Annotated in this window: 104 protein-coding genes, 2 tRNA genes, 1 pseudogene and 2 riboswitches (2 of these 109 running past the window's edge); of the genes and pseudogenes, 66 read left to right on the top strand and 41 right to left on the bottom strand. The window is 61.0% G+C overall.

What is annotated here, in order from left to right:
- The 5 genes in view from fliI to fliE are tightly spaced (at most 21 nt apart) and all read right to left on the bottom strand, a layout consistent with a single transcriptional unit that may run on beyond the window.
- On the bottom strand, positions 1-859 hold the 5' portion of the coding sequence (gene fliI / locus GTP46_RS07370; RefSeq protein ID WP_161005977.1) for a flagellar protein export ATPase FliI. Its footprint begins 455 nt before the window's first position; 859 of the gene's 1314 nt are visible here — the first part of the coding sequence; the start codon lies at positions 857-859; its stop codon lies beyond the left edge, outside the window.
- Positions 856-1572, bottom strand: a complete 717-nt coding sequence (gene fliH, locus GTP46_RS07375) for a flagellar assembly protein FliH (protein WP_161005978.1) — start codon at positions 1570-1572, stop codon at positions 856-858. Before fliH ends, fliI begins: the two co-directional genes overlap by 4 nt.
- Positions 1569-2606: a flagellar motor switch protein FliG gene (locus GTP46_RS07380; RefSeq protein ID WP_161005979.1), complete on the bottom strand. Its 1038-nt coding sequence runs from the start codon at positions 2604-2606 to the stop codon at positions 1569-1571. The genes fliH and GTP46_RS07380 overlap by 4 nt, the downstream gene beginning before the upstream one ends.
- On the bottom strand, positions 2590-4362 hold the full coding sequence (fliF, locus tag GTP46_RS07385) for a flagellar basal-body MS-ring/collar protein FliF (RefSeq protein ID WP_161005980.1): 1773 nt from the start codon (positions 4360-4362) through the stop codon (positions 2590-2592). Before fliF ends, GTP46_RS07380 begins: the two co-directional genes overlap by 17 nt.
- 21 nt (positions 4363-4383) lie before the next feature.
- Complete coding sequence (gene fliE / locus GTP46_RS07390; RefSeq protein ID WP_161005981.1) at positions 4384-4737, bottom strand: flagellar hook-basal body complex protein FliE; 354 nt, start codon at positions 4735-4737, stop codon at positions 4384-4386.
- Between fliE and GTP46_RS07395 the strand changes: the two genes are divergently transcribed.
- The 8 genes from GTP46_RS07395 (at position 4730) to GTP46_RS07430 (ending at position 11679) form a co-directional block, all read left to right on the top strand.
- On the top strand, positions 4730-5080 hold the full coding sequence (locus GTP46_RS07395) for a hypothetical protein (protein ID WP_161005982.1): 351 nt from the start codon (positions 4730-4732) through the stop codon (positions 5078-5080). The genes fliE and GTP46_RS07395 overlap by 8 nt on opposite strands.
- A 263-nt stretch (positions 5081-5343) precedes the next feature.
- Positions 5344-6243 (top strand): FliM/FliN family flagellar motor switch protein, encoded by a 900-nt coding sequence (locus GTP46_RS07400; RefSeq protein ID WP_161005983.1) that lies wholly within the window; start codon positions 5344-5346, stop codon positions 6241-6243.
- Positions 6244-6245: 2 nt separating this feature from the next.
- Positions 6246-6617: a FliM/FliN family flagellar motor switch protein gene (locus GTP46_RS07405; RefSeq protein ID WP_202414200.1), complete on the top strand. Its 372-nt coding sequence runs from the start codon at positions 6246-6248 to the stop codon at positions 6615-6617.
- On the top strand, positions 6614-7387 hold the full coding sequence (fliP, locus tag GTP46_RS07410) for a flagellar type III secretion system pore protein FliP (protein ID WP_161005985.1): 774 nt from the start codon (positions 6614-6616) through the stop codon (positions 7385-7387). The genes GTP46_RS07405 and fliP overlap by 4 nt, the downstream gene beginning before the upstream one ends.
- A gap of 16 nt (positions 7388-7403) precedes the next feature.
- Complete coding sequence (fliQ, locus tag GTP46_RS07415; protein ID WP_161005986.1) at positions 7404-7676, top strand: flagellar biosynthesis protein FliQ; 273 nt, start codon at positions 7404-7406, stop codon at positions 7674-7676.
- A 10-nt stretch (positions 7677-7686) separates the two neighbouring features.
- Positions 7687-8466, top strand: a complete 780-nt coding sequence (fliR, locus tag GTP46_RS07420; RefSeq protein WP_161005987.1) for a flagellar biosynthetic protein FliR — start codon at positions 7687-7689, stop codon at positions 8464-8466.
- Entirely contained in the window at positions 8459-9595 is a 1137-nt protein-coding gene (locus GTP46_RS07425; protein ID WP_161005988.1) for an EscU/YscU/HrcU family type III secretion system export apparatus switch protein, read from the top strand. Before fliR ends, GTP46_RS07425 begins: the two co-directional genes overlap by 8 nt.
- Positions 9596-9609: 14 nt before the next feature.
- Positions 9610-11679, top strand: a complete 2070-nt coding sequence (locus GTP46_RS07430; protein ID WP_202414201.1) for a flagellar biosynthesis protein FlhA — start codon at positions 9610-9612, stop codon at positions 11677-11679.
- Here the strand turns inward: GTP46_RS07430 and GTP46_RS07435 are convergent.
- From GTP46_RS07435 to GTP46_RS07445, 3 genes are all read right to left on the bottom strand, one after another.
- Entirely contained in the window at positions 11676-12647 is a 972-nt protein-coding gene (locus GTP46_RS07435; protein WP_161005990.1) for a hypothetical protein, read from the bottom strand. The two genes, GTP46_RS07430 and GTP46_RS07435, sit on opposite strands and share 4 nt — an antisense overlap.
- 105 nt (positions 12648-12752) lie before the next feature.
- Entirely contained in the window at positions 12753-13658 is a 906-nt protein-coding gene (locus tag GTP46_RS07440) for a flagellin N-terminal helical domain-containing protein (RefSeq protein ID WP_161005991.1), read from the bottom strand.
- Between the two features lie 268 nt (positions 13659-13926).
- Positions 13927-15603: an electron transfer flavoprotein-ubiquinone oxidoreductase gene (locus tag GTP46_RS07445; protein ID WP_202414181.1), complete on the bottom strand. Its 1677-nt coding sequence runs from the start codon at positions 15601-15603 to the stop codon at positions 13927-13929.
- Between the two features lie 164 nt (positions 15604-15767).
- Between GTP46_RS07445 and GTP46_RS07450 the strand changes: the two genes are divergently transcribed.
- Positions 15768-16544, top strand: a complete 777-nt coding sequence (locus tag GTP46_RS07450; RefSeq protein ID WP_161005992.1) for an SDR family oxidoreductase — start codon at positions 15768-15770, stop codon at positions 16542-16544.
- Here the strand turns inward: GTP46_RS07450 and GTP46_RS07455 are convergent.
- A complete protein-coding gene (locus GTP46_RS07455) occupies positions 16541-17101 on the bottom strand; it encodes a LuxR C-terminal-related transcriptional regulator (protein WP_161005993.1) in 561 nt (186 codons plus the stop codon). The genes GTP46_RS07450 and GTP46_RS07455 overlap by 4 nt on opposite strands.
- A 126-nt stretch (positions 17102-17227) precedes the next feature.
- On the opposite strand from GTP46_RS07455, the gene GTP46_RS07460 reads away from it, so the two are divergent.
- Both GTP46_RS07460 and GTP46_RS07465 read left to right on the top strand, forming a co-directional pair.
- On the top strand, positions 17228-17929 hold the full coding sequence (locus tag GTP46_RS07460; RefSeq protein ID WP_161005994.1) for a CoA transferase subunit A: 702 nt from the start codon (positions 17228-17230) through the stop codon (positions 17927-17929).
- 17 nt (positions 17930-17946) lie between these two features.
- Positions 17947-18597: a CoA transferase subunit B gene (locus GTP46_RS07465; RefSeq protein WP_161005995.1), complete on the top strand. Its 651-nt coding sequence runs from the start codon at positions 17947-17949 to the stop codon at positions 18595-18597.
- A gap of 151 nt (positions 18598-18748) precedes the next feature.
- Here the strand turns inward: GTP46_RS07465 and GTP46_RS07470 are convergent, their stop codons facing one another.
- The 3 genes from GTP46_RS07470 to GTP46_RS07480 all read right to left on the bottom strand — a co-directional run bounded on the left by GTP46_RS07470 (position 18749) and on the right by GTP46_RS07480 (position 22169).
- Positions 18749-19783: an HAF repeat-containing protein gene (locus tag GTP46_RS07470; protein ID WP_161005996.1), complete on the bottom strand. Its 1035-nt coding sequence runs from the start codon at positions 19781-19783 to the stop codon at positions 18749-18751.
- 158 nt (positions 19784-19941) lie between these two features.
- A complete protein-coding gene (locus tag GTP46_RS07475; protein WP_161005997.1) occupies positions 19942-21243 on the bottom strand; it encodes a dicarboxylate/amino acid:cation symporter in 1302 nt (433 codons plus the stop codon).
- A gap of 131 nt (positions 21244-21374) precedes the next feature.
- Entirely contained in the window at positions 21375-22169 is a 795-nt protein-coding gene (locus GTP46_RS07480; RefSeq protein ID WP_161005998.1) for a 3-hydroxybutyrate dehydrogenase, read from the bottom strand.
- Positions 22170-22292: 123 nt separating this feature from the next.
- On the opposite strand from GTP46_RS07480, the gene GTP46_RS07485 reads away from it, so the two are divergent.
- The 3 genes from GTP46_RS07485 to GTP46_RS07495 are packed head-to-tail and all read left to right on the top strand — an operon-like array spanning position 22293 to position 25786.
- Positions 22293-23171: an alpha/beta fold hydrolase gene (locus tag GTP46_RS07485; RefSeq protein ID WP_161005999.1), complete on the top strand. Its 879-nt coding sequence runs from the start codon at positions 22293-22295 to the stop codon at positions 23169-23171.
- A gap of 7 nt (positions 23172-23178) precedes the next feature.
- A complete protein-coding gene (locus GTP46_RS07490) occupies positions 23179-23529 on the top strand; it encodes a RidA family protein (RefSeq protein WP_161006000.1) in 351 nt (116 codons plus the stop codon).
- A gap of 7 nt (positions 23530-23536) precedes the next feature.
- The gene (locus GTP46_RS07495) at positions 23537-25786 is read left to right on the top strand and encodes a RelA/SpoT family protein (RefSeq protein WP_161006001.1); all 2250 of its coding nucleotides are present in this window, start codon (positions 23537-23539) and stop codon (positions 25784-25786) included.
- 74 nt (positions 25787-25860) lie between these two features.
- Here the strand turns inward: GTP46_RS07495 and GTP46_RS07500 are convergent, their stop codons facing one another.
- From GTP46_RS07500 to GTP46_RS07510, 3 genes are read right to left on the bottom strand one after another with little or no spacing between them, the layout of a single operon-like run.
- Complete coding sequence (locus GTP46_RS07500; protein WP_161006002.1) at positions 25861-26505, bottom strand: CatA-like O-acetyltransferase; 645 nt, start codon at positions 26503-26505, stop codon at positions 25861-25863.
- A gap of 15 nt (positions 26506-26520) precedes the next feature.
- On the bottom strand, positions 26521-28002 hold the full coding sequence (locus GTP46_RS07505; protein ID WP_161006003.1) for a hypothetical protein: 1482 nt from the start codon (positions 28000-28002) through the stop codon (positions 26521-26523).
- Positions 27999-28922: a cation diffusion facilitator family transporter gene (locus GTP46_RS07510; RefSeq protein WP_161006004.1), complete on the bottom strand. Its 924-nt coding sequence runs from the start codon at positions 28920-28922 to the stop codon at positions 27999-28001. Before GTP46_RS07510 ends, GTP46_RS07505 begins: the two co-directional genes overlap by 4 nt.
- A gap of 140 nt (positions 28923-29062) precedes the next feature.
- Here GTP46_RS07510 and GTP46_RS07515 point away from each other — a divergent pair.
- The 12 genes from GTP46_RS07515 (at position 29063) to GTP46_RS07570 (ending at position 39549) form a co-directional block, all read left to right on the top strand.
- A tRNA-Val gene (locus tag GTP46_RS07515) sits at positions 29063-29139 on the top strand.
- Positions 29140-29187: 48 nt separating this feature from the next.
- Positions 29188-29264: transfer RNA gene (locus tag GTP46_RS07520), tRNA-Val, on the top strand.
- Positions 29265-29444: 180 nt separating this feature from the next.
- Complete coding sequence (gene thrS, locus GTP46_RS07525) at positions 29445-31352, top strand: threonine--tRNA ligase (RefSeq protein ID WP_161006005.1); 1908 nt, start codon at positions 29445-29447, stop codon at positions 31350-31352.
- An 89-nt stretch (positions 31353-31441) separates the two neighbouring features.
- Entirely contained in the window at positions 31442-31912 is a 471-nt protein-coding gene (infC, locus tag GTP46_RS07530; protein WP_202414183.1) for a translation initiation factor IF-3, read from the top strand.
- Positions 31913-32121: 209 nt separating this feature from the next.
- A complete protein-coding gene (gene rpmI / locus GTP46_RS07535; protein ID WP_110849662.1) occupies positions 32122-32319 on the top strand; it encodes a 50S ribosomal protein L35 in 198 nt (65 codons plus the stop codon).
- A gap of 25 nt (positions 32320-32344) precedes the next feature.
- Positions 32345-32704, top strand: coding sequence for a 50S ribosomal protein L20 (gene rplT, locus GTP46_RS07540; protein ID WP_056156032.1), 360 nt, complete (start codon positions 32345-32347; stop codon positions 32702-32704).
- A gap of 83 nt (positions 32705-32787) precedes the next feature.
- Positions 32788-33807, top strand: coding sequence for a phenylalanine--tRNA ligase subunit alpha (gene pheS / locus GTP46_RS07545; protein WP_161006006.1), 1020 nt, complete (start codon positions 32788-32790; stop codon positions 33805-33807).
- A 33-nt stretch (positions 33808-33840) separates the two neighbouring features.
- The gene (gene pheT, locus GTP46_RS07550; RefSeq protein WP_161006007.1) at positions 33841-36267 is read left to right on the top strand and encodes a phenylalanine--tRNA ligase subunit beta; all 2427 of its coding nucleotides are present in this window, start codon (positions 33841-33843) and stop codon (positions 36265-36267) included.
- 143 nt (positions 36268-36410) lie between these two features.
- Positions 36411-36761 (top strand): integration host factor subunit alpha, encoded by a 351-nt coding sequence (locus tag GTP46_RS07555; protein ID WP_092271767.1) that lies wholly within the window; start codon positions 36411-36413, stop codon positions 36759-36761.
- Positions 36762-36778: 17 nt separating this feature from the next.
- Positions 36779-37183: a MerR family transcriptional regulator gene (locus GTP46_RS07560; protein ID WP_161006008.1), complete on the top strand. Its 405-nt coding sequence runs from the start codon at positions 36779-36781 to the stop codon at positions 37181-37183.
- A 110-nt stretch (positions 37184-37293) separates the two neighbouring features.
- Entirely contained in the window at positions 37294-37926 is a 633-nt protein-coding gene (locus tag GTP46_RS07565; protein ID WP_161006009.1) for a response regulator, read from the top strand.
- Positions 37927-38007: 81 nt separating this feature from the next.
- Positions 38008-39549, top strand: a complete 1542-nt coding sequence (locus tag GTP46_RS07570) for a CHASE3 domain-containing protein (RefSeq protein WP_161006010.1) — start codon at positions 38008-38010, stop codon at positions 39547-39549.
- Here GTP46_RS07570 and GTP46_RS07575 read toward each other — a convergent pair.
- A complete protein-coding gene (locus GTP46_RS07575; RefSeq protein WP_161006011.1) occupies positions 39446-40186 on the bottom strand; it encodes a Crp/Fnr family transcriptional regulator in 741 nt (246 codons plus the stop codon). The genes GTP46_RS07570 and GTP46_RS07575 overlap by 104 nt on opposite strands.
- 198 nt (positions 40187-40384) lie before the next feature.
- Here GTP46_RS07575 and GTP46_RS07580 point away from each other — a divergent pair, with 198 nt between their 5' ends.
- The 12 genes from GTP46_RS07580 (at position 40385) to GTP46_RS07635 (ending at position 54375) form a co-directional block, all read left to right on the top strand.
- On the top strand, positions 40385-41059 hold the full coding sequence (locus GTP46_RS07580; protein ID WP_161006235.1) for a response regulator transcription factor: 675 nt from the start codon (positions 40385-40387) through the stop codon (positions 41057-41059).
- A complete protein-coding gene (locus GTP46_RS07585) occupies positions 41056-42042 on the top strand; it encodes a sensor histidine kinase (RefSeq protein WP_161006012.1) in 987 nt (328 codons plus the stop codon). Before GTP46_RS07580 ends, GTP46_RS07585 begins: the two co-directional genes overlap by 4 nt.
- A 95-nt stretch (positions 42043-42137) precedes the next feature.
- A complete protein-coding gene (locus GTP46_RS07590) occupies positions 42138-42563 on the top strand; it encodes a type IV pilin protein (protein ID WP_161006013.1) in 426 nt (141 codons plus the stop codon).
- Complete coding sequence (locus tag GTP46_RS07595; protein WP_161006014.1) at positions 42551-43174, top strand: pilus assembly FimT family protein; 624 nt, start codon at positions 42551-42553, stop codon at positions 43172-43174. The genes GTP46_RS07590 and GTP46_RS07595 overlap by 13 nt, the downstream gene beginning before the upstream one ends.
- On the top strand, positions 43171-43599 hold the full coding sequence (locus tag GTP46_RS07600; protein ID WP_161006015.1) for a type IV pilus modification PilV family protein: 429 nt from the start codon (positions 43171-43173) through the stop codon (positions 43597-43599). Before GTP46_RS07595 ends, GTP46_RS07600 begins: the two co-directional genes overlap by 4 nt.
- 1 nt (position 43600) lies before the next feature.
- The gene (locus tag GTP46_RS07605) at positions 43601-44812 is read left to right on the top strand and encodes a PilW family protein (protein WP_161006016.1); all 1212 of its coding nucleotides are present in this window, start codon (positions 43601-43603) and stop codon (positions 44810-44812) included.
- The gene (locus GTP46_RS07610; RefSeq protein WP_161006017.1) at positions 44809-45387 is read left to right on the top strand and encodes a pilus assembly PilX family protein; all 579 of its coding nucleotides are present in this window, start codon (positions 44809-44811) and stop codon (positions 45385-45387) included. Before GTP46_RS07605 ends, GTP46_RS07610 begins: the two co-directional genes overlap by 4 nt.
- A 9-nt stretch (positions 45388-45396) precedes the next feature.
- On the top strand, positions 45397-49962 hold the full coding sequence (locus GTP46_RS07615; protein WP_161006018.1) for a PilC/PilY family type IV pilus protein: 4566 nt from the start codon (positions 45397-45399) through the stop codon (positions 49960-49962).
- 46 nt (positions 49963-50008) lie between these two features.
- A complete protein-coding gene (locus tag GTP46_RS07620) occupies positions 50009-51676 on the top strand; it encodes a peptide chain release factor 3 (protein ID WP_161006019.1) in 1668 nt (555 codons plus the stop codon).
- Positions 51677-51854: 178 nt separating this feature from the next.
- The gene (locus tag GTP46_RS07625) at positions 51855-52241 is read left to right on the top strand and encodes a GntR family transcriptional regulator (protein WP_161006020.1); all 387 of its coding nucleotides are present in this window, start codon (positions 51855-51857) and stop codon (positions 52239-52241) included.
- Positions 52238-52957 (top strand): ABC transporter ATP-binding protein, encoded by a 720-nt coding sequence (locus GTP46_RS07630; RefSeq protein WP_161006021.1) that lies wholly within the window; start codon positions 52238-52240, stop codon positions 52955-52957. Before GTP46_RS07625 ends, GTP46_RS07630 begins: the two co-directional genes overlap by 4 nt.
- Positions 52954-54375, top strand: coding sequence for a hypothetical protein (locus tag GTP46_RS07635; RefSeq protein WP_161006022.1), 1422 nt, complete (start codon positions 52954-52956; stop codon positions 54373-54375). Before GTP46_RS07630 ends, GTP46_RS07635 begins: the two co-directional genes overlap by 4 nt.
- On the opposite strand, the gene GTP46_RS07640 is transcribed toward GTP46_RS07635, so the two are convergent.
- From GTP46_RS07640 to GTP46_RS07650, 3 genes are read right to left on the bottom strand one after another with little or no spacing between them, the layout of a single operon-like run.
- On the bottom strand, positions 54372-55058 hold the full coding sequence (locus GTP46_RS07640; RefSeq protein ID WP_161006023.1) for a PA4824 family protein: 687 nt from the start codon (positions 55056-55058) through the stop codon (positions 54372-54374). The two genes, GTP46_RS07635 and GTP46_RS07640, sit on opposite strands and share 4 nt — an antisense overlap.
- 44 nt (positions 55059-55102) lie before the next feature.
- Positions 55103-55486: a cupin domain-containing protein gene (locus GTP46_RS07645; RefSeq protein ID WP_161006024.1), complete on the bottom strand. Its 384-nt coding sequence runs from the start codon at positions 55484-55486 to the stop codon at positions 55103-55105.
- On the bottom strand, positions 55483-55851 hold the full coding sequence (locus GTP46_RS07650; RefSeq protein WP_161006025.1) for a hypothetical protein: 369 nt from the start codon (positions 55849-55851) through the stop codon (positions 55483-55485). The genes GTP46_RS07645 and GTP46_RS07650 overlap by 4 nt, the downstream gene beginning before the upstream one ends.
- 96 nt (positions 55852-55947) lie before the next feature.
- Between GTP46_RS07650 and GTP46_RS07655 the strand changes: the two genes are divergently transcribed.
- Positions 55948-56382: a cache domain-containing protein gene (locus GTP46_RS07655; protein WP_161006026.1), complete on the top strand. Its 435-nt coding sequence runs from the start codon at positions 55948-55950 to the stop codon at positions 56380-56382.
- A gap of 15 nt (positions 56383-56397) precedes the next feature.
- Positions 56398-58029, top strand: a complete 1632-nt coding sequence (locus GTP46_RS07660; protein WP_161006236.1) for a methyl-accepting chemotaxis protein — start codon at positions 56398-56400, stop codon at positions 58027-58029.
- Here the strand turns inward: GTP46_RS07660 and GTP46_RS07665 are convergent.
- The 8 genes from GTP46_RS07665 to gcvT all read right to left on the bottom strand — a co-directional run bounded on the left by GTP46_RS07665 (position 58003) and on the right by gcvT (position 67130).
- A complete protein-coding gene (locus GTP46_RS07665; protein ID WP_161006027.1) occupies positions 58003-58443 on the bottom strand; it encodes a hypothetical protein in 441 nt (146 codons plus the stop codon). The genes GTP46_RS07660 and GTP46_RS07665 overlap by 27 nt on opposite strands.
- Before the next feature lie 26 nt (positions 58444-58469).
- On the bottom strand, positions 58470-58706 hold the full coding sequence (locus tag GTP46_RS07670) for a hypothetical protein (RefSeq protein WP_161006028.1): 237 nt from the start codon (positions 58704-58706) through the stop codon (positions 58470-58472).
- A 9-nt stretch (positions 58707-58715) separates the two neighbouring features.
- Positions 58716-59042 carry an ArsR/SmtB family transcription factor gene (locus GTP46_RS07675; protein ID WP_161006029.1) on the bottom strand — a complete coding sequence of 109 codons (327 nt, stop codon included), beginning with the start codon at positions 59040-59042 and terminating at the stop codon, positions 58716-58718.
- Between the two features lie 72 nt (positions 59043-59114).
- Entirely contained in the window at positions 59115-60515 is a 1401-nt protein-coding gene (locus GTP46_RS07680) for a DUF1501 domain-containing protein (RefSeq protein WP_202414184.1), read from the bottom strand.
- Positions 60516-60544: 29 nt separating this feature from the next.
- A complete protein-coding gene (locus tag GTP46_RS07685; RefSeq protein WP_229258840.1) occupies positions 60545-62311 on the bottom strand; it encodes a DUF1800 domain-containing protein in 1767 nt (588 codons plus the stop codon).
- 285 nt (positions 62312-62596) lie between these two features.
- A complete protein-coding gene (gene gcvP, locus GTP46_RS07690) occupies positions 62597-65491 on the bottom strand; it encodes an aminomethyl-transferring glycine dehydrogenase (protein ID WP_161006030.1) in 2895 nt (964 codons plus the stop codon).
- Between the two features lie 118 nt (positions 65492-65609).
- A complete protein-coding gene (gene gcvH / locus GTP46_RS07695) occupies positions 65610-65987 on the bottom strand; it encodes a glycine cleavage system protein GcvH (protein WP_161006031.1) in 378 nt (125 codons plus the stop codon).
- Positions 65988-66017: 30 nt separating this feature from the next.
- Positions 66018-67130 carry a glycine cleavage system aminomethyltransferase GcvT gene (gene gcvT / locus GTP46_RS07700; RefSeq protein ID WP_161006032.1) on the bottom strand — a complete coding sequence of 371 codons (1113 nt, stop codon included), beginning with the start codon at positions 67128-67130 and terminating at the stop codon, positions 66018-66020.
- Between the two features lie 46 nt (positions 67131-67176).
- Positions 67177-67287: riboswitch (glycine riboswitch) on the bottom strand.
- Between the two features lie 8 nt (positions 67288-67295).
- A riboswitch (glycine riboswitch) is annotated at positions 67296-67382 on the bottom strand.
- A gap of 121 nt (positions 67383-67503) precedes the next feature.
- On the opposite strand from gcvT, the gene GTP46_RS07705 reads away from it, so the two are divergent.
- The gene (locus tag GTP46_RS07705; protein ID WP_161006033.1) at positions 67504-68064 is read left to right on the top strand and encodes a ClpP family protease; all 561 of its coding nucleotides are present in this window, start codon (positions 67504-67506) and stop codon (positions 68062-68064) included.
- Positions 68065-68124: 60 nt separating this feature from the next.
- Here GTP46_RS07705 and GTP46_RS07710 read toward each other — a convergent pair whose 3' ends face one another.
- A complete protein-coding gene (locus GTP46_RS07710) occupies positions 68125-68319 on the bottom strand; it encodes a hypothetical protein (RefSeq protein ID WP_161006034.1) in 195 nt (64 codons plus the stop codon).
- 314 nt (positions 68320-68633) lie between these two features.
- Here GTP46_RS07710 and GTP46_RS07715 point away from each other — a divergent pair, with 314 nt between their 5' ends.
- Positions 68634-71117 (top strand): DUF1631 family protein, encoded by a 2484-nt coding sequence (locus GTP46_RS07715; protein ID WP_161006035.1) that lies wholly within the window; start codon positions 68634-68636, stop codon positions 71115-71117.
- A 3-nt stretch (positions 71118-71120) separates the two neighbouring features.
- Here the strand turns inward: GTP46_RS07715 and GTP46_RS07720 are convergent, their stop codons facing one another.
- A complete protein-coding gene (locus GTP46_RS07720; protein WP_161006036.1) occupies positions 71121-71744 on the bottom strand; it encodes a glutathione S-transferase family protein in 624 nt (207 codons plus the stop codon).
- Positions 71745-71881: 137 nt separating this feature from the next.
- On the opposite strand from GTP46_RS07720, the gene GTP46_RS07725 reads away from it, so the two are divergent.
- The 7 genes from GTP46_RS07725 (at position 71882) to GTP46_RS07755 (ending at position 81989) form a co-directional block, all read left to right on the top strand.
- Positions 71882-72466: a phosphatase PAP2 family protein gene (locus tag GTP46_RS07725; protein ID WP_371869586.1), complete on the top strand. Its 585-nt coding sequence runs from the start codon at positions 71882-71884 to the stop codon at positions 72464-72466.
- Between the two features lie 91 nt (positions 72467-72557).
- Positions 72558-76085, top strand: a complete 3528-nt coding sequence (smc, locus tag GTP46_RS07730) for a chromosome segregation protein SMC (RefSeq protein WP_161006038.1) — start codon at positions 72558-72560, stop codon at positions 76083-76085.
- A complete protein-coding gene (locus GTP46_RS07735; RefSeq protein ID WP_161006039.1) occupies positions 76082-77233 on the top strand; it encodes a cell division protein ZipA C-terminal FtsZ-binding domain-containing protein in 1152 nt (383 codons plus the stop codon). The genes smc and GTP46_RS07735 overlap by 4 nt, the downstream gene beginning before the upstream one ends.
- An 11-nt stretch (positions 77234-77244) precedes the next feature.
- A complete protein-coding gene (ligA, locus tag GTP46_RS07740; RefSeq protein WP_161006040.1) occupies positions 77245-79596 on the top strand; it encodes an NAD-dependent DNA ligase LigA in 2352 nt (783 codons plus the stop codon).
- 2 nt (positions 79597-79598) lie between these two features.
- Positions 79599-80498 (top strand): UTP--glucose-1-phosphate uridylyltransferase GalU, encoded by a 900-nt coding sequence (galU, locus tag GTP46_RS07745; RefSeq protein ID WP_161006041.1) that lies wholly within the window; start codon positions 79599-79601, stop codon positions 80496-80498.
- On the top strand, positions 80495-81031 hold the full coding sequence (gene def, locus GTP46_RS07750; protein ID WP_161006042.1) for a peptide deformylase: 537 nt from the start codon (positions 80495-80497) through the stop codon (positions 81029-81031). Before galU ends, def begins: the two co-directional genes overlap by 4 nt.
- Before the next feature lie 4 nt (positions 81032-81035).
- Positions 81036-81989 carry an ion channel gene (locus GTP46_RS07755; protein ID WP_161006043.1) on the top strand — a complete coding sequence of 318 codons (954 nt, stop codon included), beginning with the start codon at positions 81036-81038 and terminating at the stop codon, positions 81987-81989.
- Here GTP46_RS07755 and GTP46_RS07760 read toward each other — a convergent pair.
- From GTP46_RS07760 to GTP46_RS07770, 3 genes are all read right to left on the bottom strand, one after another.
- Complete coding sequence (locus GTP46_RS07760) at positions 81986-82399, bottom strand: hypothetical protein (RefSeq protein ID WP_161006044.1); 414 nt, start codon at positions 82397-82399, stop codon at positions 81986-81988. The two genes, GTP46_RS07755 and GTP46_RS07760, sit on opposite strands and share 4 nt — an antisense overlap.
- A 12-nt stretch (positions 82400-82411) precedes the next feature.
- Complete coding sequence (locus GTP46_RS07765; protein ID WP_161006045.1) at positions 82412-83431, bottom strand: DNA topoisomerase IB; 1020 nt, start codon at positions 83429-83431, stop codon at positions 82412-82414.
- Between the two features lie 96 nt (positions 83432-83527).
- Positions 83528-83755, bottom strand: coding sequence for a hypothetical protein (locus tag GTP46_RS07770; protein ID WP_161006046.1), 228 nt, complete (start codon positions 83753-83755; stop codon positions 83528-83530).
- A gap of 100 nt (positions 83756-83855) precedes the next feature.
- On the opposite strand from GTP46_RS07770, the gene GTP46_RS07775 reads away from it, so the two are divergent.
- From GTP46_RS07775 to urtE, 7 genes are all read left to right on the top strand, one after another.
- The gene (locus GTP46_RS07775) at positions 83856-85523 is read left to right on the top strand and encodes a S41 family peptidase (RefSeq protein WP_161006047.1); all 1668 of its coding nucleotides are present in this window, start codon (positions 83856-83858) and stop codon (positions 85521-85523) included.
- Between the two features lie 101 nt (positions 85524-85624).
- A complete protein-coding gene (locus GTP46_RS07780) occupies positions 85625-86734 on the top strand; it encodes a porin (protein WP_161006048.1) in 1110 nt (369 codons plus the stop codon).
- A gap of 82 nt (positions 86735-86816) precedes the next feature.
- On the top strand, positions 86817-88013 hold the full coding sequence (gene urtA / locus GTP46_RS07785) for an urea ABC transporter substrate-binding protein (RefSeq protein ID WP_229258858.1): 1197 nt from the start codon (positions 86817-86819) through the stop codon (positions 88011-88013).
- A 96-nt stretch (positions 88014-88109) separates the two neighbouring features.
- Positions 88110-89690, top strand: a complete 1581-nt coding sequence (gene urtB / locus GTP46_RS07790) for an urea ABC transporter permease subunit UrtB (RefSeq protein WP_371869599.1) — start codon at positions 88110-88112, stop codon at positions 89688-89690.
- The gene (gene urtC, locus GTP46_RS07795; protein WP_161006051.1) at positions 89687-90760 is read left to right on the top strand and encodes an urea ABC transporter permease subunit UrtC; all 1074 of its coding nucleotides are present in this window, start codon (positions 89687-89689) and stop codon (positions 90758-90760) included. Before urtB ends, urtC begins: the two co-directional genes overlap by 4 nt.
- Entirely contained in the window at positions 90757-91614 is an 858-nt protein-coding gene (urtD, locus tag GTP46_RS07800) for an urea ABC transporter ATP-binding protein UrtD (RefSeq protein WP_229258841.1), read from the top strand. The genes urtC and urtD overlap by 4 nt, the downstream gene beginning before the upstream one ends.
- A gap of 4 nt (positions 91615-91618) precedes the next feature.
- Positions 91619-92317 carry an urea ABC transporter ATP-binding subunit UrtE gene (gene urtE / locus GTP46_RS07805; protein ID WP_161006052.1) on the top strand — a complete coding sequence of 233 codons (699 nt, stop codon included), beginning with the start codon at positions 91619-91621 and terminating at the stop codon, positions 92315-92317.
- Between the two features lie 180 nt (positions 92318-92497).
- Here the strand turns inward: urtE and GTP46_RS29695 are convergent, their stop codons facing one another.
- The 9 genes and pseudogenes from GTP46_RS29695 to GTP46_RS07845 all read right to left on the bottom strand — a co-directional run bounded on the left by GTP46_RS29695 (position 92498) and on the right by GTP46_RS07845 (position 104880).
- Positions 92498-93271 carry a substrate-binding periplasmic protein gene (locus GTP46_RS29695; protein WP_371869601.1) on the bottom strand — a complete coding sequence of 258 codons (774 nt, stop codon included), beginning with the start codon at positions 93269-93271 and terminating at the stop codon, positions 92498-92500.
- Positions 93260-94507: pseudogene (locus GTP46_RS29420) on the bottom strand (DUF445 domain-containing protein); the annotation flags it as partial. The pseudogene GTP46_RS29420 and the gene GTP46_RS29695, both read right to left, overlap by 12 nt.
- Before the next feature lie 24 nt (positions 94508-94531).
- Complete coding sequence (locus GTP46_RS07815) at positions 94532-95434, bottom strand: response regulator transcription factor (RefSeq protein ID WP_161006054.1); 903 nt, start codon at positions 95432-95434, stop codon at positions 94532-94534.
- Positions 95418-98819 carry a hybrid sensor histidine kinase/response regulator gene (locus GTP46_RS07820; protein WP_161006055.1) on the bottom strand — a complete coding sequence of 1134 codons (3402 nt, stop codon included), beginning with the start codon at positions 98817-98819 and terminating at the stop codon, positions 95418-95420. Before GTP46_RS07820 ends, GTP46_RS07815 begins: the two co-directional genes overlap by 17 nt.
- Before the next feature lie 71 nt (positions 98820-98890).
- Complete coding sequence (locus tag GTP46_RS07825; protein WP_161006056.1) at positions 98891-99565, bottom strand: flagellar brake protein; 675 nt, start codon at positions 99563-99565, stop codon at positions 98891-98893.
- A 206-nt stretch (positions 99566-99771) separates the two neighbouring features.
- Complete coding sequence (locus GTP46_RS07830; RefSeq protein ID WP_161006057.1) at positions 99772-100521, bottom strand: pseudouridine synthase; 750 nt, start codon at positions 100519-100521, stop codon at positions 99772-99774.
- 31 nt (positions 100522-100552) lie between these two features.
- Positions 100553-103120: a [protein-PII] uridylyltransferase gene (locus GTP46_RS07835; protein WP_161006240.1), complete on the bottom strand. Its 2568-nt coding sequence runs from the start codon at positions 103118-103120 to the stop codon at positions 100553-100555.
- An 18-nt stretch (positions 103121-103138) separates the two neighbouring features.
- Positions 103139-103960 (bottom strand): type I methionyl aminopeptidase, encoded by an 822-nt coding sequence (gene map, locus GTP46_RS07840; RefSeq protein WP_161006058.1) that lies wholly within the window; start codon positions 103958-103960, stop codon positions 103139-103141.
- 137 nt (positions 103961-104097) lie between these two features.
- Positions 104098-104880 (bottom strand): MHFG family PEP-CTERM protein, encoded by a 783-nt coding sequence (locus tag GTP46_RS07845; protein WP_161006059.1) that lies wholly within the window; start codon positions 104878-104880, stop codon positions 104098-104100.
- Between the two features lie 355 nt (positions 104881-105235).
- On the opposite strand from GTP46_RS07845, the gene rpsB reads away from it, so the two are divergent.
- The 10 genes from rpsB to GTP46_RS07895 all read left to right on the top strand — a co-directional run.
- On the top strand, positions 105236-105988 hold the full coding sequence (gene rpsB, locus GTP46_RS07850; protein WP_161006060.1) for a 30S ribosomal protein S2: 753 nt from the start codon (positions 105236-105238) through the stop codon (positions 105986-105988).
- A 106-nt stretch (positions 105989-106094) separates the two neighbouring features.
- Entirely contained in the window at positions 106095-107012 is a 918-nt protein-coding gene (gene tsf / locus GTP46_RS07855; RefSeq protein ID WP_161006061.1) for a translation elongation factor Ts, read from the top strand.
- 132 nt (positions 107013-107144) lie between these two features.
- Entirely contained in the window at positions 107145-107861 is a 717-nt protein-coding gene (gene pyrH / locus GTP46_RS07860) for a UMP kinase (RefSeq protein ID WP_161006062.1), read from the top strand.
- Between the two features lie 25 nt (positions 107862-107886).
- A complete protein-coding gene (gene frr / locus GTP46_RS07865; RefSeq protein WP_161006063.1) occupies positions 107887-108447 on the top strand; it encodes a ribosome recycling factor in 561 nt (186 codons plus the stop codon).
- 96 nt (positions 108448-108543) lie between these two features.
- Entirely contained in the window at positions 108544-109296 is a 753-nt protein-coding gene (uppS, locus tag GTP46_RS07870) for a polyprenyl diphosphate synthase (protein WP_161006064.1), read from the top strand.
- On the top strand, positions 109296-110135 hold the full coding sequence (locus GTP46_RS07875) for a phosphatidate cytidylyltransferase (RefSeq protein WP_161006065.1): 840 nt from the start codon (positions 109296-109298) through the stop codon (positions 110133-110135). Before uppS ends, GTP46_RS07875 begins: the two co-directional genes overlap by 1 nt.
- A gap of 10 nt (positions 110136-110145) precedes the next feature.
- Positions 110146-111339: a 1-deoxy-D-xylulose-5-phosphate reductoisomerase gene (gene ispC, locus GTP46_RS07880; protein WP_161006066.1), complete on the top strand. Its 1194-nt coding sequence runs from the start codon at positions 110146-110148 to the stop codon at positions 111337-111339.
- Entirely contained in the window at positions 111336-112694 is a 1359-nt protein-coding gene (gene rseP / locus GTP46_RS07885) for an RIP metalloprotease RseP (protein WP_161006067.1), read from the top strand. The genes ispC and rseP overlap by 4 nt, the downstream gene beginning before the upstream one ends.
- A gap of 30 nt (positions 112695-112724) precedes the next feature.
- Positions 112725-115061 carry an outer membrane protein assembly factor BamA gene (gene bamA / locus GTP46_RS07890; protein ID WP_161006068.1) on the top strand — a complete coding sequence of 779 codons (2337 nt, stop codon included), beginning with the start codon at positions 112725-112727 and terminating at the stop codon, positions 115059-115061.
- Between the two features lie 37 nt (positions 115062-115098).
- Positions 115099-115343, top strand: the beginning of a protein-coding gene (locus tag GTP46_RS07895) for an OmpH/Skp family outer membrane protein (protein ID WP_161006069.1). 280 nt of this gene lie beyond the right edge of the window; 245 of the gene's 525 nt are visible here — the first part of the coding sequence; its start codon is at positions 115099-115101; its stop codon lies off the right edge, out of view.

Consider the following 115343-nt stretch of genomic DNA (forward strand, 5'->3'; position numbering starts at 1 on the left):
AGTTGGAAAACACCGACGGCGGATAACCCTTGGTGGCTGGCGGCTCCCCCAATGCCAGCGCTACTTCGCGCAGCGCCATGGCGTAGCGGGTCAGCGAATCGACCAGCAGCAGCACGTTCTTGCCCTGGTCGCGGTAGTGGGCGGCGATCGAGTGGCACAGTTCGGTAGCCATGACGCGCATCAGCGGGCTTTCGTCGGCCGGCGCAATCACCAGCACGGCTTTTTGTAAACCTTCCTTGCCGAGCGACATGTCGACAAACTCGCGCACCTCGCGCGAACGTTCGCCGATCAGGCCGACCACCACGACGTCGGCCACGGTCTGGCGCGTCATGATGCCGAGCAGCACCGATTTGCCGACGCCGGAACCGGCCATCAGGCCGACCCGCTGGCCCTTGCCCAAGGTCAGCATGGAATTGATGGCGCGTACGCCGACGTCCAGCGGTTCGGTGACCGGTTTTTTCTTCAGCGGATGGATGCGCGGCGGCTGCGAGTCGAGCGGGAAATCGCCGGTCAGCTTGCCGAGGCCATCGATCGGCTCGCCCAGCCCATTGACCATGCGACCCAGCCAGCCGGAACCGATTTGCAGGCTGATTTTTTCAGGGGAGGGCAGCACGCGCGCGCCGGTGGTCAGGCCCACGGCTTTTTTGAACGGCATCAGGTACGACAGCTTGTCGCGGAAACCAACCACTTGCGCGTCGAGCCACTCGCCGCCGACTGTCTCAATCTGGCAACGTTGACCCGTGTGCAAAGGGCAACCTACAGCCTCAAGCAATAAACCGGATGCGCCTACCAGACGACCCGTCGGGGTCGCCATAGGTACTGAACCCAGTTCCAGATTGCGTAAGGCATCTGCGATCACTCTTCGATCTCCGGTTCATCGCCGCTGTCGGCGATCTGTAATTGATTATCGACCTGTTCCATGACAGCCGCAAGACGTTGATGACATCCGGCATCAACTTCATTATCGCCAGCCTTGATGCGGCATTCGCCGGCGTCGAGGCGGGCGTCGGGGATCAGGTTCCAGCGCTTGGAACGTTTCGGATCGAGCTCGGCAATACGCTTCAGTTCTTCCGGGTTCAGGTAGACATCGATTTCATCGCGGGTCGGCGGCATCGAGGCCAGGGTTTCTTCCACCAGCGCCATCAATTGCACCGGCTGCAGCGCCAGTTCGGCACGGATCACCTGGCGTGCGACTTTCGCCACCAGATCGACCACTTCCTTGCGCTGGGCGGCGCGGTAGTCGGAACGCAGTTTTTTCAGGCTTTTCAGCATGGCGTCGACCGGACGCGCCATCTGGTCGTAGGCGACCAGGGTTTCATGGCGGCCTTCTTCACGGCCTTGTTCCTGGCCGGACAGGCGGCCGGACTCAAAGCCGTCTTCCTGGCCGCGCGCGAGACCGATTTCATAACCGTCGCGCTGACCCTGTTCAAAACCTTCGCTGACCGAGGCGGCCCACTGGGCACCGCCATCACCGCTGTGGCCGTGGCTATGGCTGTGCGCGGCCGCTGCGGCGGCGCGCTGGGTAGTGAACTGCGCCAGCGGCGGGAAGCGGTACGGACGGAATTGCTTCATTCAATCACCTGCTCGGCAAACAGCTGGATCTCGACTTCGCCGGCATCGGCCAGGGCTTTGACGGTGGCCATGATTTCCTGGCGGGTTTGTTCGATACGCGACATCGGCACCGGACCGGCGCGGCGCATCATGTCTTCGAAGGCCTGGGCCTGGCGTTTTGGCATGGTTTTCAGCACGGCGTCGCGCACGGCGATGTCGGCGCCCTTGAGCGCAATGGCCCACTGTTCCAGCGGTACGTCTTCCAGGATGCGGGTAATCGCCTGTTCGGTCTGGTTGCCGAGGATGAAGAAGTCGTACATCGACAGTTCGATCTTGGACACCACGTCCGGGTCGTGGGCACGCAGCAGTTCCACCATCTGCGCACGGTTGCTTGGCAGGCGATTGAGGATCTCGGCAGTCATGCGGATGCCTTCCACGCTGGTGCCTTGCGAATCGAAGGAGCTCAGGCAGCGGTCCACCAGCTCGTCCAGCTCTTGCAGCAGGTCAGCGTCGACTTCTTCCATACGGGCCAGGTTGAGCAACACCAAGTCGCGGCTGTCTTGCGGCAGGCCGTCGATGATCTGGCCGGCCAGTGCGGACGGCAGGAAGGCCAGGAACACCGCCTGCATCTGCACGTGTTCGTTGGAGATGTATTCGGCCAGCCATTTTGGCGAAGCCCACTGCAGGCGCGCCATTTTCGGTCGCAGTTCGTCGCCGTAGATGTTGTTCAGCACGGTATTCGCGAGGTCGCCGCCCAGCGCCAGGTCGAGCGAACGTTTCAGGTAGCTGCGCGAAGCGCCATGCACGCCCGACTGTTCGCGGTAGTCGTCGAAGAATTTTTGCATCGCGTTCTTCACCGATTCCACCTTGATGCCGCTCATGCGCGACATCACTTGCGTCACTTCCAGCAATTCCTCGCGCGACAGGCAGCGCAGCACGGCGGCGGCCGGCTCTTCGCCTATGCTCAGCAGCACAATGGCTGCCTGCTCGACAGGCGTCAGCTTGGTCGGTACGGCGTATTCGCCGTCATCATCCATGTTATTGAGTTCGGCCATTTTTCTGCATCCATTGTTTGACGACTTCGGCGACGCGTTCTGGTTCTTTCGCGGCCAGTACTTTCAGGTGATCGACCATCACGTCCACTGCCGAGCCCGGAGGCGGCAGGTCGTAGTTTTCCAGCAGCGGCACCACCGGCATGCCTGGTGCAGCGCCAGCGCCACCCAGGGCAGGGGCGCCGCCGGCGGTGCCCGGGGCCGCGCCACCAGCCAGTGCAGCCTGTTCTTTGGCAGCAGCTTCCTTGGCTTCCTTGGCAGCGACCACGGCAGCCTGTTCGGCGGCACGGCGCTCGGCGGTGATGCGGGCGGCTTCTTTCGGATCCGGGGTGAAGCGCATGGTGACCAGGCGCAGCAGCGGACGGGCCAGCAACAGGTAGCCGAGCAGGGCGGCGATGGCGTAGCCGGCGTATTTGGTGATGTCGACGATGTTGTCACGCTCTTCCCACCACTGGACCGGAGCGGCCTTGCGCGGGAAGTTCATGGCCGACACCACCAGTTGGTCGCCGCGTTCGGCGTTGATGCCGAGACCGTTGCGCAGGATCTTGTCGATGTTGGCGATTTCGGCCGGGCTCCAGCCGTTTTTCGGCGTCGGCGCGGCAGCTTGCGCCAGCACCACAGCCACGCTCAGCTTCTCAAGGCGGCCACGGCTGCGTTTGGTCTGGATGATGCTGCGGTCGTAGGCGTACTGGCGGGTAGTGGCATTCTTGCGCGCGGTGCCGTCCGGCTGCTGGGCATCGGCGCCGGTGCCGGCGGTTTGCTGGTTGGCGGCGGCCGGATTGGCGGCTGCTGGCGGCGGACGGTTGGACAGGGTGCCTGGCACGCCCATCACCATGCGGTTGCGGTCCTGTTCTTCGCGCATGGCTTCGCTGGTGACTTTCGGATCGGCGCCGTATTTTTCCACGGTTTCTTCGACGCGGTCGTTGTCGACGGCAGCGGCGACCGACATGCGGTAGTTGTCATCGCCAATGACCGGGCCGATCAGGCCCTTGATGTTGGCTTTCACCTCGTCGGCGTAGCGCTTGCTGGCGTCGTTGCCGGTAGTGCCAGCGTCAAAGCCTTCAGTCAGGTCGATGTGGGACGACAGCAGGTTGCCGGCCTGGTCCACCAGGCTGACACGTTGCGGCGCCAGGCTGGCCACACTGCCGGCCACCATGTTGACGACGGCGGCAATCGCTTCCGGTTCCAGCGTGCGGCCCGGTTTTAGCGCTACCACGACCGAGGCCGAAGATTTCTCGCCATCCGACGACACGAAGGAGGTCGACTTGGCGATCGACAGGTGCACGCGCGCATGCGAGATCGCGTCCAGCGTCATGATCGATTGCGCCAGTTCGCCTTCCAGGCCACGGCGGAAACGCACGTCCTGCACGAATTGCGACACGCCCAGCGGGTCGTTCTTGTCCATCAGCTCCAGCCCGGCTGGCAACTGCGCGGTCACGCCCTTGGCGGCCAGCAGCATGCGCACCTTGCCCAGCATCGAATCCGGCACCAGCACCTGGCCGCTGTCGGGGTGGATGCGGTAAGGGATGTGGTCGCTGTCGAGCACGGTCATCATGTCCGGCGCCGAGACTCGTTCGCGCGCGCCGAATACCGGTTTGTAGCTGGCCTGGTTGTTCCACATGTACATCAGGATCAGCGCGGTCAGGCCGATGGCCAGCGTCAGCAGGGGGTACAGGGTTTTCAGCAGATTCGGGGACAGCGCCGGCACGGCCGGGTTCGCGCGCCAACGCTCAAAGGCGGACTTGATGGTGTTAATCACGTTGAGTGCTTTCGCAGAGGCTTACAGCGGTAATTTGATGAGTTCGTCGAGGCCGCCCATCACCTTGTTGCGCACTTGCATCAACATCGAGAAGGACAGGCTGGCTTCCTGGCTGGACAGCATGGCGCCGACCAGGTCGTCGCTCTTGCCGGCATCGACATCGGCCATTTTCTGGCCGGCGTCGACGTCCTGGGTGTTGACGTTGTTGATGGCGCCTTGCATGGTCTGGGAGAAAGAGGCGGCGGACTGGCCGTCCTGCACTCCGTACTGGCTGGCGGCAGCGATGGTTTGCTGGCTGCTATTTGCCATGTTTTGCGCCGCGCTCGTCAGCGACGCCAGGTCGGCCTGTATCAGGCTGGAGAATCCGTTGCTCATGGTGCTACCCCCGTTTTTACCGCGTTTTTTTAATGCAATGAATCCAGATGACTACCTTAGCGAGATTGCCGAGATGCAGCAAGCCCATGGTGCAGATATTGTTCCGGCTTATACCAATCGTGCTACACATCCGTTGCGCATGTCACAGTCTTGTAAGAAAGATAGTGTAACCCTGTCGGTCAAAATCGGACACGAGGGCAAGCGAACGCTCGGCATGGCGCGGGAAGGGAAGCAGTGGATGGTGTCAGTCGGCGTTTCGTACACTGTTTTGTTTCATTCCAACCAAAACAGTTTTTTTAAAGCAAATCTCGTTGCAAATCATTGTGTAAGCGCCGTTTGTTGATGTGCGTATCGCAACAGATGTAGTGCGGTAAGCTTACCGGCTAGCAACATTCTTGTAAAGCGCTATTTGTCTTGGGGGAATTATTCAGGTAAATATTGTTTAATAGCAATAATGTGAATTTTGATGTATGCTGCTACCGAGATCGTCCTACTTTAAGTTACGATTAGCAACCAAGCCAAAAAATTGCGCCTGAAGTAACCAGTTTTTAGCTGGATAGTGCGATGATGGAGGAGTAGGGCAGAATTATCCGACATGGCCAATACATGACAACGACAAAACAGACGCAACATCAAGTACTGGACCCCAGCCTGCTGGGCCGTCCGGTGCACCTGCTGCATATCTTTGCGGCCCAGTTGCGCGACGATCTGACGCAGTCCATGCGCCTGAATATGAACCGCCGTTACTGGGGCGGCTTCCAGGTCGAGGAGGTGGCGTTCAGCCGCCTGGAAGGCAATGAAATCCGCAGCCGCTGGCTCAGTTTTGCCGCGCCGGCCGGCCAGATCGCCTTCTCGCTGGAGCGCAAAGTGCTGCTCAGCGTACTCAATTACCGTTATGGCAGCGGCGCCAAGGGCGAAGCCAAAGCCGAGGCCGCCGCGCCGGTGGACGAAAGTACGGTACGCGTGACCGCCACCGAAGAGCGTCTTGCTGTGGTGCTTGGGCAACAGTTGGCTGGCACCCTGGCCGGCCGTATCGAACTCAACCTCCCCGTGATCGAGAAGCCGGCCCTGGCCGAAGGCGAGGCGGTGGATGAGCATGCCGATACCGAATTCAAACCAGCACCCGGTTCGCATCCGGTCAAGGGCACCTGGGTAATCACCGTCACCGTGGCTGAGACCGCCGGTGGCGCGCGCGGCCAGTTCTGGTTTGCGCTCGACAAGAACCTGATGGCCAGCGTGCTGCGCGGCCTGCTGCGCGACCGCGACGCCGGCAAGAAATCCAAGGCCGCCGCCCCGTTGGCGCAGCGCCTGCAGGTGGGCCTGATAGGCCGCCTGGCCAGCAAGGAAGTCACGCTGGGCAGTTTGTACGATTTGCAGGTTGGCGATGTCATCCCGATCAGCCTGGCAAGAGCCGACGTCTTGCTCGAAGATTCCCGCCTGTTTACGGCCGCCGTCACCGAGCACAAAGGCAAACTCTGTTTAACCTCTTTTGAAGACGCCGAATAATGATGAACATGAACGTAGCCAACCCTAGCGACGCCCTGCTGGAAGACCTGTCCGAAGAGATGATCATCGATCAGCCCGGCGCTGAACTGACCGATCTGCCGGCTGCACCCGCGCGCCGCGACTTGCCTGCCATGATGCGCAAGATTCCGGTCACGCTGACGCTGGAAGTGGGGTCGGCCCGCATCTCGCTGCAAGATCTGATGAACATCGGTCCGGATAGCGTGGTGGAGCTGGACGTGCTGGCCGGCGAACCGCTGGTCATCAAGGTGAATGGCACCGCCATCGGCCGCGCCGAAGTGGTGGTAGCAGGTGAAAACTACGGCCTCAAAGTGATCGACCTGGACGGCCTGAATCTCGACATGATGACTCCATGACCTGGAGCTTGAACTTGCAGTGGCGGCGCCGCCTGCTGGCGCTCGCGCCCGTTGCTGCCTTGCTGGGCCTGGCTTGCTTGCCGGGCGCGGCCCACGCGGTGGACCTGCTGGCCAGCGTGGTGCCGGGAGCGAAGACCGAACTGACGGTCAAGATGCAAATCCTGATCATCATGACCTTGCTGGGCTTGCTCCCAGTGATGGTCATGATGATGACCAGCTTTACCCGTTTTGTGATTGTGCTGTCGCTGCTGCGCCAGGCTCTGGGCCTGCAGCAGGGCTTGCCCAACCGGGTGATTACCGGCGTGGCGCTGATCCTGACGCTGCTGGTGATGCGCCCGGTCGGCAATGAAATCTGGACCCAGGCCTTCGTGCCGTACGACCAGGACAAGATCGGACTGGAAACCGCGCTGCAGCTGGCCGAAAAGCCGGTGTCGCGCTTCATGCTGGCGCAAACCAGCAAGGCCGCGCTGCAGCAGATCGCCCACCTGGCCGGCGAAGACAAGATTACCGAACCATCGCAGCACGCCTTTACCGTCAAGCTGGCGGCGTTCGTGCTGTCGGAACTGAAGACCGCGTTCCAGATCGGCTGCATGCTGTTCATTCCGTTTTTGGTGATCGACCTGGTGGTGTCCTCGGTGCTGATGGCGATGGGTATGATGATGCTGTCGCCGCTGGTGATTTCGCTGCCGTTCAAGCTGCTGCTGTTCGTGCTGGTCGATGGCTGGACCCTGACCGTGAATACGCTGGTGACCAGCGTGCAGGCCTACTGAAGAAGAGGCGCACCTTATGCTGACTCCTGAAATTGCCGTCGACCTGGTCGTCGAGTCGCTGCACATTGTGATGCTGCTGGTGGTGATCCTGGTCGTGCCCGGCCTGGTCACCGGCTTGCTGGTGGCGCTGTTCCAGGCCGCTACCCAGATTAATGAACAGACCCTGAGTTTCCTACCGAGGTTGCTGATCACGCTGCTGGCCATCATCCTGGCCGGGCGCTGGATGGCGACTTATCTGATGGACTTCTGTGTGTCCATCTTTACCCGCGCCGCCACGCTGGTCGGCTAGCTTTACTGCCATGGAATCCGTCCTCGCCCAGTTGCTGCCGCTGCTGACCGCCATCTGGTGGCCGTTCTGCCGCATCCTGGCGATGTTCATCGGCGCGCCGGTGCTGGGCGAGGCAGTGACGCCGACCACGGTGCGGATTCTGATCGCGCTGGTGCTGGCCATCCTGATGCTGCCGCTGACCGGCGGCCATCCGCCGATCAATCCATTTTCCATGCACGGCGTTGTCGCCACCATCGAGCAGGGCCTGCTGGGCTTTGTGCTGGGGCTGGCGTTCCACTTTGCGATGTCGGTGATCGGTGTGCTGGGCTTCATGGTGTCATCGCAGATGGGCTTGTCGATGGCGGTGATGAATGACCCGCTCAACGGCCAATCGTCGGACGTGACCTCGGCGCTGCTGTCGACGCTGGCCATCATTGTGTTCTTTGCGATTGATGGCCATCTGGTGATTGCCAACGTGATCGGCCAAAGTTTCAAGGCGTGGCCACTGGGACAGGGCTTTGGCCCGGGATTGCTGGAAGCGGTGGCCTACAATGTGGCGTGGATTTTTTCGGCCGCCATGCTGCTGGCCATCCCGGTGGTGTTTTCCACGCTGGTGGTGCAGCTCGGCTTCGGCTTTTTGAACCGTGTGGCGCCCAGCCTGAATTTGTTCGCGCTGGGTTTTTCCGTGATCACTATCTTCGGCCTGCTGATGCTGGCGCAGGTGGTGAAGTTCATCCCCGAGCACTATATCCGCATGACCAATATGGTGCTGGAGATGATACGTCAGCAAATGCAGGTGGCGCATGGCTGACGAGAGCACAGGCGATAAAACAGAAAAGGCTTCACAGCAGAAGCTGAAGAAGTCACGCCAGGAAGGGCAGGTGGTCCGCTCGCGCGACCTGTCGACTGCGATCGGGATCCTGGTCAGCCTCAAGCTGTTCGTCTACCTGCTGCCCGGCTATCTGATGGAATTTAACGAAATCTTCCACCAGAGTTTTGCGCCATTCGACAGTGATGGCGCCATCGACAACGCCATGTCGACCGTGTTCAGCAGCTCGATGTGGTTGCTGATCAAGATGGTGCTGCCACTGTTTGTGGTGCCGCTGTTTATCATGCTGGGCGCCATGGTGCCGGGCGGCTGGGTGGTCTCGACCAGCCATTGGGAACCCAAGCTGTCGCGCATGAGCCCGGCGGCTAATCTTGGTCGCCTGTTCAGCGGCAAGCATGCGTTTGAAGTGGCAATCTCGATTGGCAAGGCAGGTGTGCTGATTGCGGTGCTGATCCACGTCGCCCGTTCCAGTGTGAACGACTACACCCAGCTGCAGATGATGCCGATGGGGCAGGCCATGCTGAACGGCTCCAACCTGATGCTGGACGGCTTGATGTCGATGGTGGCGGTGTTCGTCATCTTCGCGCTGGTGGACGTGCCGGCGCAGGCCTGGTTCTTCGCCAAGAATCAGCGCATGTCCAAGCAGGATTTGAAGGAAGAGCATAAATCGACCGAGGGCCGGCCCGAGGTCAAGCAGCGTATCCGCCAGTTGCAGCGGGCACTGGCGCGGCGCAGCGCGCGCAAGAGCGTGCCGACTGCCGACGTGGTAATCGTCAACCCGGAGCACTATGCAGTGGCGCTCAAGTACGATGCCCTCAAGGCCGAGGCGCCGTTCGTGATCGCCAAAGGCGTCGATGAAATGGCGCTGTACATCAAGCAGCTGGCCACCGAATTCAAGATTGAAGTGATGGAGCTGCCGCCGCTGGCGCGCGCCATCTACAACACCAGCCAGGTCAACCAGCAGATTCCGGTGCAGCTGTATCAAGCCGTATCGCAAGTGCTGAACTATGTGCTGCAGTTGCAAGCATTCCGTACCGGACGGCGCGCCGCCGAACCGGAACGTCCAAAAGAAGTTGTTGTACCTACATCCATGAGCGAGGTTAAGCAGTGAATTTTTTCCAAACCATGATTGCGGAGATACGCCGTCACAAGTTTGCCACCCCGGCATTCTTGCTGATTATTCTGGCGATGATCATGCTGCCGCTGCCGCCGATTTTGCTGGACGTGATGTTCACGTTCAATATCGTGCTGGCCTTGATTGTGATTTTGGGCTCGGTATCGGTGCGCCGTCCGCTGGACTTCTCGGTGTTCCCGACCGTCCTGCTGGCCACCACCATGCTGCGCCTGACGCTGAACGTGGCGTCGACCCGCGTGGTGCTGCTGCACGGCCATGAAGGCACGGCCGCTGCCGGTCACGTGATTGAGGCCTTTGGTAACGTGGTGGTCGGCGGTAACTACGTGGTCGGTATCGTGGTGTTCGTGATTCTGATGATCATCAACTTCATGGTGGTGACCAAGGGTGCGGAACGTATTTCGGAAGTGTCGGCGCGTTTCACGCTGGACGCCTTGCCGGGCAAGCAGATGGCGATTGACGCCGACCTGAACGCCGGCCTGATCAACCAAGAGAAGGCGCAGCAGCGCCGTCTGGAAGTGGCGTCGGAAGCCGACTTCTACGGCGCCATGGACGGTGCCTCCAAGTTCGTGCGCGGCGATGCCGTGGCCTCGATCCTGATCCTGATCATCAACATGGTCGGTGGCGTGGCGATTGGCGCGCTGATGCAGGACATGTCGTTTGGCGCGGCCTTCAAACAGTACGCGTTGCTGACCATCGGTGACGGCCTGGTGGCGCAGATCCCGGCGCTGCTGCTGTCGGCTGCGGCGGCAATCCTGGTGACCCGTATTTCGGATTCGGGCGACTTCGAGCAGCAAGTGGGCAGCCAGGTCCTGACCTCGCCGCAAGTGATGTTTAGTGCGGCCGGCATGATGCTGGTCCTGGCGCTGGTGCCGGGCATGCCGTGGCAGATGTTTGCGCCGTTCTCCGGCATCCTGGCTTACGTCGGCTGGAAGCTGCTGAACAGAGTACAAAAGCCCGATACCTCCAATCTGGACGCCATCGAGGCGGCGCTACGCGACGAACGCGCGCCCGACCTCGACTGGTACAGCCTGCCGTCCGTGCAGCCGCTGCAGATCGCCGTTGGCTACAAGCTGGTGACGCTGATCGACAAGGCGCATGGCGAGCCGCTGAGCAAGCGCGTCAAAGGCGTGCGCCAGAGTTTGTCGGAATCGATGGGCTTGCTGTTGCCACCCATCGGCGTGCGCGATGACCTGGGCCTCAAGCCAACCCAGTACTCGGTGATTTTGTCGGGCAGCGTGGTGTCGCAGGCCGAAGTGTTTGCCGACCGCCTGATGGCGATTCCATCGCCGAATGTGTACGGCCAGATCGACGGCATCCCCGGCATCGAGCCGGCGTACGGCATGCCGGTGACGTGGATCGAAACCAGCGAGAAAGCCAATGCGCTGGGCCTAGGCTACCAGGTGGTGGAGGCGCCGAGCGCGATTGCCACCCACTTGTCCAAGCTGATCCGCGAATACCTGCCGGAGCTGTTCCGCCATGAGGACGTGCCGGCGCTGATGGAGCGCCTGACCGCCATTGCGCCCAAGCTGGCCTCGGCGCTGGACAAGTCCCTGACCCATACCCAGATGCTGCGCGTATTCCGCGTACTGCTGGCGGAGAACGTGTCGCTGAAAGATATCGTGCCGATCGCCACCACGCTGGTGGATAGTTCGGAAACCACCAAGGATCCTATCCTGTTGGCGGCGGAAGTGCGCTGCGCCCTGCGGCGCCAGATCGTCAGCAGCCTGTTTGGCCAGAAGACCGAGATGCAAGCCTTCAACCTTGGCGGCGATCTGGAAAACATGCTGCTCGGTTCGCTGAATCAGGCGCGCCAGAGCGGCAAGGTGGTGCTGGACAATTACCCGATCGATCCACACCTGCTGGCGCAGCTGCAAGTGAATATGCCGGTGGCGCGCGAGCAGATGAAGCAGCAGGGCACGCCGCCGCTGCTGCTGGTGCTGCCGCAGATCCGTCCACTGCTGGCGCGCTATGCCCGCCTGTTCGCGCCGGGCTTGCACGTGCTGTCCTACAACGAGATTCCGGAGAATCGCGAAGTCAGCATCATCGGTACGGTAGGTTAAGCGCTCTCGGAGAACAAATCATCGGCGATGGCGGGCTGCGACAGCAGTACCGCCACTTCCGCCATCGCGCGGAACAGGGCTTGCGTCAGGGCCGCCGTGTGCATGCGGCTTGGGTGGGAATGTTCGCCGGTCGCGGCCGGCAGTTCGCGGCGCAGGCGGCAGCGCAGGATGCTCAGGCCGGAGCGGCTGACCACCGCTGCCAACTGTGGCAGCAAGTCGCGCATGTGCTGCATGGCCGAGGTTTGCGCAGCGCCCACTTCCAGCACCACGCCATTGCCGCTGGCCGGCTCCATCTGGATCACCACCCGGCCCACGCCGGGCAGCATCAGCTCCAGTCGCAAGGCCACGCGCGTGCGGCGACGGCGGTTGCGGTCGTATTCTTCATCATCCTTGACCACCACTTTCAGCACCAGCCGTTCCGCGCCCCAGGCGTAGACGGCAAAGCGCCATGGTTCCATCTCGGTCACCAGCGGCGTGCCGGGACGGCCGTCGCGCATCGAGGAGGGGGTGTTATCGGCCATGAACAGACTGGCGGGCAGGTGCTGGCCGGTGGCTTGCTCCAGCCAGGCGGCACGTTGTTCGCTGTAGGTGCGCACCATCACTTGCCACGAGGCGGCCATGGCGCTGGTATCAGGCGGCTGCCAGACCATCTGGCGTGACAGGAACAGCTGGTTGGGACGCATGGCGGCGGGATCGCCGGCATCTGGCACTTCGCCCAAGGCGGCGGCCAGCGCCTCGGCATGCGAGGGCGGCAGTGTTTGTTGCTGATCCGGGCCATCGAGGATGGCGCCAACGGCATTGGGGCCGTTGGTACTGTTCGGGCCACTGGGGCCGAGCGGACCAACCGGAAAATCGACATCGATCGTGCCATCGCTGCCCGGTACGCGCGCGACCTGTCCTGGCTGCGCTTGCGGCCGGTCCGGTACGCCAAGCGGGCGTAAAGAGGGTCCGATACGATCTACAGCCATCAGGCTCGCTTTCTGGAAATGCGTGTATAAAAAAAGCCAACCGAAAAGCTCCGGTTGGCCCTTTTAGTAAACCGGATATCAGAAGATGTCCGGATATTACTACGATTACTGCAGCAGGGACATAACCAGCGACGAGGTGCTGTTCGACTGTTTCAACATCGCGGTGCCAGCTTGCAGCAGCATCTGCGACGAGGTCATGTTCGACGATTCAGCAGCGAAGTCGGTGTCCATGATGCGGCCGGTTGCAGCCTTGGTGTTGGTCGAGATGTTCGACAAGTTGTTGTACACGTGGTCCAGGCGGTTAGCGGTAGCACCCAGCGACGAACGTACCGAACCAACTTGGTCGATTGCGGTCGAAATGGTGTCGATGGTGGCGTTAGCAGCGGTCTGGCCGGCGGTGTTGGTGGCGCCAGCAGCGGTACCGTCCGAACCGTCCGAGATTTCAACGCCAACTGCGGCGCCGCCAGCAGCGTAACGTGCGCTCACGGTGCCCAGGCTGGTGGTCAGCGTGGTCATCGCAGTCGTCAGATCCATGCTCATGGTTTCCGACTTGCTTGCGCCGATCTGGAAGGTCATGGCCGAAGCGATGCTACCGCCGTCCAGCAGCTTGGCGCCGCCGAAGGTGGTGTTTTTCATGACGTTGTTCAGCTCGCTACCCAGAGCGTCGTATTCCGACTGCAGAGCAGCCTGGTCTTTTGCGGTCGACGATGCGTCAGCTGCTTGGGTGGCCAGGTCTTTCATGCGGGTCAGCATGGTGGTCACTTCGTCAAACGCGCCTTCGGCGGTTTGCAGCATCGAGATCGAGTTTTGGGTGTTGCGCATGGCCATGGCCATACCGCTGGTTTGGGCTTTCAGACGGGTTGCGATTTGCAGGCCTGCAGCGTCGTCCATGGCCGAATTGACACGGAAGCCGGTGCTCAGGCGGGTCTGCGAAGTCGACAGTGCCGACTGGGTGCGACCGATCGAGTTCTGTGCGGAAAGGGCCGCAGAATTAGTGTGAAGGCTCAGCATGAAATAACTCCTGGTAGGTGGATTCAGTTCGGAGCAACGGATCCTTTGTGCTCTCCCAAGTACAAGACGACCGTATCTGGAAGGACATTAAATGCTTTGTGGAAATTTATGAAAAATTTTTTACTTGGCACCAAAAAAACCGCTATCCGCCGCATTTTTCCATCAACCGATTATGGGCCGATTACTCGACAGGGGCAAGAATTCGTACCGCGCGCCAAAAGAAAAACAGCGCGGGGGTGAGCCGCGCTGTTCTTAAAGTGTTGCTTTTTTACATATTCGGATAGTTCGGGCCGCCTCCGCCTTCCGGCGTGATCCAGACGATGTTCTGGGTCGGGTCCTTGATATCGCAGGTTTTGCAGTGGACGCAGTTCTGGGCGTTGATCTGCAGGCGGTCGGTGCCTTCGTCGGTTTTGACGAATTCGTACACGCCGGCAGGGCAGTAGCGCGCTTCAGGGCCAGCATACTGGGCCAGGTTGACGTCCACCGGCACGCTCGGGTTCTTCAGCGTCAGGTGGATAGGCTGGTCTTCGGCGTGGTTGGTGTTCGAGATGAACACCGACGACAGGCGGTCGAAGGTCAGCTTGCCATCCGGCTTAGGATAGTTGATCGGCGCAAACTGCGAAGCCGGTTTCAGGCATTCATGGTCGGCATAGGAGTGGCGCAGGGTCCATGGCGCTTTGCCGCGGAACACGATCTGGTCGATGCCGGCCATCACCGAGCCCAGGTACAGGCCCTTGCTCAGCCACGGCTTGACGTTACGCGCCACGTGCAGTTCTTCGTGCAGCCACGATTGTTCGAACGCGGCCGGGAAGGAGGCCAGTTCGTCGCCCTGGCGGCTGGCGCCCAGTGCTTCGAACACCGATTCAGCGGCCAGCATGCCGGACTTGATGGCGGCGTGCGAACCCTTGATGCGGCTCATGTTCAGGAAACCGGCGTCGCAGCCGATCAACGCGCCGCCCGGGAATACCAGCTTCGGCAGCGATTGCAGGCCGCCGGCGGTGATCGCGCGCGCACCGTAGGAAATACGCTTGGCGCCTTCGAAGAAGGTGCGGATTTCCGGGTGGGTCTTGTAGCGCTGGAATTCTTCGTATGGCGACAGGTATGGATTTTCGTAGTTCAGGCCAACCACGTAACCGACCACCACCTGGTTGTTTTCCAGGTGGTACAGGAAGGAACCGCCGTAGGTTTTGCTGTCCAGCGGCCAGCCGGTGGTGTGCACCACCAGGCCAGGCTGGTGCTTGGCTGGATCGATCTCCCACAGTTCTTTAATGCCGATGCCGTAGGATTGCGGATCCTTGCCCTTGTTCAGGTCGTACTTGGCGATCAGCTGCTTGCCCAGGTGGCCGCGCGCGCCTTCGGCGAACAGGGTGTATTTGCCGTGCAGTTCCATGCCCAGTTGGAATTCCGGACCGGCTTCGCCGTCGCGTTTTACACCCATATTGCCGGTCGCTACGCCTTTGACCGAGCCGTCATCGTTGTACAGCACTTCCGCCGCTGCGAAGCCCGGGAAGATTTCCACGCCCAGCGCTTCCGCTTGCTGGCCCAGCCAGCGCACCACATTACCCAGCGAAATCACGTAGTTGCCGTGGTTTTCAAAGCACTTCGGCAACAGCATGTTCGGCGTTTTGTAGGCCTTGGTTTCGGTCAGGAACAGCACGCGGTCTTCGGTGACAGCGGTGTTCAGCGGTGCGCCTTTTTCTTTCCAATCCGGGATTAGTTCGGTCAGGGCTTTCGGGTCCATCACGGCGCCGGACAGGGTGTGGGCGCCCAGTTCGCCGCCTTTTTCCAGCAGGACGACGGACACTTCCTGGCCTTTTTCAGCAGCCAGCTGTTTGATCTTGATCGCTGCCGACAAGCCTGCTGGGCCGCCGCCGACGATGACGACGTCATACTCCATCGCGTCGCGTGGGCCATACTGTTCTACAAGATTTTGAGGCTGAGTCATGGTCTGTTGTTATAGTGATTGTGGTGAATGTAAAAATTTTAGCACGAACGTGCTTCTTTTTTGACTGGTTTGCTGCCATTTTCCGCGACATTATTAGACACCGCAATCTAATACTGGGAATTTGTGTAATGATTCTATTTAATCACCAACATTAGGGAGTCACCGTGGGCATTGAAGTCAACTTTGAGGGAAAAATTGCGCTGATCACCGGCGCCTCCAGCGGTCTGGGAGCCCGGTTTGCCAAAGTGCTGGCCCAGGCGGGCGCGCAAGTGGTGCTGGCGTCGCGCCGCACCGAGCGCCTCAAGGAATTACGCGCCGAGATCGAGGCCGATGGTGGCGCGGCCCACGTGGTCAGCCTGGATGTGACCGACTTCGCCAGCATCAAGTCGGCCATCGCCCATGCCGAGACCGAAGCCGGGCCGATCGATATCCTGGTCAATAACTCCGGCGTTTCGACCACCCAGCGGCTGGCCGATGTCACGCCGGAAGACTACGCTTTCGTGATGGACACCAATCTGCGCGGCGCGTTTTTCGTCGCCCAGCAGACCGCCAAGCGCATGATTGCGCGTGCCAAGGGTGATCCAAGCAAGACACACCGCATCATCAACATCGCCTCGGTGGCGGGCTTGCGCGTGCTGCCGCAGATTGGCGTGTACTGCATGAGCAAGGCCGGCGTGGTGCAGATGACCAAGGCCATGGCGGTGGAGTGGGGCAAGTACGGTATCAATACCAACGCCATTTGCCCTGGCTATATTTCGACCGAGATCAACGAGGATTATTTCGCCAGCGAGCAGGGCCAGAAGCTGATCGAGATGCTGCCGCGCAAGCGTCCGGGCAAGCCGGAAGACCTGGATGGCTTGCTGTTGCTGCTGGCTGGCGAGGACTCGAATTTCATCAACGGCGCGATTATCTCGGCCGATGACGGTATGACTGCCACTTAAAGCTGCACGCCGACCAGCTTGTGGACGAGTTCTGACGAGGTGGCGGCCGAGAATTTGCGCATCAGCTTGGCGCGGTGCATTTCCACCGTGCGCGGGCTGAGGTCGACCTGGCGGGCGATGGTCTTGCTGGTTTTGCCTTCCACCAGCAGGGCGGCGATTTCGCGTTCGCGCGGCGTCAGTTCGGCCGTCACCGGGCGCTTTTCGCTCACATCTTCAAAGGTCCAGATGCCGGGACCGAGCGGCTCGCTGGATTTCATCGCGTGGCCGGTCACATGGCACCAGAATAGTTCGCCGTCAGCGCGGCGCATGATGCGCTCGTCCGAATAGCGGCCACGGGCGTTCATGATAGGGATGATGCGGTCGCCGGTGCGCAGGAACTCGTCCATCGTTGGATAGAGGGTGAGGAAGGACAAACCGTCCAGCTGGGCGCGGCTGTAGCCGAACATGCCGGCCAGCGCCTCATTGCTGGACTGGATCACGCGGTTTTCGGAGATGCACATGCCCACCGGCGCATGCAGGAAGATGGATTCGTAATCGATGGCAGGCTGTACGCTCATGGGGCCGGGCAGGTATTTCTACGGTATTGAACTTTTGATGTGCGTATTCTATGCTGGATCGCTGCTCTGCTAACGCATTTAACAACGTTGGCAAGGTACACGCAACATAAATCACAAGGGACATATATGAATAAAATCTTTCCGGACGCCGCCAGCGCCTTGGCCGGCGTTGTGCAAAACGGCCAAACCATTGCAGTCGGCGGCTTCGGCCTGTGCGGCATCCCGGAGGCGCTGATCGGCGCACTGCGCGATTCCGGCGTCACCGGCCTGACCGCCATTTCCAACAACGCGGGCGTGGACGGCTTCGGCTTGGGCCAACTGCTGGAAACCCGCCAGATCAAGAAAATGATCGCTTCCTACGTCGGTGAAAACAAAGAGTTCGCGCGCCAGTACCTGGCTGGCGAGCTGGAGCTGGAATTCACGCCGCAAGGCACGCTGGCGGAAAAGCTGCGTGCCGGCGGCGCTGGCATCCCGGCCTTCTTCACCAAGACCGGCGTCGGCACCATCGTTGCCGACGGCAAGGAAATTCGTGAGTTCGACGGCGAGCAGTACGTGATGGAACGCAGCCTGGTGGCCGATGTAGCGCTGGTCAAGGCATGGAAGGCCGACAAGGCCGGCAACCTGGTGTTCCGCAAAACCGCGCGCAACTTCAACCCGAACGCGGCCATGGCCGGCAAGATCTGCATCGTGGAAGTCGAGCAGATCGTCGAGACTGGCACGATTGATCCGGACCAGGTGCACCTGCCGAGTATCTACGTGCACCGCATCGTGCTCAACGCCATGCCGGAAAAACGTATCGAACAGCGCACCATCCGCGCCGCAAACTAAGAATATCGGAGATTACTATGGCATGGACTCGTGATGAAATGGCCGCGCGCGCGGCCAAGGAACTGCAAGACGGTTACTACGTCAACCTCGGCATCGGCTTGCCGACGCTGGTGGCTAACTACGTCCCGTCGGGGATCGAAGTCTTCCTGCAATCGGAAAACGGCTTGCTGGGCATCGGCCCGTTCCCGACCGAAGCGGACATCGACGCTGACCTGATCAACGCTGGCAAGCAGACCGTGACGGCGCTGCCGGGCGCTGCCTACTTCAGCTCGGCCGACTCGTTCGGTATGATCCGCGGCGGCAAGATCAATCTGGCGATTTTGGGCGCGATGCAGGTGTCGGAAAAGGGCGACCTGGCCAACTGGATGATCCCGGGCAAAATGGTCAAGGGCATGGGCGGCGCGATGGATCTGGTGGCCGGTGTAAAAAAAGTGGTGGTGCTGATGGAGCACGTTGCCACTGCCAAAGACGGCTCGACCTCGCACAAACTGCTGCCGAAATGCGACCTGCCGTTGACCGGCGTGGGCGTGGTAGACATCGTCATCACCGACCTCGGCGTGATGGAAGTGACCGAGGCTGGCCTGAAAGTGACCGAACTGGCGCCCGGCGTCAGCAAAGACCAGATTCAGGCCGCCACCGGCGTCAAGCTGGATTTCTCGGCGCTGTAATTTGGCGGGGTTGACGCTGCTTGTCGCTGTAAAAGCGCGCGGCACCAACCCAACCCGCACACCGCTGCGGCCAGGGTCTGACCCCGTCCGGGGTCAGACCCTTTTGTTTGGGGTACTGCAATCAACATACCGGTTTAGAGTCAACTACCTCTCATCCGCTGTACCCCGGAATGGCGATGCCACGATAGCGGCGGCGGTAGAACACCACGCCGACCGCGCCTGTCAATACGACGGCAATCAGGCCCAGCAGATCCTGTCCGCCATGTGTCTCCACCGCCGGCTGGCTGGAGATCATGGTGGACGCGGTAAATTTCTTCCCTACGCTGCGGGCGCCGATGACCAGTTCGTTGCTGTTGATGGCGTTGACCAGATACAGCCCGTGGCCGCCCGGATGCACGGTCATTTTCCCATCGCGGTAGACAAACGAGCGGCGCTCGTCGCCGATCCGGATGCTGCCGACCACATGGCCGGCGTTGTTGATGGCGGTGGCGAAGCTGTCACCGTAGCCGATTAGCGCGCCGAGGTCTTGCATTTTTCCTTGTTCCCACACGAAGGCGTGCCAGCGCCGCTCCGGCGTTTCGGACGCACCCACCACCACGCCTTTGTCGTTGATGCCGGTGGCGCTGCTGGCGCGGCCGCCCAACGTCCCCAAGTCCTGCATGCTGCCGCTCTGGTAAAGGAAGGCGCGCCGGTAGCCATCCGCCAGCGCGGCGGTGCCGACTACGGCGCCCTGATTGTTGATGCCGGCCGCGTAGCTGATCTTGCCGCCCAGCGTCCCGAGGTCCTGCTGCTCCTGCTCACCGTCCTTGAGGAAGGCGCGGTAGTAGCCGTCGCTGGTGTCGGCATAACCCACGGTCTGGCCGCGATCATTGAGCGCCGCGCCGTAGCTGCTGTTACCGCCCAATGTGCCGAGGTCCTGCATCGCCTGGCCGTGGCGGACGACGAAAGCGCGCCAGTAGCCACGGGCGTTCTGCGCCGTGCCGATCACATCGCCGGCAGCGTTGATGCCTTTGGTGAAGGCGTCGCTACCGCCGAGCGTGCCCAGCTCGATGGGGCGGCCATCGTACAGCACTGCGCGCTGGTGGCCATCTTCATCTTCGATGATGCCGACCATTTGCCCGCGCGCGTTGATGTCGACCGCGATGCTTTGTTCCTTGCCGATTGCGCCCAGTGTGAGTTCCGCCATGAATGTCTCCTCGTATGCAAATACTGGAATATTCTGCAACTCTTGTGCCACGCCGATTTAAGCACAAAACTGTTCAGGATTGAACGCCGCACTGTCCGGAAATGAACAAAAAGCCCCGGGCATTGCTGCGCGGGGCTTTTGGGCGGAGTAGGGGAGGCTTAGCGGCCAGGCAGTGCTTCCAGCGGCTCCGGGTCCTTGATGGTCGAACCTGGATTCGCCAGCTCGGCTTTCATCTTGTCGTGATCCAGTTCTTTTTCCCAGTTCGACACCACTACGGCAGCAACGCCGTTGCCGATGAAGTTGGTCAGTGCGCGGCACTCGGACATGAAGCGGTCGATGCCGAGGATCAGTGCCATGCCGGCCACTGGAATATCCGGCACCACGTGCAGCGTCGCCGCCAGCGTGATGAAGCCGGCGCCAGTAATGCCTGATGCGCCTTTCGAGGTCAGCATCGCCACGCCAAGGATGGTCAGTTCCTGCAGCAGGGTCAGTTCGGTGTTGGTCGCTTGCGCCACGAACAGGGCGGCCATGGTCATGTAGATGTTGGTGCCGTCCAGGTTGAACGAGTAGCCGGTCGGGACCACCAGACCCACCACCGATTTCGAGCAGCCCAGGCGTTCCAGTTTATTCATCAGCGACGGCAGGGCCGATTCCGACGAGCTGGTGCCAAGCACGATCAGCAGTTCTTCCTTGATATAGAGGATGAAGCGGCCGATGGAGAAGCCGGTCAGGCGCGCCACAGTGCCCAGTACTACCACCACGAAGATAATGCAGGTAGCGTAGAAGCAGCCCATCAGGGAAGCCAGCGGCAGCAGCGATTTGATGCCGTATTTGCCGATGGTGAAAGCCATCGCGCCAAATGCGCCGATCGGTGCGACTTTCATCACGATGTTGACCACGCCGAAGATGGCGTGCGAGGCGTCATCGATCAGCTTGACCAGCGGCTTGCCGCGCTCGCCCAGCAGCGAGATCGCGAAACCAAACAGGATGGCGATCAGCAGCACTTGCAGGATGTCGCCCTTGGCAAACGCATCAACCACCGTATTCGGGATGATGTTCATCAGGAATTCGACGGTGGTCAGCGGGTGTGCTTTGGTGGTGTACTGCTCGATGGACTTGGCATCCAGCGTGGCGGCGGTGGCGTTGAAGCCGGCGCCCGGTTTGAAGATGTTGGCGACGAACAGGCCGATCACCAGCGCGAAGGTGGAAATCACTTCAAAGTACAGCAGCGCCTTGCCGCCAACACGGCCGATCTTCTTCACGTCCTGCATACCGGCGATACCCGACACCACGGTACAGAAAATCACCGGTGCGATGATCATCTTGATCAGCTTGATGAAGCCGTCGCCGAACGGCTTCATGGCCACGCCGCTGTCCGGATAGAAAGCGCCGAGCAGGATGCCGCAGGCAATGGCAAAAAGTACCTGCACGTACAGGACTTTATAGAATGGTTTTTTCACGTGTTCTCCTCGTATTTTATTTCGTGTGAGGAGTGCATCATCGCGCAATCATGCAGATATCACTATTGTGGAAAGCCGCAAATAACGGCCAGTGATATCTGCCTTTGGTAAGGGATAGTACTTACTGGCGTTTATTGCGCTACCCAGCCGCCGTCCATATTCCACGCCACGCCGCGTACCTGCTTGGCCGCGTCCGAGCACAGGAACACCGCCAGCGCGCCCAGTTCTTCCGGCGTGACGAAGTCGCCCGACGGCTGCTTGTCGGCCAGCAGCGCCTTCTTGGCGGCTTCGTTGCTGATGCCGTCCTTGGCGGCGCGATCATCCACCTGCTTTTGCACCAGCGGCGTCAGCACAAAGCCGGGGCAGATGGCGTTGACGGTGATGCCAGTGGTGGCGGTCTCCAGCGCGTTGGTCTTGGTCAGGCCAACCAGCCCGTGTTTGGCGGCGACATAAGCCGACTTGCCGGCTGACGCCACCAGGCCGTGCGCCGACGCCAGGTTGATGATGCGGCCCCAGTTGTTGGCGCGCATACGTGGCAGCACCAGGCGCGAGGTGTGGAAGGCCGAGGTCAGGTTGATGGCAATAATGGCATCCCATTTCTCGACCGGGAAATCTTCGACATTGGCGACGTACTGGATGCCGGCGTTATTCACCAGCACATCGACACCGCCAAACTTCTCGCCGGCGAACTGGATCATGGCTTCGATCTCGGCTGGCTTGGTCATATCGGCGTTGTGATAGGCCACTTGCACGTCGAATTCCTTGGCCAGGTCGATCTGCAGTTGCGCGATTTCCTGGCTGTCGCCAAAGCCGTTCAGCAGCACGTTGGCGCCCTCGGCCGCCAGCGAGCGGGCGATGCCCAGGCCGATGCCGGAGGTGGAGCCGGTAACTAACGCGGTCTTAGCGCTCAAAGTCTTGTTTGCCATATTCTGTCCTCTGGAGAGTTGATGATTAAGAGTGCGCTGCGCTACACTTCGGTAAGATTTTGTCACAACGCGGTAAAATGGTCATTCTGAACATCATTACATAAAAACCATTGAGGAAGCCGCATGCTAAAAGCAAAAATAAAGTCTGTTCAATGCCTGTCGCTGGCTGGCCTGCATCGCATGTCCTATAAAGAATGGGGCGATGAGAGCAATCCCAATGTACTGGTCTGCGTTCACGGCGTTACCCGTGTGGCGGACGACTTTGACAACATGGCGCGCGCCTTGGCCAACGACTATCGCGTGATCGCTCCCGATATCGTCGGCCGCGGCCGCTCCGACTGGCTGAAGAACCCGCAGCTGTACCGCATTCCGCAGTATGTCAGCGATATCGTAACTCTGCTGGCGCGTGTGCTGCCAGACGCCGAAAGTCAGAAGGTCGACTGGTTCGGCACCTCGATGGGCGGGCTGATCGGCATGGGTCTGGCCTCGCTGCCGGGCAATCCGATTCGCAAGCTGGTGCTCAACGATATCGGTCCGGTGCTGGCGCCGATGGCGATGCAACGCATCGGCGACTACATCGGCCAGGACTTGCGCTTTGAAACTTTTGAAGCCGGCGCCAAGTTCATCCGCGACGTCTCGCTGTCGTTTGGCGAGCACACGGAGGCGGAATGGCACAAGCTGGCCGCCGATGTGCTGCGCCAGGACAAGGACGGCAAATGGGTGCGCCACTACGATATGGGTCTGGCCTTGCCGTTCCGTTCGGCCACGCCGGAATCGGCCGACGCCGACCAGGCCATGCTGTGGGCCGCTTACGACGCCATCACTTGTCCAACGCTGCTGGTGCGCGGCGCTGACTCCGACCTGCTGTCGCCGGAAACGGCCAAGCTGATGACGGAGCGCGGCCCCAAAGCCACGCTGGTGGAAATCCCGAACGTCGGCCATGCGCCGACCTTTATTCACGACGATCAAATCGCAATAGCAAAGCAATTCCTGTTAGGTTAAGAAGAGTATGGAAATCAAACGACTGCACGTGGGCAAACGCCTGTCCGAAGTGGCGATCCACAACAACACCGTGTATCTGGCCGGCCAGATCCCGGACGACCTGTCGCTCGACATTAACGGCCAGACGCGCGAAGTGCTGGCCCACATCGACCGCCTGCTGGGTGAGTCCGGCAGCGACAAGACCTGCATCCTGAGCTGCCAGATCTACATCAAGGACATGGCCGACTTCCCGGGCATGAACGAGGAGTGGGACGCGTGGGTGGCGCAAGGCCACACGCCGCCGCGCGCCACGGTGGAAGCTAAACTGTACGACCCGCGCGTACTGGTTGAAATCGTCGTTATCGCCGCGCAGCGCTAGGAGTCCCATGGTTTCCACCACCGCGCTCAACAGCGCAACGTCGGAGCAGCTGGTGCAGGGCCTGTCGCCTGATGACAGCGCCCGCATGCTGGCAGCGCTGGACTTTGCCGGCAGCGCCTACGCGGACAAGCTGGGCGCCAGCGGCCAACCGGCGATCGACTGCGCTATTGGCGTGGCTGGCACGCTGGCCTCGCTGAACACCGACGTCGAGACCCGCATCGCCGGCTTGATGTTCGAGTTAACCTTGCTGGATCCCGAGCAGGCGCCGATTATCGAACCGCGCTTTGGCCAGGGTGTCAACGACCTGGTGGCTGGTGTACGCCAGCTGATCCGCTTACGTGAACTGACCCAGACGCAAAATGCACCGGTTGCAGGGCGCGGCCGCAATGCCGCGCAACTGGCGGTGGCGCAGGTGGAAACCCTGCGCAAGATGCTGCTGGCGATGGCCTCCGATATGCGTGTGGTGCTGGTGCGTCTGGCGTCGTGCGTGACCACCTTGCGCCACTTCGCCGACATCAAGCTGTTCAACGACATGACTGCCGCTTACGGCCGCGAGACGCTGGACCTGTATGCGCCGCTGGCCAACCGCCTCGGTATCTGGCAGCTGAAGTGGGAGCTGGAGGATTTGTCGTTCCGCTTCATCGAACCGGAAACGTACAAGCGCATTGCCAAGATGCTGGAAGAGAAGCGCGTGATGCGCGAAGGTTTCGTCACCAGCGCGATCGCGCGGCTGCAATCGGAGATGGCGTCGGCAGGGATTCAGGCCGAGGTGTTTGGCCGTCCAAAACACATCTACTCCATCTGGGGCAAGATGAAAGGCAAGGAGCTGGACTTCACCGATCTGTACGATGTACGCGCGTTCCGCGTGATCGTGGCGGACGTGAAGACCTGCTACACCGTGCTGGGCGTGGTGCACAACATCTGGACCCCGATTCCAAAAGAATTCGACGACTACATCTCGCGTCCGAAGCCGAATGGCTACCAGTCGCTGCACACGGTGGTGACGGCGGAAGATGGCCGTCCGCTGGAGGTGCAGATCCGCACCCAGGAAATGCATAGCTTTGCCGAGTACGGCGTGGCGGCGCACTGGCGCTACAAGGAAACTGGCGGCTCCACTTTCACCGCGCAGCAGTACGACGAGAAGATCGCCTGGCTGCGTCAGCTGCTGGCGTGGAAAACCGACGTGGCGGATGCCGTGGTCGGACAGGAAGAACAGCAGCGCGAGTGGGTGGAGAAACTCAAGGCCGCCGCGCTGGACGACCGCATCTTTGTGCTGACGCCGCAAGCGCGCGTGATCGAATTGCCGGTCGGCGCAACGCCGGTGGACTTTGCCTATCATCTGCACAGTGACGTCGGCCACCGCTGCCGTGGTGCGCGCGTGGATGGCGTAATGGTGCCGCTGAATACGGCGCTGAAAAATGGCCAGACCTGCGAGATCATCACCGCCAAAGGCGCGCCGGGTACGGCTGGTCCGTCGCGCGATTGGCTCAGTGATGAGTACACGGTTGCGACCCGCACACGCTCCAAGATTCGTGCGTGGTTCCATGCCATCGACATGCAGGAAACCCTGTCGCACGGCCGCGCGCTGGTAGAGAAGACCTTGCAGCGCGAGGGCAAGACCGCCGTCAACCTGGAAGCGCTGGCCAACAAGCTGGGCTTCGCCAAGGTCGACGATTTGTTCCTGTCAGTCGGCAAGGATGAGTTCAGCCTGCGCGCCATTGAGAACGCACTGCATGACAGCGGCGAGCCGACCGGTCCTGCGGATGAAGTTCTCCTCAACAAGAGCCGCGCATCCAGCGTGGAGCAGGGTGCCAAGTCGGGTGTGCTGGTGGTTGGCACGGATGGCCTGATGACGCAGCTGGCCAAGTGCTGCAAGCCGGCGCCGCCGGATGGCATCGTTGGTTTTGTCACGCGCGGCAAAGGCGTGTCGATCCACCGCGCGACGTGCAAAAACTTCGCTGAAATGCGCGCCAAAGCGCCGGAGCGGGTGATTGTCACGGAGTGGGGACGTGCAGGTTCGGATACGGTCTACCCGGTCGATATCTTTATTCTGGCAAACGACCGTCAGGGTCTGCTGCGCGATATCTCCGAGATTTTCTCGCGCGAGAAAATCAACGTTATCGGCGTCAACACCCAGTCGGCAAAAGGCTTCGCGCGGATGACCTTCACCGCTGAAATCGGCGCCACAGCGCAGCTGCACAAGGCGCTGAGTGCGATCTCCGAAGTCGGCGGCGTGCAGGAAGCCCGCCGCGCTTGAAACCCGGGGTCAGTTCTGCCATTGGTACATGGGCTCGTGTGCGATTGGCAGAACTGACCCCGGAGTTTCGGAGTTTATGCCGCCATCGTCTGCGCAATGCGCGCGGCGATGGCTTCTGCCAGCAAGTGGATGTGATAGCCGTCCACGAAGCCATGGTGCGCTTGCACCGACATCGTCATCGCCAGCTTGCTATCGTCGCGCTGGTCGCTGAAACGGCCCCATGCCAAGGATGGAATGTCGTAGTCCTTGTGCTTGTAGATCGGGTGCTCGATCGAGGCCAGCTTCAGCCACGGCATGCAGGTGATGTGGATGTTGCGGCGCTGGTCATACTCGCTCAAAGCTTCCGAGGTATTGATGATCCCGGTGCTTGCCTCCGCCACTCTCTTGGCCTCGACACTGCGCGCCACAAACTCCTTCAAGTCGGCCGTCATCTCAAAGCGTGCAAAGTTCAGGTTCTGGTCCTGGTTGATGACGGTGTACGAAGCCCAGAAATCCTGGATCTTGATCACCTCGCCCTGGTGGACGCGGTACATGAAGTTGTCGATGCCTTCCAGCGCGTGCAGTACGTGGTACAGGAAGAAGTGGAATGGCGCCAGCCCGTGCTGTTTGCAGTAAGGCCGGAACTCCGGCACCTCCAACTCAAAGCTCAGGTTGACGAGTGGTTTTTCGAACGATGCAAAAGCATTGTATCGGTCGCGGCGTTTTTCAAAATTATGCATGGTGATACTGTGGTGTTAAGGTTGTGTGCTGTCCAGCGTGAGTGGCTTGATGGTCCGCTGTAAAGCTTGCACGCGCGGATCGTTTGGCGCAATCATGCTGAGCGCGATAATCGCGTCGTCTGATATCGCAGGTGAGGATTCTGCTGCCGCCAGCAGCTCGGGAATGTAGCGGTTAGCTTTGTCGCCGGCATGACCAATCAGTTCTCCCAGCGACATCATGGGCGCGGGATGTTCCGGACTTGGGGCAATGCGCGGCATTGTATGGCTGGACATCAGCAGTTTGACTAGTGCGGGTAGCGTTGGCTCCAGCATGGCCTGAATCTGTTGGGCCTCGTTCTTTTCCCGCCAACCGTTCATGGAAATATATCCGACCGATTGCGTGAGTTCGATCAGGGCCGTGTCGACTTTGGCGACGTCTGTAGAGGCCAGGTCACTGCCGATGATTTGGCCCAGTCCTTGCCCTAGCTGCTCGGCTGGCTCCGGCATATGTGTGAGTACAGTCGTCATTGCCGCCAGTACGCAAGCGCGTGGTGTGGCGGCGCTGTTGCGGGCAAAATCGAGCATCTCGGCTGCAGTTGGCGAGTCGTCCGGCAGGCCGGAGTTGCGGCCGGCATATTCTGCGCCGCTGATGTGGCAGGCGGCGTTGCTGATGCGCTGCCGGTCGTGCGTGGCCAGCGCTTCCTTCAGGATGCCGAAGGCGGTGCAGGATTGACCTTGTGCAGCGCCCAGATCGGTATTCAGAATATTGGTCGGGCGAGCGTGATCTTCCACCTCCAGCAGTCCAGCCCAGCCTTGAATGCTGACGCGTCCTTTAGGCGTCTCACAACGGTTGTAGACGATTTCTCGTGTGCCGCCCAGTGCAGTGGCGCCAAACGCGCGATCGCCGCAGAGCGCGCCGAAGTAGTGCGGGACTGGATCGCCGTTGAAATCGCTGCGGTAGTAGATCGCGGATTTGTATTGCTGGTAGGCGGCGGGTAACTCGTAATGGAAGTTTTGAACCACTGCCGGCTGTTGGCTGGAGCACATGCCAGAGTTGGTTTCCAGTTGCAGCAGTTCCCTTGCCGGCGCGCCATCCAGTACCAGTTGGTGGTTGGCGCCATCGAGCTTGATTGGTTCGGCATCGATGAAGAAATCAGTTTGCGCAGGATAACGCCACTGCTCCTTGCTGTTCATATAGCGGATCGTATAGTGCGCCCCCGGTTTGAAGCCACCGACAGGTTCCACACGGGCCAAGTAGCGCTGTGGTTTGCCTTTAACGCCAAGGTCGGGCCAGCTAAGTTGTGCTTTCAGCGGTCCCGGCTGGGCATCTGACACGATGAGGAAGGCGGAGGGCTGCAGCTTTTCGTTTTGGGTCAGGAACAGGGTGCCGCGTGCATTGGCGGGCAGACGTTTGAGATCGGCGTGGACAAATCCGGTTTCAGGCAGTGACATGCAGGAGCAGGCCCAAGCTGGGCTGAGCGCGAATGCCGCGCTGAGCGCAATAAGAAAGCGGATCATGCGTCCCCCGGCGGGGCGACTTCTGCTTGCAGGGTGATGTGGTCAATGCCGTGCTTTTCCAGCAGCATGGCTTTGATATTGTGCAGGATTTCCGGCCAGCGTTCCAGGTTGACGATTTCGACGTGGCCGATCAAGGCCGGCTGGCCCGGTGACATATCCCACACGTGCAGGTCGTGCACGGAGCAGATGCCATCCAGTTGCTCAAGGTCGGCGCCGACTTTTAAGTAGTCGATCTGTTCGGGCACACCGCCCATCAGGAAATGGTAGGACTCGCGCAGCACGCTCACGGTGGACTTCAAAATCAGCAGCGCCACGAACAACGACAGCAGCGGGTCGATCTGCATCCAGCCGGTGTAGTAGATGACTGCGCCGGAAACCAACGCCGCCACCGAGCCCAGTAAATCGCCCAGTACATTTACCAGCGCGGCCCGGGTGTTCATATTGCTGTCGCCGCGCGAGAGCATCCATGCCAGTACGAGATTAATCACGAGGCCCAGCCCGGCCACCACGAAGACGGTTGCGCCATGCACTTGCTCTGGCTGCGAAAAGCGGCTGATGGCTTCGTAGCCGATCCAGCTGACCAATACCAGCAGCACCAGGCTATTCACAAACGCTGCCAGCGCTTCTGCGCGGCCGAAGCCGAACGAGTGGCGCGCGGAAGGAGGGCGCTTGGCGATCAGTTGCGCCAGCAAGGCCAGGCCCAGTGCCGCTGCATCAGTCACCATATGGCCCGCATCGGAAATCAGCGCCAGCGAATTGGACATGAAGCCAGTCACCACTTCCACTACTGCAAAGCCCAGTGTCAGCACCAGCGACCAGGCCAGCACGGACTGGCTGCGCTGCACGGTGTAGTGTTTGTAGTGGGCGTCACCATCACGATGTTCGTGCAGGTGGGCGGAAGGCGAGGTGTGGGCTTGCATAGGTGGCTTATTGAATGGGATAGGCAACAGTTTAATGCAAGCCAGAAACGCCTGCTTTGTACTTCTCATAGGAGAAAAAGAAATGTTTCCTATGATGACCCTTGTTTTTCTTCGGATCGCTCTCTATAATGCTGGTCTTCGGGCGGTTAGTTCAGCTGGTTAGAATACTTGGTCGACATCCAAGGGGTCGGGGATTCGAATTCCTCACCGCCCACCAGAATACGTAGGTTAGCAGTAAATAAGCAGTAAAATAGAGAAGGTCAACGGGCGGTTAGTTCAGCTGGTTAGAATACTTGGTCGACATCCAAGGGGTCGGGGATTCGAATTCCTCACCGCCCACCAGAACACATGTAAGAGCGAGAAAGGCAATCACGGTTATGACACCGCGAACTACTACCAAGCTTTGGGAGTGACGCTAGTTAACGGGATTCTTTTGCTTGAAAAAAGAGAAAACGCGGCTAGCCCGCGTTTTTTTTCGTCCCAATTTTTAACACCCTTCTTTTTAGATCACCGGAGATCACAATGATTTCAGTTCGCCTTCCTGATGGTTCCGCCCGCGAATTCGACGGCCCGGTCACCGTGGCCCAAGTGGCGTCCAGCATTGCAACCAGCCTCGGCAAGGCCGCGCTGGCTGGTAAAGTCGATGGCAAAGTGGTGGATACCTCTTTCCTGATCGAGAAAAACGTCGATCTGGCTATCGTGACCGATAAAGACCCGGAAGGTCTGGACGTGATTCGTCACTCGACCGCCCACTTGCTGGCTTATGCCGTCAAGGAGTTGTTCCCTGATGCGCAAGTGACCATCGGTCCTGTGATCGACAACGGTTTCTACTATGACTTCTCGTACAAGCGTCCGTTCACGCCTGATGACTTGGTCGCCATCGAAAAAAAAATGGGCGAGCTGGCGAAAAAAGACGAGCCAGTCACCCGCAAAGTGCTGCCGCGCGATGAAGCTGTGGCGTACTTCAAATCGATCGGCGAAGCCTACAAGGCCGAGATCATCGCATCGATCCCTGCTGATCAAGACGTTTCGCTGTACAGCGAAGGCAGCTTCACCGACCTGTGCCGCGGCCCGCACGTGCCATCGACCGGCAAGCTGAAAGTGTTCAAGCTGATGAAGCTGGCCGGCGCTTACTGGCGCGGCGACAGCAAGAACGAAATGCTGCAACGCGTGTACGGCACCGCTTGGGCAAAAAAAGAAGATCAAGAACAGTATCTGTTCCAGCTGGAAGAAGCGGAAAAGCGCGACCACCGCAAGCTGGGCAAGCAGCTGGACTTCTTCCACTTCCAGGATGAAGCGCCGGGCCTGGTGTTCTGGCACCCGAAAGGCTGGACCATCTGGCAGCAAGTGGAGCAGTACATGCGCAACAAGTATCAGGTCAATGGCTACCAGGAAGTCAAAGCGCCACAGATTCTGGACGCCAGCCTGTGGGGTAAAACCGGCCACTGGGACAACTACCGCGAAAACATGTTCGTGACCGAATCGGAAAACCGTTCGTACGCGCTGAAGCCGATGAACTGCCCGGGCCACGTGCAGATCTTCAACAGCAATATGCGTTCTTACCGCGACCTGCCGCTGCGCTACGGTGAGTTCGGCCAGTGCCACCGCAACGAACCGTCGGGCGCGCTGCACGGCATCATGCGCGTGCGCGGCTTTACCCAGGATGATGGTCACATCTTCTGTACCGAAGAACAGATCGAGCCGGAAGTGGTGTCCTTCCATACGCAAGCCATGGAAGTCTATAAGGATTTCCACTTCAATAATATCGACGTCAAGCTGGCGCTGCGCCCGGATAACCGCATCGGCACCGATGCGGTCTGGGATGAGGCCGAGGAGGCGCTGCGCTCCGGCCTGCGCGCCTGTGGTGTGACCTGGACCGAGCTGCCGGGTGAGGGCGCGTTCTACGGTCCGAAGATCGAGTACCACCTAAAGGATTCGCTGGGCCGTCCATGGCAGGTCGGCACCATGCAGGTTGACTTCTTCATGCCGGAGCGCCTGGGTGCCGAGTACGTGGCTGCGGACAATAGCCGCAAGGTGCCAGTCATGCTGCACCGTGCAATCGTTGGTTCGATGGAGCGCTTCATTGGCATCCTGATCGAAAACTATGCTGGCGCGCTGCCGGCATGGCTGGCGCCAGTGCAGGTATCGGTGCTGAACATTTCGGATGCGCAGGCTGAATATGTGCAGCAAGTGGCTGAAAAGCTGCGCCGCTGCGGCTTCCGCGTACAAACCGATTTGCGCAACGAGAAAATAAACTATAAAATACGCGAACATTCCGTCCAAAAACTGCCTTACATCTTAGTTGTAGGTGACAAAGAGCGGGATGCCAACACCGTCGCCGTGCGGGCACGGGGCAATGTCGATTTGGGCGTCATGTCCATCGATGCCCTGATAGAGCGACTGCAACAAGACGTCGCCACCAAAGCCTAAGCGCACTGGCAATTCATTAGATTTTAAAAGGAATCACCATAGCTACTGACAAGTCGCATCGCATCAATGGCGAAATCACTGCCCCTGAAATGCGTTTAAGTGGGGTCGATAACGAGCCTCTCGGTATCGTGAGTTTGGCCGAAGCCTTCCGCCTGGCGGAAGCGGCAGACGTCGACCTGGTCGAGATCGCGCCTACCGCGGTCCCACCGGTCTGCCGTCTGATGGACTACGGCAAATTCAAGTATTCGGAGCAGAAAAAGGCTCACGAAGCGAAATTGAAGCAGAAAATCATCGCCGTGAAGGAAGTCAAATTCCGTCCGGGCACCGATGATGGCGACTACAATATCAAGCTGCGTAACCTGATCAAGTTCCTGGAAGAGGGTGATAAGACCAAAATCACCCTGCGCTTCCGTGGCCGCGAGATGGCGCACCAAGATATTGGTTTCCGCATGCTGGAACGCCTGAAAGCCGACCTGGAGCCGCATGGCCAGGTTGAGCAATTCCCGAAAATGGAAGGCCGCCAGATGATTATGGTGCTGGCGCCGAAGAAGAAAAAGTGACCGCAGGTCATCCCCGCGCAGGCGGGGATCCAAAAAAAGGACACGTTTGTGTCCTTTTTTCTTTTTTCTAGGCTATAATGTTCGGCGGTAGTAAATGTAGTGGACTCGCATCCGCTGCACAAACAAGTGAGAGCAGGCATCTAAGAGCGACGTAGTGTTGCCACCTGTAATCCTGTTTAATAGGAGCTGTCCGAGAGGGCAGAATATCTATGCCAAAAATGAAAACCAAGAGCTCTGCGAAAAAACGTTTTCGCGTGCGTCCAGGTGGTACCGTTAAATCGGGTATGGCTTTCAAACGCCACATCCTGACCAAGAAGACGACTAAGAACAAGCGTCAACTGCGCGGCACCCGTAACATCAATGCGTCCGACGTCCAGCGCGTCTACGCTATGATGCCATCCGCTTAATCTCACACTCATCTAAGGAGCTAATATGCCTCGAGTAAAACGTGGGGTTACTGCGCGTGCCCGTCATAAAAAAGTACTGAATCTTGCCAAAGGCTACCGCGGTCGTCGTAGCAAGGTATACCGTATTGCCAAGCAAGCAGTGATGCGCGCTGGCCAGTACGCATACCGTGACCGTCGTAACAAGAAGCGCGTCTTCCGCCGCCTGTGGATCGCTCGTATTAACGCTGCTTCCCGTGAGCACGGCGTTACCTACAGTGTATTCATGAACGGTCTGAAGAAAGCTGCTATCGAACTGGACCGTAAAGTTCTGGCCGATATGGCTGTTATGGACAAGCCAGCCTTCGCTGCGATTGTCAACGTCGTTAAAGCTAAAATCGCTGCTTAATTTTTAAGCGCGGATTTACGCAAAAGAACGGGGCAAGGGTCAAACCTGTGCCCCGTTTTTTGATTCAAGGATAAGAAAAACGCATGGACTCCCTGGAACAACTCGTCGCTTCAGCAGTGCAGGATTTCGACGCGGCCAAAGACGACGCCGCCGCACTGGAAAATGCCAAAGCCAAATACCTGGGCAAAACTGGCCAGATTACCGAATTGATGAAGGGCTTGGGCAAGCTCGACCCGGACGCCAAGAAGGCGCAGGGCGCGCTGATCAACGCCGCCAAGCAGCAGATCGAAGCCGCGCTGACCGCGCGCCGTGATGCACTGGCCGAGGCGCAGCTGCAAGCCCGTTTGAATGCCGAGGCAATTGACGTCTCGCTGCCTGGCCGCGGCCGCGCCGGCGGTGGCATTCACCCGGTGATGCGTACCTGGGAACGTGTGGAAGAAATCTTCCGCTCGATCGGTTTCGACGTGGCCGACGGCCCGGAAATCGAAAATGACTGGACCAACTTTACCGCGCTGAACAGCCCGGAAAACCATCCTGCGCGTTCGATGCAGGACACCTTCTACATCGAAGGCAACGACACCCAGGGCAAGCCGCTGCTGCTGCGCACCCACACCTCGCCGATGCAGGTGCGTTATGCGCGCAACAATAAACCGCCGATCAAGGTGATCGCGCCGGGCCGCACCTACCGCGTCGACAGCGACGCCACCCACTCGCCGATGTTCCACCAAGTGGAAGGCCTGTGGATCGCCGAGAACATCAGCTTTGCTGACCTCAAGGGCGTGTACCTGAACTTCGTCAAGGCCTTCTTCGAGACCGACGATTTGCAAGTGCGCTTCCGTCCGTCGTACTTCCCGTTCACCGAACCGTCGGCCGAGATCGACATCGCGTTTGGTAGCGGTCCGCTGAAAGGCCGCTGGCTGGAAGTCTCCGGCTCGGGCCAGGTGCACCCGTCGGTGGTGCGCAATTTCGGCCTGGATCCGGAGAAGTATATTGGTTTCGCGTTCGGCTCCGGCCTTGAGCGTCTGACCATGCTGCGCTACGGGATCAACGACTTGCGCCTGTTCTACGAAGGCGACCTGCGTTTCCTGAAGCAGTTCAACTAATACGGACACGATAAAAAGAAAGCTCGAACGAATATGCAATTCTCCGAAAACTGGCTCCGTACCATGGTCGATCCGAAGATGACTTCGGACGAACTGGCCCATCTGTTGACGATGTCCGGCCTGGAAGTGGAAGAAGTAGAAGCGGTCGCGCCGCCGTTCTCCAACGTGGTCGTTGGCCACGTGCGCGACATGGCCAAGCACCCGAATGCTGACCGCCTGAACGTCTGCCAGGTCGACGTCGGCACCGGCACCTTGCTGAACATCGTCTGCGGCGCGCCGAACGTGCGCCCGGGCCTGAAAGTGGTATGCGCCATGGCTGGCGCCGTGCTGCCACCGGGCGCCGATGGCAAGCCGTTTGAAATCAAGGTAGGCCAGCTGCGCGGCGTTGAGTCGCAAGGCATGCTGTGCTCGGCCAAGGAACTGAAATTGTCGGAAGAGGGCAGCGGCCTGCTGGAACTGCCGGACGACGCACCAGTCGGCCAGAACTTCCGCGATTACTACGCACTGAACGACCTGAAATTCACCATCAAGCTGACGCCGAACAAGGCGGACTGCCTGTCGGTGCTGGGCGTGGCGCGTGAAGTATCGGCCCTGACCGGTGTGGCGCTGACTGCGCCATCGTTCCGCGCAGCGACCGTCAACAGCGCGGAAAAACTGCCGGTGAAAATTTCGGCGCCGGACCTGTGCGGCCGTTTCTCGGGCCGCGTGATCCGCAACCTGAACGCCAAAGCCGTCACCCCGGACTGGATGAAGCAGCGCCTTGAGCGCAGCGGCCAGCGTTCGGTATCGGCGCTGGTGGACATCTCCAACTACGTGATGCTGGAACTGGGCCGTCCGACCCACGTGTTCGACCTGGCCAAGATCCACGGCGGCCTCGATGTGCGCTGGGGCCGCAAGGGCGAATCGCTCAAGCTGCTGAACGGTAACACCATCGAGATCGATGAGTGGGTCGGTGTGATCGCCGACGAGAAAGAAATCGAATCGCTGGCCGGCATCATGGGCGGCGACGCCACCGCCGTGTCGCTGGAGACCGAATCGATTTATCTGGAAGCTGCTTTCTGGTGGCCGAACGCGATCCAGGGCCGCGCCCGCAAGTACAATTTCTCGACCGACGCAGCGCACCGCTTCGAACGTGGCGTGGACTATGCCACCACGGTTGAGCACATCGAGCGCATCACCTCGCTGCTGATCGAAATCTGCGGCACCACCACCACCCAGGTGGGCCCGGTGGACGACCAGATCGTCAACGTGCCAAAACGTGAGCCAGTGCAAATGCGCACCGCGCGCGCGCAGAAGGTCATCGGCGTGGCGCTGGACGACAAAGTCATCGCTGACATCTTCACCCGCCTGGCGCTGCCGTTCTCGCTGACGGATGGCGTGTTCTCGGTGACCGCTCCATCGTACCGCTTCGACATCGAAATCGAAGAAGACCTGATCGAGGAAGTGGCGCGTGTCTACGGCTTCGAGAACATCCCGACCGTGGCGCCGGTAGCAGCCAACACCATGATCATCGCGCCGGAAAACACCCGCTCGCTGTTCGCGGTGCGCCACCAACTGGCCGACCTCGGTTACCAGGAAGTGGTCAACATGAGCTTCGTGGAAGCCGCGTGGGAGCAGGACTTCGGCGGCAACGCCAACCCGATCAAGCTGCAAAACCCGATCGCCAGCCAGCTGAGCGTGATGCGTTCGAGCCTGGTCGGCAGCCTGGTTGCCAACGTGCGCTACAACCTGAACCGCAAAACCAACCGCGTGCGCGCGTTTGAAATCGGCGCCATCTACCAGCGCGACGACAGCGTGGCCGACGGTCCGCTGACTGTGGCTGGCTATCACCAGCCGAAACGCGTGGCCGGTATCGCTTATGGTCCGGTGGCGGACGAGCAGTGGGGCCAGGACACCCGCGCCGTCGACTTCTTCGACGTCAAGGCCGACCTGGAGCACCTGTTCGCCCCAGTACAGCTGCGTTTCGTGAAAGCGGAACACCCGGCGCTGCACCCGGGACGCTCGGCCCACGTGCTGCTGGACGGTAAAGTCATCGGCTTCATCGGTGAGCTGCACCCGCGCTGGCTGCAGAAATACGAGCTGCCAAACGCCCCGGTGGTGTTTGAAGTCGAGGCGATTGCCTTGCAGCAACGACCTGTGCCAAAATATGATGAGATTTCCAAGTTCCCGGGCGCCACCCGTGACCTGGCAGTCGTCGTCAAGCAAGATGTGCCGGCGCAGACGCTGCTGGACGCGTTTGATGCCGCTGTGCAAGCAATTCCGCAAGGAAAAATTGTGCAAGCCATTGTTTTGTTTGATGAATATCGTGGTAAAGGTTTAGAGGCAGACGAAAAATCGCTTGCTTTCCGCTTTAGCTTGCAAGATACTCAAAACACGCTGCAAGACGATGTGGTGGAGGCCGTGATGGCTGCCGCCGGTGACGCCGTCAAGCAAAATCACGGCGCGCGCCTGCGTACCTAAAGCGTTTATTTTTTGACCATTCGGGAGTCCGGCTTGTGCCGGACTTGTTCATTTTTACTATAAGGCAGGGCTGGAAAATTAATAATAACGACGTTGATTCCGCCGTACTCCAATCCGCATTGGCTGCCGATTTGCACCGGGCCATGCAGGTTGCCAAGGTGCGCCAGGATGCGGAAAAAGATTTGCCTACGCTGACCAAGGCGGAGCTGGCCGAACTGTTGTTCGAGCAAGTCGGCCTGAACAAGCGTGAGGCCAAGGACATGGTAGAGACTTTCTTTGACGAGATCCGCAACGCGCTTGAGCGCGGCGAGGCCGTCAAGCTGTCCGGTTTCGGTAACTTCCAGCTGCGCGACAAGCCGCAGCGGCCGGGCCGCAATCCGAAGACCGGCGAGGAAATCCCGATCACGGCGCGCCGCGTCGTGACTTTCCACGCCAGCCAGAAACTCAAGGGCATGGTCGAAGAGAGCAACCCATCGATGGCGCGCGCCGCCTGAACGGGAGTTAAGCTGCAATGAACGATCGTCTCGCCAAGTCCGAACTGGTCGTCCTGCCGCCGATTCCAGCCAAGCGCTATTTCACGATCGGTGAAGTAAGCGAGCTGTGCGGCGTGAAGCCGCACGTGCTGCGCTACTGGGAGCAGGAATTCACCCAGCTCAAGCCGGTCAAGCGCCGCGGCAACCGCCGCTATTATCAGCACCACGAAGTGCTGCTGATCCGCCGCATCCGCGAGCTGTTATACGAACAGGGCTTCACCATCAGCGGCGCCCGCAATAAACTGGACAACCGTGGCTACGACAGCGGCGCCGAGATGGACGCTGCCGTCCATGGCGCGCCGCCGGAGATGCCGCCGCCGCTGGACCGGGAGCATATACGCAGTGAGCTGCTGTCCATCCTGGCGCTGCTGAAAGTCGACTGAAACGCCATGCGCACTGCTGGCGTAAGGAGCGGCTGGCGATTTGATTGCTGCTATACTTTCAATATTATTCGATTATTAGCGGCGGAGCCTGGGCACGACGAGAGGAAACAATGATACGCGTTGCCATTTGTGACGATCACCAAATTGTAAGAGCAGGCTTTAAACAGATTTTTTCATCCTCGGACGATTTCGAGGTGGTGGCGGAAGCCGGTACCGGCCGCGAAGCGCTGGACATCGCCCGCCGTGAAATTTGCGATGTGCTGTTGCTCGATATCGCTATGCCGGATCAAAGCGGGATCGATACCTTGCGCACCATCCGCCAGGGCCAGCCCGACCTGCCGGTGCTGATCCTGTCTGGCTATCCGGCGCAGCAGTATGCGCTCAACCTGTTCAAGATGGGCGCCAACGGCTACCTGAACAAGGAGTGCGAGGCCGACGAACTGATTACCGCCGTGCGCACCGTGTTCCAAGGCCGCCGCTATGTCAGCTCCACCGTGGGCGAACTGCTGGCGCAGACTTTTGACCGCGATCCCAACACGGCCTTGCACACGGAATTGTCGGACCGCGAGTTCCAGGTGTTCCTGCGCCTGGCGCGCGGCGCCACCGTGTCGGACATTGGTGTGGCGCTGTCGCTCAGCATTAAAACCGTGAGCACGTACCGTACCCGCATCATGGAAAAGATGGGCATGCAGTCCAACTCGGACCTGACTTACTACGCCATGAAGAATAATCTGCTGGATTAGCGCGCACTGTTGGGGTGCGCACAGACGCACTGAATTTTCTTCCAGTCTATAATTTGCATCTCTACACTGGGAAGGAAATGGATGTATTTCACCGTCGAAACAGCGCCGCACCATCGCCTGCCGTTGTACAAGACCGTCTTGTGCGTGACATGCGCTTTGCTGCTGATCGTCAACGGTTTCAGCCTGTTCCATAATTTGCAAGCAATGCGCAGTGCGCAATTCCTGCTGAGCCAGACTGCGCGCGTGGCCGATCGCCTGCAATACCTGAACGTGCTGGTGCTGGATGCCGAAAGCAGCATGCGCAGCTATTTCCTGTCCGGTCGCGATGCCTATCTGGGGCCGACCCGTACCGCGTTGTCTGACAGCGAGAACGAATTCAAGGAACTGGAAAAACTGCTGGCCGATAATCCGTCGCAGTTGAAAAACCTGGCACAGCTGCACACGCTGGTGCGCCGCCGCCTGAGCATCATGAGCCAGGCCATCGATGTCTATCGCGACGGCGGCTTGCAGGAAATCGTCAAGATCGCCAAGCTCAGCGACGACCGCTCCAGCATGGACGAAATCCGCCTGCTGGTGGTCATCATGGAGCAAGAGCAGAACGAAACGCTGAACGCGCGCAGCGCTGCGTTCTATCAGGAATACCAGAAGGCGGTGCTGCTCGGGGTCGGCATCAATGTGGTGGCGATCCTGGTGCTGGTGATGTTCTACCAGCTGGTGCGGCGCAGCTTTGCGCACCGCGCGGCGGTGGAGCATGCGCTGCAGTCGGCCAATGAAAACCTGGAGTCGACCGTGCAGCAGCGGACCGAACAGCTATCGGTGCTGTCGCGCCACCTGATCAGCATCAGCGAGGAAGAGAAGGTGCGCCTGTCGCGCGAACTGCACGACGAGCTGGGCGCCAACCTGACCTCGATCAGCATGGATATCGCCGCCGTCACCCAGCAGCTGCGCAAGACCCATCCGGAACTGGCCGAACAGCTCAAGCGCGCGCGCGGCACGCTGGTGGAAACGGTGGAGATGAAGCGCCGCATCGTCGAGAATTTGCGCCCGAGCCTGCTGGACAACCTCGGTCTGTGCGCTGCCATTGAAAGCTATTGCGACGAGTTCAGCCGAGTATCGCAAGTGCGCTGCGATTGCAATATAGGGGCCGATATCGAAAGCGCCGCGCGCCATTCCGGCGATTTGTCGATCGCCTTGTTCCGCATCGTGCAGGAATCGCTGACCAATATCCGCAAGTACGCCAAGGCCAGCCGCGTGACGGTGACCTTGAGCCGTAACGCTGAAGGGCTGATGCTGCGTGTGATTGACGACGGCATCGGCATCGCGCCTGACACCATCATCAAGCCGATGTCGCATGGTTTGTTGGGCATGCGCGAGCGCGCCTTGCAACTGGGCGGTACCATGAATATCCGCCGTGGCCGCAACGATAGCGGTACTTGCATTGAGGTGTCGATCCCGCTGCGCGAGCTGGAGCTGGTGGTTGAACGGCGGGTGGAGTTACCGCCGGCCCTTTCGGAAGTGATCAGCAGCGCGCTACATCAACCCGCAAGCGATCAAACTCGGACTTCGCCACCTTATAGCACTCACCCGCATACGCCTCCAAGCCTGAGCGATCAAGCACAGTGATGTTGCCGCGGCGGTAGGTGATCAGGCCGTCGTCCTGCAGCTTGCCGGCGGCGGCGGTGATGCTTTCACGGCGCACGCCCAGCATGATGGAAATCATTTCCTGCGTCACCTTCAGCGCATTCGATGGCGAGCGGTCGAGGCGGTCCAGCAGCCAGCGGCACAGCTTTTGTTCAATCGAGCTGTGGCGGCCGCCGACCGCGTTCTGCGCCATTTGCGCAAACAGTGCGGTGTTGTAGCGCATCAGCAGGGCCGGCAGCGTGCCGCCCTTGGCGAAAGCGTCGCGCAAGTGCTGGGCTTTCATGCGATAGCCGTAGCCAGCGGCCTGCACCACGGCGCTGCACATGGCGCGCTCGCCTTCGAACAGCGAGACACCCACTACACCTTCATGGCCGACCACGGCAATCTCGGTGGTAGCGCCGTCTTCCATGACGTAGCGCAGCGAGACGATGGCGGTGGTTGGGAAGTGCGCATACTCCATGGCCGTGCCAAATTCAAACAGCTCCTTGCCGAATGGCAGCTGCACCAGTTCCAGATGTTCAAACAGGGATTCCAGGGCTTCGCGTGGCAGAGCAGCCAGCAATTCGTTTTGCTGGGCGCCGGTCAGGGTGACAGGGCGGAACGCGATTTTGTTGTTCATGGTGATCCTCACAGCTAGTTACGTGTTGACGTAACTTTATGAGGATTGTTAATTGCCGAACATAAGCGTAGGGGACGCGGGAATGTAGGCTTGGACCATACACAGCTGTAGTCCTGATCCTACACAGACCACGGCCACTGTCTTTCTCGGGGAGGCACCGGCATAATGGCATAACTCCTGATGATGTGGCGCACGATTATGCATGTACTGGTGGTAGAAGATGATGCGGTGTTGGCGGACGGCCTGAGCCGCGTGCTTGGCAGTCACGGCATGACCGTTGACGTGGTCGGCAACGGCGCCCAGGCCGACCAGCTGTTGCAGCGGGCCGGCGCAATAGCCGCCGAGGTGGTGGTGCTCGACATCGGCCTGCCCGGCATGGACGGCTTCGAGGTAGTCCGTCGCCTGCGCGCGCGCGGCAGCGCGCTGCCGGTGCTGCTGCTGACGGCGCGCGATGCGGTCGAGGACCGGGTGCGCGGACTGGAGCAGGGCGCCGACGATTACCTGGTCAAGCCGTTTGCCACCGCCGAGCTGGTGGCGCGGGTGAAGGCCTTGGCGCGGCGTCACACCGCGCCGCAAACCGCGCTGGCCCTGGGCCTGTTGTCGCTGGACGTGGCGGCCAAGCGCGCGCGCGTCGGCGACAAGGCGGTCGAGCTGTCGGTGCGCGAGTGGGCGGTGCTGGAATACCTGCTGCAGCATGCGTCGCGCGTGGTGTCCAAGCAGCAGATCATCGACGCCATCCTGCCGTGGGGCGACGATATTACGCCGAACGCGGTGGAAGTCTATATTTCGCGCCTGCGTTTGAAGATTGCCGACGGCGGCGTTGCGATCCGCACCATCCGCGGCTTTGGCTACATGCTGGAGCCGGTGGCATGAGCAGTATTCGCTTGCGCCTGCTACGCTGGGTGATCCCGCCCATCCTGCTGATGAATCTCGGCGCCGGCGCCTTGGCCTACATGCTGGCCTCGCCGCATTTGCGCGAGGCGGTGCTGCGCACGCTGGTGCTGGTGGAGATTGTGTTTGCGCTGGCCTGCGTGGGCCTGATCTGGTTCTCGGTCAGCAATGGCTTGCAGCCACTGAACCGCTTGCGCGCGCGGCTCAACGCGCGCGGCGGCGACGATCTCGCACCGATTATCGTGGACGAGGTGCCGTACGAACTGGAGCCGGTGGTCTCGGCCTTCAACGGCTTGCTGGCCAAGGTGGGCGAGGGCGCGCAGGCGCGGCAGGACTTCCTGGCCAACGTGGCGCACCAGCTGCGCACGCCGCTGGCCGGCCTCAAGACCCAGCTGGAATGGCTGGAAGCGCGCCACGCCGAGCCCGACACGGCGCAATCGCTGAAGCTGATGCTATCCGCCACCGAGCGCATGATACGGCAGACCAACCAGCTGCTGTCGCTGGCGCGCGCCGAGCCACACCAGTTCGAGAAGACCCGGCTGGAGCCGCTGGCGCTGGACGCGCTGGTGGCGGATGCGGTGCAATCCTTTGTCGACCAGGCCGCGCTGAAGGCCATCGATATAGGCTTTGAGCTGGAGCCGGTCACCATCACCGGCGACCGCTTCCTGCTGCGCGACCTGATCGACAACCTGATCGACAACGCCATCCGCTACACGCCGCCGCGCGGCACGGTGACGGTGACCGTGCGTCCCGGCTTGCTGATGGTGGAAGACAACGGCCCCGGCATCCCGCCAGCCAAGCGCGAGCAAGTGTTCAGCCGCTACGTGCGGCTGGATGACAAGACCCACGGCAGCGGCCTCGGCCTCGCCATCGTGCGCGACATCGCCATGGTGCATGGCGCCAAACTGACGATTTCCGACCCGCCGGGTGGGCAAGGCGCGCTGTTTACGGTGAAATTTCCATAGATTTGTGCGATTGTCAGGGTTTTGTCAGGGTTTCCTCAGGGAAATGACAGCCAGCCCAGTTACACTGTTTCTCATACACTATGAGGAGCACGTCCATGAAACGCATCCAGCAAGGTTTTACCCTGATTGAGGTCATGATCGTCGTGGCCATCGTCGGTATCTTGATGGCCGTGGCGGTGCCTGCCTACAGCGACTACGTCACCCGTGGCCGCCTGAGCGAAGCCTTCACCGCCCTGGGCGGAGCGCAGCCGGCCGCCGAGCAGTTCTGGTCTAACACCCGCAGCTACAGCGGCTTCGATAGCTCGCCCAGCTTCCCTGGCACCGGCACCAACTTCACCTACGCGCTGAGCAACGCCACCGCGTCGACCTACACCATCACCGCCACCGGCACCGGCAAGATGGCCGGCTTTGTGTACACCATCAACGAAAGCGGCGGCCACGCCACCACTGGCAGCCCGACCGGCTGGGGCACCAGCACCTCGTGCTGGGTCGATCATAAAGGTGGCGCATGTTCCAACTAGCACAGCGCGGCTTCACGCTGGTCGAGCTGATGGTGACCATCACCATCTTCGGCTTCATGCTGGCGCTCGGCATTCCCAACGCCAGCAACTGGCTGCTGACCAACCGTGCCCGCGGCGCCAGCGAGTTCTACCTCGACGGCTTCGCCATGGCGCGGCGCCAGGCGGTGTCGCACAACGCCATCAGCCGCATTTCGCTGACACCCAACACCAACACCGGCCAGATGGACTGGCAGGTGGATATCTGCTTTATCGGCGCCAACACCACATGCGCGCCGAATGACGCCACCTGGTCGACCACCGCTGCGGCGGCGGCCAATGATCCGGAAGGCGCGACAGGCTTCAAGTCGGTGTACCGCTCGGCCGATGCGCTGCCGGATTCCGAGGTGCTGCTGCCGACCACGCTGCCGGCCGGCGCCTCGCAGGTGTACTACACGGCCACTGGCTGGGTCGACACCAATTTCGGCCAGCGCCTGACCCAGCTGCGCCTTGATCCGGCCAGCAAATACGCGCACAACGTGCCGGTGGTGGCGCTGGTCGTGACGCTGGCCGGCATGGCCAGCAAGTGTGATCCGACCTTGGCCGCGACCGATAACCGGGCCTGCCCACCATGAACACTTTCCCACCACGCCGGCGCCGCCAGGGCGGCATTGCACTGCTGGAGGCGATGCTGGCCATCGTCATCCTCGGCATCGGCCTGCTCGGCACGGTTGGCTTGCAGGCGCGCGCCTACTCGGCCCTGTCGGACGCTGGCACGCGCGCCGAAGCCACGTTGGCAGCGGAAAAACTGATTGGCGTGATCAATGCCGACCTGCCGAATATCACCCAGTACAACCTGGCCGAGGGTGCCACGCCGAATACCACGCTGTCGGCCTGGGTCGCCGAGACCAAGCGGAATATCCCGGGTGCGGTGCTGTTTGTACAGGTGCAGGACCAGGCGGCGCAGAACCGCTACCAGGTCGATATTTCCATCCGCTGGCAGCGCAAGGCCAAGAGCGAGCCGAACCGCCACCGCGTCACTTCCTACATCGCACGCTGACATGACGACCTTCTCGCAACGCCGCAGCGGCGGCTTCTCCTTGGTGGAGCTGATGGTCAGCGTGGTAATTGGCCTGCTGGCGCTGCTGTTTGCCACGCGGCTGGTGATCAGCGGCGAGGCCAACAAGGACGCTGCCGTTGGTGGTTCCGACTCCATGCAAAACGGCATGCTGGCCATGTTCTCGCTCAGCAGCGACGCCGGCACTGCCGGCTGGGGCTTGAACGACCGCACCGTGGCCGGCTGCAACACCACCTTCAGCGACCAGCGCGGCTACGCGCTGCTGGGCGCCAAGCGCGGCGGCGTTGATATCACGCCGCTGGCGTCGGTGGTGATCCAGTCCAACGGCACTGCGCCCGATGTGATCTCGTTCAACAGCGGCAGCTCCAACGCCGGCGTCGGCTCGATTTCGATGACCGGCGATTACGGCGGCGAGAGTTATTTGCTCGGCGCCCAGACCGGTCCCTACGGCTACAACAACGGCGATGTGCTGGTGGTGGCGCCGCAAACGCCGGACCGTCCATGCACGGTGGTGCAGATTACCGGCTTTAATCCCGCCGCCGGCCGCACCGACCAGCTGCCGCTCGGTGTGGGCAGCCAGTACCGCTACAACCTGGCCGGCGGCGTGGCGCAGGGCTATGCCAAGAACGTCACCTTCATGTACAACCTCGGCCAGCCGGATCTGCTGCATTTCCACACCTGGTCGGTGCGCAACGGCGTACTGCTGCTGCGCGCCACCGACCTGGCCGGTGCGGAACTGAACGGCGCCTCGGTGGCCGACAACATCGTCTCGATCAAGGCGCAATACGGCTTCGACAACCGCGTGTTACCGAACTACGATCCCAACCCGGCTGGCAACGGCAAGCAGATGGTGGTGACCAGCACCGGCATGCAGATCACGGTGTGGAGCCCGACCATGATCGACGCTGACAACGACGGCGTCATCGGCAGTCCTGGCGACTACCAGCGCATCGCCGCTGTGCGCATTGCGGTGGTGGCGCGCGGCAAGAACGTCGAGAAGCCAGCCCCGGGCGGCGCCTGCAGCGCCAGCACCGCGCTGCCGGAAGTGTTCAGCAACGCCGTACCGAATGGCGTGGCGGCGGTGAAGATGACGGTCAACGTGGCGGTGGCCGGCGACCCGGTGGACTGGAAGTGCTACCGCTACCGCGTGTTTGAAACCATCGTGCCCATCCTTAATTCCCAGTACCGCCCATGAGACAGCTTACTTTCCAGCGCGGCATTGCCTTGCCGATCATGCTCATCATGCTGGCGGTGATGATGGTCAGCAGTATTTACCTGATCAAGTCCACCACCTCCAGCACGCTGACCACCGCCAACCTGGCGTATGAAGCGGCGCTCACCAAGGCGGCCGACGCCGGCCTGCACGCCGGCTTCACCTACTTGCGCACCGTCCCCAACAAGAACCTGTTGCTGACCGACCAGGCCGCCGCCGGCTATGTGGCGACCTTGCCGCCGACCTGGAGCGTCAGCAATCCCAACTTCTGGCTAGGTGCGATCACGATGGCGCCCGATGCCGATCTCAACCGGGTGCAGTACGTGATCCACCGCATGTGCAACCTGCCGCTGCCTTACGACGACCCGACCAACCGCTGCCAGACCACGGCACCGCGGCCCGGCACCACCGGCCCGCGCGCGCTGGGCGAAACGCTGAAGATAGACGCTTCCAACCTGGCCGTCGCGGCGCAGATCCACTACGTGGTGACGGCGCGCGTGTTCGGCCCGCGCGGCGGCAATGTGGTGACGCAGGCCGTCATCATGAAAGGACCTTGAGGACTCATCATGAAAAAGCTACTTTCCCTGCTACTGTTGCCCGCGTTGCTGATGGCGCTGCCGGCCTTCGCCGCGCCGACCCAGATCGCGCAAGTGCCGCTGCTGAACATCACCGGCACCGGCACCGTCAAGCCCAACCTGATGCTGCTGTTTGATAACTCCGGCTCGATGGATCAGACCTACACGCCGGACTATGTCAACGACAACCTGTGCCGTAGCAATGTGTCGCTGGCGGCCGGCATCATGGCGTGTAACGTCGGCCATCCGCCGTTCATGAGCCCGGACTTCAACAAGCAGTATTACAATCCGGCCTTGCATTACCAGGTGCCGATCAAATCGGACGGCACTTATTACCCTGAGCAGAATGCGGCCAATACCAGCAACTGGACCTCGGTCAGCGGCGACGGCTTCGGCGCCCGCAAGGCCGATATGTTCGGCAACACCGTCACCAGCAACATCAACCTGGTGACCGGCTTCCCGGACCTGGAATGGTGCACCAGCACTGCCGCCACTTCCTGCCAGTTCAACACTTCCACCTACAGCTACCCGGACGCCACCTACAAGTCGCCGATCGCCATCACCACCGCCCCGTACTACTACACCATCGGCGTTGGCCAGTACTGCACCGACGACACCATGACCAACTGCAAGTCGACCTCGATCGGCGCGGCGGCGCCGTCGGGCTACCCGGTGCCGGTCAAGGTGCGCTGGTGCAGCGACAAACTGCTGACCTCTTGCCAGGGCAAGCGCGTGGGCGCCTTTATTTATCCGAGCTACTCGGCGCCGGCCGGTGCGATTGCTTCGTACGGCACCATCGCCATCGGCAATTCGACCACCGCCACCTCGCTCAACATCACGAACATCGCGATTGCTGAATCAGGCGGCAGCGTCAACATCACCAGCGGCACCATGACCGCCAGCACCGGCACCAACACCGCGCTCAAGGCGCAGACCATGGCCAGCACGGTGGCGGCCAACATCATCGCTCGCAGCACCACCAACCAGTACTACGCCTGCGTGAAAACGCCGACCGGCCAGCCGACCGTGCCTGCCTGCAGCGTGTTCGGCATTACGCTGTCAGCGGACAACGTGGTGGCGGTGGTGCCGGTCAGCTGCACCGGCAGCAAGAGCGTGGCCAACTGCGTGACCATCAACGACAATTCGCGCGCTGGCTGGGGCTTTACCGTTACCGCCAATTCGGTGCGCGTGGCGCCCGCGTATGTGACCTTCAGCGGCACCACCTCCAGCAGCGGCACGCCGGCGATGGGTGCGACCAGCTATAACTCCACCAGCCTGTTCAGCAGCATGTCGATCGGGAAAACTCAGACGGCGGCGCAAGTAGCGGCGTTGTTCATCGCCAAAATCGGCACCAGCGGCACCTACAAGGCGTACGCCGGTACCAATGCTGCGTGCGTCAACACGCTGCCGAGTAACAGTGTGTGCGTGGTCGACAGCGGTTCAACCGCCAACACCGGGGTGCTCACCATCGGCGCTGTCAGCAATGCCGGCACGCTGGTCAGCACCACGGTGGCGGCGGCGATGGACACCATCCCCACCACTACGGCGGCGTTGTCCGCCGGTTCCGGCGCGCCGAATCCGTTTGTGCGCGTGAACATCGTCAGCGGCTCGACCTATCCGAAGTCGGCCGACCGTACCGATTGCGCCGGCGCCACCTGTACCTATGCCGAGGAGATGAACAACTTCGCCAACTGGTATGTGTATTACAAGAGCCGTTTGCAAATGATGAAGACCTCGCTCGGCATTGCGTTCTCGCCGATTACCGCCAACTACAAGGTTGGCTACGTCAAGCTCTCCAATGCCGGCGCCGGCGCCGCAATGGATTTAAAACCAGCTGACTTTACCGGCAGTGCACGCTCGACCTGGTACACCACGCTGTACAACACCACCACCTCGGGCTCGACGCCGATCCGCACCGCGATGGACAACGTCGGCCGCATGTTCGCCAACCTCACGCCGTACAACTATGCGGCCGGACAGGAAGTGGTGCAGTACCCATGCCAGCCTAACTTCATGATCCTGACCACGGACGGCTACTGGAACGGCACCTCCACCGCCAACGTGGTCAATAACGACAACGTCGAAAACGCGTCGCGCTTCTGTACGCTGTCGTCCGGTTGTGTTGACAAGCGGGCGCAATCGCAGCCGTCGATTTCGGACGTGGCGCTGCACTGGTATAACGGCGGTTCCAGCACCGGCACCATATCGCTGCGGCCGTCGCTGGAGCCGGACATGACCAAACCCGGCTCGGTGCCCGCCGCCAACGGCGAGAATACCCACCTGCACATGAACACCTACACCCTCGGCCTGGGTGTGGACGGCGTGATGGCGTACGACCCGAACTACGACACCGCACCCAAGCCGGGCGGCGATTTCTATAACCTGATCACGCAAGCGCCGACCGGCTGCCCATGGAATGGCGGTGGCGCCTATGTGTGGCCGGATCCGGACGTGACCAACACCGCCAGCACGGTGCAGGAGCGGGTCGACGATTTGTGGCACGCGGCCATCAACGGCCATGGCAAGTACTTCAGCGCCCAGGATCCGAAAGACGTGGTGGCTGGCTTGCGCGAGGCACTATCGAATATGCAGGTGCGCACCGGCGCGGCAGCGGCAGCAGCCACCTCGACGCCTAACATCACGCTGACCGACAACGATATTTTCTCGGCTACCTTCACCACCGTGCGCTGGTATGGCGAACTGACCGACCGCAAGATCGACACCACCACCGGCGACGTGATCAAGACGCCGGCCTGGAGCACCAGCAACACGGTCGGCAAATCGATTGCCACGCGCAAGATCAAGATGATGCAGGCTAACCAGGCGCCCGGCACCACGCCGGTCGACTTCAGCTTCAGCGTGATGGATAGCGCGACCCAGGCCTGGTTCGCCAACAAGTGCAGCATCCTGGCCCAGTGCACGCTGTTGTCGACGGCGGACAAGGCCACCGTCAACAGCGGCACCAATATGGTCAACTGGCTGCGCGGGGTGCAGGACTACGCGGACGACAACCTGTTCCGCGCCTACACCACCACCACCGACTCCACCGGCGCCACGGTGCCGATCGTGATCGGCGATATCGCTTCGTCCAAGCCGGCCTATCTGCGCGAGCCGCACAACAATTACCCGGACCCGGACTATGCCACGTACAAGGTGAGCAAGGCCAGCCGTCCAGGCACGGTCTTCGTCGCTGCCAATGACGGCATGCTGCACGCGTTCGACGGCGCCAACGGCAATGAGCGCTGGGCTTATGTGCCGCGCATCGTCATGAGCAAGCTGGCGGCATTGGCCAGCACCACCTACGGCACCAACCACCAGTTCAACGCCGACGGTTCGCCGGAAGTGGCGGACGTGAAGATCAACGGCGCCTGGACCACCATGCTGGTCGGCGGCCTGAATGCGGGCGGGCGCGGCTACTACGCGCTGGACGTGTCCGATCCGACTGCGCCCAAGGTGATGTGGGAAATCTGCGCCGACGTTGCCGTGTGCCCGCAAAACCGGGTGGCGGAGCTGGGTGAGCTGGGCCTGAGTTTCGGCAATCCGCAGTTCGGCATCTGGCAGGGCAAGTGGGTGGTGTTCCTGACGTCGGGCTACAACAATATTCCGGGCACCGACAATGTCAGCACCGGCAGCGGCGTCGGCATGCTGTTCATCATCGACGCCGCGACCGGCAAGGTGCTGAAGACGGCCAGCACGGCGTCCGGCGACACCACCACGCCATCCGGCCTGGCCAAGATCACCGCCATCAGCAACGACCCGCTGGCCGACGCCACGGTCAGCTACATCTACGGCGGCGACAACCAGGGCCAGATGTGGCGCTTCGACCTGACCGCCACCACCGGCGCCATCTCGGTGCTGAAGATGGGCGATGCCGGCGCCACCAAGCCGATCACCACCCGTCCGGATGTGACGCTGTGCGGCGTGCCGGTCACCACCACCGACGCCAGCGGCGTGTCTACCACCAAGACCACCGGCGTACGCGTGGTGGTGTTCGGCACCGGCCGCCTGCTGGACGTGCCGGATACCTCCAACACGGCGGTGCAGAGCCTGTTCGCACTGAAAGATGGCGGCACGGCCGAGGGCACTATCCCGAATTCCGCCCTGGTGCAGCAGACGCTGAGCGTGCTCGGCTCGACCACCAACTCGGTGACTTATGGCGTGACCAGCAATCCGGTCGACTTGAACGTCAAGGACGGCTGGTACTTCCACTGGAATATTAATGCGGGCGAGCGCATGAATCTGGATCCGCAAATTGTCAGCGGCGTGGTGAATGTGGTGACCAACGTGCCATCGTCCTCGTCGGCGTGCTCGGTGGGCGGCACCAGTAATCTGTACCAGGTGGATGTGTGCACCGGGCAGGGGGTGAATGGCGACCCCGCCGGCGCCACGCTGTCCAACACCTCGGCGGCCGTCGGTTTCATCATCGTGCGCCTGCCAAGCGGGCAGTTGAAGCTGATTACCACCTTCGCCGACGGCAGCAACGCCACCAGCCGCACCAAGGAACTGGATACGGCCGAGGCACACCGGGTCGGATGGCGTCGTATTAAAGGACAATAAGGGGTATAATCGAGGGTTTGCAGAACCGCCTCAGCTCCCCGATACAATGGTCAACGATACCGAAAACACTATCCCTGAAAATAACGACGACGCGTCGTCAGCGGCCGGCCTGAAAACGCCGGCCCTGATTGCGCGCGAAGTACAGCGCCGCCGCACCTTCGGCATCATCTCCCACCCGGATGCGGGTAAAACCACGCTGACCGAAAAGCTGCTGCTGTTCTCGGGCGCGATCCAGATGGCCGGTACCGTGAAAGCCCGTAAATCGGGCCGCCACGCGACCTCGGACTGGATGGAGATCGAGAAGCAGCGCGGCATTTCGGTGGCGTCGTCGGTGATGCAGTTTGAATTCCGCGACCACGTGGTCAACCTGCTGGACACCCCGGGCCACCAGGACTTCTCGGAAGATACCTACCGCGTGCTGACCGCCGTCGACTCGGCGCTGATGGTGATCGACGCCGCCAAGGGTGTGGAAGCACAGACCATCAAGCTGCTGGACGTGTGCCGCATGCGCAACACGCCTATCGTCACCTTCATGAACAAGATGGACCGCGAAACCCGCGATCCGCTGGAATTGCTGGACGAGCTGGAATCGGTGCTGAAGATCCAGTGCGCGCCGGTGACCTGGCCGATTGGCATGGGCAAGAATTTCCGCGGTGTGTACCACCTGCTGAACGACACCATCATGCTGTTCAAGGCCGGTGAAGAGCGTGCCGACGGCGCGTTCGAGATCATCGAAGGCATCGACAACCCGCGTCTGCAGGAAATGTTCCCGCTGGAAATGGATCAGCTGCGCATGGAAGTGGAGCTGGTCAGCGGCGCCTCGACCCCGTTCAACCTGGAAGAGTTTCTGGCGGGTGTGCAAACCCCGGTGTTCTTCGGTTCGGCAATCAACAACTTCGGCGTGCGCGAGATCCTGTCGGCGCTGGTCGACTGGGCCCCGGCGCCACGCGAACGCGACGCCAGCGTGCGTGCGGTCGATCCGAAAGAAGAGCCGTTCACCGGTTTCGTGTTCAAGATCCAGGCCAATATGGACCCTGCGCACCGCGACCGGATTGCTTTCCTGCGCGTCTGCTCGGGCCGCTTTGAGCGCGGCATGAAGGTGAAGCACTTGCGTCTGGGACGTGAGGTGAAGGTATCGTCGGTGGTGACGTTTATGGCGTCTACCCGCGAACAAGTGGAAGAGGCATACGCCGGCGATATTATCGGCTTGCCGAATCACGGCAATATGCAAATCGGCGATTCATTCTCCGAAGGCGAAATGCTGACCTTTACCGGTATTCCATTTTTTGCCCCGGACTTTTTCCGCCAGGTGCGTATCCGTAATCCGCTGAAAATTAAACAGCTGCATAAAGGTTTGCAACAGCTGGGCGAAGAGGGCGCGGTACAGGTATTTAAACCGGTGCAGGGCGGTGAACTGGTATTGGGCGCGGTCGGCGTGCTGCAGTTTGAAGTGGTTGCCAGCCGTCTGATGAATGAATATGGCGTGGACGCTGTATTTGAAGGCACCAGTATCAGCAGCGCGCGCTGGGTTTCCAGTGACGATAAAAAAGCGTTGGCTGATTTTGAAGACCAACTCGGACATAACGTCGCTTACGATGCCGCTGGTAATCTGGCCTATCTGGCGACCTCCAGCGTCAACCTGCGCCTGACCCAGGAACGCTGGCCGAAACTGCAGTTCCACGCAACGCGCGAACACTCGGCCAAGCTGGTCTGAGTTTCCCTCGCTCCAACGAAACCCCGCCGTGTGCGGGGTTTTTTTATGGCTGCAGCAAGCTTTCAAGCCAAGTCTTGGCGCGTTCTCGCCAAGTTCTGGCGAGGATCAAATTCTTCGCTTGACAAGGCCGGTGTATGAGCCTACTGTATTACTCAACTAATACACAAATACGAAGATCATGGCCTCCCACACTTCTTCCTTGTTCTCGATCACGACCGGTTCGTCGGATCCTATTTATCGCCAGTTAATTGAGCAGGTGCGGCGATTAATTGCCGCTGCCGTTTTAAAACCCGGCGATGTTTTACCGTCGGTGCGGGATGTGGCGGTGACGTTAGCCGTTAATCCCATGACGGTTTCCAAGGCTTATAACATGATGGAAACCGAAGGTTTATTAAGCCGCGCACGCGGGGTGGGCATGCTGGTGGCCGATAGTAAATCGCCGCAAGGCCCGGAACATCTTTTAAGGCCGACGCTGGAGCGCGCCGCCGCTGAAGCCCGGCAATTGGAATTGGATAATGAAACTGTGATGGCGCTGTTTGCGAAAATTCTTGGAGAAACTAAATGAAACCAGCAGTCGTGGAAATAAACAATCTGCACAAAGCTTTTGGTCAACAGCAAGTATTGCAGGGCGTTAATTGGAATATTGAGCCGGGTAAAGTTATTGGCTTGCTCGGACGCAATGGCGCGGGTAAATCGACGTTGATGGAGTGCTTGCTGGGCTTGCGCGAGGCTGATGCCGGCGGCGTCAAGCTGTTCGGCCAGCCGGTCGGCGCGATGGATGAGACGGCAAGGGCCAGCATCGGCTACGTGCCGCAAAAGTCGGAACTGTTTGAATGGTTGACGCCCTTGCAACTGCTGGATTACTTCAAAGCGCTGTATCCGCGCTGGAATCAGGCCAAGGTGGATGGCCTGATGCAGCGCTGGGGACTGGCCGGCGACAAGCAAACCAAGCATATCAGCAAGCTTTCTGGCGGCGAAAAACAACGCCTCTCCATCATCCGCGCGCTGGCCCACGATCCGAAACTGCTGGTGCTGGATGAGCCAGTCGCCAGCCTCGACCCGGTTGGGCGCCGGGATTTCCTGCAGGAACTCATCAGCGATGTGATCGAGCGTGATACCACGGTGATCTTCTCCACCCACATTTTGTCTGACCTGGAGCGGGTGGCGCTGGACGTGGCGTTCTTGCAGGGTGGCAAGATTGTGCTGCAAGGGGCGCTGGATGAATTGCTGGAAGGAAAAAATCTCAGTCTGGAAGACTTGTTTGTCGAGGTGACCAAATGAACCGGCAACTCGTGACGCAGGTGCTGCGCGACCGCGCCTCCTGCGGCCTGCTGGTGCGCCTGAGCTGGTTTGTTGGCGCTTGCGCGGTGGGGCAGCTGATTTTTGCCTACACCGTTGGCAATCCGGCATTCGGCAATCTCCTGATGCTGTTTCTGGTCTGCGGCCTGGCTTACTTGTGGTGCGGTGCGATCCTGAAGAGCTCGGTGCAGCAGAACTTGCCATCGAACGCGGTGCTGGTGCCGGGACTGCGGTCCAGCCTGATGCGCATGACGGCGGTGCTGTATCTGGTCGCCACGCTGTTCACCGCAGCGCTGAGCTGGCTGTTGCTGGACCGTCCCGGCTACGGGCTGCTGGGGGCGGGCTTGTTCAGCATCTACGTACTGTACGCGCAGCGCTACAACTGGCTGAACTTGCTGCCGTCGGTAATCGTGGTTGGCTCGATGTGGATTACCAAACATCCGATGGACAAGCTGCTGGCGGCGGCCGATACGGTGGGTGAGCCGCTGGTGACCGCCATCGGCGCGGTGTTGCTGGCGCTGCTGGGCAGGCATGCCTTGCACGCCGTGTTCCCGCGCGGCGGCGACCGCCACTTTGCATGGCACCAATGCTTTAGCCGCCAGCTGGCGCGTGCCAAGGGCACGGTGCTGAACACGGAGCCGGGCGGCGGCATGCGCTGGCTGGCGTGGCTGCGCATGCCCTACAACGCGGCACTGCGTTTCGATAGCCGCCGTGGCGCCGCCCAAGGCCGTCAGATGATGCACGTGCTGGGCACGTCGGCGCATGACGGTGGCGTGATTGCCTACGCGCTGGTGTCGGTGATCGCCATGTCGTGGGCCGGCCGCTATCTTGCGAGCCAGACCGACCAGATCTTCGTGATGGTGTGCAGCACCATGATGCAGGGCATGCTGATGATGAGCGTGCTGATGTACGCGGCCACGGTGGCGACGCAGATGGTGCGCTACAGCGGCGAGCAGGGCTTGTATCGCCTGACGCCGGCCGCGCCGGCTACCGCGCAAATCAACCGTGTGCTGCTGGGGACGCTGATGTTCCGCTGCCTGCGCTTGTGGGGGCTGTCGGTGCTGGCGATTGTGTGCATCGACATGATCGTGCTGGGCCAGTTCGAGCTGCGCGGCATTACCTTTGTGCTGGCGATGCTGATGCTGCCGTTTGCCGGCTTGCTGCTGCGCGATTACGCCAGCGCGCCGTTGCAGCAGAATTCACTGCTAACGGTCGCCGTCAGCACGCTGGTGGTGGTGATCTACATTACGCTTGCGGTGGTAGATCAGACGTATCCGGGCTTGCCACTGTTCTGGTTCGGTGGCGCGGTGGGTGTGGCGACGGTAGTGGCGCTGCGCCTGCGCTGGCAGCAGTTGATGGCCTCGCCGGCGGCGCTGCCGTCCGGCCGCATGGCGGCCTAATTGGTTTGCAGGACCAGTCCTAGCGTGACTACCGGCTCGCTGGCGCCGCGCGCCATGCGGCTGCCCCAGGTGGCGTCGATTTGCAGGTGATCCGGGATCAGCGCGTGGGCGAAGCCGACTTGGTAACGCGAACCGCTGCGCTGGCGGCCGAAAGTTTCGGCGGTCAGCGAGTTGCGTTCGCTGAGTTTGAACTCGGCGCCGATACCCCAGCTGGCATCGGTACGGCGCCGCGATTGCATGCGCACCACGCCGGCGTTCAGGTGCAGCAACACGCTGTCGTCGCGCAGTGAAAAGCTGAGTGGCATGTTGGCCGACAAGTCGCCGTCCAAGCCGCGCCCGCTGCGGAACTGGTTGGCCAGCACCAGCCCGATGCCCCAGCCGCCGGGGTCGAGTGTCTTGAACACGGTCTTGGCTTGCAAGCGGCCGTAATGCATGGTGCGGCGGTTGTCTTCCATCCAGGCGCCGCCGGCCGCCAGTTCCCACGTGCCGCCGACGTTGCAGGCTGGCGTGGCCCAGAATTCGCGCACCTCGTCGGCACGCAAGGCGTAGGTCTCCAGCTGGCATTGGCCAGGATCGACGATGGCGGCATCGTCCACCGTCATCGGACGGCCGGCGTGGGCGGGCAGGGTGGCGTAGGCCAGCAGGCAGGCGCATGCAGCACGGCGCGTGTTCAGGAAATTCATCACGCCAGTGTAGTGCGGCCAGATGAAGTCCTGATGACAGCGCTTTATTTGGCGGGCGTGGCCAGCGGCTTGCCTTTTTCGACTACGTATACACCGACCAGTTTCATGGTGCCGGTGCCGACGTTAATGGCGTCATGGATGGTGCCGGCCGGGATCACGAACGACTCGCCCGCCTTGACGCGGCGCGGGTCTTCACCTTCGATGCGCAACTCGCCTTCGCCTTCCAGCACGTAGCTGATTTCATCGCCGGGATGTGAATGGCGGCCAGCGGCCACGCCCGGATCCAGCTCCACTTTGGCGACCACCGCTTCGCGGCCGGGGACAGAGACATCGGCTTTCTGAATGACGGTGCGGCGGATGGTGCCGGTTTGCGCTTGTGCGGTGCTGGCAGCGAGTACGGCAATCAGGATCAGCTTGCTGAGTTTCATGGCGTGTCCCTTGGCGTTGTTGGAACGTCAATTCTACGCCGTCCCAGCCAGAGTGCGTCGGCTATTGCGGCTATCCAGCACACGAGGCACACCAGCGAGGCTGCATTGGTGGCGGGATTGTCGATGCCGGCGCTGTGGATGCGCTCGGTGATGGCAATCGGATCGAAGGCTAGTGCGCCGCTGTTCAGCTCGTCCAAAATGCGGTCGGCCAGCTGCAGCGTAGTGCGCAGCAGGTAGAACGCGGCAGCCGCAGTGGGCAGCAGGAACACCAGTCCGCGTGCGGCGCGGCGCGGCTGCAACGCGAGGTGGCCCAGTCCGGGAAAAATCAATGCTGATATCAGGGCCGCCTTGGTCGATGCTTTCATATCGCTCCTGTTGTTACTTCGTGCCTATTGATCAAACGCAAGAACGCGTTGGGTTGGCTCACGTAGATTACAACATCTTGGCTGCCGGGGGGAATCATGCGTGCGATGATCGGAATGGCTGTGATGGTGTGCTGCGCGGTGCAGGCCGCACCGAATGAAAAAGACGCGGTGGCGCTGGCCGAGAAGGGCGCACAGTTCGTGCGCACGCACGGCCGTGCCGAGATGGTGGCGCGTATCAACAGCAAGGATCCGGAATTCAACCAGGGCGCGTTGTACCTGGCGATGCGCGATTTGAACGGCATCACGGTGGCGCATCCGACGACCGCGCTGATCGGCAAGAATTTGCTCGATGTGCCGGACGCCGACGGCAAACTGTTTCGGCAGGATATGGTGGCCCTGGCGCGCGGACCGGGGCGCGGCTGGGTCGACTACAAATTCCGCAATCCGGAGACGGGCAAGGTCGAAGCCAAGCGCACCTTCGTGCTGCGGGTGGAGGACGTGGCGCTGGAAGCCGGTATCTACAAGCACTGAGCCATCGTGCAGACCATGTTAAGCAAACTGCGAATCGGGCCCAAGCTGCTGTTGGCGCCGGGTGTGGTGCTGATCCTGCTGATTGTGCTGTCGGCGGGCGCCTATCTCGGACTGGTGCGGCAGAACCAGTCGCTCGACAATATGGTGCAGCAGCGCGCCGTGCGCCTGAAGGCGGCGGCCGACCTGGTCGCCAATGCGCACAAGGCGCATACCGAAATCTACCAGCTGCTCACGTGGATTAACGCCAGCTTCTCGACCCCGCGTGTGGATGCGCTGGTGCGCGACATCCACTTGCGTCACGCGGCGCTGGACCGCCAGTTCGCGCAGCTGGAAATGGCCACGCAATCCGATCCAGCTGAGCGCCGTTTTGTGATGCAGTCGCAGGCTGCGCATACCGTGTATGTGAAGGCGATGCAGGACGTGATTGAGCTGGCGATGGTCGACCAGTCGATGGCGGCCAACGCCATGTCCAAGGCCGAGCGGGCGTTTGACGTGGTGGCGCAGCGGCTGGAGGAGTTGTCCAAACTGGAGCAAAGCCTGAGCGAGCACGCCTACGCCGAAGCCGAGACTGACTTCCGCGTGCTGTCGACGTGGATGCCGATAGTGGTGGCGTTATCGATTGCCTTGTCGCTGCTGGTGACGATGGCGGTGCGGAATGCGATGTTGAAAGAAGTACGCGAGATCGGCGCGGCAGCGGTGGATCTGGCCGAGGGCAACCTGACTGTGCGCCAGCGCGTGTACGGGCGCGATGAAATCGCCGAAACCTCGCGCGCGTTGGACACCAGCATCCGCAACCTGAACACCACGCTGAAAACGATACTGGCGTCAGCGCAGTCGATCGACAATGCGTCACGCGAAATCGCGCAAGGCAATGCGCTGCTGACGCGGCGCACGCGTACGCAAGCGGGCGAACTGGAAGCCGCCAGTGACGCCATGCAGGCAATCAGCGGACAGGTGGCGCAGGTTGCCACGCACGCCGAACTGGCCGGCCAACTGGCACATTGCGCCAACAGCTTCGCGGCACGCGGTGGTGGCGTGGTGCAGCGGCTGGTGGTGATGATGGCGTCGATCCGCGGCAGCTCGCGGCGGGTGGTGGAAATTGTCGGCGTGATCGACGGGTTGGCGGTGCAGACGCACATGCTGGCCTTGAGCGCAGCGGTGGAAGCAGCGCGCGCGGGCGAACATGGTCTAGGCTTTGCGGTGGTGGCGGGTGAGGTACGCATATTGGCGCAGCGCTCGGCGACGGCAGCACAGGAAATCAAACTGCTGATTGCGGATTCGGTAGCGGAGATCGACAGCGGCACGCGCTCAGCGGAAGATGCGGCCGACAGCATGACCGAGATCGTCGATTCAGTGCGGCAGGTGAGCGACATTCTCGGCCGTATCGGCGAAGGCAATACGGCGCAGGGGCAGGGCGTGCAGGGCATGCAGCAGGCCATCGTCAGCATGGACCAGATCACGCAGCAAAACCTGGCGCTGGTGCAGCAGGCCGCGGCGGCAGCGAGCACCTTGCAGCGGCAGGCGCTCTACCTGTCGGAAGCGGTGGCCATCTTCAAACTGGACGAAGGCATCGAACCACCCGACACCACCCGTCCCGCCGGCAGCCACCGCATCGTTCGCCTACGCCTGGCTTCCGTGCGCAGCTAGTGTTGGCGACTCGTTGCTCCAGCGGTCGCCCTGTTGCTGGATGTAGCGAGCGTAGACGTATTTCCACGGCATGGCGAGGGGAATGATGATCACGAACAGGCATTCGAAGGTAGTGCTGATGATGGCTTCGTCCGCCGTGCCGCTTTGCCATGCGGGCAGGGCGACGACCAGCAGCCAGATGGTTTTCCAGGTCAGCTCCCACAGCAGCACCGGTATCATTTGTAGCGGATAGCGGATGCCGAGCACGCTCAGCAGGCTAAACGCCGTCAGCATGCACTTGACCACGCCCTGCGACAGCCCCCAGGGCTTGTCGTGATGAATGACGCTTGGCCACACCACCAGCGCCAATCCCACCACGATAATCAAATACACAACTCTCAGCGAATACAGGCGAAACAGCGATACGTGTGGCATGGTGCGGCTCCTCGGTGTTGGTTGGATTACTCGACTTCCTTCAGTACTTTTTCAATCGCGATAATGCGGGTTTTCAGGTCGGCCAGCGCCGCCGCCGTTTCCTCTTGCGCAGCAACCGCGCGTTCGGCGATGGCGCGGTACGACTCTTCATTTTGCGCCTGGAGCTGCGCCTTCTTGATGCTGGTCTGCGAGCGAATCAAGACAATCATGAAGATCGTTCCAAAGAAGATGGCGAGCGTGGTGATGTAAATTGCTTCAGACATAAGACGCCTCTATTTTTCCGGGTTGGTAGTCAAAGTTTTTACTGCTTCGGCAATCGCGGCCGGCGTCAGGTCGATGGCGAATGGCGCGGCTTCAAAAAAATTCAGCGCCTTGCCGTCTTCCGACAGTTCAAGCTTGCTGGTGACCAGTCCCGCTTCCTCCAGTTTCTGCAAATGCAGATGCAGCAAAGGGCGGCTGATATTCAACTCACGGGCCAACTGGCTGACATAGTTCCTGCCCCCCACCGCCAGCGCCGCCACCACCCGCAGCCGATGTGGGTTGGACAGTGCAGAAAGCGCCGCCAGCAACTGATCACCGGTGAGATGTTTTGATTTCATGTGTAAAGAATATCTGACAGGTGTAAGCAAGTCAAAGCTTTTTTGCGGCTTACCACCGGGCGGCCCCGAATCTCAGACGAAACTGAGGTTACGCTTTGAGGCGTCGTAATTGGTCAGGTTGGGCAGGAGGCTGAGCAGGTCGGTGTCGGAAGCACCCATCCATTTGCCCAGAGTGGCCGCGTATTGATCAACCGAGGTGGTTGGCAGGAGTCGGCCCTGGCCAACGTCATCCGGACCATTGTTGGCCACGGCTGGCGGCACGCCATAAAAAGTCTGTCCCTTGACGGCGCCGCCTAGCACGAAGTGCATGCTACCCCAGCCGTGATCGGAGCCGGCGTTATTCACAGTCAGGGTGCGGCCGAAATCGGAGGCAGTGAAGGCGGTGACATTGTTGGCCACGCCCAGTTCGACGGTCGTTTTATAAAATGCGGCGAGGGCGTCGGCGACGGCGGTCAACAGCCCGGGATGGGTCGTATCGAGACCAGTATGGGTGTCGAAGCCCCCCATCGAGACGAAAAACACCTGGCGCTTGGCGCCCAGGGCGCCGGCGCTGGCGATCATCTTGGCAACCATTTTCAGCTGGTTACCCAGGTCGTTCTTCTCGGGGAAGGCGGTCTGGATGGTTGGCGCCGCCGCCAACGCCGACCCCAGGGCGCCGTTGACGCTGATGGAGCGTGCCGTCACGCGCGCATATTCCTGCTCCATCAAATGGGTGCGTGGCTGGGTCACCAGCGATGCCAGCGCAGCGCTGGCGGCACTCGATCCGAACATCGGCTTTTGCAGCGCCGCAAACGACACCGGGCCAGTCTCCGATACCTGGTACTGCACTGCCGTTTTACCGGACAGGAACACCGCGTTGCCAGAGACATTGATGCAAGTCAGCGTGGCGTTGCCGTTGCCCGCCTCGAACAGGTCACCCATGCGCCCACCCCAGCCCGACGTCGCGCCTTCCGGCGCCGACGACTGCCATACCGATTGCTGGTCATTGTGCGAAAACAGCTTGGGTGGCAGCGGCACTGACTTATTGGTGTATTGCAGCTTGGTGGTGGGTTGCACCAGTGTGCCGATGTTGAGCATCACACCCATTTTGCCGGCGTTGAAGATCGGCAGCAGCGGCGCCAGTTCTGGCGCCATCGCGTACTGGCGCGCAAAGTCGCCGGCATCGCGCGGCGCCGTGGCCGGCACCAGCACCGTGCCGGTCAGGCTGCTGCGGCTGTAGCCCAGTGTCGGACGCAGATTGTAATAGGCGTTGTAGCTGCTGGCATCGTAAGGAATCAGCGTATTGCCGTAATCGTTGCCGCCATACAGGAAGACGCAAACGATGGCTTTGTAGTCGGTCGCATTGGCGGCTGCGGCTTCGGCCATGGCGGCCAGGTTAAGTGCCCACGGGGCGGCCACGCCGGCCACCGAGAGTGCCGAGGCGCGTTGCAAAAAGGCGCGGCGCGAGGCGCTTACCGAAAAAGAACGGCTCATAATGGCTTCCTTTCGTCAGCTGATTCAGCTTATTTCAATACGATGAATTCGGGCGCGGCCAGCGTCAGCGTCAGCGCGGCGTAGATGCGATTCAGGCGGGCGGCGGCGGTCCCACGCGGCATGGCGTTGAGCGCGCCGACGATCAGCGTCTGCGTGGCTGCGCTTAACTGGCCGGCTGCCAGTACGGTGTTGATTTCGGCCAGCAGTGTAGCCGCCGTGTCGGCCAGCGGTATCAAGCTGCTGTAATCAGCCAGCACGTCGCCGACGCCGCTGGCCACCGCATGCTGCATGTAGTTGACGTAGCCCACCACCGACGATTCATCGGTGAGCTGGAACTCCGGCGCCACCAGGGCCGCTGCGGCGATACCGCTATTGGGCGGCACGTAACCGGGGCGGAAAAAGTTAAACACCGACGGCGAGCGCAGCGGGCTTTGCCCCAGGCGGCGGGCCGGATCGGAGGTGTTGCCGATGGCCCAGGCATCACTGGCGGAGGTGGCGCTGTAGGCGCGGGCCCAGTTCACGAAGCGCATGATCGGCTCGCGTTGCTTGCCAAAGCTGGCGGCGCTGGCCGATGGCGGCGCCTGGCGCGCTTCGGGATCGAGCAGCAACGCGCGTATCACCGCCTTCAGATTACCTTTGACGCCCTTGCCATCATTGTTGAAAACGCTAGCAATACGGCTGACGTAAGCCGGGCTCGGATTGCTGGTGACCAGATGTTGTATCAATTGACGGCTGATGAAAGGGCCGACATTGGCATGCGCGAAGATGATGTCGAGCGCCGCTTTCAACGCGTCGGCGCCGCCCAGGCCAGTGCCGACGGTGGCGTCGAGAAAGGTCGAGGCGCCGGTTTCGTGTTTGGCCGGATACTGCTTCATCGGCCGGCGCATGAAGTCCGGGGTGCTGGTGTCGCCGCCGGCCAGGTCGATATCCCAGCCGGTGAAGATGCGCGCCAGGCCGCTGACGTCGTCCTGGGCATAGGTGTAGACCGGGGCGCCATTGACCAGCTTGGGCGTGCCGTCCAGGTTGAGCTGCACCAGGCCGATGCTAAACAGCTGCATCAGTTCGCGCGCGTAGTTTTCGTCGGGGTGCGAGCCGGTGCTGGGATTGGCCTTGATACTGCCGCGGAACGTCAGAAACTGCCCCATCGGCACGCTGGTCGAGATCTGGCCCAGCAGCGTTCGATAATTGCCGAAGGCGTTGGCTTCCAGCAGGTCGAGGTAGGCGGCGGCCGAAAAGGCGCGCCAGCCCAGCCCGACCAGGCCGTCGATGGCGGTCACCACTATTTCAGACAGCGCCAGCGTGACACGCTGACGCAGCGTATCGGGCGACGTGATCAGCTTGCGCCAGGCGGCCGCGTCGAAGCCGGCTTCACTGTTTTTGTTGGCTGCGGCGTTGTAACCCTTGGATGCCATCCAGTCCCAGCGCGTGCCAGAAGCGGGCAGGGCGAACTGGGCGTCGAGCCAGCCGGCGTAGCCCTGCGCTTGCACCTGAGCGATCAGCGCGCGGTTGGCGCCCATCGATGCCTGCGCCAGAAAACGCGAGGCGTCGGCAGCGGCGATCGGCGCGGTGACTGTGCTCGTGCCTGTGGTCTCAACCCGCAGCACTTCGGCCTGCATTTTGGGCGTGGCGACCTCGGCGGTGACGCCATCGTTGCCGCCGCCGCATGCGCTGAGCAGTGCGGTAGCAGACAGGCCAGCGGCCAGCAGGCCGGCGCCGTTGGGCTGATCGTCGCGCGGCGTGGCGGCGCCCATATCATCGGGGCGAACAACCGTATCGGGTAGGTCGATAGTAGTCATGGCATATCCTGTGCGGGCTGGAGACTTTGAAGGGAAATAATAAAGACTTGCCTATTGGAAAGATAGTCGGATTTGGGGAAATCCGCGACAGGACTTTTGTAAGCGACTGTAATGTGTTGCGTAATAGCCGCTTAACGATGTGAATTGACTTGTTGCCGCGCCTGAAATGAACAACGGCCCGATCGACAATACGATCGGGCCGTTAAGGCGCCTCCTTAGTGTTACGCCGTTCAGTTGTAAAAAACGCTCTTAACTAAACAGCATCAGGCACTTGGCAGGGATTTTTTACTCGTAGTCGCTGATCGGCGCGCAGCCGCAGAACAGGTTGCGGTCGCCGTAGACGTTGTCGGCGCGGCCGACTGGTGGCCAGTACTTTTGCTTGCGCAGCGATGGCACCGGATAAGCCGCCACTTCGCGCGAGTACTTGCGATCCCATACGTCGGCCGTCAGCACTTCCGCAGTGTGTGGCGCAAACTTCAGCGGGTTGTTCAGCTTGTCGAACTCGCCGCTTTCCACTTTGGCGATTTCGCCGCGAATGGCGATCATGGCGTCGATGAAGCGGTCCATTTCGGCTTTTGATTCCGATTCGGTCGGCTCGATCATCAGCGTGCCCGGCACCGGGAACGACATGGTCGGTGCGTGGAAGCCGAAGTCCATCAGGCGCTTGGCCACGTCTTCGTTCGAGATGCCGGTGGCATCCTGCAGCGGACGCAGGTCGATGATGCACTCGTGCGCCACCAGGCCGTCGTGGCCCGAGTACAGCACTGGGTAGTGCGGCGACAGGCGACGGGCGATGTAGTTGGCGCCCAGGATGGCGGTTTCGGTCGCAGCGGTCAGGCCTTCTGCGCCCATCATGGCGATGTACATCCACGAAATCGGCAGGATCGATGCCGAGCCATATGGCGCAGCCGATACCGAACCAATGCCAGCGTTGTCGCGGATGTAGCCGTTCGAGCGCTGGTTAGGCAGGAACTTGGCCAGGTGCGCGCCGACGCCGATAGGACCAACGCCTGGACCACCACCGCCGTGTGGGATGCAGAAGGTTTTGTGCAGGTTCAGGTGCGATACGTCGCCGCCGAACGCGCCCGGTGCGGCCACGCCCACCAGTGCATTCATGTTGGCGCCGTCGACGTACACTTGGCCGCCGTGGCTATGAACGATTTCGCACAGTTCGCGGATGCCTTCTTCGAACACGCCGTGGGTCGAAGGGTAGGTGACCATCACGCAGGCCAGGTTCTTCGAGTGCAGTTCCGCTTTGGCTTTCAGGTCCGCCAGATCGACGTTGCCGTTTTCGTCGCAAGCGGTCACCACCACCTGCATGCCGACCATCGAAGCCGATGCCGGATTGGTGCCGTGCGCCGACGATGGAATCAGGCAGATGTTGCGATGGCCTTCGCCACGCGACTGGTGGTAAGCCTGGATCACCAGCAGACCGGCGTATTCGCCTTGCGAGCCGGCGTTAGGCTGCAGCGAGACGGCGGCGTAGCCGGTCACTGCGCACAGCATTTCTTCCAGCGAGTCGATCATCTCGCGGTAGCCTGCGGTTTGCGCGACTGGTGCGAACGGGTGCATGGTCGAGAATTCTGGCCAGGTCACCGGGATCATTTCGCTGGTGGCGTTCAGCTTCATGGTGCAGGAGCCCAGCGGGATCATGGTGCGGTCCAGCGCCAGGTCTTTGTCGGCCAGCGAACGCAGGTAGCGCAGCATCTCGGTTTCCGAGTGATAGCGGTTGAACACTGGGTGCGACAGGTACGCGGAAGTACGCGCCAGCGCTTCAGGGAACGAACGGTCAACGCCAGCTTCCACGGTGTCGAAGTCCGGGCCGTGGGCCGGGCCGCCGACTGGGTGCGAGAACACGGTCCACAGCAGCGCGATATCTTCGCGGGTGGTGGTTTCGTCCAGCGACACACCAACGTGCGAAGCGTCGATTACGCGCAGGTTGACGCCGTGCGAGTGCGCCGATGCGTGTAGCTGTTCGGCGTTTTTAACGTTGACGGTCAGGGTGTCGAACCAGCTGTCGTTGGTGATGGTGTAGCCCAGCGTTTTCAGGTTCGCGGCCAGCACGCCGGTCAGGCGATGCACGCGCTTGGCGATTTGCTGCAGGCCTTTCGGACCGTGGTAGACGGCGTACATCGACGCCATCACTGCCAGCAGTACCTGCGCGGTGCAGATGTTCGAGGTGGCTTTTTCGCGGCGGATGTGCTGCTCGCGGGTTTGCAGCGCCAGACGATAAGCCTTGTTGCCTTGTGCGTCGATGGTCACGCCTACCAGGCGGCCTGGCATCGAGCGTTTGAATTCATCGCGGGTGGCCATGTAACCAGCGTGCGGGCCGCCAAAGCCCAGCGGTACGCCGAAGCGCTGCGAGTTACCGACGACGACGTCGGCGCCCCATTCGCCTGGAGGCGTCAGCATGGTCAGCGCCAGCAGGTCGGCGGCAGCAACCACCATCGCGCCTTTGGCTTTGATGGCTTCCACGTCGGCTTTGTAATCGCGCACGTTACCGTTCACGCCTGGGTATTGCAGCAGCACGCCGAAGCATTCGCCCACCGCTGCCAGTTCGGCTGGGTGGAAGGTTTTTACGATGATGTCGAGCGGCTTGGCGCGGGTCTGAATCACTTCCAGCGTTTGCGGCAGCACGTCGTCGGCGACGTAGAACACGTTCGATTTCGACTTGCTCACGCGCTGGATCAGCGTCATGGCTTCCGCAGCGGCGGTGCCTTCGTCCAGCATCGACGCGTTGGCGATGCCCATGCCGGTCAGGTCGGTGATGGTTTGCTGGAAGTTCAGGATCGCTTCCAGGCGGCCTTGCGAAATCTCTGGCTGGTATGGCGTGTAGGCGGTGTACCAGGCCGGGTTTTCAAAGATGTTACGCAGGACGACGTTCGGCGTCAGCGTGTTGTAGTAGCCCTGGCCGATCAGCGACTTGAGCACCTTGTTTTTCGAAGCGATTTTTTTCAGCTTGTTCAGCGCTTCGTTTTCCGGCATCGGCTGGGTGTAGGCGCCCAGTGGCAGGGCTTCCTTGTTGCGGATGTTGGCCGGGACGATGGCGTCGATCAGGGCAGCGCGCGTGGCGTAACCGAGGACCGACAGCATTTCCTGCTGTTCGGTGGCGTCTGGGCCGATGTGACGGGCGATGAAGGCGTCGCGTGCTTCGAGTTGGGTCAGGCTGGTGCGGGTCATGATATGGCGAGGGCAGAGAGAAAGAAGGGCGGTCGTTCCCGCGCAAGCGGGAACCCATACTGAGTGGCCGGAGCCGGCGCTCTATGGCTCCCCGCCTACGCGGGGATGACGACGGGAATTAACCGATGTTTTTGCCGTAGGCAGCTGCGTCCAGCAGGCCGTTGATCGCGCCGGCGTCGGCTGGCTTGATCTTGAACAGCCAGTTGGCGTAAGCGTCGGCGTTGATCGATTCAGGCGCGTTCACCACTTCTTCGTTCACGGCCACGACTTCGCCGGCCACTGGTGCGTAGATGTCGCTGGCGGCTTTCACCGATTCCACTACAGCGGCATCATCGCCGGCGCCGTAGGTGGTGCCAACTTTTGGCAGTTCGACGAAGACGATGTCACCCAGTGCGTCCTGCGCGTACTCGGTGATGCCTACAGTGACGGTGCCGTCGGCTTCAGCGCGTACCCATTCGTGGGATTCGGTGTACTTCAGGTCTGCAGGAATGTTCATGTAAAGCTCCAGATGGATGAGAGGTATAAATTAGACTGCCAGGATTTTACCGTTACGTACGAACGGCAATTTAACCACAGATGCGGCCAGCTTCTTGTCGCGGATTTCCACGTGCACGGTGTCGCCCACGTTCACGCCGTTCGGCACGCGCGCCAGTGCAATCGCTTGCTGCATGGTCGGGCTGAAGGTGCCACTGGTGATTTCGCCGGTGGCTTCAGTGCCGGCCACGATGACTTTTTGGTGGGCGCGCAGTACGCCGCCTTTTTCGCGCAGGATCAGGCCGACGAATTGGGCGTTCTGGCCCTTGGCTTGCAGTGCGGCCTTGCCGATGAAGTCACGCTCGGCCACCAGGTCGATGGTCCATGCCAGGCCGGCATCCAGCGGGTTCACGGTTTCGTCCATGTCCTGGCCGTACAGGTTCATGCCGGCTTCCAGGCGCAGGGTGTCGCGCGCGCCCAGACCTGCTGGCTTCACACCAGCGGCGACCAGTGCATTCCACAGGTTCTCGGCTTGTTCAGCGGCGACGCCGATTTCAAAACCGTCTTCGCCGGTGTAGCCGGTGCGGGCGATCATCGCCTCGCCAAAAGCGGCGCTCTGCGCGAAGGCGACGTTGAACGGCTTCATCTCGGCCGTGCCTTCTTTCGATTCAGGGATCACTTCCCACACCTTGGCGCGGGCGTTCGGGCCTTGCACGGCGATCAGCGCCATGGCGTTGTCGCCATCGCGACGCTGGGTGATGGTCAGGCCGGTGCTGTTCTGTGCCTGCATCCACGCCACGTCCTTCTCGGCGGTGCCGGCGTTGACCACCAGGCGGAACCAGTTTTCGTTGATGAAGTAGACGATCAAGTCGTCAATCACGGTGCCTTCTGGATTCAGCATGCAGGAGTAGAGCGCCTTGCCCGATACTTGCAACTTGTCGACATTGTTGGCCAGCAGGCCGCGCAGGAAGCCGCGCACGTTCTCGCCTTTGATGTCGACCACGCACATGTGGGCCACGTCGAACATGCCGACGTCGGTACGCACGGCGTTGTGCTCTTCGATCTGCGAACCGTAGTTGACAGGCATGTCCCAGCCGCCGAAATCGACCATACGGGCGCCGGCTGCGCGGTGTGCGTTATTAAGTGGGGTAGCTTTGAGCGTCATGGTACGTTCCGAACGAAAAGAGGTTAACAGGGAATGCCAATGATTCCTAAACCCCTCTGTCCTTTGTACCTGAGAGATAGCGGAGCGAAGTAAAACCTCGCCTGCCGCACGCCCCTTCGGTGGATTGCCGCTGCAATCTCTCTCCAGAGTTTGAGCTCATTCAGAGCCCCTTGACCGGTCCTTTTGCCTGAGAGTTTTTGGGTAGTGCCCCTTCGGCGGCAACGCTGGATTGCCCTCTCCCGATCAAGACTCGGGAATATATGTCAGAAGGGCCTGAATGTCAATCTTACCCAGCTGCGCACGAATGAACCCGGCAGCAACTATTTTGGCGGCAATTTGCTAGAATAAATCACATTATTTTGAGAGCCCAGCCATGAGCCTAGACCATACCAGCTACGAGGGACATGCGTGGTTCACGCTGTCCGGAGACGTCAACAGTGACATGGTACGCCGTGTCTTTGACGCCGTAGCCGACATGACGGAAGACCGCATCACCACCGCCCACATCCTGATCCAGTCCAATGGCGGCTACGTCAGCGACGGCATTTGCCTGTACAACTACCTGAGCAAACTGCCGATCAAGATCGTTACTTACAACGCCGGCGCGGTGGCGTCGATCGCTGTGATCCTGTTTTTAGCTGGCGCTGAACGCTATGCCAGCGACACCGCGCGCTTCATGGTGCACAAATCGCACGCCAGCGCGCCGCACGGCGCCCGTCCGGACGCACTGCGCATCATCGTCGAAGGCTTGCAGGCGGACGATGCTCGCACCGAGCAAATCCTGCGCAGCCATGTCGAGCTGACCGAAGAAAATTGGCGCGTGCACGAGTATTCCGACCTGCACCTGACGGCGTCGGAAGCGTTGAAAGTCGGATTGATACGGGAAGTGACTGACTTCGAGCCGCCTGCGGGCCAGCGCGTGACCAACATCTGACGGCGATCTGACGGCGGCGATGCGGCGCGCGTGGCGCCGCATATACCGCTGCTGTCCTACTTAGCGGTTGCCGCCGGTTTGTTTGTTGCCGTCATTTTTGTGGCTTTGACGGCCGGCGTCCACGTGCTGCTCATGGGTGCCGCCTTGGGTGCCGGTATTGCGTCCGCTACCGGACGAGCCCTGGTTGCCCGACTGCTTGTTGTTGCCTTGATTGGAGCCTTGCTTGTTACTGCCACCTTTTTGATTCGCGTCCATTTTGATTCCTTTACGAAGTGAATAGAGCGCCAGAGACGTGTTAGCGTTTCTGGTGGGGCAATGATGCGGTTTCAGCGTGGGGCTCGGTATCGGAGTTTCCCTGTCAGGTATGTAGGAGCATGGCTTGCGGCGGAGGTTGAGGAAAATTCAACCTTGCCATTTTAGCTGCATGCTGACTGGGTTTGCGCGGGATAAAGTTGCTACAAATCGGCAAATCACGCGAAAAATTGCATATTCTTGGTTTCATGGTATTGCTTTGTGGAAATGCTGTGTGACAATGCAGGAATAAAGACGAACGCTGAGCAGGTCCGCCCATGAATGCAACTTCCACCACATCCGCCACGCCGAAAAAGACGGTGTCGCCGCGGCATGCCCTGTTGGAAGAGCTGATCGGCATCGCCGTCAAGCAGGCGGGTGACCAGTATCTGGATTTGGCCAACAAGCTGGCCGGGGTCCTGATCGACGCCACCGATGGCGACACGCGCCAGATCCAGCAGCGCCTGCGCGCGGGCAACCAGCTACGCAACCGTAATTTCGCTTTCCTGCACCTGGCCACCAGTACGCTGGAGAAATCGCTGCGGCATGAGATCGCCCAACTGGCGCCGGCCGCCAAACCGGCGGCGCGCGACAGTGCCTTGTCGCTGTCGCTGGTGCCGTTCGAGGAAATGGACAACAAGGTGGCGCTGAGCGGTGTCAGCAAACCGTTCGAGACGCTGTACGCGGACCAGCTGCAAACCCTGAACGTGCGGCTGGCCTTCCTGATGGACCGCGACATCCTGCGCGTCAACCAGAATCCATTCCGGCCGGAGGTGTTTTTGATCGCCTTGCAGCAGGCGTGGACCGAGTTTGATCCGGAGGAGGAGTCGGCAGGGCTGTTACAGCCGCTGCTTAAGCCGGGCATGTTCATCGAGATGGGGCCGATGCTGGAGGCGTTGAGCCTGGCCTTGCAGAGCAGCGGCGTGCTGCCGGGTGAAGTGGACCGCTACAAACGCCGCAAATCGGATACCGCCAAGGACGAAGCGGCCGGCAAAGCGCGTTCCAATCAAGCGGCACTGGCGCAGCAGCTGCGCCAGTTCTTTGCCTCCAGCGACGTGGCCGGATCGGCGGCCGGCCAGATTGTGGACGGCATCGCCAATGGCATGATGGCGGGCGTGGACCTGAGCATTCCCGACCTGCCCGCCGCCGCGCTGTCCGGCGGCAGCGCCTGGGCCCCGAATGCGGACCGTGCCCGCGCAGTAGGCGCAGTAGGCGCAGCCGCCGTGGCAGGCCTCGGTGGCGTCATGCCAGCTGGCGGCTTCGTCGTTGGCGCTGCGCCCGGCTTTGCGCAGGCTGGCGGCGCGTGGGTGCAAGGTCCGGTACAAGGCTTCCACGTCGGCGCGATGACCAACGAAGAAGCCCAGCTCGCCGCGCAACTCGGCGCCAAGCAGCCATTGCTGGCCTATCTCGCCGAACTGCAAAAAGCCGTGCCGCTGCCCGCTTCGGTTGCTGCAGTCGCATCGCCCTCAGCACCGGCCGTCGACGGCGCACCGCCTGCCAACGTCTTCTATCTGCCCAACCTCAAGCAATCCATGCCGCAAGGCAGCCTGACGCGCGCCGACGAAAGCACCATCGACCTGCTGTCGGCCGTCTTCGACACCGTATTCCGCGACCAGAGCATCTCGCCTGAAATCCGCGAACTGATCCGCTTCCTGCAAATCCCCGTGCTGAAAGCCGCACTGGTCGACAAAAACTTCTTCTTCCAGGAAGCGCACCCGGCGCGGCGTCTGCTGGAGTTGATGTCGCGCATGGGCTGGGAGCAGCGCAAGGGCCCGGACGATCCACTGTTCCAGGCCATGCAGCGCAGCGTCGACCGTGTCGGCCGCGACTATGAGCAGGAACTGTCGGTCTTCACCGAAGCCGTCAACGAACTGGAAGCCTCGATCCAGGCAGAAGAAAAAGCCGCTGCCGCAGCGATCGCCGCCCCAATTGCCGCCGCGCTCAAGCAGGAAAAGATGGCCGAGTCGACCAAGTTGGCCAAGAACGCCGTCGCCCTGCGCATCGGCACCGGCGAAGTGATCGCCGTGGTGGAAGCCTTCCTTGAGCAGCGCTGGGTCTCGGTGCTGACCATCGCCTACAGCATCGAAGACGAAAAGCCGGGCGCCGTCAACAACGCCACCAAGACCATGGACGACCTGATCTGGAGTGTGCGCCCCAAGCTGAAACCGGAAGAGCGCAAGCAACTGATCGCCAAGCTGCCAGGCCTGCTGTCCACGCTGAACAAATGGCTGGACGTGATAAAGTGGCAGGACGCCGACCGCCTGCAATTCTTTGCTGAACTGGCGGAATGCCACGCCTCCATCGTGCGCGCGCCGCTGGAAATGTCGCCGGAGCGACAGCTGGAAATCTCCATGCAGGTCGCGCAGCAAGCTGCCGAACGCCGCCTGGAGCTGCAAGCCAAGGCCGAAGCCGAAGAGCAAGCCCGCGCCGAACAGCCGGCGCCGGATGAAGACGAAGAAGACGCCATCATCGAAGTCGACGGCCTGGCACGCGGCATGTGGCTGGAATTCATGGACGAGCAGGGCGCCAGCCGCAAAGTCAAACTGGCGTGGATCAGCCCGCGCCGCACGCTCTACATCTTCTCTACCGCCGCGCGCCAGGAAGCCTTTTCCATGTCCGGCGACGAGCTAGCCAAGCACTTCCGCGAAGGTACTGCCCAAGTCGTGCGCACCGACGGCGTAGTCACCATCGCGCTATCCCAGGCCCTCTCGCGCACCGCCGACAACGACGCATCCATCAACCTCCCAGCCGCCGTCGGCTGATAGTCACGGCACGCCGTTGGCGCCGTGTTGGCGGTAGCCGGGGCGAGTGGAGAGGCGTTCGGACCAGGTTTGCAGTGCGGGCAGGGGTGGTCGCTCGATGGGCGTCGAGAGCCAGCGGTTCAGCGACAAGCCCAGCACCACGTCTGCCAGAGTAAATTGGTCGCCGCAGACGTAGGCGCTGGTGCCGGCCAGTTGCGCGTCGAGCAGCGCCATCAGGCGGTTCCACTCGGCTGCGCTGGCAATGACGGCGGCAGCATCGGCATGCGCCGGACTGCGGCGGACCAGCGCCATGAAGGCGTAGCGCCAGGCGTTGTTCAACTCCGTGGCCTGCCAGTCCATCCATTTTTCCACCTGCGCCCGCGCCAGCGGCTCCGCCGGCAGCAGGTCGGTGCGGCCGTGCTTGCTGGCCAGGTAGCGGCAAATGGTGTTGGATTCCCATAGCGCCTGTCCCTCATCAATAATGACTGGCACCATGCCGTTGGGATTCAAACGCAGGAATTCGGCCGTGCCGGTCGGCTGGAAGCCGCTGCCATACTGCTCCAGCTCGTAAGGCAGGCCGATTTCCGCGCAAGTCCACAGCACCTTGCGCACATTAATCGAGGTGGATTTTCCAAGTATTTTGAGCATCGCAATATTTCATCCGGGTAATTGTTCGCCATAATACATATGCATGTGTTTTAATGCGTGCTGCGGTGCAAAATACAAGGAGCTGGCGGTACATGATGATGTGGTGGCATTGGTTAAGTGTAATCGGTAGTCTGGCCGTGACGGGTCCGATCGGCGTGGCGATTGTGGTCTGGCTGCTGGCCGGCAAATCCTGGCGCCTGACGGCTATCTGGCTGGCGCTGTTCGGCGCCGGCATGGCGCTGGTGGTGGCTACCAAGATGGCCTTCATCGGCTGGGGTGTGGGCGTGGCGTCGGTCGAGTTCGCCGGCCTGAGTGGCCATGCGATGCGCGCCGCCGCCGTGTTCCCGGTGGCCGGCTTCCTTGCCACCCGTTCCTCGCCGCTGAAAATTCGCCTGCTCGGCACCGCCGCCGGCGTGCTGCTGGCCGTGCTGATCTCCATTTCACGCGTCTATGTGCGCGCCCATCCGCCGTCCGAGGCGCTGACCGGCTGCCTGCTGGGTCTGGCCGTGGCCGGCGTCTTCATCTGGTACGCCAGCACCGAGCATCACATGGCGCTGAGCCGCCTGTTGGTACTGCTGTGCATCCCGGTGCTGCTGGTGGCGCCGCAGGTCGAGCCTATCCCGGCCGAGCAGTGGATTACCAGGGCCGCGCTCTACCTGTCCGGCCGCGACCAGCCTTACACCCGCGATATGTGGCGCGCACCGCGCTCGCCGCTCGACTGACGGCGCTGCAACGTTGCGCGTTTTCCGGCCTTATTCGATGCACAAAATGGTATTATTGTGAACTTTTCCAGCCCACACACCAGATAACAACGTGCGTCTATCTTCCATTAAATTGTCGGGATTTAAGTCTTTCGTTGATCCCACCAATTTCCAGGTACCGGGTCAGTTGGTAGGCGTGGTGGGTCCCAACGGTTGCGGCAAGTCGAACATCATCGACGCCGTGCGCTGGGTGCTGGGCGAATCCAAGGCGTCCGAGCTGCGCGGCGAGTCCATGCAGGACGTGATTTTCAATGGCTCGACTCACCGCAAGCCGGCCGGCCGTTCGTCGGTAGAGCTGGTGTTTGACAATAACGCCGGCAAAGCGGCAGGGCAGTGGGGCCAGTATGCCGAAATCGCCGTCAAGCGCACGCTGACGCGCGACGGCACTTCCACTTATTACATCAACGGCCAGCCAGTGCGCCGCCGCGATATCCAGGACATTTTCCTCGGCACCGGCCTCGGTCCGCGCGCCTACGCGATTATCGGGCAGGGCATGATCTCGCGGATTATCGAATCGCGCCCGGAAGAGCTGCGCGTGTTCCTCGAAGAAGCCGCGGGCGTCTCCAAGTACAAGGAGCGCCGCCGCGAAACCGAAAACCGCCTGCACGACACGCGCGAAAACCTGCTGCGCGTGGAAGACATCCTGCGCGAGCTGAATACCAACCTGGAAAAGCTGGAAGGCCAGGCCGCCGTCGCGACCCGCTTCCACCAGCTGCAAGCCGACCAGGAAGAAAAGCAAAAACTGCTTTGGCTGCTGCGCAAGGTGGAAGCCGAGAACGAGCAGAAAAAGTACTTCCGCGAAGTCGAGCAGGCGCAGAACGATCTGGAAGAACAAACCGCCAAGCTGCGCAACGTCGAGCTGTCGCTGGAGCAGATGCGCCAGTCGCACTTTGCGGCCGGCGACCGCCTGCACACGGCGCAAGGCTCGCTGTACCAGACCAACGCCGAAATCGGCAGCCTGGAAGCGCAGATCAAGTTCGTGGTCGAATCGCGTGGCCGCCTGCAAGCGCAGTTGGCCGCGTTGACCGCGCAGCGCGATCAGTGGCAGCGCCAGGCTACGGAAGGCAACGAGCAAATCGAAGAAGCCGAATTCAATCTGGAAGAGTTGAGCGCCAAGGTCGAAGAATCGCAAGTGATAGCCGAGCAAAAGGCCGAGTCGCTGCCGATGCTGGAACAAGCGTGGAAGGAAGCGCAGACCAAGAGCACCGAATCGCGCTCACGCATTATGCAGGCGCAGCAGCAGCTGGAGCTGGAATCGGCGCACCAGCGTAACGCCAACAACATCCTCAACGGCCTGGCCGTGCGGCGCGAACGCCTGCAGCAAGAGAAGAGCGGTTTGAGTTTGCCGGACAGCGCGCATCTGTCGAACCTGCGCATGCAGTTGGAGGAAAAACAGCAAGCGCTGGAAGAGCAAAGCTACCTGCTCGAAGAAGCGCACGAGCAGCAACCGAAGCTGGAACAGGAACGCCAGGAAGCGCAGCAGCAGGTCAACGCGGAAACCGCCGCCAACGCTCAACTGGAAGCGCGCCTCAACGCACTGCGCCAGTTGCAGGAGCGGGTGCAAACGCAAGGCAAAGTCACGCCGTGGCTGCAAAAGCACGAGCTGGAATCGCTGCCGCGTCTGTGGCAAAAACTGAATATCGAAACAGGCTGGGAGCCGGCGCTGGAATCGCTGCTGCGCGAGCGCACCTCGGCGCTGCAAATGTCGAATATCGAATGGGCCAAGGCCTTCTTCAGCGACGCGCCGCCGGCCAAGCTGGCGCTGTATGCGCCGTCGACCGCCGTGCCGCCTGCGCCAGTGGAAGCGCCGGGCCTCAAGCCGTTCCTGAATCTGCTGAAGATTAACGATCCGGGCCTGCGCGGGTTGCTGCAAGACTGGCTGCACAACGTCTACACCGCAGAAGACACGGCCGAAGCTTTCGCCGACCGCAGCAAGCTGCCGGCCGGCGGCGTGATCGTCACACGCCAGGGTCACGTCGTCACGCAGAACAGCGTGCGTTTCTACGCCGCTGATTCGGAGCAGGACGGCATGCTGGGACGTCAGCAGGAAATCGACAACATCACCAAGCAGCTGCGCGCGCAGCAGATGCTGGCTGACGAAGCGCGTTCGCGCTCGGTGCGTGCCGAAGCCGCCGTGTCGGAACTGACGCGCCGTCTGACCGAGTACCGCGCCAAGCTGCAAAGCCTGCAATCGTCAGTGCATACACTGCAACTGGAAGTGGTCAAGCTGTCCGAGATCGAAGCGCGCTTCAACCAGCGTAGCACGCAAATCGAAACCGATCTCGCAGAAATCGCCGCGCAGGAAGAAGAGCAAACTCATATCAAGCTGGAATCGGAAGAGAAGTTCGAACAGCTCGATATGGAACTCGGCAACCTGCAAGGCGAGCATGAAGACGGTCAGACTGAATTTATGCAAAAAGAGCAGCGCCTGGCCGATGCCCGCGAAGCTTTGCGTGATCTGGAACGCGCCGCGCAGGAAGTGCAGTTTGCGGAGAAAACCCAGCGCAGCAAGATCGAAGAATTCCGCCGCAATATCGCCACCGCGTCGGCGCAAGTAGCGCAAGTTACGGAGAGCATCGAGTCCGGCCGCATGGAGCTGGAAGGCCTCGAACAAGGCACGGCCAACGAAGGCTTGCAGGAGCTGCTGGACCGCCGTACCACGCAAGAAAAAGCGCTGTCCGACGCGCGCCATGAGCTCGACCAGATCGCGCAGCAACTGCGCCTGTTCGAAGAAGGCCGCATGTCGACCGAGCGCGCGCTGCAACCGCAGCGCGACAAAATCATGGAGATGCAGCTGAAGGAGCAGGCCGCGCGCCTGAACCAGGAGCAGTTCGCCGCGCAATTGGCCGAAGTGCAGGCCGACGAAGCGGCGTTGTCCGAGAAGCTGCTTCCCGATATGAAGGCATCGTACCTGCAAGGTGAAGTCACGCGCCTGACCAATGCCATCTCCTCGCTTGGTGCGGTGAACCTGGCGGCGCTGGACGAACTGGCCACCGCTTCCGAGCGCAAGAACTTCCTCGATTCGCAAAACGCGGATTTGACGGAAGCGATCAACACGCTGGAAGACGCCATCACCAAGATCGACAAGGAAACGCGCGATCTGCTGCAAGACACGTTCGACCGCGTCAATGGTCACTTCTCCGAGCTGTTCCCGATTTTGTTCGGTGGCGGCCAGGCGAAATTGATCATGACCGGCGATGAAATCCTGGACTCCGGCGTGCAGGTCATGGCCCAGCCGCCGGGCAAAAAGAACGCCACCATTCACCTGCTGTCCGGCGGTGAAAAAGCGCTGACCGCCACCGCGCTGGTGTTCTCCATGTTCCGCTTGAATCCCGCGCCATTCTGCTTGCTCGACGAGGTCGACGCGCCGCTGGATGACGCCAATACCGAGCGGTTCTGCCGCATGGTCAAGCGCATGTCCGAACATACTCAATTCCTCTTCATCTCGCACAACAAGATTGCGATGGAGATGGCCAATCAACTGATCGGTGTGACGATGCAGGAACAAGGTGTATCGCGCATCGTGGCGGTGGATATGGAATCCGCCGCAAACTTCGCTTCCGAGGCTCAAGCAGCATGACAGATCTTCAACTCAGTTTAATCGCAGCCGCCGGTGTGTTTGTCGCCGGCGTCTTCACGTACAACAAAATCCAGGAATACAAGGCCAAGAAAAGCGTGGAACGCGCTTTCTCGTCGGATCACGACGATGTGCTGATGCGCACCGGCGACGATGCGGCCGCGCCGCGCCAGGAACCTAGCTTCTCGCTCGACAGCGCAACCCCCGGCGTGGCCGGTGGCGAAGCTGCGGCAGCGGCATCCGCGCTGAGCGCAGTGGCGGCAGAATTCACGACCGACGACGAAACCGGCGCACCAGCCAGCGACGACCAGCTGGCCGCACGCGCCAACGCCGCCACCGCAGCAGCAGCGGAACAAGCCACGGCGCTGGTCGATCCGCTGATCGACTGCCTGCTGCCATTGACGCTGGAAGCTCCTGCACGCGGCGACAAACTGCTGCCGGTGCTGCAAACCCTGCGCATGGTCGGCAACAAGCCAGTGCACTATATCGGCAAGGCCGTCAGCGGCGATTGGGAACCGATTGCGCACGGCGGCGTCTACACCGAACTGCAAGGCGGCGTGCAGCTGGCCAGCCGCAGCACCGCGCTGAATGAACTGGAGTACTCGGAACTGGTGACGCGCCTGCGCGCGATGGCTGACGAAATTGGCGCTGAACCAACCATCCCGGACATGATCGAAGTGATGGCCGAAGCGCGCAACCTGCACCGCTTCGTAGCCGGTCATGACGCGCAGTTGGGCGTCAACCTGCAAAGCAATGGCGCGCCATGGTCGGTCACTACCCTGATCGCCGCACTGGAGAAACAAGGCTTCGACGTGCGTCCTGACGGCCGCTTCGTCATGCCTGACGGCGACGGCGGCTTCCTGTTCTCGCTGTCGACCAATGTCACCCCGGCCGAAGAAACCACGGCCCGTCTGACGCTGCTGCTGGACGTGCCGTGCGTGGCGCCGGCGCGCGACGGCTTCGGCGCGATGGTCGCTTGCGCCAAGGCGCTGGTTGCGCGTTTGGACGCCACCATCGTCGACGACTACAACCAGCCGTTGTCCGACGCCGCACTGAAGGAAATCGCCGGCCAGGTGCAGGACTTCTACGGCGAAATGAATGACGCCGACATTCCAGCCGGTTCCACCCGCGCACTGCGTCTGTTCAGCTAAGAAGGTTTGTAATGACGGAAGTAGATTTCAAAACGCGCATCGAACAACTCAGCGCGGAGCTGAACCGGCATTTGCACGCCTATCACGTAGAAGACGCGCCCACCATTCCGGACGCGGAGTACGACAAGCTGTTTAGCGAGCTGCAAAAGCTCGAAGAAGAACATCCAGAGCTGGCGCTGCCGGACTCGCCGACCAAGCGTGTCGGCGCCGCGCCGCTGCCGCAGTTCGACCAGGTCACCCATACGGTGCCGATGCTGTCGTTGAATAACGGCTTCACCGATGAAGATATCGAGAACTTCGACCGCCGTGTGCGCGAAGGCCTTGATACGGTGGCGCTGATCGAATACGCGGCCGAAGTGAAGTACGACGGCCTCGCCATCAACCTGCGCTACGTGGATGGCCTGCTGGTGCAAGCCGCCACCCGTGGCGACGGCTATACGGGTGAAGACGTCACCGCCAATATCCGCACCATCCGCAGCATTCCGCTGCGCCTGAAGACCGACAATCCACCCGCCATCCTCGATGTGCGCGGTGAGGTGCTGATGTTCAAGCGCGATTTCGAAGCGATGAATGAACGCCAGCGTGAAGCGGGCCAGAAGGAATTCGTTAATCCGCGCAACGCAGCGGCGGGCAGCTTGCGCCAGCTGGATTCGCGCATCACCGCATCGCGCAAGCTGAGTTTCTTCGCTTACGGCGTTGGCGCGCTGGAAGGCGCTGAGATGCCGTTGTCGCACTCCGCGTTGCTGGACTGGTATCGCACGCTCGGCCTGCCGGTAGCGAAAGAAGCGACCGTGGTGCGCGGCTACGACGGCCTGATGGCCTACTACAAACAGATCGGCGAAGCTCGTCCGACTATGCCATACGAAATCGACGGTGTGGTGTACAAGGCTAATCGCGTGGAAGACCAGCGCACGCTGGGCTTCGTCTCGCGCGCGCCGCGTTTCGCGCTGGCGCACAAATTCCCCGCTGAAGAAGCGCTGACCGTGGTGCAGGCGATTGAAGTACAGGTTGGCCGCACCGGTGCGATTACGCCGGTGGCGCGTCTGGCCTCCGTGTTCGTCGGTGGTGTCAACGTCACCAACGCCACGCTGCATAACGAAGATGAAGTACGTCGCAAGGACGTACGCGTTGGCGATACCGTGATCGTGCGCCGCGCTGGCGATGTGATTCCGGAAGTGCTGGCCGTGGTGCTGGAGCGCCGTCCATCGCCGGAGCCGGAAGCCTACGTGCTGCCTAAGGCTTGCCCGGTGTGCGGCTCCCACGTAGTGCGCGAAGAAGGCGAGGCGATTGCACGCTGCTCCGGTGGTTTGTTCTGCTCCGCGCAGCGCAAGGAAGCCATCCGCCACTTCGCCGGCCGCCGCATGATGGACATCGAAGGCCTGGGCGACCGCTACATCGACAACCTAGTAGAAGCAAACAAAGTCCAGCGCGTGGCCGACCTGTACGCGCTCAAGCTGGAAGACCTGCTGGAGATGAAACGCCTTGCTGATGAACGCGATGGCACCACTCCCGAGACGGTCGCACAAGGTAAGATCGCCACCAAATGGGCGGACAATCTGCTGGAAGCCATCGCCGCCAGCAAGAACCCGCCGCTGGAGCGCCTGCTGTTCGCACTAAGTATTCGCCACGTCGGCGAATCGACCGCCAAGACGCTGGCCGAATGGCTGGGCCGCTTTGACCTGATTCGCCGCGTACCTGCCGCGCTGCTGCGCGTACTGCCCGACATTGGTGGCACCGTGGCCGAATCGATTGCCGACTTTTTCGCCGAACCGAAAAATCAGGAAGCCATCGATGCGTTGCTGGCCGCCGGCGTTGCACCGGCGGGCGAGCACGCACCAAGCGCCAAGCTGCGCGAAAAGCTCGACCCAATCAAGCTAATGGCCGCACTGGCGATTCCAAAATTGACGGAGCCGCGCAGCAAGCAGCTGGTCGAAGAGGGCGTCACGCTGGAAGCGCTGGCTTACCTGCAGGTGTTTAATGTATTCGGTCTCCCGGCCGCTGTCGCGGAATCGCTGGACCAGTGGATGCTCCAGCCGGGCAATCGCGAACAAGTCAAAGCGCTGCACCTGCTGCGTGTAGACCTGCTGGCACAGCTGCCGGAAACCGTGACTACCGAAGGCCACCTGACCGGCAAGACCTTTGTATTGACCGGCACCTTGCCGACCATGGGCCGCGACCAGGCCGCCGCGCTGATTGAAGCGCAAGGTGGTAAAGTGTCCGGCTCAGTATCCAAGAAAACCCATTACCTTGTCGCTGGCGCCGATGCGGGCAGCAAGCTGGCCAAGGCGCAGGAATTGGAAGTTACCATTCTTGATGAAGCGGGATTGCTCGCACTACTCGAAGAAAAACACGAAGAAAAATAGTCATGTTAAAAATTCAAAAAGCCGTATTCCCTGTCGCTGGCCTGGGCAGCCGTTTCCTGCCTGCGACCAAGGCGCAACCGAAGGAGATGCTGCCTATCGTCGACAAGCCGCTGATTCAATACGCGGTGGAAGAGGCGGTGGCCGCCGGTATCACCGAGATGGTGTTCATCACCGGCCGTAATAAGCGTGCTATCGAAGACCACTTCGACAAGGCCTACGAGCTGGAATCGGAACTGGAAGCTGCCAATAAACAGCAGCTGCTGGAACTGGTACGCAACGTGATTCCGAAACACGTCAACTGCATCTACATCCGCCAGTCGGAGCCGCTGGGCCTCGGCCACGCGGTGCTGTGCGCGCGTCCGGTGATCGGCGATGAGCCGTTTGCCGTGCTGCTGGCGGACGACTTCATGGACACCTCGGCCGGCGTCAAGCCGGTGCTGGCGCAGATGACGGACTTGTATGCCTATGAGCGTTCCAGCATCCTCGCGGTGCAGGAAGTGCCGCGCGAAGCGACGCGCCAGTACGGCATCGTCAGCTCCAGCGGCTACCAGCCGAAGCTGGAACTGGTGCACAGCATCGTCGAGAAGCCGGCGCCGGAAAAAGCGCCGTCCACGCTGGCTGTGGTGGGACGCTATGTGCTGTCGGGCCGCATCTTCGACTATCTGGAAAACCTCGGCAGCGGCGCGGGCGGCGAGATCCAGCTGACCGACGGTATTGCGGAATTGATGAAGCATGAACGCGTGCTGGCTTATCGCTACGACGGCCAGCGCTATGACTGCGGCTCCAAGCTGGGCTACCTGAAAGCCACCACCGCGATGGGTCTCAAGCACGCGGAAACCGGCGATGACTACTGCCAGTTCCTGCGCGAGATCCAGTGCGGCATTGAGGGTGGCGCAAAATGACCGTCCGTGAAATTTTGAAGATGGGCGATCCGCGCCTGCTACGCGTGGCCGAACCGGTGACCGAGTTTGACACGCCGGCCATGCGCGCGCTGATCGCCGACATGTTCGACACCATGCACGCGGCCAATGGCGCCGGGTTGGCGGCGCCGCAGATCGGCGTCAACCTGCAGCTGGTGATCTACGGCTTTAAACAAAATCCGCGTTACCCGGACGCGCCGCAAGTGCCGGAAACGGTATTAATCAATCCTGTCCTCACACCCTTGTCGGAAGAGATGGAAGAGGGCTTTGAAGGCTGTCTGTCAGTGCCCGGCCTGCGCGGCAGCGTACCGCGCTACACCAAGCTGCGTTACGAAGGTGTGGATCAACACAACCAGCCGATCAAACGCGACGTGGACGGCTTCCACGCGCGCGTGGTGCAGCATGAAGTGGATCACCTGCTGGGCAAGTTGTACCCGATGCGCATCAAGGACTTCTCCAAATTCGGCTTCACCGAGGTGATGTTCCCTGGCCTCGATCCCAACGACGACGACTGAGATCATGAAGCCGCAGCCGCCGCAGCAACCGGTACGTCCGCGCGTGGGGCAGGTGCGTGGCGAGTTCCAGCTCGGGACTTCGCGCATCAAGCGCATCGGCGTGAACCGCTGGCACTGGGGCGACATCTATCACTGGATGCTGACACTGAGCTGGCCGCGCTTTTTCCTGCTGGTCGGCGTGCTGTACTTCCTCACCAATCTTGGATTTGCGCTGGCGTTCTACCTGGTGCCAGGCTCGATCTCCAATGCGCGTCCCGGTTACTTCCCGGACTGCGTGTTCTTTTCGATTGAGACGCTGGCCACTGTGGGTTACGGCTACATGAATCCGGCCACCACGTATGGCCACATCGTTGCATCGACCGAGATTTTGCTCGGCATGGTGGAAGTGGCGGCGGTGACAGGCCTGCTGTTCGCGCGCTTCTCGCGGCCGACGTCACGCATCATGTTCTCCAACGTGGCGGTGATCACACCGTTCAACGGCGTGCCGACGCTGATGCTGCGGGCCGGGAACGAGCGCGCCAACCTGATATTGGAAGCCTCGGTGCGCGCCTCGCTGGTGCGCCGCGAGACCACGCTGGAAGGGCAGGTTTTCACCCGCTTCTATGATTTGCAACTGGAGCGCGAGCACTCCGGCGTGTTTGCGCTGACGTGGACCATCCTGCACAAGATCGACGAAACCAGTCCGCTGTTTGGCAAGACGCAGCAGGATTTGCAGAACGAGGGCACTACGCTGTCGGTGGCGATATCCGGCACCGATGACACGCTCAATGATTTCGTCCATGCACGCCAGACCTATGCGGCGGAGCATATCTACTTCAATCACCATTTTGCCGACATCATGTCAGACAAAATCGACGGCAATGTGCGCGTGCTCGATTACAGCAAATTCCACGACATCTATCCAGACGGTAGCCGCGAAGGCAGCATGCCTGGCGCCGCGCTGGCGCATCCGGGCTAACCGCCCAGCAGGTCGCGCGCGTTCAGCAAAGCGTAGACTATGTTGGGATGCTCGCGGAAGCAGCGGCGGACGGCGGCAGGCAGCGCTTCATGTGTCTTGCGGCACAGGCCCGGTTGTTCCGCCAGTTTGATCGACAGGCCCATCACGGTACTGACGCCGCGCGCGCTGGGCGTGATCGTGAGCGTGATGCCTAGCAGCTCCCGCAGGCGCTGCTCAACGCGGCCAAGATCCTCGTAGGTGGAAATGGCTTCGATCTTCTCGACCAGCCGCTTCTCTTCTTCGCGCGTGAGCCGCAAGATGCGGATGTCCGCACCATCGCGTTCCCAAGCCTCCAGCAACTCATCGCGCCCGCAAACGCAAGCGCCAGGCGGGCACTCTTTACGGATCGGGAAAGGCAGGGCTGGTGGCATGGTCAGCTTATTTTACTCCAATCGCTGCTGCAACAGCGTGAGGACGGCGGCTTCCACCGGTGGACTCAGTATGGTGCCGCCGAGATAAGACTCGATGATGACCGGATGGATGTAGCATTTGCGGCATATCGTCGGCGTGTTGCCAAGCTTTTTGGCAACCGATGCGATGGCCTGCACGATATTCTTTTTTGCCTGCGCTTCCGAGTCGAACTTGTCGTACTCCTGCAGCGCGGCTGCCGCCAGCACGGTGCCGGCCCAGGTACGGAAGTCCTTGGCGGTATAGTCCGCGCCACTAATGGTTTGCAGATAGTCGTTGACATCTGCGGAGTCAATCGCGTGCGGGTTGCCGTCGTCGTCTTCGTATTGAAATAACTCTTGTCCCGGCAAGTCACGTATGCGGCCAATGATGTTGGCGAGACGGCGGTCATGCACTTCCACGGCGTGATGCACGCCGCTCTTGCCGCGAAAACGGAACTGAACTTTGCTGCCATCCAGCCGCACGTGCCGATCGCGCAGCGTGGTCAAACCGAAGGATTTGTTCTCGCGCGCGTATTCCTCGTTCCCGATACGCATCAGCGTTGCTTCGAGCAGCAGGACGATGGTGGCCAGTACCTTCTCGCGCGGCAGGCCAGGTTTGCGCAGCGCCTGTTCGGCTGTCTGCCGTATCGCAGGCAAGGCCTTGCCGAAATCGAGCATGCGGCCATATTTTGCATCGTCACGGTGGGTGCGCCAGCGTGCGTGATAGCGATACTGTTTGCGGCCGCGCGCATCACGGCCTGTCACTTGCAGGTGGCCCAGTGGGTGCTTGCAGATCCAGACCTCGGTCCACGCCGGCGGGATGACCAGCGCCTTGATGCGTGCCAGCGTGTCGGTATCGGTGACGATTTGGCCGTCGGCGTCGCGATAGCGAAAGTGTTTGCCCCGCAGCTGGCGCGCGATGCCCGGCTGCTTATCATGGACGTAGCGCAGGCCCGCCTGTTTGGCGGCGATGGTGGCAGGGGCGGGCGGTGCGGCGTATGGGTCGCGTTTCATGGCAGTCCTCACTGATCTGATCAAGAGGATGCTACGCCGGCCCACACACCGGCGTTGTGCGCTAGCGCACGATTAGTGCACGCGTCAGTCCATGCCTCAGTCCATGCGTTTGAGGCGCTGGCCGACAATGCTCCACTTACAGGCGTCGCCGTCCACGGTGCCGGTCAGCACCCAGCCGGTGCCGATCTTCTCGACGCCGATCTTGCATTCCAGCTCCTTGGCCAGCTTCTCGGCCCAGCCCTTGGCGGCGCCTTGCCCTTTAAATAGCTCATTGCCTTCGTAGATCACGGTGGCGTCGAAAACAGGGGCGGCGAAAATGGTCATGATGGTCTTCCCAAAAAAATAAGCCGTTATTGTGCCACGGCCGGCGATTTGTATTAAGATTCGCGATCTTATTTTTTATGCAAGGTTGGCGATGAAGTGGATGGCAGTTGTGATGATGGCGGTAGTAGCGCAATGCGCGGCGGCGAGCATTGAGGATAGCGTTAAGCACGTGCGCGATTTGCGCCAGCAGGCGGATAGCCTGAGCCGTGCCGGCGCCAAGGCCACGCCAACCGATTTGCAGCGCGCCACGGCACTGCTGGAGGAAGCGCAGCGCCACTTGAACGAGGCTGCGCAGGCCACCGGCAATCCGTCGCTGCGGCTGGAAAGCTACAACAATCTGCTGCCGCTAGCGGCCCTCTACAGCCGGCAGGGGCGCAAGCAAGAAGCGCTGGCCGCGCTGGACCAGACGCGCACGATGCTGTGGTATCCAGCCGCCGCTCAGATGCTGAGCACCGACACCGATTTCGACGCCATCCGCAAGGAGCCACGCTTCCAATCCGTGCTGGCGGCATCCGCGCTACCCGAGCGGCTGTGGCAAGGCCCGGCAAGCGCGCAGCCATACAAGGACGCGCTGACCGTTGAAGAGCGCATCGCCGGCCTGACGCAGTTCTGGACCGAAGCGCGCCATAGCTTTGTCTATTTCGACAAAGTGCCGGAACTGGACTGGGACAAAGTCTACATGGACTACTTGCCCAGGGTGATGGCCGCGCAGACCACGCGCGACTACTACGCCGTCATGCGCCAATTGGCACCGTTGCTGAGGGATGGCCATACCAACATCTGGGCGCCCGGTGAATTGAGCAGCGAGTTCGAAGCCGTGCCGCCGCTGCGCACCACGCTGGTGGAGGGCCGCGTGCTGGTGGAATTTGTCGACGATGCCGCGCTACCGGTACGCGTAGGCGACGAACTGCTCGCCATCGACAGCGTGCCGGTGCACGAATACGCCAGGCAGCACGTCGATCCGCTGATCAGCGCAGGCGCGCCACAGGACCGCGAGTTCCAGACTTACACGACAGCGCTGCTGCGCGGCCGCGCCGCCGATCCTGTCACGCTGCGCCTGCGCGCCGCCAACGGCAAAGAGCGTGAAGAGAAGATCGCCCGCAACGCCGGCTATCACTGGCCGGAAGCGCCGCAATTCAAGCTGCTGGCGAATGGTGTGGCCTACATCCGCATCGACCACTTCAGCGATGACTCGGGACTGAAAGCCTTTGAGGCCGCGCTGCCGCAGATTTTGAAAGCACGCTCGCTCATCATCGACATGCGGCGTAACGGCGGCGGCAACGGCGAAATCGGCCTCAAGATCCTCAGCTACCTGACGCACAAGCCGATCATCAGCGCGGTCAGCTACATCCGCGGCGACGACGCCTACCTGCGCGCGTCCAGCGGCCCGCTGGTGCGCTGGACGCAGCTGGCGGGCATGCCTTACGTGCAGGCGCGCGAACAGGTCTACGATGGCCCCGTGGCGGTGCTGAGCGGCCCGCAAACCTATTCCGCTTCGGAGGACTTCGTAGTCACCTACGCCATCATGCAGCGTGGCCTGACGCTCGGCGAGGCCACAGGCGGCAGCACCGGGCAGGCGATCAACTTCAAACTGCCGGGAGGCGGCGTGGCGCGGGTGTGCGCAAAACGCGACACATTCCCCGATGGCCGCGAATTTGTCGGCATTGGCGTGCCGCCGCAGATTGCAGTGAAACAGACCGTGGCAGGCCTGCGCGCAGGCCGCGATGCGGTGCTGGAGCGCGCGCTGGCGGAACTTTCCGGGCGCTAAACCGTCCTGTCGCAGCGATGCGACTACGTCATTCAACGTATTCCTGTGAGGTTGTCGCGTAGCTAATCTTGTCTCATCCAAAACCAAACGGGGAGAGCAAGATGGCGTTGAAGAAGGTAGTGCTGGCAGTAGCTGTGGCGGCGATGGGCAATGCATGGGCCGGCGCCACGGTCAACTTCGGTGAAGACAAGTCGGTCAGCGTTGGCTTCGGCCTGCGCGAGAGCTACACCAGTGCGGAGAACGGCGCGCCGAGCGGCGGCCGTTCCAGCGATTTCAATCTGGACAGTGGTCGCCTGTTCTTCGGCGCGTCGCTGAACAAGAACATCAAAGGGATGTTCAACACCGAATGGGACGGCGAACAAATCCGCGTGCTGGACGCGGCAGGGCAGTTTGCCATTTCGCCGGAACTCAATATCTGGGCGGGCCGTCTGCTGTCACCATCCGACCGCGCCAACATGGCCGGTCCCTACTACTCGCTGGGCGGCGGCTACTGGGCCGGCGTGGCTTCGCGCTACGGCTACAACGGCGGCATCTTTCGCGGCCGTGACGACGGCGTGGTCGTATGGGGCAATGCCGGCGATGGCGGCCGCCTTGGCTACTCCTTCGGCGCCTTCGAAGGCCACACCTTCGGTATCGGTTCGCTGACGCAGAACCAGGCCAAGACGGCCGGCATCAAAGCTGACGATTCGCTGATGTACGCAGGCCGCATGCAGTACGACTTCTGGGATGCGGAACCGGGCTACTACGGCACCGGCAATTACCTCGGCGGCGCCGACATCCTGGCCATCGGCGTGGCGGGACGCTACCAGAAAGACGGTATCCTCACCGTTGCCAAAGTCGGCAAGTACAGCTCCTACAACGTCGACTTCCTGCTGGAGAAACGCATCAAGGGCGCAGGCGCGTTCGCCGTGGAAGCAGCCTGGTACAAGTACGACACCGACGACATCATCAAATCCGAACAGGGCAAGGCCTATTCGGCCGGCGCATCCTACATCTTCGAGGACAAAGCCGGATGGGGCAAGTTCCAGCCGTTCGTGCGCTGGCAGAAGTTCGCCGCCGATACCAACATCGACACCAAGCAGTTCGACGTCGGCACCAACTACATCATCGACGGCTACAACGCGCAGATCAGCGCCGTGTACTCGAAGACCAAGATCACCAGCGCTGCCGACAACGACAAGTTCTCGGTGTCCCTGCAACTTCAATACTGATTAACCACCACGGAGCTCACAAATGCAAAATCGTCGTAACTTTATCGGCACCCTGAGCCGCATCGCCGCAGCCACCGCATTGATGGCGGCTGGTGCCCAGGCCTACGCTGCGGACACCATCAAGGTCGGCATCCTGCACTCGCTGTCCGGCACCATGGCGATTTCGGAAACGTCGCTGAAAGACGTAGCCCTGATGACCATCGATGAAATCAACGCCAAGGGCGGTGTGTTGGGCAAGAAGCTGGAACCAGTGGTGGTGGACCCGGCTTCCAACTGGCCGCTGTTCGCTGAAAAAGCGCGTGGCCTGATTTCGCAGGACAAGGTGTCGGTGGTCTTTGGCTGCTGGACTTCGGTGTCGCGCAAATCGGTGCTGCCGGTGTTTAAAGAACTGAACTCGCTGCTGTTCTACCCAGTGCAGTACGAAGGCGAAGAGCTGGAGAAGAATGTGTTCTACACCGGCGCCGCGCCGAACCAGCAGGCGATTCCTGCGGTCGAGTACCTGATGAGCAAAGAGGGCGGCGGTGCCAAGCGCTTCGTGCTGCTGGGGACCGACTACGTCTACCCACGCACCACCAACAAAATCCTGCGCGCATACCTGAAGAGCAAAGGCGTGAAGGATAGCGATATCGACGAGGTGTACACCCCGTTCGGCCACTCGGACTATCAGACCATCGTCGCCAACATCAAGAAGTTTTCGGCTGGCGGCAAGACGGCTGTGATTTCGACCATCAACGGCGACTCCAACGTGCCGTTCTACAAAGAGCTGGGTAACGCCGGCCTGAAAGCGACCGACGTACCGGTGGTGGCGTTCTCGGTCGGTGAGGAAGAACTGCGTGGCGTGGACACCAAGCCGCTGCTGGGCCACCTGGCGGCATGGAATTACTTCGAGTCGGTGAAAAATCCGGTGAACACGGACTTCATCAAAAAGTGGAAGGCTTATGCCATTGCCAAGAAACTGCCGAACGCGAACACGGTGGTGACCAATGATCCAATGGAAGCCACCTACGTCGGCATCCACATGTGGGCGCAAGCGGTGGAAAAAGCCAAATCGACCGACACCGACAAAGTAATCGCAGCGATGGGCGGCCAGACTTTCAAAGCACCGTCTGGCTTCACGCTGACGATGGATGCGACCAACCACCACCTGCACAAGCCGGTGTTCATTGGCGAGATTCGTCCGGACGGCCAGTTCAACGTGGTCTGGAAAACCCTAGGCCCGGTCCGCGCCAATCCTTGGAGCCCGTTCATTCCGGGTAACGAAGGCAAGCAAAAGCTGTAAGCGGCGCCACGTCAGCATGGATTCCCGCGTACGCGGGAATGACGTCGCTCCCGCGCACGCGGGAGCCCATGCTGAGCAGACTGCATCACATAAGGAATCCGCATCTTGAAAAAACTCCTGCTCCTTGCATGCCTGCTGTTCGCAGGCCTTGCGCGTGCGGCGATCGATCCCGCCGTGCTGGCGCCGCTAGCCGGCAACGATCCGGACGCACGCGTTGAAGCCGTCGCCAAAATCGGCGCACTCGCGACCGATGAAGCCACACGCCTGCTCACCGCCATGCAAAACGGCGACGTCTACGCCACGCCCGACAAAAAGCTCTACATCGTCGCCGACGACAAAGCCACCGACGCCGCTACTGGCGCCATCGGCCTGCTGCCGGAAGGGCTGGACGGCCTGATGGTCAACAACCGCCTGCGCGGCGCCATCGATGAAGCCCTGTCCGCACTCAAGATGTTTTCGCCAGATCGCGCGCAGCGGCTGGCCGCAGTCACCGAACTGCAAAAAAGCGCCACACTGGCGCAAGCCTCGTTGATCGAGAAAGCGCTGGGCAAGGAAACCGATAACGACATCCGCGAGCTGCTGCGCCTTGTCGCCGCCACTGCCAACCTGCAATCGCCAGACGCCGCCAAGCGCCGCGGCGCAGTGGAAGCGCTGGCCGGCAGCAGTAACGCCAACCTCCGTCCCGCGCTGCAAACGATGGTGACCAGCGACGCCGATGACAGCGTGCGCATCGCCGCCGCCCACACCCTGCAAGCGCTGGACAGCCGCCTGGCGCGCACTGAATTCATCGGCAACGTCTTCTACGGCATCTCGCTAGCCAGCGTGCTGCTGCTGGCGGCACTGGGCCTCGCCATTACCTTTGGCCTGATGGGCATCATCAACATGGCGCACGGCGAACTGCTGATGATTGGCGCTTACACGACGTATCTCTGCCAGCTGGCCTTCCGCCGCTGGGCTCCGGATGCATTGGACTGGTACCTGGCAGCCGCGCTGCCAGCTGCCTTTGTGGTCACCGCCGCAGTGGGCATCGCTTTGGAGCGCACCGTGATCCGCTGGCTCTACGGCCGCCCGCTGGAAACCCTGCTGGCCACCTGGGGCATTAGCCTGATGCTGATGCAAGCAGTGCGCACCATCTTCGGTGCGCAAAATGTGGAGGTGGCGAATCCTGCCTGGATGTCCGGCGGCGTGACCGTACTTGGCTCGCTGGTTCTGGCCTACAACCGCATCGTCATCATCGTGTTCGCGCTGCTGGTGGTGGCTGGCGTGTGGCTGATCCTGAACAAAACGCGTCTCGGCCTGTTTGTGCGCGCGGTGATGCAGAACCGCCGTATGGCAGGCTGCGTGGGCGTCTCCACCGCCAAGATTGACATGATGACTTTCGGCCTCGGCTCCGGCATCGCAGGCCTGGGTGGCGTAGCGCTGTCGCAGCTTGGGAACGTGGGACCGGACCTTGGTCAGGGCTATATCGTCGATTCGTTCATGGTGGTGGTGCTGGGTGGCGTCGGCCAACTGGCTGGTACCGTGATCGCCGCGCTGGGCCTCGGCGAAGCGAACAAATTCCTGGAGCCGGTGGCGGGCGCGGTGCTGGCCAAGATCGCCATCCTGATCTTCATCATCATCTTTATCCAGAAACGTCCGCAAGGGCTGTTCGCCATGAAAGGACGGAGCGTAGAATGAACCATCCATCCCTGTTTTCGCGTCGCGCCTGGAGTGGCATCGTCGCCGCCACCGTGGTGCTAGCGGCGCTGCCGCTGCTGAATCTCTTCTTTGCCGACGGCCATGCGCTGCACGTGCCGAGCTACATGGTGAGCCTGATCGGCAAATTCATGTGCTACGCGCTGGCCGCGCTGGCGCTCGACATGGTGTGGGGTTATGCCGGCATCCTGTCGCTGGGTCACGGCGTGTTCTTCGCACTGGGCGCGTACGCACACGGCATGTACCTGATGCGTTCCATCGGCCGTGAAGGCGTGTACCAGAGCGACCTGCCGGACTTCATGGTATTCCTCGACTGGAAATCCTACCCGTGGTACTGGAGCGGCACCGACAGCTTCTGGGTGGCGCTGGCATTGGTGGTACTGGTGCCGGGCGTGCTGGCCTTCGTGTTCGGCTATTTCGCCTTCCGTTCGCGGATAAAAGGCGTGTACTTCTCAATCATCACGCAGGCCATGACCTATGCCTTCATGCTGCTGTTCTTCCGTAATAACACCGGCTTTGGCGGGAATAACGGCTTCACGGACTTCAAGCGGATACTGGGTTATTCCATCAGCGCGCCGGGCACCAAGGCTGCGCTGTATCTGGCCACGCTGGCGGTGCTGGTCGGCGCGCTGCTGCTGTGCCGCTGGATCGTCACCTCCAAGCTGGGACGCGTGCTGCAGGCGGTGCGCGATTCAGAGTCGCGCCTGATGTTCATCGGCTACAACCCGCTGTGGTTCAAGCTATTTGTGTGGACGCTGTCGGCGGTACTGTGCGGGATTGCGGGTGCGCTGTATGTGCCGCAGGTGGGCATCATCAATCCATCCGAGATGTCGCCGGCGAATTCGATTGAGATGGTGATCTGGGCGGCGGTCGGTGGGCGCGGCACGCTGCTTGGTCCTGTGATCGGTGCGTTCTCGGTGAATGGTTTGAAAAGCTGGTTCACCGGAGCCTTCCCGAACCTGTGGCTGTTCGCGCTTGGTTTGATCTTCATCCTGGTCACGCGCTATCTGCCGCGCGGCCTGGCAGGACTGGTACGCAAGGAGCAAGCATGAGCGTCAATGAACATCTGGAAGAACGTTTGCAGCAGGAGACGGGGCCGGACGCGATCGGCGCGCAGGGCCCTTCGTATGGCCGCGTGGCCGGGGAAGGGCTGGATACGACGCACGGCGCCATCCTGTACCTCGAAGAGATCAGCGTGGTGTTCGACGGCTTCCGCGCTTTGAATAAACTGAGCCTGGATATTTCGGTGGGCGAACTGCGTTGTATCATCGGGCCGAATGGCGCGGGCAAGACCACCATGATGGACGTCATCACCGGCAAGACGCGGCCGACCTCGGGCACCGCCTTCTTCGGCCAGACCATGGACCTGAGCCGCATGGCCGAGCATGAGATTGCGCATGCTGGCATCGGCCGCAAGTTCCAGCGTCCGACTGTGTTTGAGCAGCACACGGTGTTTGAAAACCTTGAGCTGGCGATGAAGATGGACAAGCGCGTGCGGCCTACGCTGTTTGCGCGGCTGTCGTCCGAACAGCGCGGCAAGATCGAAGAAATCCTCAAGTTGATACGCCTGAACGGTAGCGAGCAGCGCATGGCTGGCTTGCTGTCGCACGGCCAGAAGCAGTGGCTGGAAATCGGCATGCTGCTGATGCAGGAGCCGCAACTGATTCTGCTGGATGAACCGGTAGCCGGCATGTCCGACGCCGAAACGGCGCGCACGGCGGAATTGCTGAACGAATTGCGTGGCAAGCACTCCATCATGGTGGTCGAACACGACATGGCCTTTGTCACCGAGATTGCACAGCAAGGGACGGTGACGGTGCTGCACGAAGGCTCGGTGCTGGCGCAAGGGCGCATGGATGAAGTACAAGCCGACGAGCGAGTGATCGAAGTTTATCTGGGACGGTGACGATATGCTGCAAGTAGAAAAAATCAACCAATACTACGGCGCGGCACATACCCTGCGTGGTGTGTCGCTGGAACTGGAAAAGGGCAAGTGCATGGCGCTGTTGGGTCGTAATGGCGTCGGCAAGACCACGCTGCTCAAGTGCCTGATGGGCGTACTGCCTGTATCTGCGGGCAGCGTTAGATTGGAGGGGCGCGACATCACCAAGCTTGCACCGCACCAGCGTGCGTGGGCCGGCATTGCTTACGTGCCGCAAGGCCGTGAAATCTTCGCGCGCTTAACGGTGGAAGAAAACCTGCTGATGGGCCTCGCTACGCACAGTGGCAAAAAAGCGCACACCATCAAGGGCGAAGTGTATGAGCTGTTCCCGGTGCTGAAAGAGATGCTGCACCGGCGCGGCGGCGACCTGTCTGGCGGCCAGCAACAACAGCTGGCGATCGCGCGTGCGCTGCTGGCGGAGCCGAAGCTGATCATCCTCGACGAACCGACCGAAGGCATCCAGCCATCGATCATCAAGGATATCGGCAACGTCATCCGCCTGCTGCGCCAGCGCGGCGACATGGCCATCCTGCTGTGCGAACAATACTTCGACTTCGCCCACGAACTGGCCGACCAGTTCATGGTCCTCTCACGCGGCGAGGTCGTCGCCTCCGGCGCCCAAGCTGCTATGAACGACCCAGACGTCAAGCGCCACTTGGCGGTCTGATTTGATCGTGGAGTTTGCCGGGGTGCTCAACATGGCTAATCGTTGGTGCTAATTTGCTATCTTGAAAAGGACCCCTAACGAAAGGGTCTGACCCCGTACGGGGTCAGACCCTGGCCGCAGTGGTGTGCGGGGTGGGTTGGTGCCGCGCGCTTTTCAAACGATCAGCAACGTCAAACCCTTTTACTGGTGGGTCTTGAAGAAGTTGCGGGTGATGGTGTCCATCTCCCCGCTGCGTTTCATTTGCTGGATGGCGGCGTCGAATTGTTTGACGAAGTCGGATTTGTAGGTGTAGCGGCCTTTGTCGCGGCTGGTGTAGCCTAGGTAGCCTTGGTTGGCGGCGATCTGGATTGCTTCGGCTAGTTCGGCGTGGGCGAGGCCTTCATGGTATTTGCCGGAGGCCTTGAGCTGGTTGAGCGTCCACTGGATCGATACGCGGTCGTTGATGTAGCAGTCGATGCGCTTCATGCCTAGCTTGATGATGTTGGTCTCGCTGTCCTTGCCTTCTTCGATGCGCAGGTGGCCGGCTTTGACGGCGGCGTCGAACGCTTCGCCGCCGACGATGAAGCCGGCGTTGTTGCCGATGGTGAGCCCGTAAAAATCTTCCGGCCAGCGCTTGCGCGGTTTGGCGGCGATGACGTCCTTACGGCAGTAGGCCACCACGTGTTCTTCAAACAGCGGCTGCGAGTACGGCCAGGTCCACGGCTCGTCCTTGGTGTTCATGTACGGCGGGTAGAGCGCGAAGCCGGTGCCGGATTTGAGCAGCGCCATGCCGCGTTTCCACGGCACGGTGTGCACTTCGATTTTGTAGCCCTGCATATGGCTGAAGGCCGCCTGTACGATGTCGTGATACAGGCCTGCGGGCTTGCCGTCTTTTTCGTAGGAGTAGGGCGGATAGCCTGCGTCGGCATAGACAGTGACGGGAATATCTGCCGCATGCACGAAGGTGCTCACCACATACAGCAGCAGACCCACCATGCCGCCTACCAGCGTGCCGTTGACGCGGATGAATTGCAGGTCCTTGCCGATATTGAGTTCAATCTGGCGTGACATGTCCTTGTTGTCCCACGCCTTGACGGTATCGCTGATGTGGCGCGTCAGGAAGCTGGAGAGGGCCGGCGCCAGCGTCCGCGCCATGCCAGCCAAATGCTGGTTGAGCGAGGCGCGCATTTCGGGATGCGTCAACAGTTCTTCGCTGAGCCAAGCGCTGGCCTGCACCACGCCGGCGTTGAGGCGCGAGTCTTCGGCGTCGATGTCGGCCTTGATCCAGTCGCGCACACTGCGCCACAGGTCGAGCGTGTAGCGGTTGAAGGTTTCGCTGTCGCGCAGATAGTGTTTGAATTCTTCGCCCTTGGCGATGAAGGCGGGATCGGTTTGCAGCCGCACCACGAAACTCTGCACCATTTCATCGAAGCGGAGACGCAGCTTGTGGTCCTTGTCTGCGGCGACATTTTCCATGATGTTGTTGAGCGTACTGGCGATCATGACGGCGCCGTTATCGCTGATCCATTCAGTCGGCAGCACCAGCTCCATCGCCGCGTGTTCACGCTTCAGCCAACTGGCGATCAGTTCCGCGATCACTTCGCGCGTGGAGGGACGGTTCAGGAGACCGATCAGCGCGCGCATGCCGTCGTCCAGCAGTTCCTGATGACGGCCGTCGCGTGTCAGGCCGCCGATGACAGTGCCCAGCGTCGGCGCCATATCGAGCTTGCCGATAGCGGCGTGCAGGGCGTCTTTCAGTAGCTGCTGGATGCGCGCATCGTCGGCGGTGGCGAGGATTTCCGGCACCAGCTTGGCGAGGTGCGTGGCGAGGTAGCTGCGGTTGGCCGGCTCCTTGAGCCATGCCGCCACGCTGGTGGCGGGATCGGTTTTCAGGATGACGGCAGCCAGTGATTCCGGCTTGAGGAATTTATCTTCCACGAAGCCGGCCAGGTTGTCGGCGATGCGGTCCTTGTTATTGGGGATGATGGCGGTGTGGCGCGACACGAACGGGATGGGCACTTTGCGGAACAGCGCCACTACGGCAAACCAGTCGGCCAATGCGCCGACCATCGCTGCTTCGGACACGGCGCGCAAGCCGTCAGTCCAGAGGCCGCGCGGCAGCAGCGAGGTGACCACGAAAACAATGCAAACACCGGCCAGCAGTGACAGGGCCAGTAACTTGGAGCGTTTGAGTTCCTCTTCTTTGGTCATACTGTCAAGTGTATGACAATTTGCTCAGGAACGATCCATTTTTGCCATGGCCACAGAAGCCGCGGAAGTGCGCGTTTCTACACCTAGTTTCACGAACACGTGTTCGAGGTGTTTGTTGATGGTGCGCGGGCTGGTGCCGAGGATGTCGCCGATGTCGCGGTTGGTCTTGCCTTTGATGACCCAGTTCAGCACCTCCGACTCGCGCTGCGTCAGTTTGAAGGTAGCCATTAGCTTTTCAATTTGCGCGGTGTCCGATTCTTCGCGCAGCACGATCATCCACTGCTCGTTTTCGCTGAACTCTGCCGCCGAGAAGATCAGGCGGCGACCACTGCGCGCGAGCGTCAGCGGCGGATGCGATTGGCCCTGGCTGTGCGCCAGCTGCGTCGCATGCAGCCATGCGGGCAGCTCGGCATCGGCCATGTAGCCTTGCATCAGCGTGCGCGCCAACGGCGTTTGCCAGACGACTTTACCGTCGCGCGGGGTCATGGCGATGACGGCGTTGCCGAAGGCGTCGAGCGCAGTGCGGGCCTGGTCCATCAGGCGTGCGGTTTGCATGTGCGAGGCGATGCGGGCTAACACCTCGCTGGTGCGCAGCGGCTTGGTCACGTAGTCGTTGCCGCCGGCGTCGAAGGCGGCGACGACGTGTTCCGCCTCGGTCAGACCGGTCATGAATACGACCGGGATGTGGCGTGTGGCGAGGTTGGCTTTCAGGTGGCGGCAGGTGTCGAAGCCGTTCATGCCGGGCATGATGGCGTCCAGCAGGATGATGTGCGGCTGCGCTTCGGCGGCGCGGATCAGTGCTGTTTCGCCGTTGTTCGCCACCAGCACGGTGTAGCCGGATTCGTCGAGCGCGTCGTGCAGCACGGCGAGGTTTTCCGGGACGTCGTCCACCACCAGTACGATGTTGGATTCACTGTTGAAGTTCATTGGTTTCTTTCACAAAGTCCGCCATCGCATCGAGCTGGAAGCGGGCGGCAAAGTTGCGCATGGTGTCGGCGAATTGCGGGTACTGCGGCGCAATCTCGTCGAGTTTTTTCTGGATGCCGCGCACGTAGCCGACGCGTATTAGTTCGCGTAGCGCGGTCATGATGTCTTCAGGCGGGAATACCAGTTCTGACGGCGCGGCGGGAGCAGGGCGTTCTTCGCGGGCTTGGGTGATCCATTCCAGCGACAGGCGCGCACCGATCCAGTCCAGTAGTTCGCTCACGTTCACCGGTTTGACGAAGAAGTCTTCAGCGCGGATGGCGGCTGGATTTTCCATGCCTTTGTCGAAGGCGTTGGCGGAGACGATGGCGATAGGCGTCACCGACATTTCTCGGCGGCGCAGGATGTAGCTGGCTTCCCAGCCGTCCATGCCGGGCATGGCGAGGTCCATCAGGATCAAGTCCGGTTTGAAGGTGGCGTATTGGTCGATGCATTCGAGGCCGGATTCGGCTTGTGCTATTTCGAAGCCCAATGGTTGCAGGATGTTGAGCAGCAGTTCGCGGTCCACGCGTTCGTTGTCGACTACCAGGATGCGGCGGCGCGCGCCGTGGTAGCCGGTGCGTTGCGGCGTTGCCTCGCGGCGGCGTCCACCTGCGTAGCTGCCGCCAGCGCCGTCCCCACCTGCGCTGCTGCGCGCATCACGAACATGCACGCTAGGCAGGAACAGGCGCACCTGGAAGATGCTGCCGCGCGCCGAGCTGCGGACTTTTAGTTCGCCGCCCATCAACTGCGTGAGCATGCGGGCGATTGGTAACCCAAGGCCGGTGCCGCTGGCGTTGGCATGTGCGCTGGCGCTGCCGCGCGAGAATGGTTCGAAGATGTGATCAATCTCTTCTTGGAGGATGCCAGGGCCTGTATCTTCGATTTCAAACGACGCCATTTCGCGCGCATACTGCAAGCGCATGACGATGCCACCATGGCTGGTGAACTTGACTGCGTTGCCAAGGATGTTGATCAGGATTTGTCCGAGCCGCTTGCGGTCCGCGCGTACGCAGTGCGGCAGGCTGCCCGTTAGCTCATAGCGGAAGCTCAGTCCCTTGTTGGCCGCCTGCAGTTCGAACATGCGCACCACCTGGCCGATGAAATCGGGGAAGTCCAGCTCCTTCATATCGAAGTTTAATTTGCCGCTCTCGATGCGGGCGATGTCCAGCGTGCCTTCGATCAGCGATAGCAAATGCTCGCCGCTGTTGCGGATCACGCGCACGGCTTGCTGGCGATGCGCCGGAATCGCCGGATCGTTGTCCAGTAGTTGGGCGTAGCCGAGGATGGAATTCAGCGGCGTGCGGATTTCGTGGCTGATGCCGGCGATGTAGCGGCTCTTGGCTTGATTGGCCAGATCTGCGGCTTGCTTGGCTTGCTGTAGCTGGGCGTCGGTTTGCTGGTGTAGCTCGATCTCGCGCGTCAGCAGGCCGGTTTGGCGGTTCGATTCTTCCTGCGCCACTCGGCGGCTCTCGCTGGTCAGCACCAGCCACCATGCGACGATGCCGCTCAATAGCAGCAGTGCCGCAAACACCTTGAAGAACACCAGCTGCAATTGCGGCAGCAGCGCGGCATCCGGCAGCACGGATTGTTCGTGGTAGTAGATTAACCCAAGCAGTGCTCCTAGCGACAGTACGGTGACGATCATCAGCAGCAGGTAGTGTCCCAGCCCGCTGCTCAAATAGCGCCACAGCGATTGCGGCAGGATGGCGCGCATAGCCTCTTGCCACTGCACGGCCACGCGCGCGTGCGGCTTGCAGGTGTCGTTGCAGCGCGCATCGAGGCAGCAGCACAGGGAGCAGATCGAACCTTGGTAGGCCGGGCAGTGCGCCATGTCGTCGGCTTCGTATTCTTTTTCGCAGATCACGCAGGTTTTGCTGTGCAGCGCTTCGGCAGGGCGGGCGATGTAGTACTTGCCGCGCGTCGCCAATGCGATCAGCGGGGAGGTCACCAGCGCCGTCACCAGCGCGATGAAAGCGGAGAAGGCCTGCGCCTGCGCGCCGAAGCTGCCCATGAAAGCCGCCACCGACAACGCGGACGCCAGCAGCATCGCGCCCACGCCGACTGGGTTGATGTCGTACAGGTAGGCGCGGCGGAACTCAATGCCTTTCGGGCTAAGGCCCAACGGCTTGTTGATGACCAGGTCCGCCACCACCGCCGTAATCCAAGAAATGGCGATGTTGGAGTACAGGCCCAGTACCTGGTCCAGCGCCTGGAACACGTCGAGCTCCATCAGCAGCACTGCGATCAGCGCATTGAATACGGCCCACACCACGCGGCCCGGATGGCTGTGCGTCAGGCGCGCGAAGAAGTTGGACCATGCCAGCGAACCAGCATAGGCGTTAGTCATGTTGATCTTCACTTGCGACACCACCACCAGCAGCGCAGTCGCTGCCAGCGCCGCTTGCGGATGCGAGAACACAAGGCCAAATCCAGCCAAATACATATGTGTCGGATTCACCGCCTGTGCCAGCGGCATGGCGCTGCTGATGCACAGCCATGCCAGCAGCGCGCCGCCCAGCATCTTGGCGATGCCGAGCAAGATCCAGCCCGGCCCCGCCATCAGCACACCGAAGTGCCAGCGCAGGCGATTCTGCTTCGTCTGCTGCGGCATGAAGCGCAGGAAGTCGACCTGCTCGCCGATCTGCGTAATCAGCGCTACGCCCACCGCCGTCGCCGCGCCGAACATCAGCACATTGAAGCTGCCGTGCGTGCCTTCGCGGCCGGCGTAGTTCAGCAACTGCGCCGGTAGTTCCGGGCGCTTCATGAAGATCGCGATGAAGGGCAGGGCCATCAACACCAGCCAAACCGGCTGCGTCAGCATCTGGATGCGCGAGATCAGCGTGACGCCGTGCGTCACCAGCGGAATCACCAGCAGTGCGCTGACCATATAGCCTATCCATAGCGGCAGGCCAAAATACAGCTCCAGCGCATAGGCCATGATGGCCGCTTCCAACGCAAAAAGGATGAAAGTGAAGGAGGCGTAGACGAACGACGATATCGTCGAGCCGATGTAGCCGAAGCCTGCGCCGCGCGTCAGCAGATCCATGTCCACGCCGTAACGCGCCGCGTAGTAGCTGATCGGCAGGCCGGTGAGGAAGATGATCAGTCCCACCGCCATGATGGCCCACAGCGCGTTGATAAAGCCGTAGTTGACGGTGATGGTGCCGCCGATCGCTTCCAGCACCAAAAATGAAATCGCCCCGAACGCAGTGTTCGACACGCGAAACACCGACCAGCGGCGGAAGGCGCGCGGCGTGTAGCGCAGCGCGTAATCCTCGATGGTTTCGTTGGCCACCCAAGTGTTGTAGTCGCGCCGGATTTTGACGATGCGCTGAGTTGTGGTCATAAAAAAAGCAGCTAGTGAACTAGCTGCTTTTCAAGCAAGTTACATGCCTATTGAACCGAAAGACCGAAAAATCAGAAGCGATGCTTGCCCGCGTGGAGCTTGTCGAGCAAGCGCTTGAGTTCTTCTTCCATCGCTGGCGACAGATTGGCGAACTGGCAGCCGATCTGCACTTGCTCACCGAGCAGGAAGGAGCGGAAGGTACGCGACAGGCGCACTTCCAGGTCGGCGATCATTACCGAATCCGGGCCCAGCTCCAGGCGCACGCGTTGCAGCTTTTTGCCGACGTGCAGGCCAATCGCATCGCGCGGCGCGGCGCGCATGCCAACGCCGCCAGCCGAGAAGTCGTACAGCTGCAGCTCGTACGGCTTGCCGTTGAGGACGAAGGAAGCCATGTAGTACACGCCCAGCGGTGTTTCCAGCCGCGCCGAGGAGCGACGGTTTAGCACTTGGCACTTGAGTGGGAATTCCAGATTCAGCAAGGTCGGCTGTTCCGGCAGCGTCGGCCAGGTGTCCGAGGTCAGGTTGAACTGCACCTTGGCCGAGCGCATCCACGCAACGAAGGTGGCGGCGCCAGGCGGCAGGAATTCGCCTTCGTTCAGTTCCAGCACGAAGTAGGGATGTTCAGGATCGACCGAGCGGATCCTCGCCATCACCACGTTGGTGGCGGAGGACGGATAAATCGAGACTGCCTCGCCGGATTCCGCCAGCAAGGTCAGGGCATCACCGATGTCATGTTCATCGGTCATGTCGTGGGGTTTCGAACCCGTCGCGATTGGCTCCACAGCGTCTTTTAGGGTGGGGGGCCCGCGTCGAAATTCATTTGGTATTGGATCGTTCACGACGGCATATCTCTTTGATAATGACTTCTACAATGCGAGGTCGATCTAAGCAGTTTACAGCGTATTCAGCTTTTTGGCTTGCAAAAAGGCAAGAATATTTGAGTGCGTGTGGTTCAGAAGCGCTCATCCGGACGCAAATAGCGCCACTGGCCGACCGGCAAGTCACCTAGTTTCACTTTGCCGATGCGGACTCGTTTCAGACCAACAACTTTCAAGCCCACCATGTCGCACATGCGGCGAATCTGGCGCTTCTTGCCTTCCTTCAGCGTGAAGCTGAGCTGATCGTCGTTTTGCCAGCGGACCTTGGCCGGCAGCAGCGGCTTGCCGTCCATCCACAGGCCGTGGTTGAGTTTCTTCAGGTCGCTGTCAGGCAGCTTGCCCGGTTTGGTGTACTCGACGCGTACCAGGTATTCCTTGTCGACCTCGGTAGTTTCGCCTATCAAATGCTTGGCGACGCGGCCGTCTTGCGTCAGCACCAGCAGGCCGACCGAGTCGATGTCGAGGCGGCCAGCCGGCACCAGCGAGCGCAGCTGCGTCGGGTGGAACATCTCAGGCGATGGATCTTCCGGCCAGCGGTTTTCCGGCTTGATCAGCACCACGGCCGGCTGGTAGCCATCTTCGGCCTGGCCGCTGACGTAACCCATCGGCTTGTTGATCAGGATGGTCACGCGCTTGGATTGTTCGGCCGCAGCCTGGCGCTCCACGGTGACTTTCTGGCTTGGGTAAATCTTGGTGCCGAGTTCGTTGACGACTTTGCCGTCAACGCGGACCCAGCCGCGTTCGATCCATTCGTCGGCCTCGCGGCGCGAGCACAGGCCCAGTTCGGACATACGTTTAGACAGGCGGAGTAATTCTTCAGACATGATGATGCTCTTATTTTCTAAAACAGACAGGTTAGACCTTGATGGCGTCCAGCAGGTCGGTTTCCAGCTGGATCTGGTTGCGGGCGTTGTTGAGGGCCGCGCCATCGATCAGGAATACGTCTTCCACACGCTCGCCCAAGGTCATGACCTTGGCGGTGTGCAGGTTGATATGGTATTTGGACAGCACGTTGGCGATCGAGTACAGCAAGCCGGTGCGGTCGTTGGCTGCTACGGATAGCAGGTAGTATTGGCCACGCTCGTCCGGCCGCAAGTCCACCGTCGGCTGGATCGGGAAGGTGCGCGACAGGCGCGACAAGCGGCCCTTGCCCGGCGCTGGTAGCGGCTCGGGCGTGGTCAGCAGGCCGCACAGCTCATGCTCGATCAGGCTGATGATGTCGCGGTAGCTCTTGGCAAAATTCTGCTCGGTGACCAGGAAGGTATCGAGCGCGTAGCCGTGGCGCGTGGTGTGGATCTTGGCATCCAGGATGGAGAAGTTCTTGCGGTCGAAATAGCTGCAAATGCGCGCAAACAAATCCGGCTGGTCCTTGATGTAGACGGCGATCTGCAAGCCCTCGCCAATCGGCGCCAGTCGGCATTTGACCACCGGTTGCTCGCTGTTGAAACGCTCGTACAGCGCGCGCGTTTGCCAGGCGATGTCGGAGGCGTCATGGCGCAGGAAGTAGGCCACGTCCAGCTGCTTCCAGAAGGCTTCGTGCGCGTTGGCCTCCAGACCGTACAGGCGCAGCGTGGCCAGCGCTTCCTGCTGGCGGTTGCGCAGTTCGTTGTCGGCGCTGTGTTCCTCGCCGCCCAGCACGCGCAGGGTGATCTTGTACAGGTCTTCCAGCAGCTTGGCTTTCCACGCGTTCCAGACTTTCGGGCTGGTGCCACGGATGTCGGCCACGGTCAGCAGGTACAGGCCGGTCAGGTGGCGCTCGTCGCCCACCACTTTGGCGAAGGCCTGGATCACGTCCGGATCGGACAAATCCTGCTTCTGCGCCACTTGCGACATGGTCAGGTGGTTCCCGACCAGGAAGATGACCAGTTCGGTATCCTCGTCGCTCATGCCGTGCTCGCGGCAGAACTGCTCGGCGTCAGCCATGCCGAGTTCAGAGTGGTCGCCGCCGCGGCCCTTGGCGATGTCATGGAACAGCGCCGCTAGGAACAGCACCCACGGCTGGCCGAAGTTGGCCATCAGTTGGCTGCAGAACGGGTATTCGTGCGCGTGTTCGGCCATCGTGAAGCGGCGCATATTGCGGACTACCATCAGGATGTGCTGGTCCACCGTGTAGACGTGAAACAGGTCGTGCTGCATCTGGCCGACGATCTTGCGGAAGTTGGGCAAGTAACGGCCCAGGATCGACAAGTCATTCATGCGGCGCAGCGCGTGGATGATGCCGACCGGCGCCTGCATGATGCGCAGGAACAGCGAACGGTTGACCGGATCGGCGCGGAACGCTGCATCGATCTGGAAGCGCTCGTGCCACAGCGCGCGGGTAGCGCGCGCCGTCATGCCTTTGAGCGAAGGACGTTCGGTCATCAGCAGGAAAATTTCCAGCATGGCCGACGGCGTTTTTTCAAAGGTGTCGTCCTCGACGATGTCGATCAGGCCGTTGACATCGTTGAAGCGCTCGTTGATGCGCACCGCCTCGCCCGATTTCGGGAACAGGCGTTCTTCAATGTTTTGCAGCAGGATGGTGTTGAGCTGGGTGACGGTCTTGGCAGCCCAGTAGTAGCGCTGCATCAGGTATTCGCTGGCGCGGCGCATGTGGACGCCGCTGCCGGTGGCGGTCAGGCCCAGTGATTCGGCGATGGCGGTCTGCACGTCAAATACCAAGCGGTCTTCGCGGCGGCCGGCGTGCAGGTGCAGGCGCACGCGGATGTCCTTGAAGGCGCGCTCTTTTTCCATCAGCTGTTTGGCTTCGGTCTGCGTGATCAGGCCGCTGGTGGCCAGCGTGCGCCACGAGTTGGCCAGGCCGGAGGCTTTTACCAGCCAGAGGATCACTTGCAGGTCGCGCAGGCCGCCCGGGCTTTCCTTGCAGTTTGGTTCGAGACTGAACGCCGTGTCTTCATACTTGGCATGACGCTGGCGCATTTCCAGCACTTTGGCGTGGAAGAAGGCGCGCGGGTCCATCGCTTCGGCGTAGCGTGCTTCCAGTAGCTGGAACAGCTGCTCGTCGCCGCAGATGATGCGTGCTTCGAGCAGGCTGGTTTGGACCGTGATGTCGGCGGCGGACTCGCTCAGGCACTCGTCCACGGTGCGGATGCTGTGGCCGATTTCGAGGCCGAGGTCCCACAGCAGCTGCACCAGTTCTTCCAGTTTGGCCGTGGTGTCGGCGTCGGGTGCTTGCTCCAGCAGGATCAGCAGGTCGACATCGGAGTGGGGGAACAGCTCGCCGCGGCCGTAGCCGCCGACGCCAACCAGTGCCGTGTTGTCCGGCAGGCCGGCCGCGTGCCAGGCCGTGGTCAGTACTGCGTCCACGCTCTGGCGCAGGCTGCGCAGCAGTTTTTCCGGCTTGCCATCCTCACGGAATCCCGCGATGACGACCTGGCGGTCGGCCTTCAGCTGGCGCTTCAGTTGCTCGCGCAGTTCCTTCTTCATCACGGCCGCGTTCACGGTTTACGCTGCCTTGGCAGCTGCGCCAGTGATGAAGGCTGGCGGCGGCGGGCTGCCGGCCGACAGGGTCAGCACTTCGTAGCCGGTTTCGGTCACGAGCAGCATGTGTTCCCACTGCGCCGACAGGCTGCGGTCCTTGGTTTTGATGGTCCAGCCGTCGTTCATTTCGCGGATTTCACGCTTGCCGGCGTTGATCATCGGCTCGATGGTGAAGATCATGCCTGCTTCCAGCTTGACGCCGGTGCCAGGGCGGCCGTAGTGCAGCACTTGCGGTTCTTCGTGGAATACCTTGCCGATGCCGTGGCCGCAGAACTCGCGCACCACGCTGTAGCCGGCTTTTTCGGCGTGCTGCTGGATGGCGTGGCCAATGTCGCCCAAAGTGGCGCCCGGCTTGACTTGCTGGATGCCCAGCCACATGCATTCGTAAGTGATGTCGGACAGGCGCTTGGCCAGGATCGACGGTTCGCCGATGAAGAACATGCGGCTGTTGTCGCCGTGGTAGCCGTCCTTGATAACGGTGATGTCGAGGTTGACCACGTCGCCGTTCTTCAGCACTTTGTCGCCCGGGATGCCGTGGCAGATCACGTCGTTGACGGAGGTGCAGATGGCTTTGGGGTAGGGCGTGTAGCCCGGTGGGCAGTAATTCAGCGGCGCCGGGATGGTGCCCTGCACGTTGACCATGTATTCGTGGCACAAGCGATCCAGCTCGCCGGTGGTGACGCCCGCTTTAACGAAGGGGGTGATGTAGTCCAGCACCTCGGAGCCGAGGCGGCCGGCAACGCGCATGCCTTCGATATCTTCAGCGGTTTTGATGGAAATAGACATATTGGATCGCAATCAGCAAAGTAAACGGTGAACACGCCAGCTGCGCCGTGGGCCCGGAAGGGCTACGGCGCATGGCGTGCAATATGTCGAAATTATAAACGACGACGCGGGTGTCGTGCGGCTGGTGCGGGCTGGCCTTATTTAGCTGCCTTGGTCTGGCGGCGCACTTGCCAGCCGACCAGGCCGAGACCTGCCAGCAGCATGGCCCAGGTATCGGCTTCCGGCACCGCTGTAATATGAGGGCCGCCACCGCCGTCGCCGTCGGCGAACACGAAACCGGCGTTATGGGTGTACAGGCCGTAGCGGCTATCGTCTGCCGCTTCCGCCAGTTCTTCCTCGGTCAGGATGTCGCCCAATGCGCCCAGCGCGCGTTTCTGGGCGGCGCGGCGTGCCATTTCCTCCGGGTCGTCCAGTGGCATATCGTCACGCGGTGGTGCGTCGGCCAGGCCGAGGTCGGCAAATTCCACTGGTGCGGCCAGCTCGCGCTCGTCTTCCTTCGGCTTGGCGGCGACGGCAGGGGCGTTGCGGGTGATACGGCTGACGTTGCCGCAAATGCGCGGCACCAGGATGCAATGCTGATCGACGCAATACACTGCGCCCGGCTCGCTGCGGCTTGCGCTCCATTTGCTGCGGGTGACGGTGCCGCAGACCGAGGCGCGGCCGAAGTGCATGTCTCGGATGGCCGCGCCATACTGGTATTTGCCGTTGATGCCGTCGCGCGTGATGTCGACCTTGTCGTCCGACTGGCCTTCGGCCAAGCGCCGCTTCAGCGTGCTGCGCACCGCTTCCGGGATGTCGGTGTAGCGGTCGATGGCGGCAGCGGTGCTGCCGGTATATGGGTTGTGGCCCGGGTTATCCCAGGAGCAAGTGGGCTGGACGGTGGTGGCGGCGACCAGGGTGACGGCTAGCAATAAGGGCATGATGATCTCTCAGGGCTAAACGCAGTCGCAGGTTCTGGGCGCGGCGAATGATTAATGAATCGAAACTTTAATGTCCCCAATGATATTACATTTTAATTAGCTATGGATCTATGGTTACAAATTTGTTTCGGCTATGAGCCATTTTGGTGCGGCCCGCACCGTCGTGGGGCGCTTTGAGGGAGTGGGAATGCTTGCTCTATACCCTGTTTTCAAGGTAGAATCTTGGGTTGCTTGAATTTGGTTTAAGCAATGTTGTAAATTCCGTTAATTTTAAACACGCGAATCCGGTCGACAAGGGTGCCTGGCAATTGCCAAGGTGACTGGTCGGATTCCAGATCTAACCCTGGAGTAAATTATGTCCGTAACTATGCGCGAAATGCTGGAAGCCGGTGTCCACTTCGGTCACCAAACCCGTTTCTGGAACCCAAAGATGGCGCCGTTCATCTTCGGTCACCGCAACAAGATCCATATCATCAACTTGGAAAAGACGATGGGTATGTATCAAGAAGCGATGAAACACGTGAAACAGGTTGCCGCAAGCCGTGGCACCATCCTGATGGTAGGCACCAAGCGTCAAGCACGCGATATCATCGCTGCTGAAGCCCAGCGCGCAGGCGTTCCTTTCGTCGACCAACGCTGGTTGGGCGGCATGCTGACCAACTTCAAAACCATCAAAACCTCGATCAAGCGCCTGAAAGACATGGAAGCCGCTGTGGAAGATGGTTCGGTTGAGAAACTGTCGAAAAAAGAAGCGCTGATGTTCCAACGCGAAATCGTCAAGCTGCAAAAATCGATCGGCGGCATCAAAGACATGGGCGGCGTTCCTGACGCAATCTTCGTCGTTGACGTTGGCTACCATAAAGGCGCCATCACCGAAGCCGCTAAACTGGGTATCCCAGTGATCGGCGTGGTCGATACCAACCACTCGCCAGAAGGCGTGCAGTACGTCATTCCAGGCAACGACGACTCGTCGAAAGCCATCACTCTGTACGCCCGCGGCGTAGCAGATGCGATCCTGGAAGGCCGTTCGGCAGCCGGCGCTGAAGTTGTTGAGCTGGTAAAAGCCGCAGCCGGCGACGAATTCGTCGAAGTTAGCGAACAGGCTTAATCGTTCCTGACAGGCTGTAAGAAAAAAAGGGGTGGCCAACAGCTCCCCCTTTTTTTTGATATACGCACCCCACCGAATACTGAAATACCGAATACAGGAGAAACACATGGCAGCGATTACTGCAGCAATGGTAGGCGAACTGCGCGCGAAAACTGACGCGCCAATGATGGAATGCAAAAAAGCACTGACCGAAGCCGAAGGCGACATGGGTCGTGCGGAAGAGATCCTGCGCGTCAAGCTGGGTGGCAAGGCTGGTAAAGCAGCAAGCCGCATCACCGCTGAAGGCGTGGTAGCGACCTACATCGCCAACGGCGTAGGCGCCCTGGTTGAAGTCAACTCGGAAACCGACTTCGTTGCGAAAAACGACGACTTCCTGAACCTGGCGAACACCGCTGCCCGTCTGGTAGCTGAAAAGAACCCGGCTGACGTCGCTGCTCTGTTGGCGCTGCCAGCAGGCGACGAAGGCAAAACCCTGGACGAAGTGCGTGCTGCACTGATCGGTAAAATCGGCGAAAACATGTCGATCCGCCGCTTCCAGCGTTTCGAAACCACCGCCAAACTGGCTTCGTACCTGCACGGCACCCGTATCGGCGTAGTCGTTGAATTCGACGGCGCGGACGAGCAAGTGGGTAAAGACGTAGCGATGCACATCGCTGCAATGAAACCAGTGTCGCTGTCGGCTGACCAGGTTCCTGCTGAACTGATCGAAAAAGAGCGTTCGGTAGCCCAACTGAAAGCGGACGAAGATGCAGCTGCTGCTGTTGCCGCTGGCAAAACCCCACAAGCTGCCGACATCGTCGCCAAGCGCCTGGAAGGTTCGGTACAGAAGTACCTGAAAGAAGTATCGCTGCTGAACCAAGCTTTCGTGAAAAACGACAAGCAATCGATCGAGCAGATGCTGAAAGAAAAATCGACCGCCGTTAAAGCGTTTGCCATGTACGTGGTAGGCGAGGGCATCGAGAAGAAAGTAGACGACTTCGCAGCAGAAGTGGCCGCTCAAGTGGCCGCCTCCAAAGGAGCGTAATAAAGAAAACGGGCCGAGAGGCCCGTTTTTTTAAGCTGTCTTCCGTAACACCTGCAGTACCCGGCGCTTGGCAATGTATGATAAGCGCCGGAGACTTACCCGAATAAACCCAATAATTAGGAGCCCCGTCTCATGTCTAAACCAGCCTATAAGCGCGTCCTCCTCAAATTGTCCGGCGAAGCCCTGATGGGCGACGATGCCTACGGCATCAATCGCGCCACGATCGAACGGACGGTGGCCGATGTGGCCGAGGTCGCGAAACTGGGCGTGGAATTGGCGATCGTCATTGGCGGCGGCAATATCTTCCGAGGCGTAGCGCCCGGTGCGCAGGGCATGGACCGCGCCACCGCCGACTACATGGGCATGCTGGCCACCGTCATGAACGCGCTGGCCCTGGCTGACGCCATGCGCCACGTTGGCATCACCGCGCGCGTGATGTCGGCGATCGGCATCGAGCAGGTAGTCGAGCCGTACGTGCGCCCGAAAGCGCTGCAATACCTGGAAGAAGGCAAGGTCGTGGTGTTCGCGGCCGGTACCGGCAACCCGTTCTTCACCACCGACACCGCAGCGGCGCTGCGTGGCTCGGAAGTGAGCGCGGAAATCGTGCTGAAGGCCACCAAGGTCGACGGCGTGTACACTGCCGATCCGAAGAAAGACCCGAACGCCACGCTGTATAGCTCGATCAGCTTCGATGAAGCGATCGCCAAGCACCTGCAGGTCATGGACGCCACCGCCTTTGCGCTGTGCCGCGACCAGAAACTGCCGATCAAAGTGTTCTCCATCACCAAGCCAGGCGCGCTGATGCGCGTGATCATGGGCGAGGATGAAGGTACACTGGTTCACGTTTAATTTTCAAGATAACAGGAGAGCAGCAATGTCCGTAGCTGACGTTAAAAAGAGTGCGCAAGACCGCATGGTCAAATCGCTGGAAACCCTGCGTGGCGACCTCGCCAAAGTGCGTACCGGCCGTGCCCACGTAGGTATTCTGGATTCCGTGATGGTCGATTACTACGGTAATCCAACCGCGCTGAACCAGGTAGCCAACCTGACCCTGGTCGATGCCCGTACCATCGGTGTGCAGCCGTTCGAGAAGAAAATGGCCGCCACCATTGAGAAAGCCATCCGCGACGCCGATCTGGGTCTGAACCCAGCGGCACAAGGCGATATGATTCGCGTGCCGACCCCGGCACTGACCGAAGAGCGCCGCAAGGAAATGGTCAAGCTGGTCAAGAGCGAAGGCGAAGATGCAAAAGTCGCTGTACGCAACATCCGTCGTGACGCCAATGAAGGCCTAAAAAAGCTGGTGAAAGACAAGGCCATCTCGGAAGACGACGAGCGCCGCGGCACCGACGACATCCAGAAGCTGACCGACAAGGCCATCGTCGATATCGACAAGATGCTGGCCGAGAAAGAAAAAGAAGTTCTGACGGTGTAAAAAACACGGACGCCCGCACGGCAACGCCTGCCGTGCGGGCGTCTTGTATTTTTGTCTCACACCTGCAATACTTTATACTTTGGCACCGAAGTTTTCATGAAATATACGAGTTCGACTACCGAGGTTCCAGACGCACCTGCCGTGCCACGCCATGTGGCGATCATCATGGACGGCAATGGCCGCTGGGCCACCAAGCGCTTCCTGCCGCGCGTTGGCGGACACGTCAAAGGCGTGGATGCCGTGCGCACCGTGGTCGAGTCCTGCGCCCGCCGCGGCGTTGAATACCTCACCCTGTTTGCCTTCAGTTCGGAAAACTGGCGCCGCCCGGAAGAGGAAGTGTCCCTCCTGATGCGCTTGTTCGTGACCGCACTCGAACGCGAAGTCTCCAAGCTGCATGCCAATAATATCCGTCTGCGCGTGGTGGGTGACCTGACCCGCGCCGACGAAAAACTGCAAAGCATGATCGCCGCTGCCGAGCGCAAGACCGCCGCCAACACCCGCATGACCCTGACCGTATGCTTCAACTATGGCGGCCGCTGGGACGTGATGCAGGCGGTCGGCCAGATGGTCAAAGCCCATCCCGGCCTGACCGACTTCACCGAAGAGCAATTGGCGCCGCACCTGGCCATGGCCTACGCGCCCGAGCCGGACCTGTTCATCCGCACCGGCGGCGAGCAGCGCATTTCCAATTTCCTGTTATGGCAGCTCGCCTACACTGAGCTGTTCTTCACCGACACCTACTGGCCGGACTTTTCCGCCGCGTGTCTCGATGAGGCAATCGCCTCCTACCAGCACCGCGAGCGGCGATTCGGCCGCACCGGCGCACAACTGGCTGAAAAGACAAACTGATGCTGAAAACGAGGATTATTACCGCTGTGGTCTTGCTGGCGGTGCTGCTGCCGGTCCTGTTCTTCAACTATTTCCCCGCGTTTGCCCTGGTGGTGACGCTGTTTGTCGGCGCCGCCGTGTGGGAGGGCGCACGCCTGTTCGGCCTCGCTGAGAGCAAGGCTCGCGTGGCCGGTTTCGTCGGCGGCGCGCTGTTCGTCGGCTTGATGGTCACCGCTAAACCGGGTTCGGTCAACGCGCTGTACGGCGTAGCTGCGCTGCTGTGGATCATCCGCTATGCGCCGACGCTGGGCCTCGGCCTGCCGCAACTGGGCGGCGCGGCCAACTGGTCGCTGGCGATTACCTTTACCTTTGCCGTGTTCGCGTGCTTCTTTGCGATTGTCGGCCTGTACCTGCATTCGCCGCTGTTCCTGCTGTCGGTGATGGTGCTGGTGTGGATTGCCGATATCGGCGCTTACTTCTCGGGCAAGGCTTTCGGCAAACGCAAGCTGGCGCCGACTATTTCGCCGGGCAAGTCGTGGGAGGGCGCGATTGGCGGCGCGATTGCGGTGCTGGCGATTGCTTCGGTGTCGGTGGTGCTGGCTGATGGCTCCGCACCTTGGCTGCAAGACACCTTCGCGTACAAGCTGCACGCCCGCTTCGGCTGGGGTCTGACCCTGTTAATTCTGCTGGTGATCGTGATGTTCTCCGTCATCGGCGACCTGTTTGAATCCGCGCTCAAGCGCCGTATCGGCTTCAAGGACAGCAGCAATCTGCTGCCTGGCCACGGCGGTGTACTGGACCGCGTGGACGCCCTGATCCCAGTGCTGCCGATGGCCGCACTGGTCACGTCCTGGATCTGAAAGAGTCATCATGCAACGTATTACCGTTTTAGGCGCTACCGGATCGATCGGCGTCTCCACGCTGGATGTGGTGGCGCGCCACCCGGACCGTTATTCCGTCTACGCCTTGTCGGCACATAGCCGCGTGGAGGAACTGGCGGCGCAGTGCGTGCAGTTCCGTCCTGCGCGCGCGGTGGTCGGCACCGCCGCAGCTGCCGACCGTCTGGCTGCGCTGCTGCGCGCGGCCGGCGTGAAGACCGAAGTAGAGTGGGGCGAGCAGGCGTTGAGTGCCATCGCCAGCGCATCGGAAGTCGATAGCGTGATGGCCGCCATTGTCGGTGCAGCGGGTCTGGCGCCAACGCTGGCCGCAGCGCGCGCTGGTAAAAAAATCCTGTTGGCGAACAAGGAAGCGCTGGTCATGTCCGGCCAGCTGTTCATGGACGCGGTACAGGAATCGGGCGCAGTGCTGCTGCCGATCGACTCCGAACACAACGCCATCTTCCAATCGATGCCGCAGTTTGGCGGCCGTGTGCCAGCGGTGCGCGACGCCGCCGCCGGCGTGGCCAAGATTCTGCTGACCGCATCGGGCGGCCCATTCCTGACGCGCGACGTCGCCACGCTGGACGCGGTGACGCCGGAGCAGGCCTGCAAGCACCCGAATTGGTCGATGGGCCGCAAGATCTCGGTCGATTCGGCCACCATGATGAACAAGGGCCTGGAAGTAATCGAGGCCCACTGGCTGTTCGGCGCACCTGCTGAGCAAATCGAAGTAGTGATCCACCCGCAGTCGGTAATTCATTCGATGGTGTCCTACGTTGACGGCTCGGTGCTGGCGCAGCTGGGCAACCCTGACATGCGTACGCCGATCGCCCACGCTCTGGCCTACCCGGAGCGCATCACCTCCGGCGTGGCACAGCTGGACCTGACGCAAATCGCCACGCTGCAGTTTGAGAAGCCGGACTTCAACCGCTTCCCATGCCTGGCGCTGGCCTTCGATGCGCTGCGCGCAGGCGGCACCGCGCCGGCCTTGCTGAACGCGGCCAACGAGGTGGCGGTACAAGCCTTCCTCGATTTGAAAATCGGCTTCCGCCAGATCGACCGCGTGATCGCCCAAGTGGTGGACGCGCTGCCGCACGGCGCCGCCCACAGTATCGAAGCGGTGATGGCGCAAGACGCCGCCGCCCGCGCCGCCGCTGAAACCATTATCGCCGGACTGGCAAAATGAACTTTCTCCAAACCGTGCTGGCGTTTGTGGTCTGCCTCGGCTCCCTGGTGGTCTTCCACGAATTGGGGCACTACCTGGTGGCCCGCTGGTGCGGGGTGAAGGTGCTGCGCTTCTCGGTCGGCATGGGCAAGGTGGTCTGGTCGCGCCGTTTCGGGCCCGATCAGACGGAATGGGCCCTCTCGGCACTGCCGTTGGGTGGCTACGTCAAAATGCTGGACGCGCGCGAGGGTGAGCTTACCGGCCTGTCGGAAGCAGACCTGAAGCGTGAGTTCACGCGCCAGAACGTGTGGAAGCGCATCGCCATCGTGATCGCCGGCCCGGCCGCCAACTTCCTGATCGCCATCGTACTGTTCGCGGGCCTGTTCATGCACGGCATCGAGGAGCCAAGCAGCAAAATCAGTGTGCGCTCCGCCGGTTCGGTCGCCGCGCAAGCAGGCCTGCATAGCGGCGACGTAATCACTGCCGTCAACGACCAGCCGGTGCAAGTGTGGTCGGAATTGCGCTGGCAGTTCATTCAATCCGCCATCGACAAACACGATATCCGCCTCGCCGTCGAGCGCGCAGGGCAGGGCCGTATTTCGGCCACCGTGCCGGCATCTGCGTTCACCGGCCTTGATCTTGAAGGCGACGTACCTTCCCAGTTGGGGGTGGGCGTGTCGCGTCCCGCGCCGGTGGTGCATCAGGTGATGCCGGGCAGTCCGGCCGAACGCGCCGGCCTGCGCGAGGGTGACTTGCTGATCGCCGTCGACGGCACGCCAGTCGCCGACGGTATCGCCTTCATCGACATTATCCAGGCTTCGGTCGGCAAGACCGTGCAGGTGGAGCTGAAACGCGCAGGCCAGCCGCTCGCCCTGAGCGTGGCGCCGCAGGCGGAACAAGCAAAAACCGGCAAAGGAACTGTAACAGTCGGTAAGATCGGCGCTTACGTCGCGCTGGCGCCAGATATGATCAACGTGCCATCGTCCCCCATTGCGGCCATCGGTAAAGCCGTCGGCAAAGTGTGGGATACATGTACGATGACGCTGAAAATGATCGGCAAAATGATCACCGGCGAGGCTTCGCTCAAGAACGTCACCGGCCCGATTACGATTGCCGACTATGCGGGGCAAACCGCGCGAATGGGCGCAGCAAGCTATTTAAGCTTTATCGCCTTCATTAGTATTAGTTTAGGTGTAATGAATTTGCTGCCAATTCCCGTTCTGGATGGCGGGCATTTGCTGTATTATTCGCTGGAAGTTTTAACTGGGCGTTCTGTACCGGAGCGCGTCGGAGAGATAGCGCAGCGTTTGGGCATGGGTTTATTACTGACCTTAATGCTGCTGGCGGTCTTTAACGACGTGGCCCGGTTGTTGTAGCAGTTCTCGTTGATTTAGCCATTAGACCCGATGAAATTATATTCTGACCGTATTACTTCAACTTCCTTGCGCCGTAGCCTGATCGGCGCCGCAGTCCTGGCCCTGTGCAGCGGTAGCGCACTGGCGATCGATCCTTTCGTCATCAAAGATATCCGCGTCGAAGGGATCCAGCGTACGGAAGCCGGTACGGTCTTCAGCTATCTGCCGGTCCGCGTCGGCGAAACCTTCAATGACGATAAATCCGTCACCGCCATCAAGGCACTGTATGCCACCGGTTTCTTCAAGGATGTGAAGCTGGAAAAAGACGGCCAAGTGCTGGTGGTACTGGTCGAAGAACGTCCGGCCATCGCCAAGGTGGACTTCACCGGCACCAAGGAATTTGAAAAAGATACGCTGGTCAAAGCGCTGAAAGACATCGGCGTGGGCGAAGCCAAGATTTTCGATAAAGCCTCGGTCGACCGCGCGGAACAAGAGCTGAAGCGCCAGTACCTGTCGCACGGCCTGTATGGCGTGAAAGTCATTACCACCGTTACTCCGATCGAGCGTAACCGCGTCAATATCACCTTCGCGGTGGACGAGGGCGACGTCGCCAAGATCAAAGAGATTAATATCGTCGGCAACAAGGTATTCAGCGACAAGGAGCTGAAAGACCAGTTGGCGCTGAATACGGGCGGCTGGTTCTCGTGGTACACCAAGGCTAACCAGTATTCCAAGACCAAGCTGACCGGCGATATCGAATCGCTCAAGTCCTTCTACCTGAATCGCGGCTACATCGAGATGAATATCGAGTCGACCCAAGTGTCGATCACGCCGGATAAGAAGGACATCTACATCACCGTCAACATCACCGAGGGCGAGAAGTATTCGGTCTCGGATATCAAGTTTGAAGGCGAGACCTTCGGCCGCGAAGATGAGCTGCGCCAGCTGGTGCTGCTGAAAAAAGGCGCGACCTATTCGGGCGAGCTGCTGACCGCCACCAACAAGCTGATTTCGGACCGCCTGGGCACCTTCGGCTATGCTTTTGCCAACGTCAACGCCAATCCGGATATCGACCGCGAGAAGCGCCAGGTGGCCTTCACCTTCTTCATCGATCCGGGCAAGCGCGCGTATGTGCGCCACATGAATATCGCTGGCAACACCAGCACCCGCGACGAAGTTATCCGCCGCGAGTTCCGCCAGTTCGAATCGTCGTGGTACGACGCCAATAAGATCAAACTGTCGCGCGACCGCGTTGACCGTCTGGGTTACTTCAAGGACGTGACCATCGACACACCGGAAGCGCAGGGCACTTCCGACCAGGTGGACGTCAACCTGACCGTGACCGAAAAACCGACCGGTAACTTCCAGATCGGCGGCGCGTTCTCGCAGTCGGAGAAATTCTCGTTCCAGGCCGCGATCCAGCAGGCCAACTTTGCCGGTTCGGGCACCACGGTGGGCCTGGAGCTGAACACGTCGAAATATAGCCGCACCATTTCGTTCTCGCAGACCGACCCTTACTACACCGACGATGGCGTATCGCGCGGCTACGAGCTGTATCTGCGTACGCAGCAGCCGCCGGCGGCCAACATCGGCTACTACACCATCAAGCAGCACGGTGGCCGTATCAGCTACGGCGTGCCGTTCTCGGAAGTCGACACCGTGTTCTTCGGCATTGGCCTGGAACGCTCGATGATCACCACCGATGCGACTTCGCCGACCCGCTTCCGCGAATACGTCAATACGATCAACGGCACCACCTCCGGCATCGGTACCGCGTCCACCAACGCCGTGCCGCTGACGATGGCGTGGGCGCGCGACAGCCGCGACTCGGCGCTGACGCCAACCGTTGGCCGCTACCAGCGCGCCAACCTGGAAATCGACGTGGTCGGTCAGCAGAAATACTACCGCGCGGTGTACGAACACCAGTGGTACAAACCGCTGTATCAGAAGGTCACGCTGGCACTGAAGGGCGAGATCGACTACGGTCACGGCCTGGGTAACAGCAGCTACCCTGTGTTCAAGAACTTCTACGGCGGCGGTATCGGTTCGGTGCGCGGTTACCTGAGCTCCACGCTGGGCGCAGTCGATTACACCTACGGCGATGCGCTGGGCGGTGCTTCGCGCCTGATCGGCAATGCGGAACTGCAGCTGCCGTTCCCAGGTTCGGGCCAGGACCGCAGCTTGCGCTGGTTCGGCTTCCTCGACGGCGGCCAGGTGTACCAGGAAGGCCAGAAGATGCGCGCTTCGGAGCTGCGCTATTCGACCGGCCTGGGTATCAGCTGGATTTCGCCGGTAGGTCCGCTGAAACTGAGTTATGCTAAGCCCCTGAACGCCAAGACCGGCGACCGCCTGGAGCGCTTCCAGTTCCAGATGGGTAGCGGTTTCTGATGGTTTTGGGCATTAATTTTTATCTCGGAGAAATAAGTTGAAGACTGCATCCGCAACCCTGAGCAAATATCTCGCCGTGCTTGCACTGGGCTGGTGTTCCTTGGCGCCGGTGCAGGCCCAGACCTCGGCCTCGCGCATCGCGTGGATCAGCCCTGAGCGTATCTACAATGAATCCAAACTGGCCAAGCTGGCCGAGGAAAAATTGAAGGAAGAATTCAAGGCGCGCGAAAAAGCCATGGCCGACATGGCCGGCCGCCTGAAGACTGCTTCGGAAAAACTGGA

Origin of the sequence: Duganella flavida (genome assembly GCF_009857445.1) — a bacterium.
GTDB lineage: Bacteria > Pseudomonadota > Gammaproteobacteria > Burkholderiales > Burkholderiaceae_D > Rugamonas > Rugamonas flavida.

What these genes read in the sequence shown, in the direction of transcription:
- infC (WP_202414183.1), top strand. Translation starts at nt 31,442, where the DNA reads ATGCGTTTAAGTGGGGTCGATAACGAGCCTCTCGGTATCGTGAGTTTG.
- GTP46_RS07770 (WP_161006046.1), bottom strand. Translation starts at nt 83,755, where the DNA reads ATGACCATTTTCGCCGCCCCTGTTTTCGACGCCACCGTGATCTACGAA.
- GTP46_RS07400 (WP_161005983.1), top strand. Translation starts at nt 5,344, where the DNA reads ATGACAACGACAAAACAGACGCAACATCAAGTACTGGACCCCAGCCTG.
- GTP46_RS07570 (WP_161006010.1), top strand. Translation starts at nt 38,008, where the DNA reads ATGTATTTCACCGTCGAAACAGCGCCGCACCATCGCCTGCCGTTGTAC.
- GTP46_RS07610 (WP_161006017.1), top strand. Translation starts at nt 44,809, where the DNA reads ATGAGACAGCTTACTTTCCAGCGCGGCATTGCCTTGCCGATCATGCTC.
- GTP46_RS07625 (WP_161006020.1), top strand. Translation starts at nt 51,855, where the DNA reads ATGGCCTCCCACACTTCTTCCTTGTTCTCGATCACGACCGGTTCGTCG.
- GTP46_RS07645 (WP_161006024.1), bottom strand. Translation starts at nt 55,486, where the DNA reads ATGAAACTCAGCAAGCTGATCCTGATTGCCGTACTCGCTGCCAGCACC.
- GTP46_RS07590 (WP_161006013.1), top strand. Translation starts at nt 42,138, where the DNA reads ATGAAACGCATCCAGCAAGGTTTTACCCTGATTGAGGTCATGATCGTC.
- pheS (WP_161006006.1), top strand. Translation starts at nt 32,788, where the DNA reads ATGGACTCCCTGGAACAACTCGTCGCTTCAGCAGTGCAGGATTTCGAC.
- GTP46_RS07505 (WP_161006003.1), bottom strand. Translation starts at nt 28,002, where the DNA reads ATGATCCGCTTTCTTATTGCGCTCAGCGCGGCATTCGCGCTCAGCCCA.
- GTP46_RS07765 (WP_161006045.1), bottom strand. Translation starts at nt 83,431, where the DNA reads ATGAAACGCGACCCATACGCCGCACCGCCCGCCCCTGCCACCATCGCC.
- thrS (WP_161006005.1), top strand. Translation starts at nt 29,445, where the DNA reads ATGATTTCAGTTCGCCTTCCTGATGGTTCCGCCCGCGAATTCGACGGC.
- GTP46_RS07580 (WP_161006235.1), top strand. Translation starts at nt 40,385, where the DNA reads ATGCATGTACTGGTGGTAGAAGATGATGCGGTGTTGGCGGACGGCCTG.
- pheT (WP_161006007.1), top strand. Translation starts at nt 33,841, where the DNA reads ATGCAATTCTCCGAAAACTGGCTCCGTACCATGGTCGATCCGAAGATG.
- GTP46_RS07815 (WP_161006054.1), bottom strand. Translation starts at nt 95,434, where the DNA reads ATGAACTTCAACAGTGAATCCAACATCGTACTGGTGGTGGACGACGTC.
- GTP46_RS07830 (WP_161006057.1), bottom strand. Translation starts at nt 100,521, where the DNA reads ATGTCTGAAGAATTACTCCGCCTGTCTAAACGTATGTCCGAACTGGGC.
- GTP46_RS07495 (WP_161006001.1), top strand. Translation starts at nt 23,537, where the DNA reads ATGGTTTCCACCACCGCGCTCAACAGCGCAACGTCGGAGCAGCTGGTG.
- GTP46_RS07755 (WP_161006043.1), top strand. Translation starts at nt 81,036, where the DNA reads ATGAAGCCGCAGCCGCCGCAGCAACCGGTACGTCCGCGCGTGGGGCAG.
- ligA (WP_161006040.1), top strand. Translation starts at nt 77,245, where the DNA reads ATGACGGAAGTAGATTTCAAAACGCGCATCGAACAACTCAGCGCGGAG.
- GTP46_RS07640 (WP_161006023.1), bottom strand. Translation starts at nt 55,058, where the DNA reads ATGAATTTCCTGAACACGCGCCGTGCTGCATGCGCCTGCCTGCTGGCC.
- GTP46_RS07680 (WP_202414184.1), bottom strand. Translation starts at nt 60,515, where the DNA reads ATGAGCCGTTCTTTTTCGGTAAGCGCCTCGCGCCGCGCCTTTTTGCAA.
- rseP (WP_161006067.1), top strand. Translation starts at nt 111,336, where the DNA reads ATGAACTTTCTCCAAACCGTGCTGGCGTTTGTGGTCTGCCTCGGCTCC.
- GTP46_RS07820 (WP_161006055.1), bottom strand. Translation starts at nt 98,819, where the DNA reads ATGACCACAACTCAGCGCATCGTCAAAATCCGGCGCGACTACAACACT.
- GTP46_RS07565 (WP_161006009.1), top strand. Translation starts at nt 37,294, where the DNA reads ATGATACGCGTTGCCATTTGTGACGATCACCAAATTGTAAGAGCAGGC.
- GTP46_RS07595 (WP_161006014.1), top strand. Translation starts at nt 42,551, where the DNA reads ATGTTCCAACTAGCACAGCGCGGCTTCACGCTGGTCGAGCTGATGGTG.
- GTP46_RS07455 (WP_161005993.1), bottom strand. Translation starts at nt 17,101, where the DNA reads ATGAGCGTACAGCCTGCCATCGATTACGAATCCATCTTCCTGCATGCG.
- GTP46_RS07470 (WP_161005996.1), bottom strand. Translation starts at nt 19,783, where the DNA reads ATGGCGGAACTCACACTGGGCGCAATCGGCAAGGAACAAAGCATCGCG.
- tsf (WP_161006061.1), top strand. Translation starts at nt 106,095, where the DNA reads ATGGCAGCGATTACTGCAGCAATGGTAGGCGAACTGCGCGCGAAAACT.
- GTP46_RS07440 (WP_161005991.1), bottom strand. Translation starts at nt 13,658, where the DNA reads ATGCTGAGCCTTCACACTAATTCTGCGGCCCTTTCCGCACAGAACTCG.
- GTP46_RS07655 (WP_161006026.1), top strand. Translation starts at nt 55,948, where the DNA reads ATGCGTGCGATGATCGGAATGGCTGTGATGGTGTGCTGCGCGGTGCAG.
- fliQ (WP_161005986.1), top strand. Translation starts at nt 7,404, where the DNA reads ATGCTGACTCCTGAAATTGCCGTCGACCTGGTCGTCGAGTCGCTGCAC.
- GTP46_RS07635 (WP_161006022.1), top strand. Translation starts at nt 52,954, where the DNA reads ATGAACCGGCAACTCGTGACGCAGGTGCTGCGCGACCGCGCCTCCTGC.
- GTP46_RS07650 (WP_161006025.1), bottom strand. Translation starts at nt 55,851, where the DNA reads ATGAAAGCATCGACCAAGGCGGCCCTGATATCAGCATTGATTTTTCCC.
- urtA (WP_229258858.1), top strand. Translation starts at nt 86,817, where the DNA reads ATGGCGGCTGGTGCCCAGGCCTACGCTGCGGACACCATCAAGGTCGGC.
- GTP46_RS07425 (WP_161005988.1), top strand. Translation starts at nt 8,459, where the DNA reads ATGGCTGACGAGAGCACAGGCGATAAAACAGAAAAGGCTTCACAGCAG.
- GTP46_RS07720 (WP_161006036.1), bottom strand. Translation starts at nt 71,744, where the DNA reads ATGCTCAAAATACTTGGAAAATCCACCTCGATTAATGTGCGCAAGGTG.
- GTP46_RS07460 (WP_161005994.1), top strand. Translation starts at nt 17,228, where the DNA reads ATGAATAAAATCTTTCCGGACGCCGCCAGCGCCTTGGCCGGCGTTGTG.
- GTP46_RS07735 (WP_161006039.1), top strand. Translation starts at nt 76,082, where the DNA reads ATGACAGATCTTCAACTCAGTTTAATCGCAGCCGCCGGTGTGTTTGTC.
- GTP46_RS07845 (WP_161006059.1), bottom strand. Translation starts at nt 104,880, where the DNA reads ATGCCCTTATTGCTAGCCGTCACCCTGGTCGCCGCCACCACCGTCCAG.
- GTP46_RS07575 (WP_161006011.1), bottom strand. Translation starts at nt 40,186, where the DNA reads ATGAACAACAAAATCGCGTTCCGCCCTGTCACCCTGACCGGCGCCCAG.
- GTP46_RS07480 (WP_161005998.1), bottom strand. Translation starts at nt 22,169, where the DNA reads ATGGCAAACAAGACTTTGAGCGCTAAGACCGCGTTAGTTACCGGCTCC.
- GTP46_RS07585 (WP_161006012.1), top strand. Translation starts at nt 41,056, where the DNA reads ATGAGCAGTATTCGCTTGCGCCTGCTACGCTGGGTGATCCCGCCCATC.
- GTP46_RS07380 (WP_161005979.1), bottom strand. Translation starts at nt 2,606, where the DNA reads ATGGCCGAACTCAATAACATGGATGATGACGGCGAATACGCCGTACCG.
- GTP46_RS07670 (WP_161006028.1), bottom strand. Translation starts at nt 58,706, where the DNA reads ATGTCTGAAGCAATTTACATCACCACGCTCGCCATCTTCTTTGGAACG.
- GTP46_RS07615 (WP_161006018.1), top strand. Translation starts at nt 45,397, where the DNA reads ATGAAAAAGCTACTTTCCCTGCTACTGTTGCCCGCGTTGCTGATGGCG.
- fliR (WP_161005987.1), top strand. Translation starts at nt 7,687, where the DNA reads ATGGAATCCGTCCTCGCCCAGTTGCTGCCGCTGCTGACCGCCATCTGG.
- urtE (WP_161006052.1), top strand. Translation starts at nt 91,619, where the DNA reads ATGCTGCAAGTAGAAAAAATCAACCAATACTACGGCGCGGCACATACC.
- GTP46_RS07485 (WP_161005999.1), top strand. Translation starts at nt 22,293, where the DNA reads ATGCTAAAAGCAAAAATAAAGTCTGTTCAATGCCTGTCGCTGGCTGGC.
- map (WP_161006058.1), bottom strand. Translation starts at nt 103,960, where the DNA reads ATGTCTATTTCCATCAAAACCGCTGAAGATATCGAAGGCATGCGCGTT.
- fliP (WP_161005985.1), top strand. Translation starts at nt 6,614, where the DNA reads ATGACCTGGAGCTTGAACTTGCAGTGGCGGCGCCGCCTGCTGGCGCTC.
- GTP46_RS07600 (WP_161006015.1), top strand. Translation starts at nt 43,171, where the DNA reads ATGAACACTTTCCCACCACGCCGGCGCCGCCAGGGCGGCATTGCACTG.
- gcvT (WP_161006032.1), bottom strand. Translation starts at nt 67,130, where the DNA reads ATGACGCTCAAAGCTACCCCACTTAATAACGCACACCGCGCAGCCGGC.
- GTP46_RS07710 (WP_161006034.1), bottom strand. Translation starts at nt 68,319, where the DNA reads ATGGACGCGAATCAAAAAGGTGGCAGTAACAAGCAAGGCTCCAATCAA.
- def (WP_161006042.1), top strand. Translation starts at nt 80,495, where the DNA reads ATGACCGTCCGTGAAATTTTGAAGATGGGCGATCCGCGCCTGCTACGC.
- GTP46_RS07445 (WP_202414181.1), bottom strand. Translation starts at nt 15,603, where the DNA reads ATGACTCAGCCTCAAAATCTTGTAGAACAGTATGGCCCACGCGACGCG.
- GTP46_RS07605 (WP_161006016.1), top strand. Translation starts at nt 43,601, where the DNA reads ATGACGACCTTCTCGCAACGCCGCAGCGGCGGCTTCTCCTTGGTGGAG.
- fliE (WP_161005981.1), bottom strand. Translation starts at nt 4,737, where the DNA reads ATGAGCAACGGATTCTCCAGCCTGATACAGGCCGACCTGGCGTCGCTG.
- frr (WP_161006063.1), top strand. Translation starts at nt 107,887, where the DNA reads ATGTCCGTAGCTGACGTTAAAAAGAGTGCGCAAGACCGCATGGTCAAA.
- GTP46_RS07825 (WP_161006056.1), bottom strand. Translation starts at nt 99,565, where the DNA reads ATGACCGATGAACATGACATCGGTGATGCCCTGACCTTGCTGGCGGAA.
- GTP46_RS07705 (WP_161006033.1), top strand. Translation starts at nt 67,504, where the DNA reads ATGAGCCTAGACCATACCAGCTACGAGGGACATGCGTGGTTCACGCTG.
- rpsB (WP_161006060.1), top strand. Translation starts at nt 105,236, where the DNA reads ATGTCCGTAACTATGCGCGAAATGCTGGAAGCCGGTGTCCACTTCGGT.
- GTP46_RS07665 (WP_161006027.1), bottom strand. Translation starts at nt 58,443, where the DNA reads ATGCCACACGTATCGCTGTTTCGCCTGTATTCGCTGAGAGTTGTGTAT.
- GTP46_RS07435 (WP_161005990.1), bottom strand. Translation starts at nt 12,647, where the DNA reads ATGGCTGTAGATCGTATCGGACCCTCTTTACGCCCGCTTGGCGTACCG.
- rpmI (WP_110849662.1), top strand. Translation starts at nt 32,122, where the DNA reads ATGCCAAAAATGAAAACCAAGAGCTCTGCGAAAAAACGTTTTCGCGTG.
- GTP46_RS07685 (WP_229258840.1), bottom strand. Translation starts at nt 62,311, where the DNA reads ATGACTACTATCGACCTACCCGATACGGTTGTTCGCCCCGATGATATG.
- ispC (WP_161006066.1), top strand. Translation starts at nt 110,146, where the DNA reads ATGCAACGTATTACCGTTTTAGGCGCTACCGGATCGATCGGCGTCTCC.
- GTP46_RS07630 (WP_161006021.1), top strand. Translation starts at nt 52,238, where the DNA reads ATGAAACCAGCAGTCGTGGAAATAAACAATCTGCACAAAGCTTTTGGT.
- GTP46_RS07675 (WP_161006029.1), bottom strand. Translation starts at nt 59,042, where the DNA reads ATGAAATCAAAACATCTCACCGGTGATCAGTTGCTGGCGGCGCTTTCT.
- urtC (WP_161006051.1), top strand. Translation starts at nt 89,687, where the DNA reads ATGAACCATCCATCCCTGTTTTCGCGTCGCGCCTGGAGTGGCATCGTC.
- urtD (WP_229258841.1), top strand. Translation starts at nt 90,757, where the DNA reads ATGAGCGTCAATGAACATCTGGAAGAACGTTTGCAGCAGGAGACGGGG.
- rplT (WP_056156032.1), top strand. Translation starts at nt 32,345, where the DNA reads ATGCCTCGAGTAAAACGTGGGGTTACTGCGCGTGCCCGTCATAAAAAA.
- bamA (WP_161006068.1), top strand. Translation starts at nt 112,725, where the DNA reads ATGAAATTATATTCTGACCGTATTACTTCAACTTCCTTGCGCCGTAGC.
- GTP46_RS07560 (WP_161006008.1), top strand. Translation starts at nt 36,779, where the DNA reads ATGAACGATCGTCTCGCCAAGTCCGAACTGGTCGTCCTGCCGCCGATT.
- GTP46_RS07490 (WP_161006000.1), top strand. Translation starts at nt 23,179, where the DNA reads ATGGAAATCAAACGACTGCACGTGGGCAAACGCCTGTCCGAAGTGGCG.
- GTP46_RS07500 (WP_161006002.1), bottom strand. Translation starts at nt 26,505, where the DNA reads ATGCATAATTTTGAAAAACGCCGCGACCGATACAATGCTTTTGCATCG.
- galU (WP_161006041.1), top strand. Translation starts at nt 79,599, where the DNA reads ATGTTAAAAATTCAAAAAGCCGTATTCCCTGTCGCTGGCCTGGGCAGC.
- GTP46_RS07775 (WP_161006047.1), top strand. Translation starts at nt 83,856, where the DNA reads ATGGCAGTTGTGATGATGGCGGTAGTAGCGCAATGCGCGGCGGCGAGC.
- pyrH (WP_161006062.1), top strand. Translation starts at nt 107,145, where the DNA reads ATGTCTAAACCAGCCTATAAGCGCGTCCTCCTCAAATTGTCCGGCGAA.
- GTP46_RS07405 (WP_202414200.1), top strand. Translation starts at nt 6,246, where the DNA reads ATGAACATGAACGTAGCCAACCCTAGCGACGCCCTGCTGGAAGACCTG.
- uppS (WP_161006064.1), top strand. Translation starts at nt 108,544, where the DNA reads ATGAAATATACGAGTTCGACTACCGAGGTTCCAGACGCACCTGCCGTG.
- GTP46_RS07760 (WP_161006044.1), bottom strand. Translation starts at nt 82,399, where the DNA reads ATGCCACCAGCCCTGCCTTTCCCGATCCGTAAAGAGTGCCCGCCTGGC.
- GTP46_RS07620 (WP_161006019.1), top strand. Translation starts at nt 50,009, where the DNA reads ATGGTCAACGATACCGAAAACACTATCCCTGAAAATAACGACGACGCG.
- fliH (WP_161005978.1), bottom strand. Translation starts at nt 1,572, where the DNA reads ATGAAGCAATTCCGTCCGTACCGCTTCCCGCCGCTGGCGCAGTTCACT.
- GTP46_RS07660 (WP_161006236.1), top strand. Translation starts at nt 56,398, where the DNA reads ATGTTAAGCAAACTGCGAATCGGGCCCAAGCTGCTGTTGGCGCCGGGT.
- gcvP (WP_161006030.1), bottom strand. Translation starts at nt 65,491, where the DNA reads ATGACCCGCACCAGCCTGACCCAACTCGAAGCACGCGACGCCTTCATC.
- gcvH (WP_161006031.1), bottom strand. Translation starts at nt 65,987, where the DNA reads ATGAACATTCCTGCAGACCTGAAGTACACCGAATCCCACGAATGGGTA.
- GTP46_RS07875 (WP_161006065.1), top strand. Translation starts at nt 109,296, where the DNA reads ATGCTGAAAACGAGGATTATTACCGCTGTGGTCTTGCTGGCGGTGCTG.
- GTP46_RS07430 (WP_202414201.1), top strand. Translation starts at nt 9,610, where the DNA reads ATGATTGCGGAGATACGCCGTCACAAGTTTGCCACCCCGGCATTCTTG.
- GTP46_RS07465 (WP_161005995.1), top strand. Translation starts at nt 17,947, where the DNA reads ATGGCATGGACTCGTGATGAAATGGCCGCGCGCGCGGCCAAGGAACTG.
- GTP46_RS07835 (WP_161006240.1), bottom strand. Translation starts at nt 103,120, where the DNA reads ATGAAGAAGGAACTGCGCGAGCAACTGAAGCGCCAGCTGAAGGCCGAC.
- GTP46_RS07715 (WP_161006035.1), top strand. Translation starts at nt 68,634, where the DNA reads ATGAATGCAACTTCCACCACATCCGCCACGCCGAAAAAGACGGTGTCG.
- GTP46_RS07555 (WP_092271767.1), top strand. Translation starts at nt 36,411, where the DNA reads ATGCAGGTTGCCAAGGTGCGCCAGGATGCGGAAAAAGATTTGCCTACG.
- GTP46_RS07780 (WP_161006048.1), top strand. Translation starts at nt 85,625, where the DNA reads ATGGCGTTGAAGAAGGTAGTGCTGGCAGTAGCTGTGGCGGCGATGGGC.
- GTP46_RS07510 (WP_161006004.1), bottom strand. Translation starts at nt 28,922, where the DNA reads ATGCAAGCCCACACCTCGCCTTCCGCCCACCTGCACGAACATCGTGAT.